A 112696-nucleotide genomic window follows, 5' to 3' on the forward strand; every position below is an offset into this window, starting at 1 on the left:
AGTCCCGGACGGCGATGACCAGCGCCGCGCCCACCAGAGCGCCGCCCACCGAGGCGGTGCCACCGATCACGACACCGAGCAGCAGCAGCGCGGACGTGTCGAAACCGAAGTCGGCGGGGGAGATGTACTGCTGGGCGACGACGAGCAACGAGCCGGCGGCGCCGGCTGTCGCACCGGCGGCGATGTGCGCGCCGGACAGGTACAGCGGCACCCGGTGCCCGCTGGCCCGCAGCCGCGTCTCGTCGTCCCGGGCGGCGCGCAGCAGCAGCCCGGCCCGGGTCCGCAGCAGCACCAGCACCACGCCCACCAGCGCGGCCACCACGACCAGGGCGTACAGGTAGCGGGCCCGGTCGCTGGCCAGGGGCGGCAGCCCCCAGAACGGGCGGACCGCCGGGATGCCGGCCAGCCCGTCCGTGCCACCGGTCACCGACCGCCACCGGCCGAGGACTGTCACGACCAGTTCACCGATGGCCAGGGTGATCATCAGGACGATGACGCCCCGGGCGTGCACGACGAGCGGCACGGTGAGCGCGGCCAGCACCGCGCCGGCGCCCGCCGCGACCGCGACCTGCACCACACCGACGTCGGAGATCCGGCTCCCGAGCACGGCGCAGGCGTACGCGCCCGCCGCGTAGGGCGCGGTCTGGCCGAGGGTGGGCACGCCGGCGACACCGGTCAGCAGTGCCACGCTCACCCCGACCAGGGCCAGCGCCAGCGTCCGGGCGAGGATCGCCGTGGTGTAGTCGTCCACCACCCAGGGCGCCACGACCAGGCCGGCCAGGACGAGCGCCGCGACGCCGCCCCATGCCCGCCGGAGCACGTCGCCGGTCATGCCGCCCGCCACCTGACGGCCAGGCCCCGGGCGCGCACCGCCAGCACGGCCGCCATGGCGGCGAACAGCAGGAACGGCGCGGCGGACGGCAGCAGCGCCACCCCCAGCGTCTGGATCTCGCCGATCGCGAGCGCGGCCACCAGCGTGCCCGCCATCGAGCCGAGTCCACCGAGGACGACGACCACCAGGGACAGCAGCAGCACGGTGTCGGCGGTGTCGGTACCCGGGCCGATGATGGGCGCGCCCAGGACCCCGGCCGCGCCGGCCAGCGCCCCGGCGGCGGCGAGCACGCCGGCCCGGATCCGCGCGGGGCTGACGCCCAGGCAGGCGACCATCTCCGCGTCGTCGACGGCCGCCCGGACCAGCATCCCGGCCCGGGTGCGCCGCAGCACCAGGTAGAGCGCGCCCGCCAGCACCGCCGCCACGACGATGAAGACCAGCCGGTACGCGGCGTAGCGGTGACCGGCGACCACCACCGAACCCTCCAGCGCGGCGGGAACCCGCACCTGCGGATCGTCGGGTCCGAACCCGGCGACGAGCAGGCTGCCGCCGGCCAGCGCCACACCGAACGTCAGCAGCGCCTGGCTCAGGTGGTTGCCGGTGGGGACCGGGGTGAGCAGCCCGGCCAGCAGCACACCCGCGGCGGCGGCGGCCAGCACACCGACCGCCAGCGCCAGCGCCAGGCTCACCCAACCGCCGTCGAGCAGCGCGGCGGCCGTGTACCCGCCGATCGCGTAGAGCATGCCGTGCGCCAGGTTGAGGATGTTGGCGACGCCGAAGCAGAAGACCAGGCCCGACGCGGCGACGAACACGAGCAGCCCGTAGGCGACTCCGTCCAACGCCGGAATCAGGTACGGGTCGATCCGGTTCGTCAGGGCCGCCGCCGTCATCGGCCGACGGTCGCGAGGTCACCCACGACGGTGTTGGACAGCGCCCGCCCGTCCTGGCGGACCTGCCGCAGGTACCACTTCTGCACCGGCGAGTGGGTGGTGGTGGAGAACTGCCAGGTGCCGCGCGGGCTGGCGATCTGGCCGAGTTTCCCGATGGCGGTGTTGATCGCCTCCGGGGTCGGGTCGCTGCCGGCGGCGCCGATCGCCCGGTCCAGCACTGCCGCCGCGTCGTACGAGGCGAGCGCGTAGGTCGTCGGCGAGCCGTCGTGCTTGGCCTTCCAGGCCGCCACGAACGCGCGGTTCTCGGCGTTGTCGAGGTCCGGCGAGTAGTTGAGCACCGAGTAGATGCCCCGGGCCGCGTCGCCCTGGGCGTTGAGCACGCCGCCCTCGGTGAGGAACCCCGCCGCGTACAGCGGGACGTCCTTGATCTCGGACTGCGCGTACTGCTTGACGAAGTCGACGGCGGCGCTGCCGGCGTAGAACGTGAAGACGGCCGCCGCGCCGGAGGCCTTGATCCGGGCGAAGTACGGGGTGAAGTTGGTGGTCGCCGGGAACGGGGTGAAGGTGGTCTTGCCGTCCGGGTTCGCGAGCTTCCCGCCGATCTTGCCGAAGGCGTCGGTGAACCCCCGCAGCTCGTCCCAGCCGCCCTGGTAGTCCGGGCCGATCGCATACACCGAGCCCTTCACGTTGTCCCGGACGTGCTGCGCGATCGCCGCTCCGGGCTCGTCGGAGAGGTACGAGGTGTGCCAGACCCGGGAGACGTCCTTGAGTTCGGGTCGTCCGTTGGAGCCGACGAGGGGCACCTTCGTCTCGGCGAGCAGCGGGACGACACCGGCGACCGAACCGCCACCGACGATGCCGGTGAGCGCGGACACCCGGTCCTGCTTGAGCAGCTTGGTCGCCGCCGGCACCGCGGTCTGGGCGCCGTTGCCCTCGTCGGCGACGACGAGGTCGACCTGTCGGCCGCCGAGCTTGCCGTCGTGGGTGTCCAGGTAGAGCTGGAAGCCGTCGCGGATCTCCGTGCCGACCGCCTGGTACGTGCCGGACAGCGAGGCGAGCAGGCCGATCTTTATCGAGCCGCTGGCGCTGGTGCCCGGCCCGTCGTCGCCGCAGGCCGTGCTGGTGGTCAGCGCGGCCGCGAGCGCCGCGGCGATGAGGGCACGGCTGCGCCAAGGCGTGGTGTGAGGCATGACTTCGACTCCAGAAGATGGGGGAAGGGATGCCCGGCGTGGGGTCGCCGGAGTGGTCAACGACTGCGGGCGAGTGCCGCGCGGGCGGCGGGGGTCAGGGCGTCCCCGATGCGGTTGGCCAGCTCGGTCATCTCGTAGGAGACCTTGCCGACGTCGCACTCCGGGGCGGCGAGCACCAGCAACGAGGCGCCGTCGTTGAAGGCCATCGAGAACATGAACCCGCCCTCGAGCTGGGTGACGTTGGAGATCACCGCGCCGGCGTCGAAGAAGGCCGCCGCTCCGCGCAGCAGGCTGACCAGCCCGCTGCCCGTCGCGGCCAACTGGTCGGCCCGGTCCGGCGGAAGGTCGCGGGTGGCGGCCACCATCAGCCCGTCGCTGGAGATGGCGATGGCATGGCTGACCTCGGTCGCGCGCGCGGCGAAGGTGTCCAGCAGCCAGCCGAGATCCTGTTGGTCGCTCACGTGCTCTCCTGTCGCGTCAGGTGTTGCCGAGGTTGATCGGGGTGCGTCGCCGGTTCGCCACGCCCCGCGCGTACGCGGCCATCGCCGTGGCCACCTGCGCCGGGTCGCGGTACTCCGACCGTTGTTGCTGCTGCGGCACCGTCACGCCGCCGGGCACGAGGTGCCGTTGGGGCTGCCGTTTGGGCAGGCCGGAATTGGTGGTCGTGGCGACCTCGGGCGTGTGCGCCCGGGCGGCCGTGCGCCAGGCGTCGTCGGCGGGGCTGGACCACGCGTGGCCGTTCTGACCGTTCTGACCGTCGACGACGTCGGTCTGGAACCAGTGGTTGACCTGTTCGAAGATGAGCAACTCCTCGGTCGGCGCGTCACCCCGGTCCGGCGGGGGTGACGGGTGTCGGAAGACCGGCGCCGCCGGCAGGGTCCGCTCGGCCGGAGGACGGCCCGCGGTGGGCTCGGGGCGCGGTTGGTACGGCGGCGGAGGGCCGGCTCTGCGGGCCGCCCGCCGGGACAGCCGGCCCGGTGCGAGCAGGTACTCCTCCGGTGGCAGCGATCGGATGATCGTCGCCGGCAGGGTCGCCTCGGCGAGGGTGCCGCGGCGGGGGCCGCGGCGCAGTTGGACTGTCACGCCCAACCGCTGCGCGAGCTGACCCACGACGACCAGCCCCATCGCCCGGACGGCGGCCACGTCGATGGCCGGTGGGTGGGCCAGCAACTCGTTGAGCTGCTGCATCCGCTGCGGTGACAGGCCGACGCCCTCGTCGCTGATCTGGACGATGACGCGGTCACCCAGGCTCCGGCCGCTCACCCAGGTCTCGCTGCCCGGGGGAGAATACGTGGTGGCGTTGTCCATCAGCTCGGCGAGCAGGTGCACGACCTCGTCGACGGTCTTGGCCGCCACGGCGACGTCCCCGTCGACCATCCCGAGCCGCACCCGCGCGTAGTGCTCGATCTGCGACAGCGCGGCCTGGAGCACCTGTTGCAACGGGACGTCGCGTTGCCGTACGCGGCCGACGCCGACGCCGCCGAGCACCAGCAGGCTGGCGTTGATCCGGCCCATCCGGGTGGCCAGGTTGTCCAGCGTGTAGAGCTGGTCGAGGCGGTCGGGGTCGGTCTCGTCCCGCTCGACCAGGTCGACCTGGGCCAGGACGGCGTCGACGAGCCGCTGTTCGCGGCGGCTGAGGTGGATGAAGATGTCGGCGGTGTTGGCGCGCATGACGGCCTGTTCGGCGGCGGTGCGCACGGCGGCCTGGTGCACGGCGCTGAACGCCTGGCCCAGCTCGCCGATCTCGTCGTCGCTGGACGGTTCCAGGGCGGCGCTGGAGTGGTGCCGGGCGAGCCGGTCCGGGTCGACCGAGGCGCTGCCGGGCTGTTGGAGCTGGGCCACCACGGCGGGCAGCTGTTCGAACGCCACGGCGTTGGCGGCGTCCCGCAGGCGACGCAGCCGTCGGGTGATCTGCCGGGCGACGGCCCAGGTCACCAGCGCCGTCAGCAGCAGCGCGAGGAGTACGCCAACGGCCTCCGCGACGGCCCGACGGCGCTGGTCGGCGTGCGCGGCCCGGACGTCCTCGCGGACCGCGTCGTCGACCTGGCCACGCAGCTCGGCGAGGCGGGCGGCGCGCGTCTGGGTGGTCGCCACCCAGGCGGTGGTGTCCAGTTGCAACCGCGTGCCCGGCCGGGCCCGGGACACCTCGTCCTGCATGCGTTGCAGGGCGAGCGCGTCCCTGCCGGTGCCGGCCTGCTCCCACCAGACGCCCCACTCGTGCGGCGCCAGTGCCAGGAAGGACAGGCTCGACTCGGTGTAGCTGGTCCGGGCGGCGGTGATGTCCTGTTGCATGGCCGGGGTCAGCTCCCCGCCCGCTACCGCGCGGAGCACGGCAACCTGCTGTTGACCGATGGCCTCCGCGGTCTTCGAGAGGGCGGCCGAGGCCCGGATGCCGTCGGCGAGCACGGCGTCCACGACGCCGTGTGAGACGTTCTCCCGGAAGGTGATCAGGTCGGCGATGGCGATCCGGTAGCTGAAGGTCATCGCCGAGACCGACGCGTGTGTCGCCGTGCGGACCTGGGTCCGCAGCGGGGCGAGGCTGTTCAGCGAGTCGTCGATGCGGCGCAGCAGGACCCGGTTGGCGTCGGCGTCGGTGGACAGCCGCTCGCGCTGGGTGCGGTAGCGGGCGACGGAGTCGTCGGTGGCGGCGATCTCCGCGCCGAACGCGTCCTGCTGCTCCGGTCGGCCGTAGGTGAGCAGGTCGGCGGCGGCGACGCGCTCGCGTTGCAGCCGGTAGGCCAGGTCGCCGGCCTCCGCGCCGAGCTGGGCCAGGACCTGCAGGTCGTCGGCGCGGGCCGTCCGGCGTGCGCTTTCGGTCAGCGCGAGGCCGGCGAAGCCGATCACGGCGACGAGTGGGGCCGCGACGATGAGGCGCATCCGGCCGGCAATCTTCCAACCGCGTCGGCGGGTCGGGTAGGGTCTGGCCGCGTGGGACCGGGTGCTCGACGCCACTGTTTGACTCCCACGACTCGTCGATGACGGTCAATCCCGCACCTTGCCGAATGCAAGTCCCATTCGGCCGGAAGCCGCGCTCGGAGACCAGACCTGACCGTGGTACAAACTGCCCGTACCAGCATCTGTACCCAACGTCAGCGGACGGTGACGCCCCGAGGTGAGGTCGGGTCCGCGCGGTCAGCGCTGGTTGTCGAGGGGTTCGGCCGGCGGGCGCGGACGGTGCGTGTCGTCCGGGTCGGGCGGGCTGTTGAGCACCTGGCCGATCAGCTCCCGCAGCTCGTCGATCGCCTCCACCACGGCGCCGGGGTCGCGCGCGTCGCGCCGGCCACGTTGCCGCGGCACCTGTCGCTGCGCCGGGACCTGTTCCGGGGCGCGTGGGCCCCGGCGGCCGTCGGCGGCCATCTGCTCCGCCGCGACCTGGGGCCACAGCGCCGCCAGCCGGCCGCCGGTGCCCAGGACGTCGTCGCAGCGCAGCGCGAACTCGTGGCTGCCGAAGCGGCGACCCGACTCGACCGCCGCGACCGTCTCCCGACTGAACCGCACCAGCTCCGCCAGGGCCCGCTGGGTGAGGCCCCGTCGGACGCGACAGTTGCGCAACTCCCATCGGAACCGCTGGCTGGCCGCAGACTGCGCTGAGCTCGCCGGGGACGTGTGCTCCATGCGCTCACCTTCGTGGAACGGGCAGTCAGCAGCGGACGCCAGATCGAGATTGAACGATGTTCGAGGCATTCGCAGAGGGCAATTCTTAACCCAGAACGCGATGGGTGTGAAGACGTTCACGGCTGTGGATCGTTTCGCATTGCGGGAAAGTCGTGGTTCGGGCGGCCGGAGGCGCGTGCGGGTCGAGTGGCCGCGACCCGTTCCGCACGTGATCCGACCGCAGGTCAGTGCCGGTGACGGACGGCTCCCGATCAGGCGGCGCGTACGTCGGCCGATGCCGTGCGTCGTGCGGCGGGCAGGTCGTCGGCCGTCCTGCCGCCGATTGTCGCGAGCAACGTGTGATGCGCGCGAAACGCGACATTGGGTTTGTAGGAACGTCGCTGCGCCGCCGTCAGGCGGAGGTCGGGAATGGATTCGGCGAGTCGGGTGAGGGCGGTGCCGGCCTCAAGCCGAGCCAATCCCGCTCCGATGCAGAAATGGGGGCCGTGGCCGAACGAGAGGTGATTTCCCACATCCGCGCGGTGCGGATCGAACCGGTCCGGGTCGGCGAACGCCGAGCGGTCGCGATTGGCCGCGCCGATCATCAGCAGGCAGCGGGCTCCCGCCGGGATGGTCACCCCACCCAGTGTGACCTCCCGGCTGGTCGTCCGCAGCCAGCCGTCGATGGCCGGGGCGAACCGGAGCGTCTCGCCCACGAACGCGGGGACGACGCCCGGGTCCGCGACGATCGCCGACCACCAGCGCGGTGTGGACAGCGCCTGGTCGAGGGCGTGCGCGAGCAGCCCGGCGGTGGTCTCGTGGCCAGCGACGAGAAGGTTGAACGCCAGGCTCGCCACCTCGGGCACCGTCAGCACCGTGTCGTCGTCGTCCCGGTAGGCCAGGGCGCGGCTGATGAAGTCGCCATTCTCGTGCCCGGCACCCATCCGTTGGCGCACCAACTCCTCGCAGTAGTGCCAGAACTCCAGCAGGCCCTGAGCGAGGCGGACCTGCTCCGCCGGGTCCGGCTGACCCCAGACGAGGGCGATCTGACCGTCGGCCCAGCTGCGGACCCGTCCGATGTCGGCGGCGGGCACACCGAGGATGTCCAGGACCACGAGCAGGGGAAGCTCGGTGGCGAACTCCGGGATCAGGTCCACCTGCTCACCCCGACGGGCGGCGAGACGGGCCACCAGTTCGTCGACACGGCGTCGCACGATCGCGCCGTACTCGGCCTCGACCCGCTCGGCGGTGTTGGCGAAGGTCGCCCGCAGGGCCCGGCGGGTGCGGGGATGCGCCGGTGGGTCCGCGGCGGCCGTGGTGGGCGGCGCGTCGATCTGCATGATCACCTCCAGCGCCGCCGGGCACACCTCGTAGACCGGGGCCAGGGTGAGGGCGTTGACGAACGTCGTGGCGTCGGCGAGGGCGTACCGGACGTGGGTGTGTCTGCTGATCAACCACAGGCCCAGATCGTCGGCGTAGTGCACCCCGGCGGGATCGTCGAGAATGCGTCGCCACATCCGCGACGGATCGGTGAGATAGGTCCCGGTAAAGGGATTCAACCGCATGGAACGCCTCCCGGTGCACGCGGCGCCAAACCGGCAGCGCATCCATTTGGCGATCCACTCCAGCCGGGCCGATAATGGCGCGAAGCTGCCGCTGGCTTTTCACGGTGCGCTGGCTGGCCACGCAAGTCAAGAATGATGGTTATCTATTTTTTAAGCGGCCTGACCGCGGGTTGCAACGAGCAACCGGTCGCGGCCGAGTGCAACTTGCGGAGCGGACCTTTCCGGCGGGGGTGGCCCGAACGGCCAGCCGACCTCGGCGCGGTGCGGCCGACTCCGCTGTCGCTCATGACCGGAAGAACGACCTCCGCGACGGCTGGTGACGCAGCCGTCCGACCGCTTCGCTGGCGTGCCGCTCCTGATTCCTCGCGGGCACCCGCCACCTGCTGCCTCGGCGCGCGGCCGTGTGCCGTCGAGCGGTATACCTCAGAGGCATGTTTGTGACCCAGAGGTATACCGCTCCTCAGCGCACCCACCCCCGCCGAGGTGACCGACGGTCACCGGAGTGAGGTCTCCCGGCGGAAGGCCGGAAGGCTCACGGCGACCACGGGGCGGCGACGGCCCAGGTGCTGTCGGCGTTCCACAACGTCGGTGAGTTGTACGCCTCGCCGCCGGTGCCGTCGCTGAGCCAGACCTCCGCGTTGTAGTGCCGCAGGTACCTGCCCCGGAAGTTGTACGACTCCAACGACACGCCCGTGCCGGTCAGCCCCGTACGGGCGCACCAGGTGGCGTCGGCTCGCATGAGCGCGGAGCCGTCGTCGGGCGAGTTGCGGACCCGGGAGTTCTGGTGGCGGAGGTACTCCCCGGGGAAGTTGACCGACTCGAACGAGTAGCAGCCGCTGCCGGCCAGGCCGGCCCGGACGGTGTACGTGGCGTCGGCCTTGAGCAGGCTGGAGCTGGCGGCGTCGACCACCTCGGTGTGGGCCAGGCCGTCCCGGTGGCGTAGGTAGCGGTTGGTGTGGCCGGGCGTCGTCACCTGCAACGACCGTCTGGTGTTGACGGGCAGGGCGACGGGCGCCGAGCTGCCGATGGTCTTCGAGGCGTTGATCAGGGCGGTGTTGGCGGCGCGGACCCGCGCCTGGTCCATCTTGACCACGCGCCGGTCGTAGGTGAGGAACCCGTTCAACTCGCCTTCCAGGTCGGTGATCTCGGTGTAGACCGAGGCGCTGAGCCCTTTTCCGACCATCAGGTTCTGGGTGCCCTGCACCAGCCCGAGGTACCTGTCGGTGAGCGCGCTCGAACTGCCCTGCCACTCGTAGGCGAAGAAGCTGCCGTTCGGGCTGTACTCGTGGCCCGGCGTGTGCAGGCCCAGGCCGCCGAACTCGCCGAGCACCGCGATCCGGCTGCTCGACGGTACGGGGGAGTCCGGACCGAGGTAGACGTGCCAGTCGTCGATGTCGCCGTTGCCCGGGTCGCCGAGCGACTGGCAGCAGTTGTGGCCGCTGTGCGGGTTGACCAGGCGCGTCGGGTCCAGGTCCTTGATGGTCTGCGCGACCCGGCGGGTGTCGGCGAGGGACCGTTCACCCCAGCCCTCGTTGTACGGTGTGTACGCGACGACGGCGGGCGAGCTGCGGTGCTCGTCGACGATCTCGCGGGCCTCGGCCTCGAACTGCGCCTGCTGGGCGTCGGTGGGGTCGACGTTCTGCGCGGTCAGCGACGGGATGTCCTGCCAGACCAGCAGGCCGAGGCGGTCCGCGTGGTAGAACCAGCGCTGCGGCTCCACCTTGATGTGCTTGCGTACCATGTTGAAGCCCAGGTCCTTGTGCTTCTGCAGGTCGAACGCGAGGGCGGCGTCGGTCGGGGCGGTGTAGAGCCCGTCCGGCCAGTAACCCTGGTCCAGGGTGCCGACCTGGAACACGAACTGGCCGTTGAGCTTCGGTCGCAGCACGCCGTTGACCAGGCCGGTGCTGATCTCCCGCATGCCGAAGTAGTGGGTGGTCCGGTCCACGGCGGCGGACCCGGCGTTGCGCAGCGTGACCCGGAGGTTGTAGAGGAACGGGTCGTCCGGCGACCACCGGCGGGCGTTGGGCACCGGCACCGTGAAGTAGGTGAAGCCGCCGGTCGCCGAGCCGACCACAGTGCTCCCGTTGAGCGCCTCGGCGAGCACGCTGTGACCACTGACGTCGCCCCTGGTGAAGACGCGGACCCGCAGCGTGTTGGTCGCCAGGTTCGGGTAGACGTCCACGCTGCTGATCGAGGCGGTGGGCACCGGTTCCAGCCACACCGTCTGCCAGATGCCGGAGTTGGGCGTGTAGAAGATCCCGCCCGGTGTCTTGGTCTGCTTGCCGATGGCGGGCAGGCTGCCGTTCTGCCGGGTGTCGGTGGGATCCCAGACCTTGACGACGATCTCGTTCGCCCCGGCGGTGAGCTGGGAGGTCACGTCGAAGGTGAAGGCGTCGTAGCCGCCGGTGTGCGCACCGACCCGGACGCCGTTGACCCAGACCGTGCTCTGCCAGTCGACGGCCCCGAAGTGCAGCAGGGTACGCCGGCCGGACCAGTTCGCCGGGATGGTGACGGTGCGCCGGTAGAACAGGTAGTTGCGGTTGTCGTTGGCGGCCCGTTGGATGCCGGACAGCGCGCTCTCCACCGGGAAGGGCACGTTGACCCGCTCGGGCAGGTTGACGCCGAACTGCGGGGCGTCGTCGGTGCTCGACTGGCGTAGCTGCCACTCGCCGTTGAGGTTGAGCCAGTCCGGTCGGGTCATCTGTGGTCGCGGGTACTCGGGCAGCGGGGTGCCGGCCAGCGCCTGGCTGGTCCACGGCGTGGTCAGCGGGGGCGTCTTGGCCGGCGCGGCCTGCGCCCGCGTGGCCGGCGTGGTGAGGGCGCCGGCGACCAGGGCGAGGATGAGCAGCAGCGGCAGGGCGGGGCGGATGGGGACCTGACGTGTCATGCCGTCTCCGGGGGCGAGTCGCCACGGGCGGTGCGGCCGTGCCCGAGGCGCGTGGGTGGTGGGCATCGGGTGGTCGTCGGCGGGGGACGGGCGTCAGCAAACGAATGTCGGTGGGATTTCCACGGGCCAACGACGCTCAATATATTGACATTCATCATCGCCTCTATAACGTTATAGAGCCTCGCCGGGTAGCTCGTCAATGCTGCGCCGAACCGCCCGTCGGAATACGCGGAGGATTGCTGGATGGGCGTCACCCTCAAGGACATCGCCAGGCATGCCGGCGTCTCGCTGGCCACCGTCTCGAACGTGGTCAACGGCTACCGGCCGGTGGGTGAGCGCACCCGGCAGCGGGTGCGGCAGGCGCTCGACGAACTCGGGTACAGCCCCAACCTCGGTGCCCGGCACCTGCGGCGGGGACGCACCGGCCTGATCGCCCTGGCCATCCCCGAGTTGAGCAACCCCTACTTCGCCGAGCTGGCCGAGATCGCCATCGCCGAGGCCGCCGGGCTCGGCTACACGCTGGTCATGGAGAACACCGCCGCCGACCGGGAGACCGAGCTGTCGCTCCTCGGCGGCTCCCACCGGCACATCATCGACGGCCTGATCCTCAGCCCGGTCCGGGTCGGCCGCGCGGAGGTGCTGGCGCGGACCCCGGACACCCCGCTCGTGCTGATCGGCGAGGGCGTCCACGACGTGCCGTACGACCACATCGCCATCGACAACGTCGCTGCCAGCCAGGCCGCGATCCAGCATCTCGTGGCGATCGGTCGTCGCCGGATCGCGTTCGTCGGCGCCACCGGCGGCGGTGACCGGCAGTCTGCCCACCTGCGCGTACGCGGCTACCGGGAGGCCCTCGCCGCCGCCGGCCTGCCCTACCGTCCGGGGCTGGTCGCCCACACCGACGCGTTCGGTCGACACGACGGTCACCGGGCCACCCGGGCCCTGCTCGCGCTCGCCGAACCGCCGGACGCGGTGTTCTGCTACAACGACCTGGTGGCGATCGGCGCGCTGCGCGCGCTGGCCGAGGCCGGCCGCCGGGTGCCCGAGGAGGTCGCCGTCGTCGGCATCGACGACATCCAGGAGGGGCGCTTCAGCACCCCGACCCTCACCACGATCGCCCCGGACAAGCGAGAGATCGCCCGCCTGGCCGTACGCCGTCTCGCCGCGCGCATCGAGGGCGCTGAGGTGACCGCGCCACTGAGCGTCCAGACCCCGTTCCGGCTCGTCAGGCGGGAGAGCACCGGCGTGCCGCCCGAATGACGGCGGTCGGCGACGCGGCGCGACGCGCGATCCATCGTCTCGGTGGTAGGACCCAGAGAGGATGACCCACTAGATCCATCATCCTCAATATGATGACCGCTATCTCGACTGCCGGTGCGCTCACGAGGCGTGCCATCCTGAAGCGGAGGAATGCATGGTTCGCTGGCGTACCCTCACCGGCCTGCTGGCCACCGGGCTGGCCGCGGTGACCGCGGCCACCCTCACCCTCACCGCGCCGGCCGCCGCGGCCGATAACCCCATGACGCCGAACGTCGTCGGCGGCACGCGTGCCGCGCAGGGTGAGTTCCCCTTCATGGTACGGCTCTCGATGGGTTGCGGCGGCGCGCTGTACAGCCCCCGGCTGGTGCTCACCGCCGCGCACTGCGTGGGCGCGACCGGCACCAACACCAGCATCACCGCCACGCTCGGGGTGGTCGACCTCCAGTCGACGTCCGGCCGGATCACCGTCCGGTCCAACTACGTCTACCGTGCCCCCGGCTACAACGGCGCCGGTCGGGACTGGGCGCTGATCCGGTTGGCCAGCCCGGTCAGCGGGCTGAGCACCCTGCCGATCGCCACCACCACCGCGTACGACAGCGGCACCTTCACCGTCGCCGGCTGGGGCGCGGCGCGCGAGGGCGGCGCCCAGCAGCGCTACCTGCTCAAGGCGACCGTCCCGTTCGTCAGCGACTCCACCTGCAACTCCTACTACGGCGGCGACATCATCGCCGCCCAGGAGATCTGCGCCGGGTACGCCAGTGGCGGGGTGGACACCTGCCAGGGTGACTCCGGCGGTCCGATGTTCCGCCGCGACGCCTCCAACGCCTGGATCCAGGTGGGCATCGTCAGTTGGGGCAACGGGTGCGCCCGACCGAACTACCCGGGCGTCTACACCCAGGTGAGCTACTTCGCCTCGTCGATCGCCTCGGCTGCGGCGAGCCTCGGCGGCTGACCGTACGCGCGCTCGGGCGGCCCGGACGGCACGGTCCGGGCCGCCCGTTCGTGTCGTCGCCGACGGGTGAACGCGAGTGGGCGATCCGACAGAAACGGCGGGCCGCGCGTGCGGCGCCGGCCGCAACGGTGATGATGGGCCGGTGAAGATCCTGTCCATCCAGTCGTCGGTCGCCTACGGTCACGTCGGCAACTCCGCGGCTGCCTTCCCGCTACAGCGACTCGGGCACGAGGTCTGGCCGGTGCTGACCGTGCACTTCTCCAACCACACCGGGTACGGCGCGTGGCGCGGGCCGATGCTGCCGGCCGCCGACGTGGCCGAGGTGATCGCGGGCATCGCCGACCGAGGGGTCCTCGGTAGCGCCGACGCGGTGCTCTCCGGCTACCAGGGCGACCCGGCCATGGGGGCGGTGATCCTGGACGCGGTGCGGGCGGTCAAGGCGGCCAACCCGGCGGCGGTCTACTGCTGCGACCCGGTGATGGGCGACGCCGGTCGCGGGATGTTCGTCCGCCCCGGCATCCCTGAATACCTGCGCGACACGGTCGTGCCCCGGGCCGACATCATCACGCCGAACCACTTCGAGCTGGACTTCCTGGCCGGCCGTACGACGACCTCGCTGGCCGAGGTGCTCGACGCGGTCGACGTCGTCCGCGCGACCGGGCCACGGCACGTCCTGGTGACCAGCGTGCTGCACGGCGACCTGCCGCCGGACTCGCTGGAGGTGGTGGCCGTCTCCGACGAGGGCGCCTGGGCGGTGACCACCCCGCTGCTGCCGATCAACCCGAACGGCGGAGGCGACGTCACCGCCGCGCTCTACCTCGCGCACCTCTGGACGACCGGCTCGCCCGCGACGGCGCTGGAGCGGACCATCGCCTCGGTCTTCGCCGTCCTGGAGGCGACGCTCGCGGCGGGCACCCGGGAGATCCAGCTGATCGCGGCCCAGAACGTGATCGCCGACCCGCCGGCCCGGTTCACCGCCCGCCGGCTGCGCTGACAACCGGCGGGCAGCCCCAGCGGCTGGGTCGCCGGGCGGACACCCGACCACGGCCCGCAGGCCGCTGCCGCGCCGGCGACGGAGAACCGGCCACGGCCCGAGAGCCGCTGCCGCGCGGGCGGCGGTCAGCGGCTCTCGGGGACGGCCATCTCGCCGAGCAGCGACCAGTCGGTCTGCGGCACCGTGGCGTTCACGATGCGCGGGGTCTCGGCCAGGTGCGGCGGCAGGGTCTCCTGGGCGGCGCGGAAGTGCGCGGACCCCACGTGGGCCCCGCCGGCCTCGTCGTCGCGGAAGGCCTCGACCAGCACGTACTCGGTCGGGTCGTCGAGGCTGCGGGACCAGTCGAACCACAGGCATCCCGGTTCGGCCCGGGTCGCCTCGGTGAACTCGGCCGTGATCCGCGGCCAGTCGTCGGCGTGCTCGGGCCGGACCCGGAACTTGGCGGTAATGAAGATCATGGCCCCAGGCTACCGTTCACCGCAGCCGGCGGATGTCGCCGAAGGCGCGGTAGAACCCGCCCCGACTGGACTCGCGAACCTCGGTGACCAGGTAGCGCGCCCCCGGCTCGCGGATGCCCTTGGGGAACTGCACCGACCAGTCCCGCCGGTAGCCGTCGGAGAGCACCTGGACCCGCAACCGCCCCCGGTCGTCCAGGCACTGCACCACCACACCGCCGCCCAGGTCGCTCGTCACCTCGACGAGCGTCGGCTCCACCGGCCGTGGGGCCTCGCGCGGCGCCTTGATGTCGCGCACCTGCGGCACGTCGCCGGCCTGGGCCGCGCGGATCGCCGGCTCGCTCGCGTCGACGCAGGCCAGGTGACCCGCTGTGGTGACGACGTAGAGCCGGTCGTCGTGGTATTGCATGGAGTAGGCGGAGCCGCAGCCGGTGCCGAGCTTCCACAGCCGGGTGCCGTCCGCGTCGAAGCAGTAGATCGAGGACTGGCTGTCACCGGCGAAGACGAACCGGCCGCCCTCGGCGGTGGCGCAGGAGAAGACCGGGGCGTCGCACAGATAGGTGCGCTCGTGCCGGCCCGTCTTGGACAGCCGCACCACCTCGCGGCTGCTGGTGCCGGCGAACACGCTGCCGTGCTCCTGCCAGCCGAAGAGCACCGAGCCCGTCCCGGTGTGCCACAACTCGCGCCCGGTGCGCCACTCGTAGCCGGTCACGCCCTGCGAGTGGCCGTGGTAGATGGCGTCGGCGTCGCACCGGACCATCCAGGCCGAACGCCCCCGCCCCGGCCGGCGCCACAGGAACTCGTCCTCGTGGTCGACGGCGGTGATCCCGCCGTCGGCGTCCGAGACGCCCAGCACGCCGTCGTGGATGTCCAGCCAGTAGATGTCGATCTCCGGGGCGATCGCGTACGCCACCCGGGGGATCTTGCCGGACAGGTCGTAGACGTTGCCGTCGTCGCATCCGGCGTAGACCCAGGCGTCGTCGGCGACGATGCACTTGACCCCGTCGGGCAGCCGCACCCGGCTGCGCACCTGGGCGTCGTGGTCGAGCGTGGTGATCACCCCGTGCTCGTTGCCGACCATGCAGTGCTGCCCGTCGACGAAGATGCCGAAGGCGGGTGCGCCGGAGTCGTAGCGCCAGAGCACCGGGGCGGTGCGGGCGGTGGAGCGGGTGCTGACGATCTGTCGACGGGACACGGCGCGTTTCTGCCGGACGCCGGGGACCGCCGGCGAGTAACCCTTGCGGACCTTCTCCCCGATCTTCTTCGCCGCCGCGGCCCGTGCTCGGGCGTTGTCCGGGTAGGCGCTCGCCTTGACCTGCCCCTGGTCACCGATCCGGCCGTAGCGCACGGTCAGCATGGCGCCGTCGACCACGACCTCGTAGAACTTGTGCGCACCATCCACTTCGGACAGTTCGAGGTAGGTCGTCTCCTGGGACATGAGGGCCTCCGAGGGGGTCAGCGATCCGCGCGGTCCGACCGGCGCGTCGACAGTGCCCACACGCTATCGAGCGCCCCCGACAGAATCCGCGGGCCCGCGAGCGGTCACCGCTGCGGCCAACGCACCGCGTCGTCGCGCAACACCGCGTGCGCCCCGACGGTCTGGTTGACGATCTGCGTCACCCGTACGTCGACCGCCACGCTGGCCAGCGCCACCGCGTCCGGGCGGCTCAGCCCGTGCAACCGCCGCATGTCTGCCCAGCGCGCGCGCCGCGGACCGCGACCGGCCCGACCAGCGCGTGCCCGTGCTCGGGCCGGTGCTGCGCGACCCGGGGCCGGTCCCGGTTCGGGCCGCCGGGGTACGGGCCGGCCGACCACCAGCAGTCGAGGGTGCGGTAGGTGACGGTGTCCCCGGGATCGATGGTGAGCACCGGCGCGAGATCGGGGGAGAAGTGCCCGTGCAGCGTCTCCCCGCCCGGTGTGAGGGTGTGTCGCATCAACGCAGGCTAGTAGTGCTTTGTTAGGTTCCGTGGCGTTTGTTGCGGTGTAAGGGTTTCACGGGTTGGTGGCAGGTGATGCAGGGTGCGCGGCGGGTGCCGGGCGCACCCGCCGCGCACGACTCGGTCCGGCGGTGTCAGCCGGAGGTGCAGGAGCGGATCTGCGGACGAGCGCCGCTGTTGCCGTTGGTCATCGTGGTGAAGCCGAAGGTGTTGCCGCTGCCGTTGGAGCGCATGGTCATGACCGTGCCGCTGCTGTCCCAGGTGGCGGTGCCGTTCCAGACGGTGGAGACCCGCTGTGGCGAGGTGAGGGCGACGACGACGGTCCAGGTGTTGGCGCCGCTGACCGTCACCGAGGTGTTGTAGCGGTCCCCCCACACGTTGGTGGTCGTGGCGGTCGCGGTGCAGGTGCCGCCGGACGGGGGCGGGGTGGTGGGGTTCGGCGGGGGAGTGCTGCCGTCGGGCGCGACCGCCCGACCGGTGGCCGGCGAGATCATGCCCGGACACAGGTTGCGGCTGGTCAGGTTGGCCATGATCTGCGGGATCGCGTCACGGGTGTTCTGGATGCCGTCGTGCATCAGGATGACCTGACCGGCCTGGAGGCGGCTGGCGTTGGCCACGATCTGGCTGACGCTGGCGCCGTTCCAGTCCTGTGAGTCCACGTCCCAGATCACCTGGCGCAGCCCGAGCGACGACGCGACGGACTGCAGGGTCGAGTTGGTCTCGCCGTACGGTGGCCGGAACAGCGCCGGCCGGATGCCGGTCGCCGACTGGATCGCCGAGTTGGTCTGCGACAGGTCGGACTGCATCTGCGACTGGCTCAGCGAGGTCATGTGGGCGTGGTTCCAGCTGTGGTTGGCGACCCACATGCCGGCGGAGACCTGTGCCTGCGCGGCCGACCGGTTGTTCTGGACGTTCTGCCCGACGTTGAACATCGTCGCCCGTGCGCCGTTGGCGCGTAGCACGTTGAGCAGCGCGCTGGTGCTGCCGGTCGGGCCGTCGTCGAAGGTGAGGCCGACGTATCCGTTGCAGGTGGCGGCGCTCGACGGCACCGAGGTGGCCGCGAGCACGACGCCGCACATCGCGACGGCGGTGGCCACGACGGCGAGCGCCGCGCGCAGTCGCTGTGACCACAGGGCCGTGCGGGGGAAGAGCCGGATCATCTGGTGCTCCTTCGCGCAGACCCGGACGCGCCCCGCTGCGTGGACAGCACGGTCCGGACAGGTGTGGTGGGTGTGGAGACCGAGCCGGTAGGCGTATCGACCTCAATGGATCGGAGTATTGCAGTGGGATTTCTGGGGCGTCAACAACTTCCGGAACACATCCGGAACAGATCAGCGTCGATGCGGGGGTTCTCGTCAGGCGTGCCTGCGCCGCCAGGGGGACGACCGACCATGTGAACGTGAACATTCGCCGCGCGGATATTCAGAAAAAGACCGGAAGTGCCGGCGGCCGGCAGTGGTGGTGACGAAGGCTAATAGTAAAGGTTGTGAACAGATAATGTTACAGTCACTCCTGTCGATGCCCTGCCCCGCCGGACGGGGCACTTGGAAGGAGTGAGCACATGACGAGACTGCGCGCGCTTGTCGCGCTGGCAGCGCTGGTCGTCGCCGCGGGGTTGGTGGCGGTCGTTCCGCCCACCGCCGCGTCGGCGGCGGACTGCTCGACGCCGTGGCAGGCCTCGGCCGTCTACTGGGGAGACGCCCGGGTCTCCCACAACGGCCGCAACTACCGGGCGAAGTGGTGGACCCAGAACGAGACGCCGCCCGGCACGACCGGCGTCTGGGAGGATCTGGGGGCGTGCGGGGGAGGGACCACGCCGCCCACCAACCCCGGGAGCTTCGTGGTCAGCGAGGCCCAGTTCAACCAGATGTTCCCAGGTCGCAACTCCTTCTACACGTACGCCGGGCTCGTCGCCGCGCTCAGCGCCTACCCGGCCTTCGCGCGAACCGGTAGTGCCACCGTCCAACGCCAGGAGGCCGCGGCGTTCCTGGCCAACGTGCACCACGAGACCGGCGGGCTGGTGTACATCGTCGAGCAGAACACCGCGAACTACCCGCACTACTGCGACCCCGGTCAGCCCTACGGCTGCCCCGCCGGTCAGTCCGCCTACTACGGGCGCGGGCCGATCCAGCTCAGCTGGAACTTCAACTACAACGCCGCCGGCAACGCCCTCGGGCTGCCGCTGCTGACCAACCCGTGGCTGGTGCAGACCGACGCCGCGGTGGCCTGGAAGACCGGAATCTGGTACTGGATGACCCAGAACGGTCCGGGCACCATGACCGCCCACAACGCCATGGTCACCGGCGCCGGCTTCGGTCAGACGATCCGCAGCATCAACGGCTCCATCGAGTGCAACGGCGGCAACCCCGCCCAGGTGCAGAGCCGCGTCACGAAATACCAGCAGTTCGTCGGCATCCTCGGCGTGTCCGCCGGCGCCAACCTCTACTGCTGATCCGTGGCCGGGCCCCGACGCGCCTCGTCGGGGCCCGGCCCGCGCGTGGCACGGGTGTGCGCGCCACCGACCGTTGACAGGGCGGCGGTACGACCGGAACTATCAGCGGACAGTTCACCGCCCGGACGCTCGTTGACCTTCAACCGGTATGACAACGATGTCAGGGCTGGACGACGCACCACCACCCGCTCCATCCCGCCCAGACCTTCGACGCGCTCGACCTGGTTCGAGTCGAAAGGCTCCGTCCCTCATGTCACACATCCCCCGTACAGCCCGCCTGCTCGCCGCGACCACAGCCGGCCTGCTGCCGCTGGGCCTGCTCGTCGCGGCGCCCCTGGCGCAGGCGGCCCCCACCCCGCCGGTGCCCGGGACCTTCACGTCCTCGTTCGAGTCCGCCGACCCCCAGCCCGCGACGAGCACTGTGGAGACCGGGGCGAACGGCGCACCGCTCCAGGGCAACCTCAGCGGTACGGTCACCACGCTGCCCGGCAGCCTGCTCGGGCAGGTCGACGCGGTGACCGCCAGCGCCGAGAACCCGCCCCGGGAGACCGCCGCGAACCTCGCCGACGACGACTCCTCGAGCAAGTGGCTCGTGTTCCAGAGCACCGGCTGGGTGACCTACCGGTTCGCGAAGCCGGTGACCGTCGCGCGCTACTCGCTGACCTCGGCCAACGACGCGCCGAGCCGCGACCCCAGGAACTTCGTCGTGCAGGGGTCCACCGACGGTGACTCGTGGACCGACCTGGACGAGCGCTCCGGCGAGACGTTCAGCGGCCGGTACGCCACCAACAGGTACAGCTTCACCAACACGACCGCCTACACCTACTACCGGCTCACCGTCACCGCGAACTCCGGCGACTCCCTGCTGCAACTCGCCGACTGGAACATCAGCGACGGCTCCGACGTCCGTCCACCGGCGACGCCGATGGTCAGCGAGGTCGCCGGCGGCCCCAACGGTGGCTACACCACGAAGCCGGACGTCGGCTTCACCGGGCTGGCCGCGCTGCGCTACTCCGGCGGCGCCGAGCGCGCCGGCCGGGCGTACGCGACGAACAGGCTGTTCGACGTCGACGTGCCGGTCGGGCCGAAGACCCGGCTGTCGTACAAGATCTTCCCCGAGTACACCGGCGGGGACGGGCAGTACCCGTCCACCTACGCCGCCGTCGACCTGCGCTTCACCGACGGCAGCTACCTGAGCGCACGCTCGGCGGTGGACCAGCACGGCTACCCGCTCACCCCCGCCGGCCAGGGCGCGTCGAAGGTGCTCTTCGCCGACCAGTGGAACCTGGTGCGGGTCGACCTCGGCACCGTCGCGCGCGGCAAGACGATCGACCGTGTCCTGCTCGCGTACGACAACCCGCGGGCCACCGAGGACACCCGGTTCCAGGGTTGGCTCGACGACATCGAACTGCTGGGCACGCCACAGTCGATCGACGGCGGCACGCTCACCAACTACGTCGACACCCGGCGCGGCACGAACTCGACCGGCGGCTTCTCCCGCGGCAACAACCTGCCGATCACCGCGGTGCCCAACGGCTTCAACTTCTTCACCCCGGTGACCGACGCGGCCTCCGACTCCTGGGAGTACGAGTACCACCGGATCAACAACGCGGCCAACCTGCCGATGTTGCAGGGGCTCGCGATCTCCCACGAGCCGAGCCCGTGGATGGGTGACCGCAACCAGATGTCGGTCATGCCGGTCGTCGGCGGGGGACCGCTCACCGGTACGCCGGCCAGCCGCGCTGTCGCCTTCCGCCACGACGACGAGACGGCCCGCCCGGACCTCTACCGGGTCACGCTCCAGAACGGTCTGGTCGCCGAGGTGACGCCCACCGACCATGCCGGGATCATGCGGTTCACCTTCCCGTCCGGGTCGGCGACCGGAAGCCTCGTCTTCCACAACGGCACGTTCACCATCGGCACGGACGGCACGCTGACCGGCTGGGTCGACAACGGCAGCGGCCTGTCCGCCGGCCGGAGCCGGATGTTCGTGTCCGGCGCCTTCGACCGGGCGCCGACCGCGTCCGCCGCGACGTCGGCCACCTTCGACACCACCACGAGCCGTACGGTGACGCTGCGTCTCGCGACGTCGTTCCTCTCCGTCGAGCAGGCCGGCCGCAACCTCGACCTGGAGGTCACCGGCAGGAGCTTCGACGAGATCCACGCCGCCGCCACGGCCGCCTGGACCGATCGGCTCGGACGGGTCGAGGTGCGCGGAGCCACCGAGTCGCAGCTGGTCAGCATGTACTCCAACCTGTACCGGCTGAACCTCTACCCGAACTCGCAGTCGGAGAACACCGGCACCGCCGCCGCGCCGCGCTGGCAGTACGCGAGCCCGGTCTCCGCGCCGACCGGCGCGTCCACGCCGACCCGGACCGGCGCGAAGGTCGTCGACGGCCAGATCTACGTCAACAACGGCTTCTGGGACACCTACCGCACGGTGTGGCCCGCCTACGCGCTGCTGTACCCGGACGTCGCCGCGAAGATCTCCGACGGGTTCGTCCAGCACTACCGGGACGGCGGCTGGATCGCCCGCTGGTCGTCCCCCGGCTACGCCGACCTGATGACCGGCACCAGCGCGAACGTGGCCCTGGCCCAGGCGTACCTCACCGGGGTCAAGCTGCCCGACCCGCTCGCGGCGTACGAGGCGGCGGTCAAGGACGCGACGGTCGCGTCCGGGCGCAGCGCGGTCGGGCGCAAGGGCATCGAGACCTCGCTGTTCCTCGGCTACACGCCGACGTCCACGGGGGAGTCGGTGTCCTGGGCGTTGGAGGGCTTCATCAACGACTACGGCATCGGCAACATGGGTGCGGCCCTCGCCAAGGACCCGGCAACGCCCAAGTCGCGGCGTGCGCAGCTCCAGGAGGAGTCCCGCTACTTCCTGGAGCGGGCCCGCAACTACGTCCACCTCTTCGACCCGAAGACGAAGCTCTTCCAGGGCCGCGACGCGGCCGGCACCTTCCTCGCCGGTGACCCGCTGGACTGGGGTGGCGTCTACACCGAGACCAACGGGTGGAACTTCGCGTTCACCGCACAGCAGGACGGCCGGGGCCTCGCCAACCTCTACGGCGGGCAGCAGGCGCTGCGCGACAAGCTCGACGCGTTCTTCAGCACCCCGGAGAACGCCGACCGCCCCGGTGGGTACGGCGGCGTCATCCACGAGATGCTCGAAGCACGCGCGGTGCGGATGGGTCAGCTCGGCATGAGCAACCAGCCGTCGCACCACATCCCGTACATGTACAACTTCGCCGGCGCCCCGGCGAAGACCCAGGCGACGGTACGGGAGATCCTGCGGCGCCTCTACGTCGGCAGCGAGATCGGCCAGGGCTACCTGGGCGACGAGGACAACGGCGAGATGTCGTCCTGGTACGTCCTCAGCTCGCTGGGCATCTACCCGTTGCAGGCCGGCTCGGCCGAGTGGACCATCGGTTCGCCGCAGTTCACCCGGATGACGGTGCGGCGCAGCAGCGGCGACATCGTGGTCAACGCCCCCGACAACAGCACGACGAACATCTACGTGCAGGACGTCACTGTCAACGGCAAGAAGCAGCGTGGCCTCTCACTCGACGTCGCCGCGCTCGCCAGGGGCGGCACCATCGACTTCCGGATGGGCGCGAAGCCGTCCTCGTGGGGCACCGGCCGCAACGACGCCCCACCGTCGCTGACCAGGGGTGACGAGACGCCGAAGCCGTTGCAGGACGTGACCGGCCCCGGTCTCGGCACCGCGACCGCCACCGGCGGCCAGGACGCCTCGACGCTGTTCGACGACTCGTCGACCACGCAGCTCACCTTCGCCTCGGCGACCCCGCAGATCACCTGGGCCACCCGGGGCGGCAAGCAGAAGCCGAAGCACTACACGGTGACGTCCGGGGCGGGGGTCGGCGATCCGGCGGACTGGCGGCTCCAGGGCTCCAACGACGGGATCACCTGGACCACACTCGACTCCCGCACCGACCAGGTGTTCGCGTGGCGCAACCAGACCCGCCCGTACCAGATCGACAGGCCGGGCCGGTTCGCGCAGTTCCGCCTCGCCGTCACCAGGACGGTCGGCGCGGAGCGGACCACCCTCGCCGAGGTCGAACTGCTCGCCGGGGGTGACCTCGACCTGGGCGGCGGCGACATCGCGGTGACCGCCGCGACCGACGTGCAGGCGACAAACGGCGTACCCGTCTCGGTGCCGCTGGCCACCGTCACCGGCGGCAACGCCGACGGCTACCGGGCCACCATCGACTGGGGTGACGGCACCCCGGTCACCGAGGGCGCCGTGACGCCCAGTTCGCGGGCCGTCTACCGGATCGGCGGCTCGCACACCTACGCCACGCCGGGCTACCACCAGGCGACCGTCACCGTCACCGACGGCGAGACCCAGAGCGCCGCGACGGTCGGCGTCCAGGTGGGGTACGCCCCGACGTCCGGCCTCCGCGCCGCGTTCGACAGCGTCTGCACCGGCGACGAGGGCGCCCTCGCGGCGGACTGCGACGCCAAGACCTGGGCGTACTCGCGGGCCGCCCTGGCGGCGGGCGGGGTGACCCCGGGCCAGCGTCAGCAGGTGCCGGGCACGACGCTCGGGTTCACGATGCCGGCGGTCCCTGCCGGGCAGCCGGACAACGCCACCGGCAACGGGGCGACCATCGCTCTCGACCTGCCGGACGACGCCACCAGCATCTCGTTCGTCGGCGCCGGGACGCAGGGCAACCAGAGCACCACCGGCACGGCGACGTTCAGCGACGGCAGCACGGCCGGCATCCCGATCCAGATGAGCGACTGGACGCTCGGCGGCAACGCCAACGGCACCCCGTCCTACGGCAACGTCATCGTCGCCAGGACGGCGTACCGGCTGCACGGCACGAGCCGCGACGCCGCCCAGCCGTTCCTGTTCGCCACCACGCCGTACCAGATCCCGGCGGGCAAGACGCTGGTGTCGGTGACCCTGCCGACGCAGACCGGGGACCCACGCTCGGCGGGTCGGATCCACGTGTTCGCGGTGGCGGACGACGGCACGCCGGCACCCGCGCTGGCGACCGTCGCGCCGAAGGACCAGACGGCGAAGGCCGGGCAGGTCCTCACGGCGGACCTCGGTTCGGTGGGTGGCGGCGTCCCCGGCGCGGCCGGCTACCGGGCCCGCGTCCAGTGGGGTGACGGCACGGCCCCGCAGGACGTGACGATCGGCGCGTCCGGCGCGATGAGCGGGCAGCACAGCTACGCCCGGGAGGGCACCTACACGGTGCGGGTGACCGCGTGGGACACCCTGTCGAGCAGCACCGGCTCGTTCACCGTGACGGTGGTGGGCGCCGGGGCGCAGCCGACGATCGCGCTCGCCGCGAGCGGCACCGTCCGCGCCGGCGCCGCGATCATCGTCGAGGGCCGTGGATTCGCCGCCCGCGAGCAGGTGACCGTCAGCGTCGGCGCCGACCCGGCCCGCACCACGACGGTCGCGGCCTCCGCGACCGGCGCGGTTCGCGTCTCGGTGCCGGCCGCGGGGAACGCGCGACCGGGACGGTACGCCGTCACCGCGACCGGCGCGTCGTCGCGTACACCGGCCACGGCCACCGTGCGGGTGACCGAGCAGGTCCAGGCGTCGGCCTACCGACCCCGGATGGTGCTGACCAGCACAGCGGGGCCGCGCGGCACGGCGATCACGCTGGACGGTTCCGGGTTCGCGCCGAACGAGGCGGTCACTGTCGTCTTCGGCGACGGGCTGAGCGCCCGGACCGTACGCGCGAACGGGGACGGTGTCCTCGCCGGGGCGACGGTGAGCGTTCCGGGATCGGCGAAGGTCGGCGCGACGCGCGTCACGGTGACCGGCGCGACGTCGGCGACGGAGGTGTCCCGACCGTTCACCGTCACCCGCTGACAGTGGTGGACTCGTGGGCGGGCCGTGCGAACGGCCCGCCCACGGCGGTCATCCGATGGGCGGGCCCAGCCTCAGCTGCCACCGGGTGCCCTGACTGGTGAGCCGGACGACGGCCAGCGGCTCGACGTCCACCTGCCGGTACGTCGCCAACGGCAGGTCGAGAGCGTGGACCACCGCGAGCCGGATCACCAGGGGATGGGTGACCGCGACGGTCCGCCGGCCGCCGGTGATCCGCTCGTCCAGCCAGCGGCCGATCCGATGCCGCACCATCGTGACGGACTCACCGCCGTGCGGTGCGGCGTCCACGCTCGACATCCACTCCCGCAACACCAGCGGTTGTTCGTCGGCGATCTCCTCGAACGACCGTCCGGCCCAGTCACCGTAGTCACAGTCGGCCAGCGCCACGTCCTGCGTGGGTGGCAGGCCGAGGGCGACAGCCGTCTGGGTGGCGGCCACCGCCGGACTGCAACCGACGGTGTCGTAGACGCCGAGCGGCGCCGCCCGGCCCGACTCGGCGAGGGCGCGAGCGGCCCGCCGGCCGCCCTCGTCCAGGGCGTCGTCCATCGCGCCGAAGCGGGCCCGACGAAGGGCGGCGGTGTGACCGTGGGCGACCAGCCGGAGGCTGGTCGCGGTCACGTGCTCGGCAGGGCGTCGGTGGAGGACCGGCGTCGCCACTCACTGTGCATCAGGGCCGCGAAGAACAGGCCGATCCCGGTCCAGAGCACGACCTGTGTGCCGAGGGAGGCCAGCCGGAAATCCCACAACAGGGTGGCGGGGAAGTCGTCCGGAACCTCCTGGAAGGAGGGCATCACCACGTACGACACCGCGGCGACCAGGAGGAACCCGCCCACCCCGGCGGCCGCGCGCTGCCACGTCGGCGCCTGGGCGCCGACCGACCGGTAGCCCAGCGAGCCCGCCCACACCGCGACCAGACCGAGCACCACCATCAGCAGATAGGTGATGGTCCGTTGGTTGATGGTGGCCGGGTCGCCGACCGCCGGCGGGTTCGCCGGGTACTTGAGGAACGGCACGAGCACCGCGCCGACCAGCGCCGCGCCGGCCAGCAACAGGCCCGACCGGCCGTCGTCGTAGCTGCGCCGGCGACGGGACAGCAGGACGTACGCGGTGGCCAGCAGACCACCCATCGCGGCACCGAACAGGCCGGTCGCCAGGAACAGGCCACCACGTTGACCGGTGCGGCTGACCAGGGCGTCCTCGTGGTCGTGCGCGCCCGCGGCGGGCTCGGCGTGGCTCGCCGCCTCCTCGATGGCGATGGCCGCTTCAACCTGCGGCTCGCCCACGACGTACGCGAACGTGCCGGCCAGCAGGCCGGCGATCAGACCGGCGAGCAGACCACGGACGAGGACGGCGAGGAACGGGGGAGCGGTGGTGGTCAGTGGCACGGAACACCCAGCAGGTGCCGGCCGTCGTGCATCACCTCGTGCAGGTACATCCCGCTGCGGGAGACCGCCCCCTGGTCGAAGGCGACGAGGTAGGCCAGCAGGGTGAGCACGGCGACGGTCGCGAGGACCGTCCACAGCAGACGGGCGGAGCCAGCGGGGCGCGCTACCGGGTGGGTGGAAGCGGAGCTAGACATGGTCGACGAACCTCTCCGGGGATGACGCGTCCCCATCGCAAGGCTGCGGACGACCGAGCGTCCTGGCTCGCGGCCCCATGGTGCTCGGTGCCGCTCACAGTGGCGCGACCGCGCCGGATTCGAACCGGCTTCCCTCGCGTCGCCGCAGATAGTGGCCTGACGGTATCGGTGCCGAACCGGGCGGTCAACCCGGCTCCGCACCCGAGCGCATCATTGTTCGTCGATGCGTGGTGATTCGCCCCGGGTTTCCGGGGGCGCGTCGTCGGCGGGCGAGCGGCTCCGGTTCCGCCGTCCTCGGCCGAATCGTCATACCAAAAGGCCCGTTCCGCCGCCCCGCCTGCGGCCTCCGCGCAGCCTGTGACCGCTAACATGGTCGATCTGCCAGCGCACGTCGACGGTCCGGACTGACCGGCCTCTCGACCGATGGTGCAGCGGGGTGTGGGGTGGACGGGAACGTGACGGGGCGGGTCCGGTGACGACCGGTGTGGGCGCGCGGCCGTCCGGCATCGTCGACGCGCACCACCACCTCTGGGTCCGGGCCCGGCAATCCCGGCCGTGGATCGATCCCCACACCATGGCCGCGCTCGACGACGACTTCACGATGGTCGAGTTGGCACCGGCCGCCCGGGCGGTGGGCGTCACCCGGACCGTCGTCGTGCAGTCCGTCGCCGTACGCTCGGAGACACCCGAGCTGCTGGGTGTCGCTGCCGACGATCCCCTCGTCGCCGGCGTCGTCGGGTGGGTCGACCTCACCGCACGCGACGTCGCCGAGCGGCTGGGCCGGCTCCGCGAGGCCCGGGGCGGGGAACGGCTCGTCGGAATCCGGCACCTCGTCCAGTCCGAACCCGACCCGGCGTATCTCGACCGTCCCGACGTGCGGCGGGGCATCGCCGCTGTCGGCGCCGCCGGCCTCGCCTTCGACCTGCTGGTGCGCCACCACCAACTGCCGGCCGCCATTCGGCTGGTCCGTGACCTGCCGCACGTGCGCTTCGTCCTGGATCATCTCGGCAAGCCACCGCTCGGGCCGGCCGGTCCCGGGGGCTGGACCCGGGACCTGCTGGCGTTCGCCGCCGAGCCCAACACGACGGCCAAGCTCTCCGGCCTGGTGACCGAGGTCAGCGGCGCGCCCTGGACGCCGGCTGCCCTACGACCCGCCGTCGAGCACGCGCTGGACGCGTTCGGTCCGCGGCGACTGATGTTCGGCTCGGACTGGCCGGTCTGTCTGCTCGCCACCTCGTACTCCCGCTGGGTGACGGTCCTCGGTGAGCTGCTGGCCCCGCTGAGTGAGCCGGAGCGTACGGCGGTCTGGCGGCACACGGCGGAGCGGGTGTACCAGCTGTCGCCGTGGTGACGGGGTGTGCACGCGCGGGCGCGCCGCGTGCCGGGTGAATCAGGCCGGCCGGTCGCCGATCCGACTGCTGAACGGCGCGGACGCCCGGTCACCGGACCGCCCCGGCGGCTGCCGACGGTCGTGACCGTGCCCACGGAGCCCGTCGAGGGAATAGCATGTTATCGATAACATGCGCGATCCGGTGTGGATGGTGGCCGGTCCGGCGTCCACTGTGCGGCCGGGCGTCGGCCGGCTCGACGGTGCCCGGCCGCAGTTGTGCTGATTTGGTCAGACGTATGCGTTCGATGGCTCGGGTAACGATGACAAAACATGGTCGCAAAGCCTTGGCAACAGGCGTTGGTGCGTGGCATCGTAACGCCTGATCAAGGGAAACATCCGATCTATCTCCGTGGTGGTGTGGGCTCGCGTCCGCGTTTGCGTCACTGGGAGGCTCGGTCGCTCACAGGTGCTCGGCTTGCCGGCGGGGTCCCGTCGGACGCCGGTCCCACGCTTGGGGAGGTCAGGTCCGACGATGAGTACCGTCGAGGCATCCGCCGGCACGCAGCGCGGCGACGTCAGTGACTGGTTGCGGGAACGGATCTCCCACGCGGTCTCCGAATTCACCGCCGCCACCGCGCTCGTCGTCCTGTTCATCGCGTTGAGCTTCGCGAGTCCCTACTTCCTCACCACCGACAACCTGTTCAACATCGGGGCACAGACGGCGGTCATCGCCATCATCGCCACCGCGCAGACCATGGTGATCATCACCAAGGGCATCGACCTGTCGGTCGGCTCGGTGGCCGCGCTGGCCGGGGTGCTGGGCGCGATGACCGTGCGTGACCTGGGCTTCTCGCTCTGGGCGGCGACGGCGGTCGCGATCGGCGTCGGCGCCCTGGCCGGACTGTTGAACGGCGTACTGGTGACCGCGGCGAAGATCCCACCCTTCATCGCGACGCTGGGAACGATGTCGGTGGGCCGTGGTCTGGTCTTCATCATCACCGGCGCGGTCGGTGTCTACGGCCTGCCCCGTTCGTTCCAACTGCTCGGCAACGGAGAGATCGCCGGCATCCCGTTCGCCGTCGTGATCACGGTGCTGGTCGCGGTCGGAGTCGCCTTCCTGCTGTCCCAGACCCGCTTCGGTCAGTACACCTACGCGATGGGCTCCAACCTGGAGGCCGCCCGCCGCTCCGGCATCCGGGTGGGTCGCCACCTGACCGGGGTGTACGTGCTGGCCGGTGTGCTGGTCGGTCTCGGCGGCATGATCGCCGCCTCCCGGGTCAACTCCGGGCAACCGAACTACGGCATCTCGCTGGAGCTCGACGTCATCGCCGCCGCCGTGATCGGCGGCGCCAGCCTCTTCGGGGGTCAGGGCCGGATCGTCGGGACGATCATCGGGGCCTTCCTCATCGCCCTGGTGCGCAACGGCGCTGTCCTGCTCGACATCAGCATCCACTACCAGCAGGTGATCGTCGGCGTGATCATCTGGGCCGCCGTCTACTTCGACCAGTACCGCCGCCGGCGGCTGGAATCACGGGGCTGACCTGCCATCTCACCAGTCCGAACGAGGAAGGACACCCACCATGGCACACACCACCACCGGCCGGCGGGCCCGCACGCCGCTCCTGCGCGCGCAGGCCATCCTGGCCGCGGCCGCGGCCACCGCGCTGCTCAGCGCCTGCGGCGGAGTCGAGGTCCGCGACGGCGGCGACGGCGCGACGAAGGAGGCGAGCGGCCCGTTGAAGCTCGCCGTCGTGCCGAAGGCGGTCGGGGCCGACTACTGGAACACGGTGAAGGCGGGCGCCGAGTGCGCCGCGCAGCGCGCCGGCGACGTGACCGTCCAGTGGGACGGGGTGACCACCGAGACCGACGTCGAGGGTCAGGTCAACCTGATCCAGAACTTCGTCACCAAGAAGGTCGACGGCATCGTCTACGCGGCGACCGACTCCAGCGCCCTGGCGCCGGCCACCGACCAGGCGCTCGCCGCCAACATCCCGGTCGCGATGATCGACTCCGGCACCAGCCCGCAGCCGTCGGCGGTGCCGCTCTTCGCCACCGACAACCGCGCCTCGGCCACCGAGGCGGCGAAGCTGCTCGCCAAGGAGCTGGGCCCGGGCAACCACGACGTGGCCCTTGTCGAGTTCCAGCCCGGCTCGCAGACCAACACCGAGCGGGTCGAGGGCTTCAAGGCCGGTCTCGCGCAGTTGCCCAACCTGAAGCTGGTCGGCCAGCAGCCCAGCCGCAGCGACGTCAACGAGGCGCGGCGCGTCACCGAGAACATCCTCACCGCCAACCCCAACCTCAAGGGCATCTTCGCGGCCAACGAGCCGAGCGTGCTCGGCGCCGCGCAGGCCATCCAGGCGGCGGGCAAGTCGGGCAAGGTCGTCATCATCGGCTGGGACGCCGCCCCGGACGAGGTCGCCGGGCTGCGCAACGGCCAGATCTCGGCACTGGTCGTGCAGAACCCCTTCAAGATGGGCTACTTCGGCGTCGACAAGATGGTCAAGCACCTGCGGGACAAGGCCCCGCTGGCCTCGGCCGACACCGGCGTCACGTTCGTCACCAAGGAGAACATCGACTCGGCGGAGATCAAGGCGGTGCTCGAGCCCAGCTGCGCCAACCCTCCGGTGCAGTGATGGCAACGACTCCCACGGCCAGCCCCGACGTCGACGCGTCGCCGTCCGCCGAGGAGCCACCGGTCCTGGAGGCCCGCGGCATCGTCAAGCGGTTCGGGCACGTCGAGGCGTTGCGCGGCGCCGACTTCACCGTCCGCCGGGGTGAGGTCGTCGCGCTGATCGGTGACAACGGCGCCGGCAAGAGCACCCTGATCAAGACGCTCTCCGGGGTGCACCCGCCGGACGAGGGCGAGATCCGGGTGGGTGGCCGTCCGGTGCAGTTCTCGACGCCGGTCGACGCGCGGCGGGCGGGGGTGGAGACCGTCTACCAGGATCTCGCCGTCGCCGACGACCTCAGCGTGGCCGCCAACCTCTACCTCGGGCGGGAGATCCTGCGCTCCGGGCCGCTCGGTCGACTGGGGCTGCTGGACAAGCGGGCCATGCGGCAGGGCGCCGCCGCCGCCCTCGACGAGCTGGGCGTACGGATCCCCCGGGTCACCACCCCGATCGCGATGCTCTCCGGTGGGCAACGCCAGTGCGTCGCGGTGGCCCGCGCCATCATCTGGGCGACGAACGTGGTCATCCTCGACGAGCCCACCGCCGCGCTCGGCGTCGTGCAGACCGGCCGGGTGCTCGACGTCGTCAGGCGTGCCCGCGACGCCGGCATGTCGGTGGTGTTGGTGAGCCACAACATGCCACAGGTGCTCGACATCGCCGACCGGGTCGAGGTGCTGCGCCTCGGCCGGCGGGCGGCCCAACTCCGCGCGGCGGACGTCACCACCGACGACCTGGTCGCGGCGATGACCGGGAGCGCCGGCACGGATCGGGAGGAGCGGTGACGGCGGTCGTCTACCGGGGCGCGCGTGATCTCGCCGTCGTGCCCCGCGACCCCGAGCCGCCCGGCCCCGGAGAGGTCCGCGTCGCGGTGGCGTACACCGGGATCTGCGGCACCGACCTGCACATCTTCCACGGCGACATGGACGCCCGGGTGGGCGGGTCGGCGGTCCTCGGCCACGAGATGTCGGGCCGGATCGCGGCCGCCGGCGCGGGGGTGAGCGGCTGGACGATCGGCCAACCGGTCACCGTCATGCCGACCCGCCGGTGCGGGCGGTGTGCGGCGTGCCGGGGTGGCAACTCGCACATCTGCCACGCCATGGACTTCCTCGGCATCGACTCACCCGGCGCGATGCAGTCGTCCTGGACCGTACCGGCGGATCTGGTCCTCGCGCTCCCGGACGACCTGCCGCTGGACCGGGCCGCGCTCGTCGAGCCGGTCGCGGTCGCCGTGCACGACGTACGGCGTGGGCGGGTGACGGCCGGCGAGCAGGTCGTGGTGGTGGGCGGCGGCGGTGTGATGAAGGTGCTGCTGGACTGGCGGGAAGGCGCCGAATGAGGCAGTTCGACCTGGCCGTCGACGGCGGCTGGTTCGGCCGGTGACCGGCCGTCCCGGTCGTCGTCAGGCCACGCTGGACGCCGCCGGGCCGGGCCTGCGGCTCGGTCCGCTGGGCTTCGGCGCCTCCCAGGGCGGCAACCTCTTCCGGGCGACCTCGGACGAGGAGTTCGCCGCCGCCGTGGACACCGCGTGGGCCGGCGGCGTCCGCTACTTCGACACCGCGCCGCACTACGGTCTGGGCCTGTCCGAACGGCGTCTCGGCGCCGCCCTGCGATCCCGCCCCCGGGACGAGTACGTGGTGTCGACGAAGGTGGGCAGGCTGCTCGTACCGTCTCCGGAGACGGCGCACCTGCGTGATCCGGAGGGCTTCGACGTCGCCGCCGACCACCGGCGGGTCTGGGATTTCAGCCGGGACGGCGTTCGCCGGTCGTTGGAGGCGAGCCTGCGACGCACCGGCCTGGACCGGATCGACGTGGTGTACCTGCACGACCCGGACGCGCACTGGGAGCAGGCGGTGCGTGAGGCGGTGCCGGCGTTGGCGCAGTTGCGTGAGCAGGGCGTGGTCGGCGCGATCGGGGCGGGCATGAACCAGTCGGCGATGCTGGCCCGCTTCGTGGCGGAGACCGACGTGGACGTGGTGATGTGCGCCGGTCGCTACACGCTGCTGGAGCAGGGGGCGTTGACCGACCTGCTGCCGATCGCGCAGGCCCGACGCGTCGGTGTGGTGATCGCCGGGGTCTACAACTCCGGGCTGCTGGCCCGGGACGTTCCGCCGACCGACGCCACCTACGACTACCGGCGGGCGCCGGCGGAGGTGCTCGACCAGGCTCGGCGGATCGCCCGGGTCTGCCAGACCTACGGCGTCACGCTGCCCCAGGCGGCGTTGGCCTTCGTCAGGCGTCACCCGGCGGTGGCCTCGACCGTGGTCGGCATGCGGAACGAGGCCCAGGTGACCGAGACCCTGCGCCGGGCCGCCGTCGACGTCCCGGATCAGCTCTGGGCGGCGCTGTACGACGCGGGGTTGCTCGACGTGCACTGCTGAGCGTCGACTGTCACAACCGGGTCGCGTCGATGCCCGCGTCAGCGTCGTCGGGCAGCCCGTGCAACGACTCCTCCACGCCGATCAGGTGGTTGGCCATCCGGGTGCGGGCCCGCTCCGGGTCACGCGCCACGAGGGCCTTGAGGATCGCCACGTGCTCGTCATGGGTGCGCCGGTCGGCGCCCTCCTCGTGCAGGCTCCGCCAGAGCCGCCCGCGGATGGTGCGCCCGGCGAAGGCCTCGATCAGGCCGACGAGCACCGGGTTGTCGGCGTGGCTGGCGATGATCCGGTGGAACGCGATGTCGATCTCCATGATCCGCTCGTGGTCCGGCGGTGACTGGCCGACCAGCCGGGCCGCCTCGTCGAGCAGGTCCGCCGCCTGGGCGAGCGCCTCGTCGGTGATCCTGGTCGCCGCCAGCCGGGCGGCCTCGCACTCCAGCAGCCGTCGTACGGTGTGGATGTGCCGCGGGTCGCCCTGCCCCTGGAAGTCGACAACGAAGCCCATCGGGGCCAGCAGTTGCGGCGCGTCGAGGTTGGTGACGTACGTGCCGTCGCCCTGGCGGATGTTGACGATGCCGAGGATCGACAGGGCCGACATGCCCTCGCGCAGCGAGCCCCGCGAGACGCCGAGCGACTCGGCGAGGTCCTTCTCGATCGGCAGCCGGTCACCGGGCCGGAACTTGCCCTCGAGGATCATCCGCTTGATGCCGTTGACCACTTCGTCGGTGCGAGACATGACTCCCCTAGCGGCCTGCGGATGTGGCCGTCCCACCCGCGATCACGAACGGCTCCGGAGATGACACGGTAGCCGGCTCTGTCGCCGCCCAGTAGTGGCCGTCGGGGAAGCGGTAGAGCGCGATCGACTCCGGGCGCATCCGGGTGGAGTAGCCCGGCTCGCGGGGGAGTACGTAACCGCTGCCCGAGCCGGCGTCCTTGATGACGCACGGGTCGGTGAAGTGCTCGTGCAGGTGGTCGACGAACTCGGTGACCCGGTTGGTCAGATCGCCCGATATCGCGACGTAGTCGAGCACCGACACGTGTTGCACCATCTCGCAGAGCCCGACGCCCCCGGCGTGCGGGCAGACGGGCACGTCGAACTTCGCGGCGAGGAGCAGCACGGCGACGATCTCGTTGATGCTGGCCAGGCGGCCGGTGTCGAGCTGGCAGAAGTCGATGGCCCCGGCCTGGAAGAGCTGCTTGAACATCACCCGGTTGTGGCAGTGCTCGCCGGTGGCGACGCCGATCGGAGCGACCGCGCGCCGGACGGCCGCGTGTCCCAGGATGTCGTCGGGGCTGGTCGGCTCCTCGATCCACAGCGGCGTGAACGGGGCCAGGGCGGTGACCCACTCGATGGCCTGGCCGACATCCCACACCTGGTTGGCGTCGATCATCAGGTTGCGCTCCGGGCCCAGGATCTCCCGCGCGATGGCGCACCGGCGGATGTCGTCCTCCAGGTTGGCGCCCACCTTGAGCTTGACGTAGCCGTAGCCGGAGTCGACCGCCTCCTGGCAGAGTCGGCGAAGCTTGTCGTCGCCGTAGCCGAGCCAGCCGGCCGAGGTGGTGTAGGCGGGGTAGCCGGTCCGCTCCAGCTCGGCGACCCGGTCGGCCTTCGTGCTCTCCTTGGCCCGAAGGATGGCCAGCGCCTCGTCGCGGGTCAGGGCGTCGGACAGGTAGCGCAGGTCCGCGATGTCGACCAGGTGCTCGGGGGACATGTCGACGAGCAGTCGCCACAGTGGTTTGTCGGCGAGCCGGGCGACCAGGTCCCACGAGGCGTTCAGCACGGCGGCGAGGGACAGGTGGACGACACCCTTCTCGGGTCCGAGCCAGCGGAGCTGCGAGTCGGACGTGAGGAGACGGTAGACCGCGCCCATGTCGGCCGCCATGGTCGCCACGTCCATGCCCACCAGGGTCTGCGCCTGGTGCGCCGCCGCCGCGGCGACGATGTCGTTGCCGCGGCCGATGGTGAAGGTCAGGCCGTGGCCGGCGAGCGGCACGCCGGCGCTGTCCACGCCGTCGGTGTGCAGGACGACGTAGGCCGCCGAGTAGTCGCCGTCCTTGTTCATGGCATCGGACCCGTCGGCCGTCAGGGAGGTGGGGAAGCGGACGTCCTCGATGGTGACGGCAGTGATCTGCGGCATGCGCTCCTCGCCCTGCTCAGCTAAAGATCAGATGAAAATCGGAGTATACGGAGGGCTGATCCAGCCCGTCAACGACATCGATCATGCCGGAAAGGCAGACATCCGATGTTTGGTCGTCGATGTCACCCCGGGCGCGATGTCGGCCCGCGTCCCCTGTCCCTGGTCGGCGCCCGACTGTGATGGCGCTTCCCGAGATGCCGTTAGCCGTGCAGCACAGCACGGGTAAGGGGCAGTGTCGGGGTGGGTCCACGCGGAGAGAGCGGAAGATTGGATGTTCGCCTCTCGGGAGCGCATCGACGTCGGATTATGAAGAGTGTTTGTTGTTGCCGGTAGCCGCATACATCAAATCTTTTTTCTCGGTCGGGCGGCGTCAGCGAATCCACGGTGGCAGAGCCCCGCTCCGGCCCACCCCCGGGCTGGTGACGATCGTCACCGCTGAACGCCCGACACGCCCGGAACCGACATGTGGGGTGTGACAACGCCACCGTCCCTATATATGGTGTCGAGCGCAGCTGGTTCGGCCGCTCATCCGGCGCGGTCGAGGCAAGAGGGAACCCGGTGTGAATCCGGGACTGTCCCGCAGCGGTGAGTGGGAACGACAGCCGTCATCAGCACTGGGCCACCGATCGGCCTGGGAAGCGACGGCCAGTAGGAGACCGGCGAGCCCGGTCGTGCCCGCGAGTCCGAAGACCTGCCAGCGCGCCGCGTACCCGAACCCGGGCGCGCGGCGGTCCGAGGCCGCGTGGGACGGCTGACGCCACCCGACCCCACGCCGCGCGGGCGTGGCGTCCGACGGTGTCCGTCTCCTCGTGTCCGAGGGCCCCCAAGGTCTCGAACTCCCGAGGAGCGAGTGGTGACAGTCACCGAGGTGGTCCCGGTCAGCGGCGAGACGCCGCGGCGGACCCCGATGCAGGTCCGCAAGCGCGACGGCGCCACCGAAACCGTGGACGTGAACAGGATCGTCCGGGCGGTCGAGCGGTGGGCCGACGACCTCACCGACGTCGACCCGATGCGGGTGGCCACCAGGACCATCAGCGGCCTCTACGACGGCGCGACGACTGCCGAGCTGGACCGGCTGTCCATCCAGACGGCGGCCGAGATGATCGGTGAGGAACCGCAGTACTCGCGCCTCGCCGCCCGGCTGCTGGCGGGATACGTCGACAAGGAGGTGCGTCGGCAGGGGATCACCGCGTTCAGCGCGGCGGTCCGGCTCGGCCACGCCGAGGGCCTGATCGGCGACGACACCGCCGCGTTCGTCGCCGCGCACGCCGAGACGCTCGACGACGCCGTCGACCCGGACGGGGACCGCAGGTTCGAGTACTTCGGCCTGCGCACCGTGTACGACAGGTACCTGCTGCGCCACCCCACCAGCCGGCTCGTGCTGGAGACCCCGCAGTACTGGCTGCTGCGGGTGGCCTGCGGGCTGTCCCGCACCCCGCAGGAGGCGGTCGACTTCTACCGACTGATTTCCAGCCTCGCCTATCTGCCCAGCTCGCCGACGCTGTTCAACTCCGGCACCCGGCACACCCAGATGTCCTCCTGCTACCTCGTCGACTCCCCGCGCGACGAGCTGGACTCGATCTACGCGCGGTACGCCCAGGTCGCCAACCTGTCCAAGTTCGCCGGCGGCATCGGCATCGCGTACTCGCGGGTCCGGTCCCGGGGCGCGCTGATCCGCGGCACCAACGGGCAGTCCAACGGGATCGTGCCGTGGCTGCGGACGCTCGACGCCAGCGTCGCCGCCGTCAACCAGGGCGGCCGGCGCAAGGGCGCGGCCTGCGTCTACCTGGAAGCGTGGCACCCGGACATCGAGGAGTTCCTGCACCTGCGGGACAACACGGGCGAGGACGCCCGGCGGACGCACAACCTGAACCTGGCCAACTGGGTCCCGGACGAGTTCATGCGCCGCGTCGAGGCCGACGAGGTGTGGTCGCTCTTCGACCCGCACGAGGTGCCCGAACTGCCGGACCTGTGGGGGGAGCGGTTCGACGCCGCGTACCGCGCGGCCGAGGCGCAGGGCCGCTACGTGCGGCAGGTCCCGGCGCGCGAGCTGTACGGCCTGATGATGCGTACCCTCGCCCAGACCGGCAACGGGTGGATGACCTTCAAGGACGCCGCCAACCGGCTCTGCAACCAGACCGCCGAGCCGGGCAACGTGGTGCACCTGTCCAACCTCTGCACCGAGATCGTCGAGGTGTCCAGCGACGCCGAGACCGCCGTGTGCAACCTGGGGTCGGTGAACCTCGCCGCCCACCTCGCCGACGGCGGCATCGACTGGGAACGGCTGCGCGCCACGGTCCGGACCGCGGTGACCTTCCTCGACCGGGTCATCGACATCAACTACTACCCGACCCCGCAGGCGGCGGCGAGCAACCCCCGCTGGCGGCCGGTCGGGCTCGGGCTGATGGGTCTGCAGGACGTGTTCTTCGCGCTGCGCCTGCCGTTCGACTCGCCGGCCGCCCGGGAGCTGTCCACCCGGATCAGCGAGGAGCTGTACCTGACCGCGCTGGAGACCTCCGCCGACCTGGCGCGGGAGTTCGGCGCCCACCCGGCCTACCCGCAGACCCGGGCCGCGCGGGGCCAGCTGCAACCGGACCTGTGGGGTGTCGAGGGTACGCAGACCGCCCGGTGGACCGCGCTGCGCACGGCGGTCGAGGCGTACGGGCTGCGCAACTCGCTGCTGGTGGCCGTCGCGCCGACGGCGACCATCGCCTCGATCGCCGGCTGCTACGAGTGCATCGAGCCGCAGGTGTCCAACCTGTTCAAACGGGAGACCCTGTCCGGCGAGTTCCTCCAGGTCAACACCGCTCTGGTACGGGAGCTGAAGGCCCGCGGCCTGTGGACCGACCGGATCCGTTCGGCGATCAAGCGCGCCGAGGGGTCGGTGCAGGACATCACCGAACTGCCGGCCGCCGTGCGGGAGGTGTTCCGCACGGCATGGGAGCTGCCGCAGCGCGCGCTGATCGACCTGGCCGCCGCCCGCGCCCCGTTCATCGACCAGTCCCAGTCGCTGAACCTGTTCCTGGCCGCGCCGACCATCGGCAAGCTCTCCTCGATGTACCTGTACGCCTGGAAGGCCGGGCTGAAGACCACGTACTACCTGCGCTCGCGGCCCGCCACCCGGATCCAGCAGGCCACCGTCGCCCTCGTCGCGCCGTCGGCCGCCGACGCGGAGGCGCTGGCCTGCTCGCTGGAGAACCCCGAGTCGTGCGAGGCCTGCCAGTGACGGCCGCCGACACCACCACCGACCCGAGGACCACACACATGCTGCTCGACCCGGGGATGGACCTCACCCTCCGCCCGATGCGTTACCCGCACTTCTTCGACCGCTTCCGCGACGCCATCCGCAACACCTGGACGGTCGAGGAGGTGGACCTGCACGCCGACCTCGCCGACCTCGACAAGCTGTCACCGGCCGAGCGGCACCTGGTCAGTCGCCTGGTCGCGTTCTTCGCCACCGGCGACACCATCGTCGCCAACAACCTGGTGCTCAACCTCTACCAGCACGTGAACAGCCCCGAGGGCCGGCTCTACCTGTCGCGGCAACTGTTCGAGGAGGCCGTGCACGTCCAGTTCTATCTCAACCTGCTCGACACGTACGTGCCGGACGAGGCCGAGCGCTTCGCCGCCTTCGCCGCGATCGAGAACATCCCCTCGATCCGCCGCAAGGCGGAGTTCTGCTTCCGCTGGATCGACTCGCTGCACGAGCTGCGGGAGCTGCGCACCCGGGACGACCGGCGGGCGTTCCTGCTGAACCTGATCTGCTTCGCCGCCTGCATCGAGGGCCTGTTCTTCTACGGCGCCTTCGCGTACGTCTACTTCCTACGGTCGCGCGGCCTGTTGCACGGTCTGGCCTCCGGCACCAACTGGGTGTTCCGCGACGAGTCGATGCACATGGCGTTCGCGTTCGACGTGGTCGACACCGTCCGCGCCGAGGAGCCGGACCTGTTCGACGACGACCTCGCCGAGCAGGTCCGCCGGATGCTCACCGAGGCGGTCGAGTGTGAGGTGCAGTTCGCCGAGGACCTGGTGGGCCAGGGCGTGCCCGGCCTGACCCTCGCCGACATGCGGGAGTACCTCCAGCACGTCGCCGACCGTCGGCTCGCGCAGCTCGGCATCGCGCCACACTACGGGTCGGGCAACCCGTTCGCCTTCATGGAGTTGCAGGACGTGCAGGAGCTGTCCAACTTCTTCGAACGGCGGGTCTCGGCGTACCAGGTCGGGGTGACCGGCACCGTCGCCTTCGACGACGACTTCTAGCCGGCCGCCCCGACGGCGGGGCGTCGCTTGGTCAGCCAGCGCATGACGTCCAGGGGGTGCGACGCGGGCTCCGGGATCGGGTGGAAGACGTGTTCCACCTCGCCACCGTCGACGATCAGGGTCAGCCGCTCGTAGAGCGTCATGTCACCGGCGGTGCGGGTCGGTAGGCGCAGAGCGGTGGCCAGGGTCAGTCTCGGATCGGGTATCAGCGGGTAGGGCAGCCGTAGCCGGTGCACGAGTTCCCGCTGGTACCCGGTCGACTGCGCGGACAGGCCGTACACCCGGGCGGCGCCGGCCGCTCGCAGCTCCGCGTGGTGGTCACGGAACCAGGTGGCCTGCTCGGTGCTGCCCCGGGCGCCGTGGATCTCGAGCAGCCCGTTGGGTAGGTCGACGCCCGGTCGGCCGGTCAGCGGGTACACGAAGATGACGCTGCGTCCGGCGCCCAGCGCCGCCAGGTCGACCGGGCGCCCGTCGGTGCCGTAGAAGGACAGCGGCGGCAGGCGGGTGCCGACCAGCGCGCCGGGGTCGACGCCGACCACCTGACCACCGGGCGCGACCTGCGCCGCCGCCGCGTCCAGGCGCGCGTCCAGCGCGTCCCGCTGGGCGGTCAACCTGCCGATCCGTTCCTGCAGGGTGGTGATGGTGCTGCGGTAGGTCGCCACCGCCGCGGCGCACACGTCGGTGTCGTCGCCGCCACCGGCGATCGACTCGACGAACGGGCGGGTCTCCTCGACGGTGAGGCCGAGCGCCATCAGCTCGCGGATCTGTGCCACCAGCCGCACGGCGATGGGGTCGTACTCGCGGTAGCCGTTGCCCAGTCGCCGGGGCACCACCAACCCGGCCGACTCGTAGTACCGCAGAGCCCGGACCGTCGTTCCGGTCCGTCGTGCCAGCTCACCCACCCGCATGCCGCGACCCTAAACCCGCACCCCGGGGTACGGGTCAACGTGTTCATCGTCGCGGTGGCACGGCCGCCGGTCTGTGCCAGTCTGCTACCGAAGAGCCAGTGTGACCAGGGAGCGTGTGATGACGGCAATCAGCCGGGTGCGTGGTCGGCAGATCCTCGACAGCCGGGGCAACCCGACGGTGGAGGCCGACGTGCACCTCAGTGACGGCTCGTTCGGCCGGGCGGCCGTACCGTCCGGCGCGTCGACGGGGGCGAACGAGGCGGTCGAGTTGCGCGACGGGGACCAGGCGCGCTTCCACGGCAAGGGGGTCACGAGGGCGGTCGCCGCGGTCAACGGCGAGATCGCCGACGCGGTGACCGGGCTCGACGCGGAGGACCAGGCGCTCGTAGACGAGACGATGGTCGACCTCGACGGTACGAAGGACAAGGGGCGACTCGGCGCCAACGCGATCCTGGCGGTGTCCCTGGCGGCGGCGAAGGCGGCGGCGCAGGCACATCGGCAGCCGCTCTACCGCTACGTCGGTGGTGTCGGCGCGCGCCGCCTGCCGGTGCCGATGATGAACATCATCAACGGCGGAGCGCACGCTGACAACCCGCTCGACTTCCAGGAGTTCATGATCGCGCCGGTCGGAGCGCCGACCTTCGCCGAGGCGGTCCGGATGGGCTCGGAGGTCTTCCACACCCTGCGGGCGTCGCTCGCCGCGGCCGGGCACAGCACGAACGTCGGTGACGAAGGGGGCTTCGCGCCGAGCTTCACCGACGCCGACGAGGCGCTGCGCTCCGTGCTGCGCGCCATCGAGGACACCGGCTACACCCCCGGCGTCGACGTGCTGATCTGCCTCGACCCGGCCAGTTCGGAGTTCTTCCGCAACGACGTCTACGACTACGCCGGGGAGGGCCGCAAGCGCACCGTCGAGGAGCACATCGACTACCTCCTGGACCTGCTCGCCCGGTACCCGATCAGCTCGATCGAGGACCCGATGGCCGAGGACGACATCGTCGGCTGGAAGCGGCTGACCACGGCGGCGGGGGAGCGGGTGCAGCTGGTCGGGGATGACGTCTTCTGCACCGATGTCGACCGATTGCGAGAGGGCATCGACGGCGGCTACGCCAACGCGGTCCTGGTCAAGGTCAACCAGATCGGCACACTCACCGAGACCCTGACCACGGTGGACACCGCCCACCGGGCGGGTTATCGGGTGGTCATGTCGCACCGCTCCGGCGAGACCGAGGACACCACGATCGCCGACCTGGCGGTGGGCGTGGGCTGCGGTCAGATCAAGACCGGCTCGCTGTCGCGCTCCGACCGCACGGCCAAGTACAACCAGCTCATCCGCATCGAGGAGGAACTCGGCGACCGCGCGATCTACGCTGGTCGTCGCTGAGGCCCGACCGGTCGAACGGCCGTCGAGCCTCGGGCCCGCAGGAGTCGAGGCGCGTGGCCAGCGAGTCCCGCGAGGCGGTCAACCTACCGAATCATTCCTGAACGCTAGCTGTCCGCTTGCACAGCAATTCGTCGGCGAGTCGCTACGGTCGGCCTCGTCACACCTCTGCGGATTTGGTTCTGTACGCGTCGAAGACACCGTCGATGCTGCGCACTGCGGCGAGCAGATGGCCCAGTTGCTTCGGGTCGGCCATCTCGAAGCTGAACTGGCTCACTGCCACTCGCCGGACGGAAGTGGCTGGCCGCGGTGGCGGGGAAAGCGCGTGAAGTTGGTCGGCGACGACCTCTTCTGTGCCGACTTCGACCGGCGGTGCCATGGGATCGACACGGTTGTGCAAACGCGATCCTCGTCAAGTTAACCAGATCGGCACGTAAGCGGGTCCTGGTGACTGTGGACGCAGCCCACGAGGCGGGGTGCTGAGTGGCGATGTCCGCAACTGATATCAGCAAAAACAGAGGACAACACCATCGACGACCTGGGCACGTGGGCGTCGGCTGCGGGCAGATCAAGGCCGGGTGGCTGACGCACTCAGAGCGCACGGCCAAATGCAGCCAGCTCATCCGTTGCCGAGAGGAACTCGGTGAACGCGCTGTCTGCGCTGGGGTCCGGTGAGGCCCTTGCTCACAGTAGCCGTCCCATGCTCGCTCGGAAGGATCCCGCCGATGACTGGGATCACCGTGCGTCCATGATCGCCCCTGGCCCTAGGTTGACGCAGGCCGGAACTGCCAGGTCGCGCGGCTGCCTCGCGTCCTCAAGGAGGCTGAGCGTTCAGCTCTTCACCTCTGCGACGTAGACACCTTTGCCTGGTTGGCCCTCGACCAGCTCGCGATCCTTCAGGATCGTCATGACCCGGTTGATGGTCGAGATGTGCACGCCGTACTGCTCGGCCAGCTCACGGGTGGAGGGTAGCTTCTCGCCCGGAGCAAGCTCACCAGACTTGATCCTTCCCGCGATCTCGTTGGCGATGCGCCGGTAGTCCACTCGTTCGGTCGGCATTGGTCGAGCTCCGTAGGGTTTCCTGGTTTCGGCAGTCCAATCTGATCACGAGGAGACCTGTTCCAACAAGTTCCGTGAAGAATCTTGACCTGCTCCTACAAGTTGGAATAGGTTGCAGTTGGTCGGTTTCCCTGGTTTCGGCAAACTCCCGGGTCCTCGGCCGCACACCCACCTGGGGAGCACGACACATGGTCCCTGCCCCCAGGTGGGGCCAACAGTCGTGATCGCGGGAGGTGCCGCCGTGCCGATCGATGAACCCGTAAGTCAGGCAAGCGAGCTGTTCGCCGCTATGAGGACCCTTGATGCTCACTGGACTCGCGCGCTGGACCAGCCGTGGCGCTCAGGCGGCTGCTTGGAGTGCGCGGGTAATGGCACCTGCCGTCAGCTCGATTGGTCGTTGGGTGTCGTGGCGGAGGCCGCATCCGTCATGTTGCAGAAGTGACTTGGTCGAGCCACACGCTTGAGAAGAGTTGCTGGGGGTGTGACCCTTCATCGGCGAAAGCGTGACTGACCGCCTGACTCGACCGATGGCGAGGCAGGCTGGTCGCCTGCCCGGAAAGGACGTGCTGATGGTCGACATCACCGTGCGACCCATGACCGACGCCGACGCCGACCGGGTCCTGGCGATCTACCAGGCCGGCTTGGACACCTGTGACGCCAGTTTCGAGGTCACCGCGCCGACCTGGGAGACGTTCGACGCCGCTCGCCTGGGCGCGCACCGGTTCGTGGCCGTCGACCCCGGTGGAGCGGTCCTCGGCTGGGTCGCCGTGTCGCCCACCTCGACCCGCGCGGTCTACGCCGGGGTGGTGGAGCACTCGGTGTACGTCGACCCGGCCGCCCGGGGCCGTGGCATCGCCCGACTGCTGCTGGACGCGTTGGTCACCTCCACCGAGGCCGCCGGCATCTGGACGATCCAGTCCGGGGTCTTTCCGGAGAACACCGCCAGCCTGGCGCTGCACCAGCGGGCCGGGTTCCGCGTCATCGGCGTCCGCGAGCGGGTCGGCCGACACCACGACCGCTGGCGCGACGTCGTCCTCCTGGAACGGCGCAGCCCCGTCATCACCTGACGGACAGGTCCACACCCTGCTGGGGGTGTGGTCGAAGTGACTGTCTGTCACTTCGGTGGGGGGCGTCGGCATGCCGGCCGGCGACGCGCATCGTCGACGGCTGTCACCGTCCGGAGCGGCTGCCGTCGCGGTGGGGTCGGCCGTGCCCGTCGTCGCGGTCGATCCGCAACTCCCGCTCCAACTCGGCGATGACCGCGCGCAGGTCGTCCAACCGCTGGGTGAGGGCGATGCGGTCCACCTCGTCGGGGACGCCGTCGCCGTCCTCGTCGTAGCCGGGGGCCAGCCGCTCGGTCATCTCCAACCGGCGCGCCTCCTCCATCGAGTTGACGATGACCGCGATGAGGATGTTGAGCAGCAGGTTGACGGTGATGACCACGTAGCTGACGTAGTAGAGCAGTGTCCACGGCGAGATCTCCATGCCCTGCTCGATCAGGTCCGGCAGCGTCTCCAACGACAGCAGCACGAACAGTGTCAGCAGGGAACGGCCGATGTCGCCGTACTCCTCCGGATACCTGCCGCCGAAGATCAGCCAGCCGGCCATCCCGTACACGTAGAGCGTGACCACGGCCAGGGCGAGGAACCCGGTGACGCCCGGCAGGCTGCGCCACAGCGCGGAGACGATGGTGCGCAGGCCGGGTGAGAATCGCACCAGCCGGACCATGCGGGCCACCCGCAGGACCCGCAGCAGCGCCGAGTCGCCGTGCAGGCCCGGGACGAAGATCGCGGCGATCACCACGAAGTCGAAGACGTTCCACCCCTGCCGGAAGAAGTCCTGCGGACGCCTGCCGTACGCCGCCAACCGGATGCCGATCTCGACGACGAAGACGGCCCGGAAGAGCATCTCCAGCCAGTGCAGCGCCGCTCCCGCCGCGTTCAGGTCGTCGTACGTCTCCAGGCCGAGGACGATCCCGTTGGCGAGGATGACCACGACGATGGCGATCTCGAAGGGGCGCGACCGGGCGACGTGGGCGCACCGGTCGACCCAGCCCGACCGGCGCCGCGGCGGTGCGGGTGACCCACCCCGCTGGGCGGGCACGGGTGTGGGCATGCCCGCCAGCCTAGCGACGATCAACGCGGTGGGCCGACGAGCGGCAGCTCAGGGGCGCGGCGACCGTTCCGGCGTCACCGGCGCCCCGAAGAACTCGGCGAGCGGGTCGACAATCCTCGGCCGGGCCCGGTTGATGGCGTCGTGACCACCGCCGGGGATCGTCAGCGTCCGGGCGCGCGGCAGCGCGCTGGCCAACGCGGCGTTCAGGTCCTGGTAGTAGGGCGGGCCGTTGCCGCCGCAGGCCAGCAGCACCTCGGCGTTCACCCCGGCCCACCGGGTGGCCGGGCCGTCGTGCGCCACGATCAGGGCCGTCTCGTCCAGGGTCGCGGGCAGCAGGTCGCCCATCGTCCGGCCGATCGGGGTACGCAGGAACGCGCGGATGAGGGCGACCCGGATGCGCAGCGGGAGCCGTCCCGCCGCCATCTGTGGATTGATTCCCGCTGTGGTGATCGCCATGCTGCGGGCGGTGTCGCCGGCCTTCAGCGCGGCCCGCGCGGGCGCGAGCCAGGCCGACGGGAAGCCGCCGTCGATCGAGATCGCGGCGTCGTAGACGGCGAGTCGCTCGATCGGCAGCCGGAGCGCGGCTTCGAGCGCGAGGAAACCGCCGGAGCTGTGGCCGATGACATCGCACGTTCCGGTGTGCTCCAGCACGGCGGCGAGGTCGTCGACCTCCTGGTCGACGGTGTAGGGCAGGGTCCTCGGCGGCGCGTCGGCCCGTCCCCGCCGGTTGTAGAGGTGCATGGTGAACCGGTCGGCGAGCGCCACGGCCAACCGCCGGTAGACGTCGATGGTCACGCCGCCGCCGTGCACCACCACGATGCCGGGCCCCGCGCCTGTCGAGTGCAGGACGATCGTCGCGCCGTCCCGTGCCCTGATCCGCTCCATGACTGACCTCTGCTCCCTCGGCGTCACAATAACCGCGAACGGCGTTTGCAGTTTACAGTAGATCAGTGAGTGACGCATCCACCGCCGCCGGCGACAGTGCCTCCCGCCGCCAGCCGATCTGGACCAGGCCGGAGCGTGGCAGCCGTGGTCCCGCGCCGACACACAGTCGCGACGCCATCGTTTCGGCGGCGATCACCCTGGCGGACACCGAAGGGCTGGCGGCCGTGTCGATGCGCGCGGTGGCGGGCGTGCTCGGCACCGGCGCCGGCTCCCTGTACCGCTATCTGTCGTCCCGTGACGACCTGCTCGACCTGATGACCGACCGGGTGGTGGGGGAGCTGCGGCCGTACCCGCGGGCGGACGGAGACTGGCTGGACACGATGGTGCTGCTGGGCCGCCGGCAGTTGGCCCTGTTCGGCGCCCACCCGTGGCTGCTCGAGGTGATCCACCGGTCGTCCGGCATCGGCCCGGAGAGCCTCGCCTGGTTCGACAACTGCATCCGGGTCCTGGAGCCGGTCCGCTGCCCTGCCGCCGCCAAGTTCGAGGCCATCGCGATGATGACCGGCGTGGTGAGTCTCTTCGCCCGCCGCGAGGCCGCCGCCGGGGAGTTCAGCTTCGCCGGGGTCGACCTCGCGGCGTACCCCCATCTGGTCGCGGCCTTCGCTCAGCCCTCCGCGCCGGCGCCCCGGACGGACCTCGTCGAGCGCGCCCTGCGTGGCGTGCTGGTCGGCCTGCTGGTCGGCGAGTCGTCGGTGGCGGGCTGACCGGGTGGCGCGCCACCCGGCCTCATGCGGTGGTGGTCAGGTACCGGCGGTAGCCGACGGCCGATGGTGAGAATCCGGCGTCCGCGTAGAACCGGTGCGCCTCGGTGCGGGAGGCGCTCGACACGAGTTGGACCTTGTAGCACCCGGCGGCCGTCGCGGTGTCCACCGCCGTCGCCAGCAGGGCACGGGCGACCCCGCGCCGCCGCCATCCCGGCGCGACTACGACGTTCTCCACCAGCATGTACGGGCGCGCGCCGTGGGTCAGGTTGGGGACGACGACGGTGTCCACAGTGCCCACAAAGGTGCTCCCCGCCACCGCCAGCAGAAGCTCGCGGCCGGCCTGCGCGTGCAGGTCGCGCCAGGCGGCGCTCAGTCGGGTGGTGTCGGGGCGCTCGTCGCCGGGCGCGAGTGCCCACAGCAGGTCGAAGACCCGTTCGGGGTCGTCCTGCGGCACGGCGGCACGGACGACGACCTCGTCAGCGCTCATGTCGCACCACGCGGCCGAGGATAACGCGCTCGGCGGCACCGGGTGGCGGAGGCGCGGCCCCGGCCACCCAGCTCGTAGACGGCATTACCGTCCTCCGGGCGGGTCAGCGCCCTAGTCGCCGTCCCGCGCGCAGATCGTGGTCATCTCGGCCAGATAGCTGGCCAGCGTGGGCAGACCGGCGTCGGCCCGGCGTCGTTCGACGGTCGGCTCGTCGGTGATCGGGGTCGACGGGACCGGCCCGTTCGGTCCGCAGCGCACCTGGGTGCCGTACACCTGGGGCTTGCCCCTGCCCACCGCGACCCGGTCCTCCAGGTAGGCCAGATTGCCCGGCGACGCCTGCTCGGTGGCGACCGCCGCGCGCAGCAGATCCAGCGCCTCCTGTTGGAACGCCGGGTCCTGGTCGGAGTGTTGGGCGATCGCCCACGCGGCGTCGCCGCCGTCCGCGCCGACCAGCGCGAAGGTCGGCCAGCCGTGGGTACGGACGATCTCCTTCAGCCGGGTCGTGCGGGCCTCGTCGGTCTCGGTCTGCGGCGTGCCCGCGCGGTCGGCCTGGTCGCGCTTGAGCATCGCTACCAACTCGTCGTGCAGGGACTGGTCGAACGCGACGGGGGAGCGGACGGCGGCGGACGGCGCGCTGCTCGTCGGCGCGGCGGCCGGTTCGGCGGGGCCGCCGCAGGCAGCCAGGGACAGCAGCGCCGCGAGCGGCAGCGTGACCGGCGGGAGCCTCACCCGGCCGATTGTCGTCCGGCCGTGGTCGGCGGGCAAGGCCGCGTACCGGAGTCGCCGCTCAGGTGTGCAGCGTCTCGCGTGGCGGCACCCCGTAGCTGGCGTGGTACCAGGCGGTGAACCTGCTGTGGCTGGCGAAGCCCCACCGACTGGCGATCGCCGAGACGGTCTCCCGCTGGGGGTCGGCCCGCACCAGGTCGTGGTGTGCCCGTACGAGTCGCAGCCGCCGCAGGTAGGCCATGGGCGTGGTGCCGAGGTGGCGGCGGAAGGCGAGTTGCACCGACCGCAGCGAGACACCGGCGGCACCGGCGATGTCGACGGCGCTGATGTCCCGGTCGGCATGGTCTTCGAGGAAGGTGATCGCCCGTCGCAACGTGACGGCGGTGGCGTCGCGCCGGTCTGCGGGCGTGGGCTCGGTGAACGCGGTGCTGGGGAAGACCGTCAGCGCCGCCGCCGCGAGCATCCGGGCGGCGTTGCCTATCACCAGCGGTTGCGCCCCGGCGGCCGGGCTGTTCAGGACGACGTCGTTGACGAAGGTGACGGTGTCGCGCCACTGCCGGGCGAGGGCAGTGGTGGCGGGTCGCAGACCGGTGAACCGGATCGACCCGGGCCGGCGGGCCGGGGCGGTGACGGCCACCTGCGCCAGCACGGACAGGTCCAGCACGCACAACTCCACAGTGCCGGGATACCAGCGTAGGCTGCTCGGCTCGCCGGGTCGGGTGACGAGGAAGACCTCACCCGGACCCAGCCGGTCGGCCGAGCCGGCGCACGCGCGATCGACGCGTGCGGTGCGGCTACGTGCGATGACCAGCCCGGCGAGCATGTTGGCGCCGATCCCGAGATGCCCGGTCTGGCGGGTGGTCGCGATGGCGAACGGGCCGGCGTCCACCCGCTGGTGGGTGAGCCGGTAGCCCTTCCTGCTGTGGATGCGCAGCTTCGGGTCGTAGGTCGCGGAGAGGAACCCGTGGATCGCGGCCGGGTCACGGCTGTCGAACTCGTGCGCCCGCACTGGCGTCGATGTCATCCGCTGTCTCCGTCCGGTGGGGCGCCGCCGGGCGGGAACAGGGCGGCGGGGTCGGGACGTGCCGGGGTGTTCGGCGGTGGCCCGGCCCGCTGGTGGCCGGAGGTGCGGCGGAACGTCGCCAGCGGGACGGCGGCGACCGGTGGGAGCGCTGATCAGGCTGCCGGTGGAGTGTTCCCAAAACGCAATATCCGTAGATGGGAATGTCACCACCCTACGACAACGACGGTGACGCCGCCCGCGAAACGACTTCGCTTTCGGGCTAGCGGCCGAACGGTTCTGCGCCCGCTGTCCTAGCCACCAACTCGACGACCGCGAAATGTAGGTCGCGATTCCCTGGGCGTCCGAGGGCGACCGGGTCACCGCCGGGAGACCGGTCCGCGGAGGGGGGACACCTTGGATAGTACGGATCCTGACCGGGTCGTTCGACTGGCGGTGGCCGAGGCGCTGGCCCGGGTGGCGGACGAGGACAGTCTGGGGCTCGGCGAGGGAGACGCGCTGGCGGGGCTCGGGGCCGCCCTGCGGGTGGTGCTACGCCGGGCCCTCGACGATCGGGTGCCCCTGGCCACGCCGGACTTCGTCGACCACTGCCGCGACCTCGGCCTGAACCGGGACGCCTTCGACCTGCTGGGGCACTACCTGATGACCGCGTTGCTGGCCCACCACGTCGGGCCGGACGCGCTGATCCGCGTCGGAGTGCTCTTCGGCACCGTGCGACGCTACCTGCCCGGCCCTCGCCCGAGCGCGTACCGCAACGAGGGCGCCGGGGCGCGGCGTCGCGCCAAGGGGTCGCGCAACAGCGTCGACGGTCGGTACCGCCGGCACAAGCTGCCGGAGCACCTGCCCAGCCCACCGAGTTGGACCTGCACGGGATGCGGCCGGGAGTGGCCCTGCGCCACCAAGCAGAGTCAACTGCTCGCCGAGTTCGGCGGAGCGCGGGCCGCCCTCGCGGTCTACCTCGGCTCCTGCCTCGTCGCCGCCGCGCAGGACCTGCCCACGGTGCCGCTGCCCAGGGTCCGGCTCCGGTTCCTGGGCTGGCTGCCCCGCGCCCGGATCTGACCGGCGCTCCGGAGGGAGCGATCCGGATCGGCGCGGACACTAGGCAGGGCGACATCGATGCGATGGAATGTGATGCACGCGCTCCGCCCTGGGAGGACATCGATGACCACCCGCGCCCGCATCTCCGCCGTCCTGGCCGGCCTCCTGCTCGTGGCGCTCGCCGCGGTGAGCGTCGCCCCCGGTCCCGCCGCCGCGCAGCAGGCCGCCCGGCACCGGCCGCCCGCGCACGTGGTGGGCACCCAGACCGTCCCCGTCTACTCCTACGCCGACGCCATCCGGGAGAGCGTCTGGGTGGAGACCCGCGCCGACTCCGACGGCGACGGGGCGCGTGACCGGGTGGCGGTGGACCTGGTCCGGCCCCGCGAGGCCGCCACCGCCGGAGTCCGGGTACCGGTCATCATGGACGCCTCGCCCTACTACCTCTGCTGCGGCCGGGGCAACGAGAGCGAACTCAAGACGTACGACGCGGCCGGTGTGATCGCGAAGGCGCCGCTCTTCTATGACAACTACTTCCTCCCACGCGGGTACGCTTTCGCGGCCGTCGACCTCGCCGGCACCGCGCGCTCCACCGGCTGCGAGGACGTCGGCGGCCCGGCGGAGGTGGGCAGCGCCAAGGCGGTGGTGGACTGGCTCAACGGGCGCGCCCGCGCGTTCACCGCCGCCGGAGAGCCGGTGAGCGCCGGCTGGAGCACCGGCCAGGTCGGCATGATCGGCAAGTCCTGGGACGGATCGGTCGCCAACGGCGTGGCCGCGACCGGCGTGCCGGGCCTGGCCACCATCGTGCCGATCTCCGCCATCTCCAGCTGGTACGACTACATGCGCTACCAGGGCAACCTGCGGGCCACCGACTATCCCGGCTACCTGCACTCGTACGTCAACGGCCGCCCCGACGACGCCTGCGCGGGCGTGCTGGCCCGGCTGCGGGCGGACAGCGCCGACGAGACCGGCGACTACAACGAGTACTGGGCGCAGCGCGACTACCGACAGTCGGCCGGGCGGGTGCGGGCCAGCGTGTTCGTGGCGCACGGCGTCAACGACCTCAACGTCACAACGAACCAGTTCGCCCGCTGGTGGCAGGAGTTGGCCGACCAGGGCGTACCCCGCAAGCTCTGGCTCTACCAGGCCGGCCACGAGGACCCGTTCGACGTCCGCCGGGCCGAGTGGGTGGCCGCCCTGCACCGCTGGTTCGACTACTGGTTGCAGGGGCTGCGCAACGGGGTGCTCAGCGAGCCACGGGTAGACCTGGAGACCGCGCCGGGCACCTGGACGACACAGCGCGACTGGCCGGCGCCCGGCACCCGCGACGTCCGGATCGCCCTCGGCGGCGGCGACGGCGTGACCGGCGCCCTCGGGCCACGGGGCGCGCGACCGGGAGAGGAGCGCTCCTACGTCGACGAGTCGTTGACCGAGGCCGAGCTGGTCGCCGAGCCGAGCACCGCGCGGTCCGGCCGGTTGGTCTTCCTCTCCGGCGTCCTGACCGACCCGCTGCGGATCTCCGGAAGCCCGTCGCTGCGGCTGCGGGTCCGGGTGGACCGACCCACCACCGAGCTGACCGCCCGGCTGGTGGACTACGGCACCGCCGAGCGGATCCGCTACGACAGCTCGGAGGGCGTGCGGACACTAGCGACCGAGTCGTGCTGGGGCGCCTCGACGGCCGCCGACGACGCCTGCTACCGGGACACCGAGGAGATCACCGCGGTCTCCGACCACGCGGTGCTGACGAGAGGGTGGCTCGACGCCGCGCACCACCGGTCGCTGCGGTTCACCAGCCCGCTGCTGCCGGACCGGTGGTACACGGTGACCGTTCCGCTGAACGCGTACGACGCGGTGCTGCCCGCCGGGCACGTGCTCGGCCTGGTGCTCGGCCAGAGCGACCCGGAGTTCACCGAGACCGACGACCGGGACGCCACGGTCCGTGTCGACCTCGGCCGCAGCGAGCTGACCCTTCCGGTCACCGGCCGTGGGGGACTGCCCGCCGTCGCGGCGCCGCCGCCGGTCACCACCGCGCCGGCCGAGCCGTCGGCCACCCGTACGACCCGCGACCTCCGGCAGGTGCCCTGACCCGAGCAGTGTGTTCACCGTGGACACGCGCCACGGACGACCGACGTTCATCACGCTCTCCAAGGCTCCTTGATCGAAAGCGCACCTGCTTGATCGAGGAGAGGCTCGCACGTGAGAGACAAGCACACCGAAGAGACCGAGCACGCACAGTTGTCGCGACGCAAGCTCGTCAAGTACGCGGGCGTCGGCGCCACGCTGGCCGCGGCCAGCCCTCTGGTCGGCGCCGGCGCCGCGTTCGCCGACGAGGACCGCCGGCCCGGCGACGAGAAGAGCGCAGGCCGGGGCGCGGCGGCCAGGAACCGGGTGTGGCGTGCGGGTGACCACCACATCCACTCCGAGTACAGCGGGGAGTTCGACACCACGAAGTCCTCGATCGTCTTCCACAAGGGCGCGGACGCGGTCTACCCGATCGTCACCAACGCCATCATGGCGAAGAACTTCGGCCTGACCTGGGCGATGTGCACCGATCACGGTGGACCGACGCACTCGAAGGTCAACATCGAGCAGGCGTACCCCGACCTGCTGCGCTCCCGCAAACTGGTCCCCGAGGTGCTCCAGTTCTGGGGCATGGAGTTCGACGCCCCGTCGCTGGACCACCACACGCTGATGATCCCGCGCCACGACGACGAGGCGAAGCAGCTCTTCGAGTTGGAGAGCCGGTTCGCCAAGTACGACGCGTTCCCCACCGACCCGGCCCGTGACACGGAGGCCAAGATGGTGGAGTTTCTCAAGGTCGCGCGGGGCATGCCGCACAAGCCGTTGGTGATCGCCCACCACGCGTCGCGGTCCGCGCCCGGTCTCGGTGTCTACGGTCAGGACACCCCGCGCGAGTTCCGCAACGGCAACGACGCGGCGCCGGACGTCTACATCGGCTTCGAGGGCGCGCCCGGTCACCAGGCCGGCCCGCTCAACGGCGGCCGGCGCGGCGGTTACGGCAACCACCCCACCTACGGCGGCTTCGACCAGATGACCGCCCGGGTCGGTGGCCTGTGGGATTCGCTGCTCGGCGAGGGCCGGCGCTGGTGGATCACGGCGACCTCCGACTCGCACGTGCACTGGACCCGTGGTGGGTCCGACTTCTGGCCGGGCGAGTACAGCAAGACGTACGTGCACGCGCGCCAGGACTACGGCGACATCATGGACGGTCTGCGCAACGGCCGGATCTGGGTGACCACCGGCGACCTGATCCGCAGCCTGGACATTACCGCGAAGTCCCAGGGCCGGACCGCCGAGGTGGGCGAGACCGTCACGCTCAGCCGGCGTGACCGCACCGACGTCGAGATCGAGATCGTCTTCCGCCCGTTGGGTGGCGTCAACGCGAACGGCGACCGTCCCGAGGTCCGCCGGGTCGACCTGATCGTCGGCCAGATCACCGGCCCGAGCGCCAACCGGGACGCCGACACGAACCCCACCACCGCCGTGGTGGCCCGGTTCGGCCCACGGGACTGGCGTCGGCAGGGCGACAGCTACGTCATCCGGCACACGCTGCGCGACGTCGCCGCCGACACGTACGCGCGGGTGCGCGGCACCAGCACCGACGAGGCCGAGCCGCTCGCCGACGGGCTGGAGAGCCCGTGGGACGACCTCTGGTTCTACTCGAACCCGGTGTTCGTGCACGTACGCTGACCGGAGCGCTGGGATGGGCCCGCTCGGCGCGACCGCGCCGGCCGGGCCCGTCGCGCGTGTGCCGGCGCTCAGCTGCGGCGTCGGGTGCGGGACGGGGCGTCGCGGCCGGCCCCGCCGGGTGGCTCCGGTCGCACCTGGGTCACCACCGAGCAGAGGTCCCGCAGCGGGTCGGCCGCCTGGATCGAGCAGGCGACCCGCTGGAGCAGCCCCCGCAGCGTCGCCGACTCGGTCGACGTGAGGGCGCCCAGCAGGTGGGCCTCGACCTGCCGCAGCGTCGACCGACGCTGCTCCCAGGCGGCGCGGCCGGCGGCGGTGACGTCGACCAACCGGTTGCGCCGGTCCGCCGGGTCCGCCCGGCGCACGACGAAGCCGGGCCCCTCCAGGTCGTCGATCAGGTACGTGAGCACCGTGCGGTCGATGCCCAACTCCTCGGCGAGCGCGCCCTGGTTGCGGGGCGGCCCGCTGCTCGCCGCCGTGAGCAGGTGATAGCCCCGGGGGCCACCGGGAAAGTCGGTGAGCACGTGCTCCGCCGCCCGGACGTAGCCACGGAAGACGACGCCGAGCATCCAGCCCAGGTCGTCGTCGCGCGGATCGGGTCGATCCGGCTGGTCGGGGGCGTGCGTCATGGCTCGACAATAGCGCAGTGACGCAGACCTTATTGGCAGAAGATGTTCTGTCTGACATAAGGTTGGACCCAGGGCGCGTCGTCGAGGGCGTCGCGTGAGACCGGGGGAGGCGCACGATGAGCGACTACGGCCACGACCTGATCTTCGGGTCCTTCATCACGCCCGGCGGCGCTGACCCGGGCCGCACCGTCGGCCTCGCCGTTCTGGCCGAGCAGGTCGGCCTGGACCTGGTCACCTTCCAGGACCACCCCTACCAGCCGGCCCACCTCGACACCTGGACGCTGTTGAGCTTCGTCGCGGCCCGCACCAACCGCGTGCACGTGGCGGCGAACGTGACGAACCTGCCGCTGCGTCCGCCCGCGGTGCTGGCCCGCAGCGTGGCCAGCCTGGACCTGCTCAGCGGCGGGCGGGTCAGCCTCGGTCTCGGCGCGGGCGCCTTCTGGGACGCCATCGAGGCGATGGGTGGGCGGCGGCTGACCCCCGCCGAGGGGGTGCGCGCGCTGGAGGAGGGCATCGAGGTCATCCGCCAGGTGTGGGACACCGGGACACGCGGCGGCGTACGGGTCGACGGCGAGTTCTACCGGGTGCGGGGCGCCAAGCGGGGGCCGGCTCCGGCGCACCCGGTGCCGATCTGGGTGGGCGCCTACAAACCCCGGATGCTCCAGCTCACCGGTCGCCGGGGCGACGGCTGGTTGCCCACGCTGGGCTACCTCGAGCCCGGCGCGCTGGCAAAGGGCAACGCGATCATCGACGACGCCGCGCGGCAGGCCGGCCGGTCCCCGGCGGACGTGCGTCGGCTGCTCAACATCGCCGGGCAGTTCTCCGCCGCCGGCGGCGGTTCGTTGCACGGGCCCGCCGCGCAGTGGGCGCGGGAGCTGGCCGACTTGGCGCTGACCGAGGGCGTGAGCGCCTTCATCCTGGCCAGTGACGACCCCGACGACCTGCGCCGGTTCGCCGGCGAGGTGGCCCCCGCCGTCCGCGAGCTGGTGGCCGCCGAGCGCGACGGTGCTACGGCGGTGCCGCCGGAGCCGGTGTCGCCGCCGGAGCCGGTCGTCGCCGCGCCGGCCCGGTCCCGCCGCGCGACGGTGGCCAGCGGCCCCTTCACCGTGACGCCGACCCCGGACGACGGCGTACGCCGTAGTGACCAGGCGGCCTGGGACGAGTCGACCCGGCCCACCGGGCCGACGCCCGACCCGGAGCGCACCTACACCGCGCACGAGCAGGCCACCGCCGCGCACCTGGTGGATGTCCACGACGGGCTGCGTGCCGAGCTGGCCCAGATCCACGACCTGATCGAGCAGGTGGCGACCGGTGAGATCGACGCCGGGGCGGCCCGGTCCCACATCAACACCATGACCATGCGGCAGAACCGCTGGACGCTCGGCGTCTACTGCGAGTCGTACTGCCGGATCGTCACCACCCACCACACCCTTGAGGACCAGTCCCTCTTCCCCTGGCTGCGCGCGCGTGACCCGAGGCTGAGGCCGGTCGTCGACCGGTTGGAGCACGAGCACCACGTCATCCACGACGTGCTGGAGGGAGTCGACCGGGCACTGGTCGCGTACGTGGGGTCGACGGACGGCCTCGCCGAGCTGCGCGCCGCCGTGGACCTGCTCAGCGATGCCCTGCTGTCGCACCTCAGCTACGAGGAGCGGGAGCTGGTCGAGCCCCTGGCCCGGCTGGGCTTCGGCTGACCGTCGGGCCGCCGGGTGACGGCGGGGGGTTGCCCGACGTGACGTGAGAGACTACTTTCGAAACATGTCTCTCACGAATCCGTACGGGGATTTCGAGATCACCGAGCCGCAGGCGCTGCGGGCGCTGGCCCACCCGGTCCGGCTGGCCATCCTCGACCGCCTCCAGCGGCACGGCCCGGCGACCGCGACCGGGCTCTCCGCACACGTCGGCGCGACTCCGTCGGTGGTCAGTTGGCACCTGCGGCACCTCGCCACGTTCGGCCTTGTCGTCGACGCCGAGGGCACCACCAGCAAGCGCGAACGCTGGTGGCGGGCCGCCGCGCGGGGCTTCCGCTTCACGCTGCCCGACGACGCCGAAGGGCAGGCCGCCGGCCGCCAACTGCGCGCCGAGATGTTCGCCCGAGCAGCCGAGACGCCGCAGCAGTGGCTGCTGCACGACGAGCCGCGCCTCGACCCGCTGTGGCGCGGGCTGGCCGGGGTCGCCGACACCAGTTTCGTGGCCACCGCCGAGGAGACCCGGCGGTTGGAGGCGGCGATCGAGGAGCTGATCGCCCCGTACGTGCGGCGCAAGGACGACGACACCGCACCGGCCGACGCCCGGGTCGTCCGGATGCTGCGCTACCTCCTGCCCGGGTCCGACGACGATCCGGCCACGTCGTGACCGCCACCGTCCCCGCCGTCGCGCCCCGGCCGGCCCTGCACCGCGACCGGCGGTTCCGCACCTTCTGGATCGGCGAGACCGTCTCCCAGTTCGGCGACCGGATCAGCGAACTCGCCCTGCCGCTGATCGCGGTCACCCTGCTCGCCGCGACCCCGGCGCAGGTGAGCCTCCTCACCGCGCTGATCTGGCTGCCCAACCTGCTCGGTCTGTTCCTCGGCGCCTGGGTGGACCAGCGCACCCACAAGCGCCGACTCCTGATCATCGCGGACCTGATCCGCGCCGCGGTGCTGCTCAGCCTGCCGGTGGCCTACGCCCTGCACGCCATCACCCTCACCCAGCTCTACCTGGTGGCGCTGCTGACCGGAGCCGGTGCGGTGCTGTTCGCCATGGCCCGGCAGGCGTTCTTCGTGGCGCTGGTGCCGCGCTCGGCGTACGTGGACGCGAACAGCAAGCTGAGCATGAGCCGGTCGCTGTCCTTCATCGCCGGCCCGGCGGTCGGCGGCGGGCTGGTCCAGGCGCTCAGCGCGCCGGTCGCGATCCTCGTCGACGCGCTGTCCTTCCTCGGCTCCGCGCTGCTGCTCGGCCGCATCCCGGTGACCGAGCCGCCGGTTCCGCCGCGTCGGACGTCCACCCTCGGGCTGGTCCGTGAGGGGCTGGCCCTGGTGGTGCGGCACCCGGTGCTGCGCGCCGCCCTCGGCTGCACCAGCACCGTCAACTTCTTCACCTTCATCAGCGGCGCGCTGCTGGTGCTCTACGCCAGCCGGGAACTCGACCTGTCCGCCGGAGCGATCGGCGTCGCCCTCGGCTTCGGGGCGCTCGGCGGGCTCGCCGGGGCGGCGCTCGCCCCACGGATCTCGCGCGCCATCGGCCTGGGGCGCACCGCGATGATCGGAGCGGTGCTGTTTCCCGCGCCGCTCGCGGCGACCGCGCTGGTGACCGGACCGACGTGGACGAAGGTCGCGCTGCTGGCCGCCATCGAACTGGTCTCCAGCGTCGGGGTGATGCTGATGGACGTCAACCTGAACGCCCTCCTCACCGCCGTCACCCCCGACGACGCGCGGGGACGCCGCGCCGGCGCGTACAGCGCCGTGAACTACGGCATCCGGCCGGTCGGCGCACTGGTCGGGGGCGCCCTGGCCACCACCATCGGGCTGCGGCCCACCCTGGCCGTCGCCGGCCTGGGTGGCGTGCTCGCGGTGCTCTGGCTGTTCGCCTCGCCGGTGCGCCACATCCGGACCCTCGACGAACCGGTCGACTGACCGAAGTTCGCGCGGGGCAAGGGACCCCGCGCGGAGTCAGGCGGCCTCGGCCAGCAGGATGCGCGCCAGTTCGGCGGGCTGGGACAGCATCGGCCAGTGGCCGGTGTCCATCGTGACCAGCCGCCAGTGGTCACTGGTCAGCAGGCCGGCCACCGTGTCGTTGGGCTCCGGCCCGTCGAGCAGACACTTGACGTACGTCGCCGGGAGCCCGCCCAGCGGTCGGGTCAGCACGGCCGGCTCGGTCAACGTCGCGCCCGGATGCGGGGTGGACCCGTCCACCAGGCGGGTGACCTGCTCGTCGGTCAGGCCCTGGCCCTCCAGGTCGGCCGGCGTCAGCGGCGGCCAGTAGTCGTCGTTGCCGGCGAGCACCGCGTCGAACGCCGCCTGGCCCTGCCACCAGCCCGACGCGAACGACCCGCCGTCGACGGGCACCTCCGCGTCCACGAAGACCACTCGGCGCAGCCGGTCACCGATCCGTTCGGCGGCCTGACCCACCGGAATGCCCGAGTAGCTGTGCCCGACCAGCACCACGTCGCGCAGGTCGTGGCCCTCGATCTCGTCGACGATGTCCCGCACGTGGGTCTGCTGCCCGGCGGTCTGGCCCCGCCTCTCGGCGAGACCGGAGAGGGTGAGGGGACGGGTGCCGTGGCCGGCCGCGCGCAGCGGCGGCACCACCTCGTCCCAGGCCCACGCTCCCAGCCACGCACCCGGCACCAATACGAATTCAGCCATGGCCGCAGACCCTATCGTCCACCTCCGACAACCGCAGGGGCCTCAGGGCCAGGTGCGCGACCCCGCCGCGAAGACCTCCGGCGGACTCTCCACCGGCAGCACACACAGCAGGTGCCCGCCGGGCGCCCGCAGGACCCGGCACTCCAACCACCGCGACACCTCGGTCGCGCCCAGGCCGACCAGACGGGCGGTCTCGGCCGCCACGTCATCGGTCTCGATGTCGAGGTGGTAACGCGGCGCGTCGTCGACCGCCTGCACGGCCGTGACCAACCCGGGCAGCGCCTCGTGCAGCCCGACGAACTGCGGCTCGGCGGGGTGGGACCGGGTGTCGACGCCCAACGCCGCCGACCAGAACTCCGCGGCGCGGGCGGCGTCCGCCTCGGGAGCGTCGATCAGTAACGCGTACACGCGGCTTCGGTGCATGCCGGCCAGGATATCGACGATGCCCGCTCGCCGCCCGGCACGGCGCCGGGGCCGGCGGCCACCGGATCAGCGAAACCGGTTACCGGGCCGCCCGGTGTGACAAGTCCCGCTCGCGTCAGCGGCCGGTGGTGTGCGCCCTGTCGATCCGCCAGGATGGGCCGGGGCGACCTGGGCCGTCGTCCCGGCCCACCCCGTGCCCGTGGAGGAGTGCCGTGCCGTCCACCCTGCTCTCCCGTCGCGACCTCGACTTCCTGCTGCACGAGTGGCTGCGGGTGTCCGATCTCGTCGGGCGCCCCCGCTACGCCGAGCACTCCCGGGAGACCTTCGACGACGCGCTGGACCTCGCCGAGCAGGTGGCCACCGAGCGGTTCGCCCCGCACAACCGGGCCGCCGACCTCGCCGAGCCCACCTTCGACGGCGAGCGTGTCCGGCTGATCCCGCAGGTCCGCGCGGCGTTGGACAGCTTCGCCGAGACCGGCCTGCTCGCCGCCGGGATGGACGCGGCGGTCGGCGGTCTGCAACTGCCACACGCCGTCACCGCGGCCTGCTTCACCTGGTTCCAGGCCGCCAACGTGGCCACCTCGGCGTATCCGTTCCTCACCCTCGGCAACGCCAACCTGCTGCTGGCGCACGGCAGCGCCGAGCAGGTGGACACCTACGTCCGGCCCATGCTGGAGGGCCGGTTCTTCGGCACCATGTGCCTGTCCGAGCCGCACGCCGGCAGCTCACTGGCGGACATCACGACCCGGGCCCAGGAGCAGCCCGACGGCAGCTACCGGCTCTTCGGCACCAAGATGTGGATCTCCGGTGGCGACCACGAGCTGGCGGAGAACATCGTCCACCTGGTGCTGGCCCGGATTCCCGGCGGACCGCCCGGGGTCAAGGGCATCTCCCTGTTCATCGTCCCCAAGGTGCTGGTCGGCGCGGACGGGTCACTGGGTGACCGCAACGACGTGGTGCTGGCCGGGCTGAACCACAAGATGGGGTTCCGGGGAACCACGAACACCCTGCTCAGCTTCGGCGACGGTCGGCACACCCCGGGCGGCCGGGCCGGCGCGGTCGGGCACCTGGTCGGCGCGCCGCACCAGGGCCTGGCGCAGATGTTCCACATGATGAACGAGGCCCGGATCGCGGTCGGCGCCGGCGCCACCGCGCTGGGCTACACCGGCTACCTCAAGAGCCTGGCGTACGCCAGGGAGCGGCCACAGGGCCGCCCGGTCGATGCGAAGGACCCGAGCGCGGCGCAGGTGCCGATCATCGAACACCCCGACGTACGACGGATGCTGCTCGCGCAGAAGAGCTACGTGGAGGGGGCGCTGGCGCTGGTGCTCTACTGCGCGCGGCTGGTCGACGAGGAGAAGACCGCCGAGGCCGAGGCCGACCGCGAGCGCGCGCACCTGCTGCTGGACGTGCTCACCCCGATCGCCAAGAGTTGGCCGTCGCAGTGGTGCCTCGCCGCCAACGACCTGGCGATCCAGGTGCTCGGCGGCGCCGGCTACACCCGCGACCACGACGTGGAGCAGCACTACCGGGACAACCGGCTCAACCCTATCCACGAGGGCACCCACGGCATCCAGGCGCTGGATCTGCTGGGACGCAAGGTGACCATGCGGGGCGGCGCCGGTCTCGCCGTCCTGACCGAGACGATCGGCGACACTGTCGAGCGGGCCCGGCGGGCCGGGGGAGAGCCAGCCGACCTGGCCGACCGGCTGGCCGGGGCGGTGGAGCGGATCGTTTCGGTCACCCGTCGACTGTGGGCCGACGGCGACCCGGTGCTCGCGCTCGCCAACGCCAGCGCCTATCTGGAGGCCGTCGGGCACGTGGTGATCGCCTGGATGTGGTTGGAGCAGGTGCTGGCCCTGCCGGCGGAGGGCGGCGACGCGTTCCACGCCGGTAAGCGGCAGGCCGCACGCTACTTCTTCACCGTCGAGCTGCCCCGTACGGGACCCCAGTTCGACCTGCTGGACAGCCGGGATCGCACCACCCTCGACATGCGGCCGGACTGGTTCTGACCCGGCCGGGCGTCGGTCACCTCCGGCGGGTCTGGTGGTTCATGACCTGCCGTCCCTTGACGACGCCCAGGATGATCACGATCACCAGCGCGACCAGGCCGATGATGATCAGCCAGCGGACCGCTTCGAGGATCAACCCGAGCAGGATCAGCACACCCGCCACCACGCCGACGACCCAGAGCAGTGCACGCATCTCGACCTCCCGTAACCGGCCGCGCCTGGTGCGACGGGCCCCGGGTTCTCCTTCCCCGTCCGGCCGACACCATGCCCGCGGCGGTGTCATCGTTGACGATCTCCTGAATACGGCGGAGCCCGACCGCCGAGGGCCGGGGCTCGACGCTCAAAACCAGTTGAAATGACCCTCCCTGCGGTGCCGGCTGACGGCGAGGGCCTCTTTTATCCAGCCCAGGAAACGCCCGTACATCTCGACCGGGTCGGGCGCGGTCCAGTAAAGCTCGGCAAGGTCGCGGCCAGCCTCGGTCAGGCAGTCGGCCATATCGACACCGAGGAGCTTCGGCTCTTCCGAGTAGTCAGCGACAAGTTCGGCTTTGGCGTCGGCGCACGGCCAGGGGCGGACGCAGCAGGCGCAGAACCAGAACGGTCGAACCGGGCTGTGCCGCTGGCGGCTCACCAGAGCACACCCCTATACCTGACCGTCGACCAACGGCCAGGCCGACGCAGCGGGGGGTGCTGGTTGTTGATGACCGAGATCACCGACCCGAACCTCACCCGGGGTTCTCGGGTCGCTCGATCGAGGTCTTGGGTGATCAGAGCGATGGCGACCAGGCGACTGCGCGCATCGAACAGTTGTCGCCGGGCGAGCCTGAGCGCTGCCGCCAGATCTCGACATTCCTTGCGTAGGTGCTCCAGTTCGTCCTCTGGTTCCACTGCAACCTCCGGGGGTTCGGGCCGAGGTGGCACCCCGCCCGCCGCGAATTCCGCCACCGGGCGAGGGCCTCGTCCCATCCGACCCCAGCTCTTAGCCACCTGTCAACGTTGGCGCGCTCACATGGGTGTGACAATTCTTGCGCGCTTATATTGACCCGATCGCCTCGGTCTACCTTCCTTGGCATGGGCAAGGGACCGGGAGAACTCGTCGCAGCGGGCGAGATCCTGCAAATGCTCGGGGTCGGGCGGTCGCGGTTCCGCCAGATTCGGGAGCACCCTGCCTTCCCCGAGCCGTACCAGGTCCTCAGCGTCGGGTCGATCTGGCTCAAGGCTGATGTGGAGCGGTATATCCGGGAGCACCGTCGTCCTCGCCGGGCGGACGAGGACGACTAGCCCCGTCCGCGCCGCTCGTCAACCGGTGGCGCGTGCCACGTAGACCGTGTTGGCCGACTCTCCGCCGGTCAGCGGGTTGGCGAACGGCACGACGTGCGCCCGGGCGTCCGCGAACACCTCGGTGAGCGCCGCGAGGAAATCGGCGTCCGGCGGATCGTCCGACCAGAGCGCGAAGATCCCCGCCGGACGGAGCGACGCGGCCAGGCGGCGCAACCCGGCCGGCAGGTAGAACCCCGCGTGACTCGGGTGCAGCACGTTGCGGGGGGAGTGGTCGACGTCGAGCAGCACCGCGTCGAACCGCCGGCCGGGCGCCTGCGCGTCGAAGCCCGTCTCCCCGGCCACCGCGGCGAAGAAGTCGGCCTGGACGAAACGGGTCCGCGGGTCCTCGGCCAGCCCCGCCGCGAACGGCAGCAGCCCTCGCCGGTGCCAGTCGATCACGTCCTCGATCGCCTCCACCACCAGCAGCGACCGCACCCGTGGGTCGCTCAGCGTCGTGCAGGCGGTGTAGCCCAGCCCGAGACCGCCCACCACCACGTCCAGCGCGTCACCGGCCATCTCGGCGAGGCCGAGCCGGGCAAGCTCGATCTCCGCGACCGGGAAGAGACTGGACATCAGGAACTCGTCGTCGAGCTTGACCTCGTACACCTCGACCTGGAGCGCCGGGTCCCGGCGTCGGCGCAGGCTGATCGCGCCGATCGGGGTTTCCCGCCAGGCCAGCTCCTCGAAACGCGCACCCACCGGGGCCCTCTCGCCGTCGGATTCGTCCACGGATGGTAGCGGTTGCCCCGGGACGGGCGACCACGCAGGGTCCGCGCGACATCGACGCACCGCATATCCTGTGGCCGGCCGATCCACCGGAGGGGACCTCATGCCGTCGCGGCAGGACCAGCTGCACTCCTACCAGTTCAGCGTCCAGCGGGCCGTCGCGGCCCTGGTCATGCGGGAGACCGATCCCGCGCAGTCGCCGTTTTGGCGGCTGGCCGGGGCCGGGCTGGCCAGCATCCTGGTGGCGGCGATCCTGCTGGGTGGGTTCGCGCTCTACGGACTGTTCGCCGGCGGCGGCAAGGGTTGGCGCGACTCCGGCGCGGTGATCGTCGAGAAGGAGTCCGGCGCGCGGTTCGTCTATCGGGACCAGAAGCTGCACCCGGTGCTCAACTACGCCTCGGCGCTGCTCATCGTGGGCGCGGACCGGTCGAAGACAGTGCTGGTGTCCCGGCGGGCCATCGACGGGGTGCCGCGCGGGCTGCCGCTGGGCATCGCCGACGCGCCCGACTCGCTGCCCGCCCCCAACCGGCTGGCCAGCACGGCGTGGACCGTCTGCTCCACGCCCGCGGCCGGCGCGGACCCGCCCCGCTCCGCGCTGCTGATCGGGACCGAGCCCGCCGGTGGCCGGTCGCTGGGCGACGACGCCCTGCTGCTACGCCACCCCGACGGCGGGCTGCACCTGGTCTGGCACCAACGGCGCTATCTCGTCCGCGATCCCAGCCGGGTGCTGGCCGCGCTCGCCACCACCCGCGCCCAGGCGGTGCCGGTGGCGCCCGCCCTGCTCAACTCGCTGCCGGCCGGCGCCGATCTCGCCCCGCTCGACCTGCCCCGGCTGGGGCGTCCGGCCACGCGGGTGCCGGACGCCACCGTCGGCACCGTCTACCTGGTGAGCAACTCCGGAGGCGGGCGGCAGTACGCGGTGGCGCTCGACGCCGGCCTGGCCGGCATCACCGAGTTGCAGGCCGGGCTGCTGCTGGCCCGCACCGGCCAGGGGGAGCCGCTGCCGATGACATTGGGTCGCTTCGCCGCGCTGCCCACGGTGCCCGACCTCGCCCCGACCGGTCCACACGCCCCACCGCCGACTCCACCCCGGCTGGCGCCCGGTGACGACCGCGCGCTCTGCACCCGGGTCGCCGCCGACGACGGGCTCGGCGAGGTGCGCTGGGGCGTACCGCTGCCGGACCTGACGGCCACGCCACGCACCGCACCCACCGGCGGCGCGGCGCCGGCCGACCACGTGGTGGTGGAGCCGGGGCGCGGCGCGCTGGTGGAGGCCGCCGCGGCGCCGGGCGCGACCGGCGGCGCGGTGTCGGTGGTCACCGACCTGGGCCGACGGTACGTGCTGGCGGACCGGGAGGTGCTCGCGATGCTGGGTTACCGCGACGTGCGCCCGCTGCGGCTGCCGGCCGGCCTGGTCAGCCTGGTGCCGGCCGGCGCCACCCTGGACCCGGCCGCGGCCCGGGCCGTGGCCGACACGAACTGAGCCGGAGAGCCCGGTGTCAGGCCGGACGGCGCAGCACGCTGACCGCGAACGAGGCGTCGTCGCGCCACGGGCGCAGGTCCCAGGTCGCGAAGCGGTGCTCCACGCGCAGCCCGCCGGCCACCGCGTCGGCGTCGAACGCGGTCAGCGGGTAGCCCCGTTCGGTGCCGAAGCCCACGGTCAGCACCCCGTCCGGTCGCAGGTGGCGGGCGACGCGGCGCAGCACCTCCGGTTCGGTGCCGACGGCGACGAAGGCGAGCACGTTGCCGGCCAGCACCGCCGCGTCGAAGGGCTCCGTCTCACCCAGCGCGGGCAGATCTAGCTCGGCGAGGTCGGCGACCAGCCACGTCGGGCCCGGATAGTCGGCGCGGGCCGCCGCCACCAGCGCCGGGTCGGCGTCGACCCCCACCACCGTGTGCCCACGCTGCGCCAGCGCGGCACCGACCCGGCCGGTGCCGCTGCCGGCGTCGAGGATCCGGGAGCCGGGCGCCACCAGGGTGTCGACCAGGCGGGCCTCGCCGGCCAGGTCCGCTCCCTCGGCGGCCAGCTTGCGGAACCGGTCGATGTACCACTGCGAGTGCTCGGGGCCGGTGTCGGTAGCCCAGCGGGTCGGGTTGGCCATGTGGCCACCGTAACCGGGCCGGTGGGGGATCGGCGCGGGAGTCAGGGCCGGCGGCGTGGGTCGGACCGAAGGCCGTCGAGGACGAACCCGATGTGCCGACGCCAGGCGCCGGTGTCGGCCTTCGGGTCGCTCCGCAGGATGCCGGAGTTCGCCAGGAAGATCGCGGTGAGGTCGGCGGGGCCGAAGTCCTGGCGTAGCGAACCGTCCTCCTGGGCCGCTTCGAGGAACGACGACGCGTGCACGACGGCGTCGTCGCACAGGCGAGCCAACTGCTCCGAGCCCGGGTACCGACGCGCCATGATGTCGTCGAGGGCGGGCAGGGTGGCCTGGAGTTCGAGCAGGCTCGTCAGGTAGAAGCGGAAACGGCTCCACGGGTCCGGAATGGCCCGGGCCTCGGCAGCGATGATCGCCATCTGCTCGGCCGCGATGATCGGGACGACAGCGTCGATGAGCGCCTCTCGGGAGCCGAACCGGTTGTAGAGGGTGCCGGTACTGACACCGGCGGTGCGGGCCACCTCCTCCAGTGGCGCCCCGAGACCCTGCGCACGGAACACCTCAACGGCGGCGTTCGTGAGCTTTGCGCGGTTCTCGCGTGCGTCGCGCCGCAGCGTCGACCTGCCCGTTCCACCCGTTCCCATCCGCGACGACCTCCATAAGTTGATGGCACCCTCAAGTTGATGCTAGCGTCGGTCGGGTCAACTTGAGGTAGTCCTCAAGTTATCACTCGACCTGGGGAGTTCAGACATGTCCAAGACCGTTGCGATCTTCGGCGCGGGAACCGGCCTCGGCCTCTCGGTGGCTCGACGGTTCGGCCGCGAGGGCTACCGGGTGGCTCTCGTCGGCCGCCGGCCGGACGCCCTCGACCGGCTCGTCGCCGAGCTGACGGCCGACGGCATCGAGGCGGCCGCGTTCCCGGCCGACCTGACGCGGACCGCCGAGGTGCCCGCACTGCTCGCCGCGATCACCGCGCGCTACGGCGGCATCGACGTCGTCGAGTACGCGCCGATCACCACCGCGCCGTTCATTCCGGCGGCGGAGCTGACGCCGGAGGTCGCACAGGAGTTCGTGAACCTGTACCTGCTCACCCCGCTGGAGATCGTGCGTCAGGTCCTGCCCGCAATGATCGAACGCGGCGACGGCGGCATCCTCATCACGCAGGGCGCCACGGCGGTCAACCCGGCACCCTTCATGAGCGGCGTCGGACCGGCGATGGCGGCGGCCCGCAACTACCTGCACAGCTTGCACGGCGAGGTCGCCGGCAAGGGCGTCTACGTCGGCACCTTGATGGTCAACGCCATGATCCTGGGCAGCGCCGGACACCGGGCGATGACCGCTGGCGAGCTGGGTGTCGACCTGCCCCAGGGCGTCGAGATCCCCACTGTCGACCCGGTCGACCTCGCCGACCTGCTGTGGAAGCTGCTCATTACCCGCGACCGCATCGAGGTGGTGCACCCCGACGTCGACTACAGCAACGCCCGCTGAGCACGCCGAGCGGGCGCTGAGCGGCGCCGCCGCCGCTCAGCGCCCGATGGGAATCCCTCAGCCCTTCTCCGCGCCACCGGTCAGACCCTCGGTCAGCAGCCGTTCGCTGGCGAAGACGAGGAGGACTGCACAGTCGGGCCACCGCATACGCGCCGGGGATCGCCACCGCCAGGGTGAGCACCGTCGCCGCGACGGCCACCAGCCCGCTGTTGCGGATGAAGGTGAGCAAGCCCTGGCCGCCGTCGGTGGTCGCCCGCAGCACCTCGGCGTACGTGGCCCACCGTCAGCTCGGGATCGGTGTCGGTAGCCCAGCGGGTCGGGTTGGCCATGGGGCCACCGTAACCGGGCCGGTGCGGGCCCGACGGGCGACCCGGGACAGCCGGATCAGGGCAGCCGGGCCACCGTGATGAACTCGTTGTAGGTGAACACCCGCCCGAGCGGCCGGGCGAACGGGAACGAATACTGTCTGGTGACGGTCAGGCCCAGCTCCCGACACACCTGCGCCGCCTCCTCGAAGCCCACGAACCGGACGTGCGAGGCGTCGCTGGCGAACCCGCGCTCCTGCGGGGTGATGAACACGGCCTGCCCCCCGGAGCGCACATACGGCAGGTAGGACGAGATGACCTCGAGCGCCTGCTCGGCCGGCATGTGTTCCAGCAGGTGCGCGGCGAGCATCGAGTCGAACGCGTCGGGTCGGGCGTGCGGGCTGTCCTTGAACTCCTCAACCGTGTACGCCTCGAACCCGGCGGCCCGCGAGTGCGCCACCGAGGTGGGGTTGTGGTCGACACCGACGCCGTGGCCATCCAGGTTGGCGAGGTTGCGGCCCAGGCCGGAGCCGACGTCCAGGGTGTGGCCGAGGTTGAGCCGGCGCAGGTTCCACCGGTACGGCGCCTGCACGTCTAGCACCCGCTTCCAACGGGCGCCACCGAGGCGTTGCAGCCGGTCGGTGTAATCCTCACCCGCTGTCTCGGTCGGGCTGGTCCGTCGTGGCTGGCTCATGCGCCGGCTCCCTCAGCTGTGCCGTGGATTAGGACGTGCCGATGGTACGGACATGGGGCTGTTTGTGGTAGGCGTCACACACGGGCGTGTCCGGACTGTGACGCCATCCCCTCAGCCCTTCTCCGCGCCGCCGGTCAGACCCTCGGTGAGCAGCCGCTCACTGGCGAAGAAGAGGATCACGATGGGCAGGGTGAGCACCACCGACCCGGCCATCAGCACCGTCTTGGGCACCTCCACCCCGTCGGCGAGCAGCGACAGCCCGAGCGACACCGTCCACCGGTCCGGCTTGTCGACCAGGAACAGCAGGGCGAAGAGGAACTCGTTCCAGGCGATCATGAAGTCGTACAGCGCGACCGCCATGATCGACGGCAGGGCCAGGGGCAGGCTGACCCGCCGGATGATGCCGAGCCGACCGGCCCCGTCGATGGCGGCGGACTCCTCCAGACTGACCGGGATCGTCTCGAAGTAGTTCTTCAGCATGTAGACCGACACCGGCAACGTCTGCGAGATGTAGACCAGCACCAGACCGAACAGCGAACCGCGCAGCCCGGCCCGGGTGAAGACCACGAACAGCGGGATCGCGATGACGATCGACGGGAACAGGTAGACCGCGAGGAACAGGAAGTCGACCTGCCGCCGACCGAAGAACCGCAGCCGGGCCACCGCGTACGCGCCGGGGATCGCCACCGCCAGGGTGAGCGCCGTCGCCGCGATCGCCACCAGCCCGCTGTTGCGGATGAAGGTCAGGAAACCCTGGCCGCCGTCCGCGGTGGCCTTGAGCACCTCGGCGTACGTGGCCACGGTCAGCTCACCGAAGCCGACCACGAGCGCGCCGGGGTCGAGCAGCAGCCGCTCGATCGGGCGTACCGACAGGAGCAGCATGTAATAGAAGGGGAAGGCCGTGACCAGCAGGAACACGGCGATCGTCAGGCGGCGCAGCCAGCGCAGGCCCACCGTCTCGACAGCGTCCCGGTCCATCAGCCGACTCTCCTTCCGAAGAAGCGCAGATAGATCAGCACGAACACGATGAGCACCACGGCCAACACCACCGCCTGCGCGGCGGCGGCGCCGATGTCGGTGCGGGCGGTGAGGAACTCGTACACCCGCACGCTGACCACCTCGGTGCCGGCCGCGCCACCGGTGAGCAGATAGACGTCGTCGAACTTGTTGAACGTCATGATGAAGCGCAGCACACCCAGCAGGGCGATCACCGGCAGCAGTTGGGGCAGCAGGATGTGCCGGAAGCGTTGGGTGGGTGTGGCGCCGTCGACGCGGGCGGCCTCCTCCAGCTCGCCGGGGACCGCCTGGAGCCGGGCCAGCAGGAACAGGAACGCGAACGGGAAGTACCGCCACGCCTCGAAGACGATCACGGTGGCCAGCGCTGTCGACTCCTGGGTGAGGAAGGGCACCGGGGCGTCCCAGCCGAGCAGGCGTTGCCCCCAGTGGTTGACGATGCCGAGCTGCGGGTCGAGCATCACCTGCCAGACGAACGTCACGGCGACCACCGGCGCCACGTACGGCAGCAGCATGGACGCCCGGACCAGGGTGCGCCCCCGGAACGGCCGGCGGACGACGAGGGCGGCGACCAGGCCCAGCGCTATCGACCCGACGGTGCCGCCGATGCTGTAGAGCAGCGTGACCCACAGCGTCTCGGCGAAGCCGGGGGTGTGCAGCACCCGGTCGATGTTGTCCATGGTGAACTCGCCGAACAGGCCGGTCTTGCGCAGCGTGGCGAGCCGGACCCGCTGAAAGGCGAGCACCACCGTCCACACGATCGGGATGCCGATGACCGCGATGGTGACGAGCAGCGTCGGTGCGACGAGCGCGAGCCCGGCCCGGGACTCGCGGCGGCGCAGGGTCAGTGGCCGCCGGGGTGTCGCCGGCCGCTCCCGGACGGGGGAGCGGCCGGGGCCGGGCGCGGTGGTGGTCAATTGACACCGGCCTTGATGGCGTCGACGTCCTTCTTCGCCCGGTCGGCGGTGGCCACCGCGTCGGACTTGCCAGCGACCAGGTCGCCCAACGCCTTGGGGACCGGCAGCTCACCGAGCATCGCGCCGACGAGTTTGCCCTGCCCCTGGCTGAGGCCCCAGCGCTGGAAGGTGTCCGGGCTGCGGCGCAGCGTGGCCAGCACGTCGTCGCCGTAGACCTCGGCGAGGGGCTTCTTCGCGTCCACGCCGGCCTGGCTGGTGTTCCAGGCGGTGAGGTACGCCTCCGGCTCGGCGGGGGTGCCCTTGCGCACCGGGAACCGGCCCTCGGGGGACATCCCGAACCAGCGCGGGTAGCCGTCGCCGAGCATGTACTCCACGAACGACTTCGCCGGGTCGGTCACCGCGCCGTCGAGCACCGCCCAGGAGCTGATCTCGCCGTACTGGGCCGGCTCGGTGCCGTTCGGGCCCCTGATCGCGGTGACGAAGCCGCTGTTCTTCGCGAGGAACGCGGGGTCGGCCTGGCACTGCGGGCAGGTCGGCTTGGCGTCGGCGCGCAGGCCGGCCAGCTCGTCGAGGATGAACGGCGACCAGACCACCATGGCCGCCTTGCCGGCGAAGTAGGTGGCCCGGGTGGTGTCGACGTCCTGCGCGCCCTTCACCGAGCTGGTGCGGATCAGGTCGCCGTAGAAGCGGAACGCCTCGACGCACGCCGGCGAGTCCAGCGTGACCGCGCCGGAGTCGTCGGCGAGCTGGCAGCCGTTGGCCAGGGCCAGGTGCTCGAAGGTCTGCTGGGTGAACACGTCGCTCGGGGCGGTCGCCGCGGTGATCCCGGCGACGCCACCGGTGTTCAGTTTCGCGGCGGCGTCGGTGATCCGCTCGTACGTGTCGGGGACGGGCAGGTTGGCCGCGGCGAACAGGTCCTTGCGGTAGACGAGCAACTGCCCCCAGCCGTCGCTGGGCACGGCGAGCTGGGTGCCGTCGTCGGAGGTCAGCTCCAGCGCCCGGGGCGAGAACGTCTGCCGGCCCAGCGTGTCGACGACCTCGGCGTTGGCCGTGGCGTGCAGCAGCTCGTTGCCGGCGAGCGTGCGGATGCCGGCGAGGGAGACCGACCCCACGACGTCGGGCAGGTCTCCGGCGGCGGCGTTGGCGGCGATCAGGGAGGGGAACTGGTCCTCGTTGACGGTCACGAGGTCGACCTGGACCCCGGTCTTGGCGGTGAAGTCGGCGACGATCGCCTTGGTGGCGGTGACCCGGTCGGCCACGTCCTCCAGGCTCCAGACGGTGATCTTCTTGCTGGTGCTGTCTGATTGGTCGTCCCCGCAGGCCAGCAGGGTGGACGCTGCCAGTGTCATGATCAGGGTGGTGGCGAGTATCCGCCTCGGAGGTGCTGACATCGGTGGCACTCCTCTCGAAGGGTACATGACGGATTCAACACCTTCGATTGATCAATGACAAGACATATGGCGATTTTTTGCTATCCTGTAGCCCAGTGCTACCGGGATGTGACACATGGGCAACTGGGTGGTCTCCCTCGCCGGGCCTCGACGGATCAGCCTCGAGCCCTGCCCCCCCGATCCGCTCGGCCCCGGCCAGGTCCGCGTCCGCACCTGCTACTCGGGCATCTCCGCCGGCACCGAGCTGACCCTCTACCGGGGCAGCAATCCCCGGCTCAGCAAGGACTGGGACGACGCCGCCCGGATGTTCGTCCCCCGACAGCGACCGGTGCCCTACCCGCTCGTCGGCTTCGGCTACGAGGAGGTCGGTGAGGTCGTCGAGGTGGCGCCGGAGGTCACCGACCGGCACCCGGGCCAGCTCGTCTGGGGCATCTGGGGGCACCGCGCCGAGGCCGTTCTCGCCGCCGGCGCGGTCCGCCCGCTCCCCGCCGGGCTGGACCCGCTCACCGCCGTCTTCGCCCGGCCCGGCGCCATCGCGCTGACCGCCGTGCTCGCCGGTGACCTGCACCTCGGTGACTGGGTCGGTGTCTTCGGCCAGGGTGTCATCGGGCTGCTCGCCACCCGGCTCGCCGTGCTCTCCGGGGCCCGCGTGGTGGCGGTCGATCCGGTGCCCGACCGGCTGGGGCACGCCGTCCGCTACGGAGCACTGTGCACAGTGGACGCCGCCACGGAGTCCGCCGCCGCCGTGCTGCGCCGGGTCACCGACGGCCGTGGCGCGGACGTCTGCCTGGAGCTGTCCGGCGCGTACCCGGCGCTGCACGAGGCCATCCGCTCCACCGCGCACGCCGGTCGGGTGGTGGCCGCCGGTTTCTACCAGGGTCCCGCCGACGAGCTCGGCCTCGGCGAGGAGTTCCACCACAACCGCATCCAGTTGGTCGCCGCCCAGGTCTCCGGACCCACCCCCGCGCCGGGCATGGCCGGCAGGTGGACCGGGGACCGGGTCGCGCAGACCTTCATGGACCTGGTGGCCGACCGCAGCGTCGATCCGTTGCCGCTGGTCAGCCACATCGTCGACGCCAGCGCCGTCGCCGACGCCCTCGCGCTGCTCGACCGCGGCGCCGGTGACGTCCTCCAAGTGGTGTTGAGGTTCTGAATGACCACCATCGCGCTGGCCTGCCAGGAACACCTCCTGCCGGGCACGAACCTGATCCAGAAGTACGCCCTCGCGACCGCCCTCGGCTACCAGGGCATCGAACTGCGCGGGCGCGGCGACCTCGCGTTCGCCCGCCGCCTGCCCGAGCTGCGTCGGGCCCGCGCCGCCGGGGTGGTGCTGCCCACCGTCTGCGTCGAGATGGACCACTTCATCGGCGACTTCGACACCGCCCGGTCCGCCGACGCCGTCCGCAACCTGCGCTCCCAGCTCTCGGTGATCGCCGAGCTGGGCGGTGTCGGAGCGATGACCCCGGCCGCCTGGGGGATGTTCTCCCGGCGGCTACCGCCGTTCGAACCACCGCGCCCGCCGGCCGGCGACCGGCAGGTCCTCCTCGACGCCCTGGGCGAGCTGGGCGAACACGCCCGGGCCGAGGGGGTCACCCTGTTCCTGGAACCCCTCAACCGGTACGAGGACCACATGGTCAACCGCCTCGACGAGGCGGTGGCGCTCTGCGCCGCGCTCGCCCTGCCCTCGGTCCGGGTGGTCGCCGACACCTTCCACATGAACATCGAGGAGGACGACCCGCACCGCGCGCTGCGCGCCGCCGCGCCGTACCTGGGCCACGTCCAGGTCAGCGACTCCAACCGGTACCAGCCGGGCGCCGGGCACCTGGACTGGCCGGCGCTGGTGCGCACGCTGCTGGAGGTCGACTACCGGGGATGGCTGGCCCTGGAGTGCCGGCTGCGTGGCGACCCGGTCCGTGCCCTGCAACAGGCCGCCACGGTGCTGCGGCAGGCGCTGCCCCGGCGGGCCGCCGCGTGACCGCCGAGGCAGCGTCCGTCGGCGGGAACGTCGCCGCGACCCGAACCGGCGGCTCGACCGACCTCGCCGAGCTGCGCCGACTCGCTGTCGACACGCTCGCCGCCAACTGGGAGCACGACCACACGGTGCCCTCGCGCACGCTCTACCCGCACCAGTGGAGCTGGGACTCCGCGTTCACCGCGATCGGGCTGGCCCACGTCCGTCCCGACCGGGCCTGGCGGGAGCTGACGAGCCTGTTCGCGGCGCAGTGGGCCGACGGACGGGTGCCGCACATCGTGTTCAACAGCGCGCTGCGCGTCGGCGCGTACTTCCCGGGGCCCGAGATGTGGCGCTCGGCGGACGCGCCGGGCGCGCCGTCGGTGGCCACCTCCGGCCTGGTCCAACCGCCGGTGCACGCGCTCGCCGCGCTGCTGGCGTACGGTCGGGCGCCCGGTCCGGAGGCCCTGGCCGCGCTGCGGCGGCTCTATCCCGCGCTCGTCGCCCAACAGCGCTACCTGGCCGACCGGCGGGACGTGGCTGGCGACGGGCTGGTCTGCGTCGTGCACCCGTGGGAGTCCGGGCTGGACAACAGCCCGGCCTGGGACGAACCGATGGCTTCGGTTCCGGCCGAGGCGGGCGTCATGCGCGCGTACCGTCGGCACGACACCGCGCACGCCGACGCCGCGCACCGCCCCACGGACCTGGACTATGCGCGCTACCTGGCGATCGTCGCCGCCTACCGGGACCACTGCTACTCCGACCGGGACCTGGTCGGCGGGCACCCGTTCCTGGTGGAGTGCCCGCTGTTCAACGCCGCGTTCGGCTCCGCCGAGCACGCGCTCGCCGAGATCGCCGCGCTGCTCGGCCTCGACCCCGGGCCACACCGGGCCCGCGCGGCCCGGATCACCGAAGCCCTGGTACGCCGGCTGTACGACCACGGCACCGGCACCTTCCAGCCCCGCGACCTGCGTACCGACCGCCTGATCCGCGCCCGCACCGTGCTCGGGCTGACCCCGCTGATCCTGCCCGACCTGCCGGCCCGGCAGGCCGACGCGCTGGTGGTCGAGGCCCGGTCGGCGCGCTTCGGGGTGGCCCGGCGGATGGACCGGCCGTTGCCCACCTACGACCGCACCGCGCCCGACTTCGAGCCGTTGCGCTACTGGCGTGGGCCGAGCTGGCTCAACGTCGGCTGGCTGGTCCGGCGTGGGCTGCTCACCCACGGGCACCCGGAGTTGGCCGCCGGTCTCCGGCACTCGATGATCAGCCTGGTCGCCGGTGCCGGCTGCCACGAGTACTTCCACCCGGACACCGGGGCCGGCCTGGGCTCACCGGCGTTCAGCTGGACCGCCGCGCTGCTGCTCGACCTGCTGGCCGACTGAAGCGGCGGACGGCCCCGGCGGCGGGTGGTAGCGTGCCCGGTCCACCGGCCGGAAGGGCGCTGATCGGCCAGTTTGTCGCGGCCGGCCAGGGGTAACCGCCCGAGCGTGACCGACGGCGACGGTTTCCCGTACTTCATCGACGCGGTGTCCCGGCGGTCCGGCCTGCCGAGCGGGCAGGCCGCCACCCTCGCCCGCGCCGTCCTGCGCACGATGGCCGAACGCGTGACCGGCGACGCGCCGGACGACCCCGTGGGGCGCCTCCCGGACCGGGTCGACGGCTACCTGATCGGTCCACCACCGGTCGAGGGCGGCGCGGCGGTCGCGCCGCCGACGGACGCCGGCCCGGCCGAATTCCTTCGCCGGGTGCAGGAGCGGGCCGGGGTGGACCCGGCCGCCGCCCGCGCCGGGACCGCCGCCGTCTTCGCCACCCTCCGCCAGGCGATGACGGTACGGGAGTTCCACGAGATGGTGGCGCGACTGCCCCGCGACGACTCCTGATCCTGGTGGAAACACGGCCCGCTCCCGGTCAGGCGTCGGGCAGATCCTCCGGCTCGGCGACCCACGCGGAGAAGACCGGCACGCCGTGCCACGGCCCGGTGCCACCGTCGGCCCGGGTGTCGGTGGCGACGGCCACCACCGCGTACGGGTGCGCGAACCGCAGCTCGGCGGTGCGGACCAGGCCCTCCGGCGGCAGGCTGACCATCCCGAACATGCCGGTGACGGCGGCCGCCTCGAAGCCGTACCTGTCGAACCGGGCCACCGCCGTCTGGCGCGCCTCGAAGGCCCGCACCGGCACCGCCAGCGCCCTCGCCAGCGTCGCCGAGGCGGCCGGGAAACCCAGGGCCGGCGCGGACAGGTCGTGGTCGTTGCGCGCGGACCAGCAGGGCAGCAGGGCATGGTGCCGCTCCTCGCGCCCGTCGCGGGCCCGGGTGCGTGCCCGCTCCTCGCGCACCGTCCAGAGCGGGGCGACACCGAGCGGCAGGTCGAACAGCGACCGGGCGTCGGCCGGTGGCACGTCGTCGGCCGCGCCGGCGCTGAGGTCGTACGCCACGGCCAGCACCTCGGCCGGCGGCACCCGCGGCGCGGCGGCCACCGAGAGGACCACCAGCCCGGCGCCCGCGCTCGTCTGCGCCGGCACGGCGTGCACGATCACGTCACCAGCGCGGGCGGTGCCGACGACGGCGCACCGATGCCCCGTATCCGGGCTGCGCAGCGCCTGCCGGAGTCGGCCCCGCCACGGGCTACCGTCGCCGAACGCCCGGGCGTCGGTGACGTCGAAGGGCGTCGCCCAGGACACCCGGGTCGCCAGCGCGCTGGCCAGGGCCAGCACCACGTCCGGCCCGAGCCGCAGCGGGAAGGACTCGATCAGGCCGAGGCTGTGCTCGCGGGCCCAGGCGTCCAACCCGGCCTGGTCCGGCAGGACGCCGACGTCGGTGGTGCTGGGCAGCGTCGCCCGCCAGCTCGCCGTCCCGTCCGTGCCCGCGCCCGCACGCCGCCAGAGCGCGGTGGCGGACGCGACGAGCGGATGCGGCGCGTCCAGCAGCGTTCGGGCCACCTCGGCCGCGTCCGCCAGGTCGACGCCCAGAGCGTGGCTCAGCTCCTCGGCGGCCGGGTCGCCGCCGGCCGTGGTGGCGACCACCGCGAGCAGTAACCAGGCGCCGAGCGGGGAGGCGACGTGGTGCCGGTCGCCGGCAGTGGCGTGCAGCCGCCCGGCGTACGCGGCGAGCGGCCCGTGCAGATCGGTCCTCATGTCCTCACTCTGCCCGCCGACGCGGCTCACGACCACAGCTCGACGTCACCACCTCCGGCAACGCCCACCAGCGGCCAGTCTGTCGTACCGCCCGTCGTCCCGCGTGCCGTGGCGGCGGGTAGGCTGCCCGCCGTGGCTGGTCTGTTGAGGAATGTCGCGGCACGTATCTCCCGGGTGGGCGCGGCGATCCCGTCGCCACGGCGTACCGGGCCGGCCCCCGCGCAGGTGGCCCGCCGCCGTCAGGTGAGCGCGTTGCAGCGGCGGGAGCTGACCTACGCTCCGGAGCGGGACGGTCAGGCCGACCCCGGCGAGATCGTCTGGACCTGGGTGCCGTACGAGGACGACCCCCGGCAGGGCAAGGACCGGCCGGTGCTGGTCGTCGGGCGGCACAGCCGTACGCTCTTCGGGCTGATGCTGTCCAGTCAGAGCGACCGGGACGGGCAGCGGCACTGGTTCGCGCTCGGGCCGGGGGAGTGGGACCGCGACAACCGGCCGAGCTGGGTCCGGCTGGACCGGGTGCTCACCATGCGCGAGGACAGCATCCGCCGCGAGGGCGCGGTGCTGGACCGGGCCCGGTTCGACCGGATCGGGCAGGCGCTGCGCGCTGGCTACGGCTGGCGCTGACCCGCGCGCTGGCTGCGGCTGGCGGTTCGCCCGCGCGCCCGCCGCCGTGGCCTGTTCCCCTTGCCGCCGTGGCCTGTTCCCCTTGCCGCCGTGGCCCGTTCCCCTTGTGTGCCTGTCGAGCTGCCCCGGATCCGGGGCAGCTCGACAGGGTGACAGACACCAGACGTACCAGGTTCGGCCGCGGACCGCACAGTGGCCGGTTAGGCCGGTTCGCGGCTCGGGCTGACCGCGGCACGCCGGGTGTCCGGCGGTGGGTACGGCTGGTCGGCGAGAAGCCGGGCCAGGTGCGCGGTGTTGAGCGCCAGGGCCTTCGTGGTGCGGCCGGTGGTGTCGGGTTTGGGACCCGCGTCGCGATAGTCCACCTTCTGGAGCGCCTCACCGACCCAGTAGGTCGCGGCGGAGGCGGCGAGGGTGAACCCGACCTCGTTGAGGGCCTGCTGGACCTGGCCGATGGTGTGATGCGCGCCGTCCTCGTTGCCGACGACGGCGACGCCCGCCACCTTGCCGTAGGTCAGGAGCCGGCCCTCGTCGTCGGTCTCGGAGAGTTCGGCGTCGAGGCGTTCGAGGACCATCTTGCAGACGCTTGACGGCTGGCCGAGCCAGATCGGTGTCGCGATGACGAGCACCTGGGCGGCCAGCAGTTTGGCGCGGATCGTCGGCCACGCGTCGCCGTCGCCCTCATCGGTGGACACCCCGAAGCGAACATCATGGTCGACGACCCGGACGAGGTCGCCCTCGACGCCCTGGGCGGCAAGCTCGGCGAGCACCTCCCGGGCGAGCTGCTCCGAGCTGGACGGCGCCGGTGACGGCTTGAGGGTGCAGTTGAGTACCAGGGCACTGATGCTCGCCACTGTTGGTTCCCTTCATCGTCGAATGGGCCGTCAATCCCCGTACCCGCCCGCGCGGCCGGGACACCTGACCGGGCACGGCGCGGCGAGATAAGCGCTGGGCGGCGGGGCGGGCTGCTGGCATGGTGTCGGCATGACAGGTGGGGTCGAGCGGCGGGTGACCGAGCAGGTGGCGGCGGGGTTCGGCCTGCGACTGGTGACGCTGGAGCAGGTGACCCATGGCGCCGACCAGCATGCCCGACTGTGGCTGGCGCGCACCGCCGACGGCGACCGCTACGCGGTGAAGATGAGCGGCGGCGGCAACCCGGCCGGTCTGGTCGTGGCGGCGTACCTGGCCGACCACCAGGTGCCGGGCATCGCCGCGCCGCTGCGCACCGGGGACGGGCGGCTGTTCGTGGAGTACGACGGCGCTCGCCTGTCGGTCGTGCCGTGGGTCTCCGACCGGCGGGCACTCGACGGCCCGATGACCGAAGCGCACTGGCGGGCGTACGGCGAACTGTTGGCCGCCGTACACGCGGTGCCGGTGACCGACGAGCTGCGCCGGTTGCTGCCGGCGGGCGGAGCGACGTACCCCTCGATCGTGGCCGCGGCCCGCGCGACGGCCGCGCGGCTGTGCGGTCCGGAGCCGGTCGGCCTCGCGGATCCGCTCGTCGTGGAGCTGGCGGAGGTGTGGTCCACGGTGGCCGACCGGCTGGTCATCCTCGGCGGGGTCCTCGCCTTCGCGCCGATCAGCCCGGAGCAGCAGGAAGCCGCCCTCGCCGGATATGGCCCGGTCGACATCGACCCGGTGCGCCTGGCCTGGTTTCTCGCGGTCCGGGCGCTCGACGACCTCACCGACTGGACCCGCCAGGCGCTGGACCCGGACGCCGACGCGGTCGACCGGGAGCGGGCGGCACGGATCGTGCGGGGCCTGGTGTCACCGGTAGGTCTGGTCACCCTCGCCGACGCGGCCGTCAGCAGTCGGCGAGCAGGGCGCTGTCGACCAGTTGCCGGGGCACGCGGGGCCCGAGAAGGCTCTTTGCCTGGTACATGGCCGCGTCGGCGCGGCTGAGCGCTTCGGTGAGCTGGGCCGGGCCGGTCACCGGCGCGAGCCCGACGGAGGCGGTGACCCGGACGCTGCATCCGTTCAACCGGATCGGCGCGGCGACGGTCTCGCTGAGCCGGCGGGTGGAGTGCTCGATCCAGCGCCGGTCGACGGTGGGGGTGGAGAGCAGCCCGGCGAACTCGTCGCCTCCGAGGCGGGCGACGAGGTTGTCGCCGGCGAAGCCCGCCAGCCGCTCGGCCACGCTGATCAGCACCTGGTCACCGGCGGCGTGCCCGTACCGGTCGTTGACCAGCTTGAAGTCGTCGAGGTCGAGCACCACGGCGATCAACGGCTGGCCGGCGGCGTCGGTGAGCAGGGCGGCGGCCAACCGGTAGAAGGCGCGCCGGTTGGGCAACCCGGTGAGTGGGTCGTGGCTCGCCGCGTGCCGCTCGGCGGCCAGCTCGGCCTGGAGGTGCCCGATCTCGGCCTCGGCGCGCACCGCCCGGCGGCGCAGCTGCCATGAGGAGAGCAGCGCTCCGGCCGCGCAGAGACCGGAGGCGACACTCATCGGATCCGGCACCAGCCCTCCCATCGCCGCGACCGCCTCCAACCCTCGACCGACGCGGCGTGCCGCACCGGGCCCAGTTTTGCCTGATCGTTGCCCCTGTGGGGGTAACTCAAAGTGAACGGATAGCCACCGATCACGTGCGTTATCATGCTCGCCATCGGGTGCAGATGCAATAGCAGATGCACGTGCAGAATGGTCCACTGTCGATGTCGCGCCTCCTCGCCGGCGCCGCTCCTCCCACGGCCCACCGGCGGGCTCGTAACAGAAAGAGCCCCCATGCAGCAGCCACCCAATGGCGTACCCATCACTCAGCTGCCGCCGCTGAGCTGGCAGAAAAGTCGCCGCAGCAACCCGAGCGGCAACTGCGTCGAACTCGCCGAACTGCCCGAGGGAGCGGGCATCGCGGTGCGGAACTCACGTCACCCGGAGGGCCCGGCGCTGATCTACACGGTGGACGAGATCGCCGCGTTCGTGCTCGGCGCGCGGGACGGGGACTTCGACCACCTGATCGACTGATGGTCCGGAGTGGATCGTCCCGGCGACGGGACTGATTTACCGACGCGGGGGAGTTCACCTCACTGTCGGTCCATGGCATGCTTACACGTCGGCCGGGCCGGGGCGCCCGGTCGCCGTGGGTCGTGTCCGGAGGTCCGCACGTGACAGTTCCCGCCGAGGGTGGCCCGGCGACGGGGCCAACAGTGCTGCGCATGCTGCTCGGCGCCCAGTTGCGGCGGCTGCGGGAGTCCAGTGGAGTGACCCGCGAGGGCGCCGGTTGGGAGATCCGCGCCTCCGAATCCAAGATCAGCCGGATGGAGCTGGGCCGGGTCGGCTTCAAGGAGCGCGACGTCGCCGACCTGTTGACCCTCTACGGCGTCACCGAGGACCACGAGCGCGAAGCGCTGCTGAAGCTCGCCCGCGACGCCAACAGCCCCGGCTGGTGGCACCGCTACGGCGACGTGTTGCCCAGCTGGTTCCAGTCGTACCTCGGTCTGGAGGCGGCGGCGGCGCTGATCCGCAGCTACGAGGTGCAGTTCGTGCCCGGCCTGCTGCAGACCCCGGAGTACGCCCGGGCGGTCGTGCTGCTCGGGCACGGCTCGGCGGCCCCCGCCGAGATCGACCGCCGGGTCGCGCTGCGGATGCAGCGGCAGCAACTGCTCGACCGGGAGAACCCGCCGCTGCTCTGGGCCGTGGTGGACGAGGCGGCGCTGCGCCGACCGATCGGCGGCGTCGGCGTCATGCGGGGTCAGCTCGCCGCACTCATCGAGGCGACCAAGGCGCCCAACATCCGGCTCCAGGTCATCCCGTTCGCCGCCGGTGGGCATGCCGCCGCCGGTGGCGCCTTCACCATCCTGCGCTTCGGCGACCAGGAGCTGCCCGACATCGTCTACATCGAACAGCTCACCAGCGCCATCTACCTCGACAAGCGCGACGACCTGGATTACTACGCGGTGGCCATGGAGCGGCTCTGCGTCGAGGCCGAGCCGCCGGAACGGACGCCGGAGATCCTCGGGCGGCTGCTCGACGACCTCTACCAGGAGTGACGCGAGGCGCGCCCGCGCGCCCACCGTCCCGCGTGGACTTCTCGTATTGACCCGTGTGGACTCGTCGGGCTAGTCTCTGTATCGATCCAGACTGAATCGATACAGAGAGGTGCCGGGTGAAGCCCACACTGCAAGCCGTGGCGGACGCGGTCGGCGTCTCCCGCAGCACCGTGTCCAACGCCTACAGCCGCCCCGACCAGCTCTCCGGTGAGCTCCGGGCGCGGATCATGGAGGCCGCCCGTCAGCTCGGCTACCCCGGCCCCAACCCCACCGCGCGCTCGCTGCGCCGAGGGTTCGTGGGCTCGATCGGGGTGCTGTTCACCTCGCAGCTTTCGTACGCCTTCACCGATCCCTTCGCGGTCCGCTTCCTCGCCGGCGTGGGGGCGGCCACCGAGCGGCACGGCACCAGCATGCTGCTGGTGCCACTGCCCCGTTCGGAGCCCGACGCCCGTCGTGCCGTGGAGAACGCCGCCGTCGACGGGTTCTGCGTCTACTGCGTCGCCGACGAGGAGTGGGCGCTGGACGTGATCCGCCAGCGCGGGCTGCCCTACGTCAGCACGGCGGTGCGGGCGGACGCCGGCCCCGAGGAGCGGTTCGTCGGCATCGACGAGCGGAGCGCCGCCCGCGGCGTCGCCGCCCACGTCGCCGGCCTGGGCCACCGCCGGGTCGCGCTGCTGGCCGACTCGGTGCTGCCCGACGCGCCGGCCGGCCCGCTGCGCCTGCCCGGGGTCGACAGGGTGCCACACCCCACCACCCACGGGCGGCTCGCCGGGTTCGCCGACGCGTTCGCCGAGGTCGGCGTGGGCTGGGCCGACCTGACGTTGCTCAACGCGCCGGGCAACAGTCGGCAGGCCGCGGCCGCCGCCGTCGCCGGGCTGTTCGACCGGCCGGCGCCGCCGACCGCCGTCCTGGCCGGCTCCGACGTTCTCGCCCTCGGGGTGCTCGACGCGCTGGCCGAGCTGCCGGGCGAGCGCCCGCCGGTCTCGGTGACCGGCTTCGACGACGTCCCCGAGGCCGCCGCCGCGGGCCTCACCACCGTCCGGCAACCCGCCGAGGAAAAGGGCCGCATCGCCGCCGAGCTCCTGCTCGACCCACCGGCGGACGCGGCGGCCGGTCACGTGCTGCTGCCCACCGCACTCGTCGTCCGCGGTTCCACCGGACCTGTCCCGAGGAGATGACCATGGAACTTCCCACCGGCTACGTCACCGCGCTCGACGCGATGAACCGGCACGTCAACTCGGCCCGACCGGACGCCCCGGTCCAGATCGAGCGCGCCCGGTCGCCGCTGCTCGCCCCGGCCCGGCGGGCCGCCGCCGTCGCCCTGCGCCGGCTCGCCGACCGGATCCAGCCGCGACCGGCGCCCGCCGCCCCCCGCTGCTCCTGATCTGCTCCGGTCCTGATCTGCCCCGGGCCCGGCCGACCACCGGCCGGGCCCGTGGGCGCCTGATCTGGACCGGCCCGGCCGGGCCCGTCGACGACGCATTCCGGCACGGACGTGACGAACGGTACGGGGGCGGGCACCCAAGGTGGTCGAGTGGGCCCTCGCCAGGCAGAATGGTGAAGCCATGTCACCTTTCATGCCCACCCTCCGTCTCCACGACCGCTACGTTCTGCACGAACGGATCGGTCTCGGCGGCATGTCCGAGGTGTGGCGCGCCGACGACGAGGTGCTCGGCCGGCCGGTCGCGATCAAGGTGCTCGCCGGGCAGTTCGCCACCGACCCGCAACTGCGGGCCACCATCCAGCGCGAGGCCCGCGCGGCCGCCCGGCTGACCCACCCCCAGGTGACCCAGGTGTACGACTACGCCGAGGCGACCCTCGCCGACGGCGTCGTGGTGCCGTACCTGGTGATGGAACTCGTCGAGGGGCACAACCTGGGCGACCGGCTGCGGGACGGGCCGCTGCCCTGGCCCGAGGCGGTCCGGGTGGCCGGGCAGATCGCCGCCGCGTTGGCCGCCGCGCACCGGATCGGCGTCGTGCACCGTGACGTCAAACCCGGCAACGTCATGCTGACCGACACCGGCGCGAAGGTGCTCGACTTCGGCATCGCCGCGCTCGGCGGGCTGGACGGTCAGTCCGGCGAACCGCTGATGGGCACGCCCGCCTACTTCGCCCCGGAGCGCCTGCGCTCCGGCCCGCCCGACCCGGCGAGTGACGTGTACGCCCTCGGCGCGCTGCTCTACCGCACCCTCACCGGTCGGGCGCCGCTGCCCGTGCAGAGCTGGGAGGACGCCCTGGAGGTGCACCGGCGGGGCACCCCGGTGCCACCGCTGCGGCTGCCCGGCCTGCCCGCCGACATCGCCGAGCTGACCGTCGCCTGTCTGGCCGCCGACCCGGCCGACCGGCCGAGCGCCGCCTACCTGGCCCGCCGATTCGGCGCCGGTCAGCCGGTCGAACCCCCCACCGAGTTGCTGCGCCGTACCCCGGCAGCGCACCCGCCGACCCTGATCGACCGCTCGGCGGTCCGTGGCTCCCCGGTCGCCGCCAGCCCGGCCCGCCGCCGATCGCGCCGCCCCCTCGCCGTGCTCGTCGCGGCCGGTCTCGCGGTGCTGGTCGGCCTCGGGGCCCTGCTCGTGCAGAACCCGTTCGACGATCCGGGCGCTCGCCGCCCGGTCGACATCGCCGGCGCGCCGTCGGCCCCCGGTCCGGCGCCCACACCGACGACGCATTCGCCGACGCCGGCCACGCCGTCCCCGCCGCGACCCACAGCGAGCACCGCGCCACCGACCGTCGCGCAGCAGGTGCCGGTCAGCCTCCGCGAGGTGAGCGGCGAGTTCGCCGCGGTGCTCGCCGGCGCTGTCGCGCGCGGCGAGGTCGACCGACGGACCGCAGAGGACCTGCGCGACGACCTCGCCGACCTCAACCGCCGCACCAGGGACCGGGCCGAGCGCGTCGCCGACCTGCGGGAGCGCATCGCCGAGTTGGTCGAGCGCGACCGGCTCCCGGCGCGCACCGGCGCCCAACTCGACGCCCTGCTCGGCCAGGCGGGCGGCTTCTCCAATGGCCGTACGGACGACTGATACCCCCGTCGATGCCGCTGGCATGATGTCCCGATGCGGACACGTTTGATCTTCGTGCGACACGGCGAGTCGCTCCACCAGATCGAGGGGGTCGTCGGTGGGCCCCACGGTTGTCGGGGTCTGACCACTCTCGGCCACGAGCAGGCACACCACCTGGCGCAGCGGCTCACCGGCGAGGTCGCCGCCGACCGGCCGATCGCGGTCTACTCGTCCGTGCTGCGCAGGGCCGTCGAGACCGCCCAACCGATCGGTGCCGCTTTCGGCATCCGGTCGGTGGCCGACTGCGGGTTGTGCACCTGGCACACACCCCCGTACGCCGACGGTCTCCCGACCGCCCGCTTCCGCACCGAACACGCGGTGCCGGGCGGGGGCGTGTTCCGGCCGTTCGAGGACGGCAACGAGAGCTGGGCCGAACTGGTGGTCCGGGTCAGCCGCGCGATCATGGAGATCGCCCACCGGCACCGGGGCGCCACGGTGATCCTGGTCGGCCACAGCGAGACCGTCGAGGGCGCGTTCCACGCGCTCGGCGCGCAACCCATCTTCCGGGGATTCGACCTGGACGTGCCCCCGGCCTCGATCACCGAGTGGACCACCGACCACGACCCCGGCGACTGGCCGCCGGCCCGCTGGACGCTGCGCCGCTTCGCCGACACCGGCGGATGGGCCAGAGCGTGATCTAGCCCGGCCGCCTCGGGCGTCCGGCGATGCTAGTCGGCGGCCAGGATCTGCTCGCGCAGGATCTCCGCGTGCCCGCAGTGCTGGGCCAGCTCGCGCAGCACGTGCAGGTAGACCCAGCGTAGCGGCAGCGGGCCGCGCCGGTTGCCCCGCAACACGTCGTCCAGGCCCAGCGACGCCGTCGCCCGACGAGACGCCTCGCACGCCTCGCGGTGCGTCCGCTGGATGCTGGCGACGGTGTCGCCGTCGTCGAGGATGAACGACTCGTCCGGCGTCGCGGGGATGCCGATCTCGGCGCGGGGGCGGCAGGTGACGGCCTCGTCGAACCAGACCTTCTCCACGAACGCGGCGTGCTTGACCAGCCCGAGCAGTGTGGTGCGCGACGGCACCAAGGACCGGCGTGCCTGCTCCTCGGTCAGCCCGTCCAGGCAGTCGTTGAGCGCCCTGCGGTGCTCGTCGATGAACGTCTCGAACTGCGTCTTGGCCGGCTGGCCGATGACGTCGTCGGCGAAGGTCCCCGGGAAGATGGTCACCTCCGAAGCATTCCAAGGACGCCGTCGCCGTGCAAACAGCGTCCGTCAACCGAAGGAGAGCAGCGCGCCCCGCTCGTCGAAGCGCGCCGTGCCCGCCCACGCGACCTCCCAACGGTTGCCCTCCGGGTCGGCGAAGTAACCGGAGCGCCCACCCCACGACCGGTCCGTCGGCGCCGCCACCACCGTCGCCCCCGCCGCGACGGCCGCGCGGAACGCCGCGTCGACCTGTGCCCGGCTGTCGACGTTGCAGGCCAGGGTCACGCCCGACCAACCACCCGCCGGGCCGGGCACGCCGGGTGCCGCCTCGGCGGCCAGCTCCGGCAGCGGATAGAGCGCGAACAACACGCCGCCCAGGAGGAACGCCGACCAGCCGTCGTCGCTCGCCGGCACCTCGGGCCAGCCCAACGACCGGTAGAACGAGCGCAACGCGCCGATGTCGCGGGCGCCCAGCGTGACCACTGACAGTCGAGCGGGAATCGTGTCCATGAGCCGATCCTGCCGGACACCTACGACGCGACGGCCTCAGCCGAGGGCGCCGCGCCCAGTCGCCAAGCGTCCACAGTGCTCACCACTGGCGCGGCGCCGGCGCGTTCCCCCTCGTACCCTGTCAGTGACAGCTCGGGAAGGCCACCACCCGGGCGCGCGCCGCGCGGACCGCGTCAGCGTGCGCCCGCGCGTTCTCCGCGACATCGAGGGGTACGCACGGAGACTGCGCCACAGCGAGCCGTAGCGGGGTGCGGTTCTCCACACCCCGCCCGGTGTGGTCGGCCTGTGTGACCGGGTGGTCGGCCGCATGGTCGATTCTCAGGATCGCTTCGTAGCGTGGGGGCATGATTCGAACGTCGCACGTCGTGCTCGCCACCGGAACCCCCACCGCCGCTGCGGAACCGCCCCAGGGTGGAATGGTCGGCTACGTCACTGACCTGGTGGAACGGCTCGGTGGCCCGGGTGCTGGCCTGGCGGTGGCGTTGGAGAACCTGTTCCCGCCGATCCCCAGCGAGGTGATCCTGCCGCTGGCCGGGTTCGTCGCCGCGCAGGGTCGGATGAGCCTGGTCGGTGCGATCTTCTGGACCACGCTCGGCTCGGTGCTGGGCGCGCTGGCGCTCTACCTGATCGGCGCGTCGTTGGGGCGCGACCGGATGCGCGCCATCGCGGCCCGACTGCCGCTGGTGAAACTCAGCGACGTGGACCGGACCGAGGCGTGGTTCCTGCGCCACGGCGTGAAAGCGGTCTTCTTCGGCCGGATGATCCCGATCTTCCGGAGCCTGATCTCCGTACCGGCGGGGGTGGAGCGGATGCCGGTGAGCACGTTCCTGATCTACACCACGCTGGGCAGCCTGATCTGGAACAGCACCTTCGTGCTCGCCGGTTATCTGCTCGGCGACAACTGGCACCTCGTCGAGGGCTACGTCGGCACGCTCCAGAAGGTCGTGATCGTGGTCTGCGTGGCGGCGGCGGTCTGGTTCGTCGGGTCCCGTCTGCTGCGCGCCCGCCGCGCCGCCCGCGACCCCGAGCCGGCCGACGTCGAGCAGCGCTCGCTGTACGGCGTGCCCGACCCCGAGGGGCGGGGAACCCTCTACCGGGGCGGATCGTGGGCGTCGGACGAGCGCTAGCGTCACCGCCGACCCGGATCGATCACGGAGAGGATGCCACGGTGCTGCGGGGTGGGCTGGTCACGTCGTGGGGCCGGCTCCGGCTGCCGGCCGGCGTTGCCGCCGGAATCCTGACCGCCGCCGTCGAACTCGCCTTCCTCCTCGTCAGCGCCGTCGCGATCGGAATCTCGGCGCTCTCGCCCCCGGCCAGACGCCGGGCTGGTGACCTGACCGGCAGGGGTGCCGCGTGGCTGGTGCGGCTGGAACGCCACCGCCTCGCCGGCCTGGTCGACGGAGCCGAACTGCCCGCGCCCAGCGAGGTGACGGCCCGGGGGCGGTTGGGCTACCTGGCCGCCCGGTTGGTGCCCGGGGTGCTCGGTCTGCTGGCGTACGCGGTGTTGGGCATCGGCACGGTGCTGGCCGGGATCGTGCTGCGCTCGGCGGCGCGCGGGGAACTGCCCCTGGTCGACGCCCTGTCCCAGAGCGCGGTCGGGGCGGTGCTGCTGCTGCTCAACATCCAGGCCCTCGCGAGCATCGCCGCTCTGGACGTACGGCTGGCCCGACGCCTGCTCGGCCCGGGAAGTCGGGCGGAGCTGACCCGGCGGGTCCAGGAGTTGACCACCAGCCGAGCCGGCGTCATCGCCGCTGTCGACGCGGAACGGCAGCGCATCGAACGCGACCTGCACGACGGCCTGCAGCAGCGGTTGGTCGCGCTCGGCATGCTGCTCGGCCGCGCCCGGCGGGCACGTGACCCGGACCGCGCCCAGGCGCTGCTCGCCCAGGCCCACGAGGATGTGCAGCGGGCCGTGGAGGAGTTGCGGGAGGTGGCCTGGCGGGTCTACCCCTCGGCGTTGGACGGCAGCGACCTGGGCGAGGTGCTGTCCATGGTCGCCCGCCGCTCCGAGGTGCCGGTACGGATCCACTGCGACCTGCCGGTCCGCCCCGACCGGCAGGTCGAGACGGTGCTCTACTTCGTGGCCTGCGAGGCGCTGACCAACGCGGCGAAGCACGCCGCCGCTACCCTTGTCGCGCTTCGGATCGACGTACGGGAGGGGTGGATTCGGATGCGCGTACACGACGACGGCGTCGGCGGTGCGGATCCGACCGGGCGTGGGCTGTCCGGTCTGGCGCGCCGTGTCGCCGCGCTGGACGGCCGTCTGGCGGTGGAGAGTCCGGTCGGCGGCCCGACGACCATCCTCGCGGAGTTGCCGTGCGGCTAGTTCTCGCCGAGGACTCCGCGTTGCTCCGGGAGGGCCTGACCCGGCTGCTCGCCGAGGAGGCCCACGAGGTCCTCGCCGCGGTCGGCGGCGCCGACGAACTGGTGGAGGCGGTCGAACGGTGCCGTCCCGACGTGGTGGTCACCGACGTCCGGATGCCCCCCACCCATACCGACGACGGGCTACGCGCCGCGTTGGAGATCCGCCGACGCTGGCCGTCCACCGGCGTCCTCGTGCTCTCCCAGTACGTGGAGAGGCGCTACGCCGGCCGGCTGCTCGCGGACCGTCCCGAAGGGGTCGGTTACCTGCTCAAGGACCGGGTCGCCCAGGTGGACGACTTCCTCGACGCGCTCGACCGGGTCGCCGCCGGGGGAACGGCGCTCGACCCGGAAGTGGTCCGTCAGGTGGTCGCCGGCTCGGAGCGCGCCGATCCACTCGGTCGGCTCACCCCGCGCGAACGGGACGTCCTGCACGAGATGGCCCAGGGACACACGAACCTCGCCATCGCCGAGCGCCTGCACGTGTCGCAGAGCGCGGTGGAGAAACACGTCAACGCCATCTTCGACAAGCTCGACCTGGCGCACGCGACCGGCTACAGCCGCCGGATCCTCGCAGTGTTGCGCTACCTCGCTCCCGGCGACTCCGGGTCGCCGGACCGGACGACACGCCCGGGATGATTGTCTGGTTCGGGGTCCTTCTGGATGTGACAGGCCGCACCCGTGGGCCGGAATCGTGGCCGGGCCGGGGTCGTTACACACCCTGACGATCGCAGGTGGTCGCCCCCGGGAATCACCCCGGTCGGCCGGTCGTTACACCTGGACCCCGGCGCCACGAGCCCCCGCTCGAAGGCCGCCGACCTGGCGTGACAGGCCCCCCGGCCCGAACGCCGCCACCCACGGCGCACCGGGTGTGCCGACCCCCAGACTTTCGCAGCGCCGGACGAGGTGCTCACACCCCCGCATCGCGCAGGGGTGTCCCTACCCCCGAAGGAGCTCACCCCCATGAACACGATCATGCGTAAGAGTGTGCTGTCCGTCGCCGGTCTCGCGTTCGCCGGTGGGATCTTCGCCGGCCCGGTCGCCGCGCACGCCGCGCCGGCCGTGGACGCCAAGCCCGCCACCACCGCCGCGGTGGCCGTGCAGGCGCCGAAGCCGCAGGGCGAGCAGTCGCACATCACCCTCAACGACGAGCAGACCGCCAACGTCAAGGCGATCATCGCCGCGACGAAGAAGGCCGGCCTGCCGGAGCGGGCCGCGGTGATCTCGATCGCGACGAGCCTGCAGGAGTCCAAGCTGGAGAACCTGGGTCACCTGGGTGACGCCAACGACCACGACTCGCTGGGCCTGTTCCAGCAGCGCCCTAGCTCTGGTTGGGGCACGCCGGAGCAGATCACCGACCCGGAGTACTCGACGACGGCGTTCCTGAAGGGCCTGCGACAGGTTGACGGGTGGCAGGACATGCCGTTGACCGACGCCGCGCAGACCGTGCAGGTCTCGGCGTACCCGGACGCGTACGCCCAGTGGGAGCAGCAGGCCACCGACCTCGTCGCCCAGCACTGGAACAGCTGACCCGCACCACGGGCCGGCACCCCTGACCGGGGTGCCGGCCCGTCGGCGTTTTCGCCGATCTTGGACAGTTTCCGTTCACGCGTGACGGAAACTGTCCAAGATCTCGACGACCGCGCCGGCAGGTGCCGGCGGACGGTGGGAACAAGGGGCACCGTCGGCTGGTTGTGTGGGGTGTCGGTGTGACTCAGTGTCCCCGGGCCTCACCTATATTGCCCTCGCGGAATACCGTTCGGCTGGAGCCGCGTCGCGCCACTCGCCGAGAGGCGACCTGCACACCGACACCCAGCGCCGCCCCCGACCCGCACCGGGCCGGGGGCGGCGCTGTCTGCGCCCCTTCCGGACGCGGAGGACGGCACGTGGTACGCGGCACCCCCGGATGCCCCGATCACGGCACAATGCTCGGATGACAGACGCGCAATCGTGGTCGGCGCAGCCGGGTGTGCTCGTACTGCCGAGTGGAGCGACGGTGCGCGGACGCCGGATCGCCGCTGCGGCCCCGCCCGCCGACTTCGCGGTGCTGTTGGCGCCGGGTCCGGACCCGGCGTGGCCGCACCGGCGGGTCCGGTGGCCGGACTTCTGGATTCCGCTCGACCGGGCGGACGCCCTGGACGCCCTGCGGGACGCGCTGCGACGCGCGCACGACGGCGAACGCGTCGAGGTGGCCTGTCGGGGCGGTGTGGGGCGCACCGGGACGGCGCTGGCCGCGTTGACGATCCTGGACGGTCTGCCGGTCGAGCGGGCGGTGCCGTGGGTCCGGGCCGGCTACCACCCGAAGGCGGTGGAGACCCCCTGGCAGCGACGTTGGCTACGCCGCGTCACCTGACGCCCGCCCCACGTACTCGCGCAGGTGGACGGCGGTGCGGCTGTCGCCGTTGGCGACCAGGTCGGCGGGCGTGCCGGTGAAGACGATCCGACCGCCGTCGTGGCCGGCGCCCGGCCCGAGGTCGATGAGCCAGTCGGCGTGCGCCATCACCGCCTGGTGGTGCTCGATGACGATGACGGTGTTGCCGGCGTCGACCATCCGGTCGAGCAGGGCGAGGAGTTGGTCCACGTCGGCCAGGTGCAGGCCGGTGGTGGGCTCGTCCAGCACGTAGGTGCTGCTCTTCTCCGCCAGGTGGATGGCGAGTTTGAGTCGTTGCCGTTCCCCGCCGGACAGGGTGGTCAGCGGCTGTCCGAGGCGCAGGTAGCCCAGCCCGACGTCGACCAGGCGGTTGAGGATGGGGTGTGGGAAGAAGGCGTACGCCTCGGTGACCGACATGGCCAGCACCTCGCTGATGTTCTTTCCCCGCAGCCGGTACGTGAGCACCGTGTCGGTGAAGCGTCGCCCCTCGCAGCGTTCGCAGACGCTCGCGACGCCGGCCATCATCGCCAGGTCGGTGTAGATCAGCCCGATGCCCTTGCAGGCCGGGCAGGCGCCCTCGGAGTTCGCGCTGAACAGCGCCGCCTTCACCCCGTTGGCCTTCGCGAAGGCGGTGCGGATCGGGTCGAGCACCCCGCTGTAGGTGGCCGGGTTGCTACGGCGCGAGCCCCGGATGGGGGACTGGTCCACGATGACGACCCCGGACCGGCCGCGCAGCGACCCGTGGATCAACGAGCTCTTGCCGGAGCCGGCCACGCCGGTTACCACGGTGAGCACCCCGAGCGGGATGTCCACGTCCACGTCGCGCAGGTTGTGCAGGTCGGCCTGGCGGATGGCGAGCTGCCCGGTGGGTCGGCGTACCGCGTCGCGCAGTGTCACCCGGTGGTCCAGGTGCCGGCCGGTGAGCGTGTCGGAGCGGCGCAGCGCGGGGACGTCTCCGGTGAAACAGATCCGGCCACCGTCGGCGCCGGCGCCCGGACCGAGGTCGACCACGTGGTCGGCGATCGCGATGGTCTCCGGCTTGTGCTCCACCACCAGCACCGTGTTGCCCTTGTCGCGCAGCCGCAGCAGCAGGTCGTTCATCCGGGCGATGTCGTGCGGGTGCAGGCCGACAGTCGGTTCGTCGAAGACGTACGTGACGTCGGAGAGGCTGGAGCCGAGGTGTCGGACCATCTTGACGCGCTGCGCCTCGCCACCGGAGAGGGTGGCCGACTCGCGGTCCAGGCTGAGGTAGCCCAGGCCGATCTCGACCAGCGAGTCGAGCAGGTCGCGCAGGTTGGCGACCAGCGGTGCCACCGCCGGGTCGTCGATGCTCCGGACGAACTCGGCCAGGTCGCTGATCTGCATGGACGAGCAGTCCGCGATGCCGCGCCCGGCGATCAGCGACGACCGGGCCGCCGCGTTGAGCCGGGTGCCGGCACAGTCGGCGCAGGTGGTGAAGGTGACGGCCCGGTCGACGAACGCGCGGATGTGCGGCTGCATCGACTCCCGGTCCTTGCTCAGCAGGAGCCGCTTGACCTTCACCACCAGACCCTCGTACGTCCAGGTGTTGCTGCCGACCTTGATCTTCGTGGCCGGCTTGTGCAGGAGGTCCTCCCACTGCTGCGGGGTGAAGTCCTGGAGCTTCACGTCCGGGTCGAAGAGGCCGGAGCCGACGATCGTCTGCCAGTACCACGAGTCGACGGCGAAGTTGGGCACCGTGATCGCCCCGTCGTTGAGGGAGCGCTCGACGTCGACCAGCTCGTGCACGTCGAGGTCGGAGACCCGGCCCAGCCCTTCGCAGGTGAGGCACATGCCCTCGGGCAGGTTGAAGCTGAACGCGCCGGCGCCACCCACCGCCGGCTCGCCGAGCCGGCTGTAGAGGATGCGCAGCATGGCGTACGCGTCGGTGGCGGTGCCGACGGTGGAGCGGGAGTTGGCGCCCATCCGCTCCTGGTCCACGACGATGGCCGCGCTGAGGTTGCGCAGTGAGTCGACGTCCGGCCGGTTGAGGCTCGGCATGAACGACTGGAGGAACGCGCTGTAGGTCTCGTTGATCATGCGTTGGGACTCGGCGGCGATGGTGCCGAAGACCAGCGACGACTTACCCGAACCGGAGACGCCGGTGAACACCGTCAACCGGCGTTTGGGGATGTCGACCGAGACGTCGGCGAGGTTGTTCTCCCGCGCCCCGCGTACCTCGATCATGTCGTGACTGTCGGCGGCGGACCATGCTGGCTGCGACATGCGGACCCTTCACGGAAGTCATGGCGGGACGACTCTCCCGCCGAGCACTGACGGGTTCTATTGTCTCATTCATACCCATGTAGAGACTTTCGACGGAATCCCCGAACAGGCGCAGACGCGATGTCCCTCCAAGTCTCAAATCACGTGGTAACCGCTACGGTTGCCGTCGTGGACGTCGAGCCGGAGACCCGGCTGCGCGCCGTGGACCTGGCGGCGACCGTCGGGATCTCGGTGCAGCAGGTGCGCAACTACGTCGAGCAGGGGGTGCTGCCGCCGGTGCGGCGCACCCCGAGCGGCTACCGCGTCTTCACCACCGCGCACGCGCGGGCGCTGACCGTCGCGCGACGGCTGGCCGAGGGGCACGGCTGGGTCCGTACCCGGGAGGTCATGGCGGCGGTGCACTCCGGCGACCTGCCGGCGGCCCTGGCGGCGCTCGACGGCGGCCATGCCGAGCTGGACCGGGAGCGCGCCGAGATCCGCCGGGTGCTGGGCGCGTTCGAGACAGTGCTGGCCGGGCCTCCGGCCGCCCGACCGGCTGCCCGGCGCGGCGCCCGCATCGGCGAGGTCGCCGCGCTCGTCGGGGTCCGTACCTCGCAGCTGCGCCTCTGGGAGGAGCGCGGGCTGCTGCGGCCGGCCCGCACGCCCGGCACCAACTACCGGGTGTACGACGAGGCGGAGCTACGCGCCGCGCAGGTCATCGCGCTGCTGCGACGCGGCGCGTACCCCTTCGAGATCATCGAGGCGGTGCTGGGCGAACTGCGGACCACCGGCAGCCCGCAGCGGGTCCGCGCCGAGCTGGCCCGCCGTGAGCACGAACTGCACGCCCGCAGCCTGCGACGGCTGCGCGGCACCGCCGCGCTGCACGACTACCTCCGCGGACGCGGCGACACGGGTTGACCGCGCCGGCCATCCCGGCCCGTCGCGGCATCCCCCTGACTAGGGTCGGGCACATGAGAGCTGCGCTGCTGGCGGCCGCGACGTCCGCCGTCCTGCTCGCTCCCGCGCCGGTCACCGTGGCGGGAGCGTCCGCCGCGCCGACGCCGCGCTGCCCACGGGTGCCCGCCCCGGCGGCGTCGCGCCCGCCCCGCCCCACCCCTCCGCCCGCCGTACCCGCGCACCGGGTGATCGGCGGGGCGGCGCTGGACACCGCCGGAATGGTCGTGCCGGCCGGCGTCGCCGCGCCGCCCGCCCTCACCGCCACGTCGTGGCTCGTCGCCGACCTGGACAGCGGCCAGGTGCTCGGCGGCTGTGGCCCGCACGAGTACGGCACCCCGGCCAGCGTCCAGAAGCTGCTGCTGGCGGCCACGATGCTGCCCCGTCTGGACCCGAGGCAGACGGTCACCGTGACCGACGAGGACATGAACATCGAACCGGGCTCCTCCGCCGTCGGCCTGGTCGCCGGTGGGCGGTACCGCATCGAGACCATCTGGCTCGGACTGCTGCTCAACTCGGGCAACGAGGCCGCCAACGCGCTGGCCCGACTCGGGAGCGGAACGGACAGCGCGGCGGCCGGGGTACGCGCCATGAACGAGCACGCCCACCACCTCGGCGCGCTGCAGACGCACGCGGTCACCCCCTCCGGGCTGGACGGCAGGGGGCAGTTCACCAGCGCGTACGACCTGGCGTTGATCGCACGGGCCTGCTTCGCCCAGCCGACCTTCCGCCGGTACGCGCTGACCCGGCAGACGTCGATCCCGGCCCAGCCGGCGCAGCGCACCAAGGGCTTCGCCATCCAGAACGAGAACCAGCTCGTCCACCGCTACCCGGGAGCCCTCGGCGGCAAGACCGGCTTCACCGACCTGGCCCGGCACACCTACGTGGGGGCGGCGGAGCGCGGCGGACGACGCCTGGTGGTGACGCTGCTGGGTGCCGAGTCGACGCCGGCACGCGGCTGGGAGCAGGGCGCCGCCCTGTTGGACTGGGGATTCACGCTGCCCCGGGACGCCTCGGTGGGCCGGCTGGTCGAGCCCGGCGAGCTGACCGCCACGCCGTCCGTGGCACCGTCCGCGCTGGCGGCGCCGGCACGCCCGGCGGCGGCCAGCGGACCGACGCGTACCGGCGCCGGCTGGCTCTGGTCGGTGACCGCGCTCAGCGGCGCGGGTCTGCTCGTGCTCGGCGCTGGGCTGCTGTGGCGGCGACGCCGCCAGGCGCCCTGACGGATCGACATCGGGCGGCGCCCTCCATAGACTCCGGTCTTTGTGGCACCACGAGATCAGGAGGATCCCTGTGTCGAGTGAACTCGAACCGCGTCCCACCGTGGCGGCACCCCGCCGGCCGGCGCGCGCCCTGACCCGCCTCGCCGGGGTGGCAGTGCTCGCCGGAGCGCTGGTCGTCGGCGCGTCCGCCACCGCGGTCGCCGCACCGGGCCCGCCGGCCGACGCGCCGCGCACCACCCACGGCCCGTGCGCGTACACCGAGACGCCGGAGGAGCCCGCGGCCCGGCCGGTGCCGCTGCCGCCCGACCCCCGGCGCACGCCGGCCCGGGGCAGTGTCCGGGTGACACTGGCGACCAACCACGGGCCGATCGGCCTGACGCTGGACCGGGCCGCCGCGCCGTGCACGGTGCAGAGCTTCCTGCACCTGGTGGGCAAGCGCTTCTACGACCGCACCTCGTGCCACCGCCTCACCGCCTACCCGACGCTGAGTGTGTTGCAGTGCGGTGACCCGTCCGGCACCGGCGCGGGCGGGCCGGGCTACCGGTACCGCGACGAGCTGCCGACCGACCTGCCGCCCGCGCCCACCGACCCGACCGGCGAGCGCCGGGTGTACGCCCGCGGGGTGCTCGCCATGGCCAACGCCGGGCCGGACACCAACGGCAGCCAGTTCTTCCTGGTCTACGCCAACTCCGCGCTGCGACCCAACTACACGATCTTCGGCGAGGTCGACGCCGCCGGCCTGGCCACCCTGGATCGGATCGCCGCCGGCGGGATCGCGCCGACCGCCGAGGACCCGGCCCCGGTCGACGGCGCGCCCGCGCTGCCGGTGTACATCCGCAAGGCCGTCCGGGTCCACCACCACCACTGATCGCGCTGGGCGGTGGGGCGACCTCCGCTCGCGCACCGCGCACCGGAATTACCGGAATCGCGGCGGAACCGGTCCGACCGGTCTCCGCCGCGGTTCCGGCCGTCACGACGGGTCGGGCGACCCGGTCGGCGGCGCGGCGGTGCTGTCCCGGACGACCAGTTCCGTGGCGAGCTCCACCCGGGGCGAGTCGATGCCCTCGCCCTGGGCCAGGCGCAGCACTGTCCGGGCCGCCAACCGTCCCATCTCGACGAGCGGTTGACGCACGGTGGTGAGCGGCGGTGACGCCCAGCGCGCCTCCGGCAGGTCGTCGAAGCCGACGACGCTCACGTCGTCCGGTACGCGCAGACCGCGCCGCCGGATGGCCTCGTAGACACCGAACGCCATCTGGTCGCTGGCGGCGAAGATGCCGGTCGGCGGGTCGGCGAGATCGAGCAGCGTGGTCGCTGCGGCGAACCCGGAGGCGTGGTAGAAGTCGCCCGGGTAGATCAGGGCGTCGTCCACCGGCACCCCGGCGGCCTCCAGCCCGGCCCGGTAACCGTCGAGCCGGGCCCGGCTGCACAGCAGGTGCGTCGGCCCGGCCACGAAACCGATGCGGCGGTGCCCGATCGAGAGCAGGTGCTCGGTGGCGGCCAGCCCGCCGGCCCAGTTGGTGGCCCCGATCGTCGGCACGTCCATCGCCGGCACGCCGGCCGGGTCAACGACCACCACCGGCACGTTGAGCCGGCGTAGTTGCGCGTGCAACGGCGGGCTCAGGTGCGAGGTCACGAAGATGACGCCGTCGGTGGCCCGGGTCCGCAGGTTCTGTAACCACTGCCGGGCGGCGGTCGGCTGCCGGTGGATCGCGGAGACGACGGTACCGACCCCCGCCCCGTGCCCGACGTCCTCCACACCACGGATGATCTCCACGGCCCAGGGGCTGTCCAGGTCGTTGAAGACCAGGTCGACGAGGCCGGCGCGGCGGACGCTGCGGCTGGTACGACGCCGGTAACCGTGGTGGCGCAACAGCTCCTCGACCCGCTCCCGGGTGCCGGGGGCCACATCGGAGCGCCCGTTGAGCACCCGGGACACCGTCGGCACCGACACCCCGGCCTCCCGCGCGATCGCGGTGATGGTCACCCTGCGTCCGTCGTCCGCGCCCACCCGCGTCTCCTTCACCGAGCCGGAGGAGCGACCGTCGAGCGTCGTCCCCCGTGTGTCCCGAAACGGCGTGCCCGTTCCACGCGTCATCTTGCCTCACCGGCAGGGGTTGACGACATGCCAGGTCCGTTCGAACTATCGGCATAGTTGCGGAAATCTTCCGGACATTTTTCGGCATCTTCCGGCGTACCGGGCCGGGGCAGCGTCGGGCCGGTCGGCTCCGCACCCCCGGAACAGGGCTCGAGGCGGTCTCAGTGCTGGCACACCGGTCGGTCCGTCACCCAGTGCTTGTTGACCAGGTTGACGACCGGCGGTGGGTCGGGGATGCCGCCCTCGGCGGCGATGGGTTTGGCGTTGAAGACTCGCAGGAAGAAGTTGATCACCTTGGCGACCAGGGCCGGGATCGTGTAGCCGATGCCGTACCTCGCGTTTATCGTGAGGTCGGCGCGATTGCAGCCCTCGCCGGCGGCAAGGCCCTGCAGACCACCGAAGCCGATGCTCGAACCTCGGGTGATGCCCACAGTGGTGGTGAGCCCGGCGTACAGTCCGGCGCTGAACACGACCGCGCCGAGGCCGACGAAGAACTTCACGTCGTAGTCGATGAGCAGGGCGTTCGCCCCCACCGACCGGCCGTCGACGGAGTCGACGAGACTGCGTTTCACCTGCAGGCCACCGGGCCAGCGTGGGCCGAACCTGCCGTCGGCATAGCCGAAGCCCATCGTGCCGCCGAGCGAGTACTCACCGGAGGCCTTGATCGTGGTGTGCCCGGCGCTGAAGCCGGTGCGGATTCCGATCGACTGTCGAACGGTCGCGGAGAACGGGATGCCCAGTATGGATTCGATCGGCACGCTGAAGGTGACCGGGACGAACGCGACGGGATGGACGTTCTGCCCGGTTGTGGTGGTGGCGTCGACCTGGACCCGGACTCCGCCGGCACCGTGGATCCGCAGTTCGGCGACGGTGACCGTGGAGCCGTCGATCACCAGGTGGAACGTTGCCGAGGGCCGTTTCATCACGAAGGCGATGCTGCCCGAGAGGCTGAGCCCACTGTCCCGGTAGGAGAAGCGTGCGCCGACACCGTCGGCACAGCAGAGGGCCTCGGCCTCCAGCTTGTCTGCCCGGGCCGCCGCGCTCGCGGTGAGCGGTGCGGCGGCGGTGGCCGGCCGGGTGCCGGTCAGCGTCAGGGCGTTGACGGTCGTGGCCGGGGCGCTGTTGACCGTCGCGGTCGCCGTCGGTTCTGACCGCGGTGCTTCCGGACTCGGGTGGGCCCAGAAGGTGTCGTCGAACTGGTAGGCGGACGCGTCGGCCAGGGAGATGGGCTGTGCGGATCTGAACTCGCCGTCCTGGATGACATCGGTGATCCCTACCGGGCCGATGGTGACGGCGAGGTCCCGGCCGTCGCGCCGTGCGTCGAGCACCCGCCCGACCCCGCGCCCGGTGAGGAACATGACCTTGCCCGGGGCCAGCCGGTCGGCGTTTCCCGCCCGGGGGTCGATCCGCCAGGTCAGGCCGCCGTCGGTGACCGACCGCACCACGCTGCTGCCGCCGGACACGATGACGACGTCCCGGTGCAGGGTCACGTCCGGGTGTGCGGCGGGCGCGGCGCCGTAACGCAGATCATTCTTGTCATCGGCGGGTACGGCGGGTCTCGCGTCCAGGCACGCGGTCAGAGCGAGCAGGACGGTCGCGGCAGCGACGGCCGCACGGGCCTGCCGCGTCGGGAGACTCATAACCGCGTCACCACATCCCGGGCCAGGTCCTCCAGCGCCTGCCGGGACGCCGCCGGATCGGCCAGCGTGACCAGTCGGATGGCGACCCAGGTGCCGCCGACGGCGACGAACACCGCGCCGTCCTCAATGTGCGCCTCGTCACCGACGCCAGTCACGGGTCTCAGGTCGTGGCCGAGGTCGCGGTCGATGTCGAGGATCTTCTTGGCCCCAGCGCCGACGTAGACCTCGACCTGGGCTGTGGGTCCGCTGACCGGCGCGGTGTAGGTGCAGGATTCCGGGGCCGCGACCGGGTCCTGCAAGGGCGTCCCGGCCAGACGCTCGGCGGCGGCCTTCGGCACCAACGCGCACGGGTCGGCGGTCCGGGCCGGGGTCGCGGCGACGTCGGGCTGGGCGGCCGGTGCGGCGACGTCGGGCTGCGTGACGGCGGACGGTGGTGGAGCTGGGTCGGCCGTGCCGCACCCGGTCAGCGCGAGGATCATGACCGCCACGGGGATGGCCGCGGCCGAGCGGGTGGCGCTGATCCTGGGTGCGGTCGAGCCCAGGGGCGGTGTCCGCACTGCGGGTTCGTAGCCGGGTGGTCGTCGCATCGGTACCCCTCTGATCGGTCTCGGCCGTTGTTCGCCGGCTCGCGGCGAATCACTGTTCGTCGGACTGTCGTGGCCTGTTCTCAGGCGCGGTCGCGTACCAGGCCGATCAGCCGTACCGTGGTGGACCGGTCGCTGTTGTCGGTGACCTTGGTGACGACCTGGATCTCGCAGGCGCGGTCGCGGAGAGCGAACTCGGCGATGCCGCCCGAGGCGAAGCGGATGCCGTCGGAGCCGGGTTCGGTCCGTCCGTACGCGGATTCCGCCGGTAGGTTGCCGCCGACGGCGGTGCCGGCCCTGCCGATGTCGATGGTGATCGAGTGGTAGGTCTCGGGGTTCTCCCAGAAGCAGGAGCTGCCTCCGTCACCGGAGTCGCCGGCCCGTGGGCCACCGTCTCCGATGGCCCCGATCACCTGCCTGACCTCCTCGACGGACAGCAGTGCGCAGGCATCTACCGACGTCGCCTCGGCGCCTGCCGAGGCGACCGGGCGGGATGGGTCACCGCCCGTCGCGGCCGGCCGGTCCGCCGGTGTCGAGTCGCAGGCCGGCAGGCAACCGAGCGCGACCGCGGCCGCTGCGAACGCCCACCACCGACCCCGCCGTCGAACCTTCCCATCGGTCATGTGCTGGCTCCCTTGCTGTCGATTCGCTCAGCGCTCGGTGGTGGCCCGAGCAGTTCGATGCCGTGCCGAGCGGCGACGTGGCCGAGGACGGCGGGGTCGATCGGTGCCTGGTCGGGCAGTCGGCGGTCGAGCGCCGGGGCGCCGGCCTCCGCGGCGAACCGCTCGAACCCGGCCGGGGTGGTGATCTGCAGGGCGTGCAGCGGCTCGTCGGGTCCGACGAGAAAGGTGTGGGGCAGTCCGACGGGCAGAAGGACGAAGTCGCCGGGCCCGGCGGTGAAGGCCTCGCCGTCGCAGCGGAACTCGGCGGTCCCGGACAGCAGGTAGAACAGTTCGTCCTCGTGCTGGTGCCGATGCAGAGGCGCGGCGAAACCCGGCGGGTTGACGAACTCGACGACGGTGAGACTGCCTCGGGTCTGTTCCCCGGTCGCCTTCACTGTCATCAGGCTGCCGACGAACCAGTGGGCTTCTCCCTCACCGGCACGGCGCACGTACGGGCGGGCGGCCATCGCCTCACCTCCTATCTGATGGATGCTGTCTATTCACTGACCATCGTCCAGCGAATATGTTGCTAGTATGGCGAAGTCATGGACGGTGTCAAGGACGGAAAGTCGACCCGGCGCTATCGGTCCGCGGTGCGTGAGGAGAGCGCGCGGCGCACCCGGCGGGCGGTTGTCGGCGCGGCGGCTGACCTGTTCGTGGCACGCGGTTACGCCGGCACCTCGCTGGCTGATGTGGCCGCCGCCGCGGGCGTCGCACGCCCGACCGTGTTCGCCGCCTTCGGGTCGAAGCCGGCGCTGCTGCGTCAGGTCCTCGACGAGGCGCTCGCCGGCGACGACGAGCCGGTGCCCGTCGCTCAACGGCCCTGGTTCCGGCCCGTCTTCGAGGCCGACACGCAGGCCGGGGTCCTGCACGCCTACGCCGACGTGTGCACCCTGATCGGCAGGCGTGCGGCGCGGATCTTCGAGACGGTGCGCCGGGCGGCGGACGAGGCGGACGAGGTCGCCGAGGTGTGGGAGACGCTCCTGCGCAACCGTCGTGCGGGCGCCGGGATGGTGGTCGAGCGCGTGCGTTCGCTCGGCGCGTTGCGCCAGGGCTCCGACGTCGAGCGGGCGGTCGACGCGCTGTGGATCTTCAACGACCCGGCGCACTACGACGCGCTGGTGCTGCGGTGCGGCTGGACCGAGGCATCCTTCCGAGACTGGCTGTCCGAACGCATGCAGGACGCGCTGCTGGCGCGCTGACCCGGTCCGGCTCCGAACCGGCCGACGGCTGATCCGGCGCAGGGCCCGGCCGGGACTGATAGACAGAACTGGTGCGTACCCCGGTCGCCGTCGTGCTCGCGCTCGCCGCCCTGCTCGGCGGCTGCTCGCGGGCGGAGCCCCGGTCCGCGCCGGCGACGCCCCAGCCGACGTCGGTACGTCCCACCCCGACGCCCAGCCCGACCCAGCGGTTGCCGGGCTTCGTGGTGCTGACCGACGTCGACCCGCGCATCCACGCCGACATCCGCTACGCCACGCCGCACAACTTCGTCGGCCGGCCGATCGACGGCTACCGGGAGCCGCTGTGCCTGCTCACCCGGCAGGCGGCGGAGGCGCTGCGCCGCGTGCAGGACGCCGCGCTGGCCGGCGGGCACAGCCTCAAGGTGTACGACTGCTACCGCCCGCAGCCGGCGGTGGACGACTTCGTCGCCTGGTCCAAGCGCCCCGGCGAGCAGCAGACCAAGGCCGAGTTCTACCCCGACGTGGCAAAGGACCGGCTCTTCGCCGAGGGCTACATCGGGGCGCCGACCGCACACAGCCGGGGCAGCACCATGGATCTGACCCTCGTCGACGAGCCACCCGCCAGCCAACCCCCGTACCGGGTCGGGCAGCAGCTGGTCGCCTGCACCGCGCCCCGCGGGCAGCGTTTCGCCGACAACAGCATCGACATGGGTACGGGCTTCGACTGCTTCGACGCGCGGGCGCACACCGCCGATCCCCGGATCACCGGCGTCGCCCGGGACAACCGCCGGCTGTTGCAGCGGTTGATGACCGACGCCGGGTTCGTCAACTACGACCGCGAGTGGTGGCACTACCGGCTGCGCGACGAGCCGTACCCGGACACGTTCTTCTCCGCGCCGGTCGCCCGCTCGTCGATCGGCTGATCCCGGCCGGCCGCTCCCCGCTGGTCAGGTCCAGTAGAGGATCCGGCAGGCGGGGACCCGGGCGGTCAACTCGGCGGTGAACCAGCCGCGCAGCTCGGCCATCGTGTCGCGGGGGTAGACGTACTTCACCGCCCCGAACCTGCCGCGCTTGCGGGTCCGGGACTCCTCGTCCATCTCCAACCGGGTCCGCGGGTACCAACCGAGCAGGATCTCCTTGCTGCCCGGGGTGAACCGGTGGGTGATCAGCTCCGCGGTCAGGTCCAGGTCCGGCACCCCGTCGACCGCCGCGCGGACCTGGTCGAGCAGCAGGCCGTAGGCCGCCCGCCAGTCGGGTAGCGCGATGATCGGCGCGATGGTCAACCCCACCGGGTAGCCGTCGAGCGCGAGCCGGCGCAGCGCGGCCAGTCGGTCCGGCACCCGCGCGGTGCCGCCCTCGAAACGTTCGCTGACCGGGGCGCAGTTGACACTGAAGCGGACCCGGGTCCGGCCGGCGTGCGGTAGCCCCACGAAGCTGTCCACGTCGGCGTACTTGGTGGTCCAGCGCAGTTGCACGGGCGCGTCCCAGTCGGCGAAGTGCTCCACCGTCCGCCGCCAACTGCCGGTCAGGTGTTCCAGGGCGAGCGGGTCGGTGTAGCAGGACGCCTCGAAGGTGGTGCCCTCGTCGGCGCGCCGCGCGTTGCGGCTGGTCACCGTCCCCCGCCCGGCGTACGCGCTCAGGCCGGCCAGGATGTCGTCGAGGTCCGCGTACACGCGGGTGACGGGTGGGCCGGACAGCGACCCGGCGAGGTAGCAGTACTGGCAGTGCGCCGGGCAGCCCTCGGCCAGGTCGACCCGCCAGTCGGCGCTCGGGGCGATGGGTTGCAGGGCGCGCCGCGACGGTGGGCTCACCACTATCGCCATCGTCGACTTGGCGCGCGCGTAGGTCTCCCGGTCGGTCTGTCCGCGTACCCCGGTCAGTCGGTTGGATCTCAGGTGTTCCACCTCGATGCCCAGGGCCCGCACCCGCTCGATGATCCGCTGGCCGTGCGGCTGGTCGAGCGCGGCCGGGGTGACCACCACCCGGCCCGGCGTCCAGCGACGGGCGGGCCGGGTCGGCGGCGCGAGGCCGGCGAGGTCGCGGATCGGCACCCGCTCGCCGCTGGCGTCGTGCGGCGCGGCCGGTACGTCCACGGCGAGCGGCTGGTCGACGTCGACGGCGTCCGGGCTGGTCATCCGGCCGGGGTACCCGTTGCCGCCGCAATCCCACCCGTTCGGGCGGTCGGCGATTGACGTGATCAGGTCGGAGGAATAACCTTTCGTCTATCTGTAAACCTTGTGAACAGATGTATCTCGACGCGACGGCGCGCGTCCCCACCGAAGGGACGATCAGGTGATCGCAGAACTCTCCTCCCGTACCAGACGAATCCTGTCGGTGTTCGTGGCCCTGGTCGTCGCGCTGACCGCCGGTGTGGCGGTCAGCGCCGCGCGGGGCGCGCAGGCCGCGCCGACGTTCAAGGTCCTCGCCTTCTACAACGGCACCTGGGACGCCGCGCACATCGACTTCGTCAGGGACGCCCGCGCCTGGTTCCCGCAGGCCGCCGCCCAGTACGGTTTCTCCTGGGAGGCCACCACCAACTGGAGCCTGCTGAACACCACCAACCTGGCCCAGTACAAGGTCGTCATGTTCCTGGACGACGCGCCGCCGACCGCGCAGCGCGCCGCGTTCCAGCAGTACATGCAGAACGGCGGGGCGTGGCTGGGCTTCCACGTCAGCGCCTGGACGGACAACCCGTCGAGCTGGAGCTGGTACTACAACACCTTCCTCGGCACCGGTGCGTTCCAGACCAACACCTGGGGCCCCACCCGGGTCACCATGCGCGCCGACAACCGCACCCACGCCGTCACCCGGAACCTGCCCGCGACGTTCCCGTCGTCGATCAGCGAGTGGTACTCCTGGAGCAACGACCTGCGGCAGAACCCCAACATCGACATTCTCGCCTCGGTCGACCCGTCCAGCTTTCCGGTCGGCACCGACCCCAACCAGTCCTGGTACGGCGGCTACTACCCGCTGGTCTGGAGCAACAAGCAGTACAAGATGCTGTACGCCAACTTCGGCCACAACGCGATGAACTACAGCACCAACACCGGGCTGTCCTCCACCTTCGACAGCCCGCAGCAGAACCGGTTGCTGATCGACGGGCTGCACTGGCTCGCCGGGGTCGGTGACACGCCCCCGACGACGACGCCGCCTCCCTCCGACGGCATCTCGCCGACGGCCTGGCACACGGTGATCAACCGGGGCAGCGGCAGGTGCGTCGACGCGCGGGCCGCCGCGAGCGCGAACGGCACCGCCATCCAGCAGTACGCCTGCAACGGCAGCGCCGCCCAGCAGTACCAGTTCGTGCCGACCAGCGGCGGCTACCTGCGGGTTAACAACCGTAACAACAGCGCCCAGGTGGTCGACGTGACCGACCGGTCGACAGCCGACTCGGCGCCGATCCAACTCTGGTCCTACAGCGGCGGCGCCAACCAGCAGTGGCGGGCCGAACCCGAGGGCAACGGCTACTACCGCCTGGTCAACCGCAACAGCGGAAAGTGCCTGGACGTGCCGGGAGCGTCCACTGCCGACAGCGTCCAGCTCATCCAGTACACCTGCAACGGCACCGCCGCGCAGTCGTTCCGCCTGGCGCCCGTGTCATAACTCCGCTGTAGCCTCCGGGCCATGGCGATTCCCGACCTGGTGCCGATCGCACACGAGCCCGACTACCGCACCGGCACGATCGGCCACTACGACAAGGGTCAGTTCTTCGGCTCCGTCACCGCCACCCTCGCCGACGGTGCCGGGGCCGAAGACGACTGGTACCGGCACAAGCGGTGGTACGCGGTGCTGCACCGCTTCGACGCCGGCGGCGCGCACACCGACTCGGACATCTGGTTCGCCGGCACCAGCGAGGAGGAGGACGCCTCCATCGACCGGGCGCAGGCGCGCCTCACCGAGTGGCTGGACGCGCTGCCCGGCCGCGTCTTCACCGACATCGCCATCCGGCTGTTCCAGGTCGAGGTCGACGGGCACGTCTTCGGGCTGGTCGACTGGTCGCACGAGTACGACGGCGCGGACCACGCCGAGTTCCTCCCCGACGACCTGGGGTTCGACCCGCCCTGGGACGGCTGCTACGACACCTGACCCGGCTTCGCGTCGAGCGGCCGGGCCCCGTGACGTCGGCCCGCTGTGCTGTGCGCCTGTCGAGCTGCCCCGTGAATGGGGCGCACTCTGCGCCGCGTCGGTGGCGGGCCGTGTCGGTAGTGGACGCCCGGCGCGGTGGCGGGCGCCCGGGGAGGTGGCGGGCGCCCGGGGAGGTGCCGGCGTCTGGCGCGGTGGCGCCTCATGGTCGCGGGCTGGCGCCTCATGGTCGCGGGCTGGCGCCTCATGGTCGCGGGCTGGCGCCTCATGGTCGCGGGCTGGCGCCTCATGGTCGCGGGCTGGCGCCTCATGGTCGCGGGCTGCCGCCTCATGGTCGCGGGCTGCCGCCCCACATCTGGGGCAGCTCGACAGGATCTGCGGGCGACAGGGCCGCCGGGCCCGGCGGCGACGCGCCGCACCGACGGGGATATCCATTGCGGACGCGCCGACGCCCTCCTAGTGTCGTCGGTGCAGGGTCGAGAGCAACCACGAGGGGAGTACGCCGTGTCGCGACGTGTCCGCACCGATGCCGCCCGGCGTCCGCTTCCTGCCGACGGTTATCCGCTCACCACGCCCACGGCCACCGACGGTAACCCCTTGCCGGGCACCGGGCCGGGGTGGCGCGCCTGACGACGACGCTGACGCGTCCGCCGGCCGCCCCTCCCCACCGGGACCGGGCGGCCCTCTCGTTCCGCGCCGCCGCACCTGACCGATTTCGGTCACCATTCGACAGAAGGAACCCAGCATGGGATACACCCCGCTCGCCGGCACCCGGGCGCCCGTCCGGGTCTGGACCGATCCGTACGCCATCGAGCCGCAGGCCGCCAAGCAACTGCGCAACATCGGCGCGCTGCCGTGGGTGCAGGGCGTCGCCGTGATGCCCGACGTGCACTTCGGCAAGGGCGCCACCGTCGGCTCGGTCATCGCGATGCGGCAGGCCGTCTCGCCGGCGGCGGTCGGCGTCGACATCGGCTGCGGCATGTCCGCGGTACGGACCTCGCTGACCGCCGCCGACCTGCCGGACGATTTGGCCGGGCTGCGGTCGGCGATCGAGGCCGTCATCCCGGTCGGCTTCGCGCAGCGGGAGAACCCGGTCGACACCCGTCGGGTCCGTGGCCTGGAGCAGGCCGGCTGGGACGACTTCTGGGGCCGGTTCGCCGGCCTGGACCGGAGGGTGGCGCAGCTGGAGACGCGGGCGCGACGGCAGCTCGGCACCCTCGGTGGGGGCAACCACTTCATCGAGGTCTGCCTGGAGCGGGGCGGCGCCGACGAGGGCCGGGTCTGGCTGATGCTGCACTCCGGGTCCCGCAACATCGGCAAGGAGCTGGCCGAGCGGCACATCGGGGTGGCCCGGAAGCTGCCGCACAACGCCGACCTGCCGGATCGGGACCTGGCGGTGTTCCTCGCCGGCACGCCGGAGATGGACGCGTACCGCCGGGACCTGTGGTGGGCGCAGGAGTACGCGCGGCGCAACCGGGCGGTCATGCTGGCCCTGCTCTGCGGCGTGGTGCGGGAGCGGTTCCCGCGGGTCGGCTTCGACGAGCCGATCTCGTGCCACCACAACTACGTCTCGGAGGAGCGCTACGACGGGGTGGACGTGCTGGTCACCCGCAAGGGGGCGATCGCGGCCGGGCGGGGCGACCTGGGCATCATCCCCGGGTCGATGGGCACCGGGTCGTACATCGTGCGGGGTCGGGGGAACCCGGACGCCTACTGCTCGGCCTCGCACGGGGCCGGCCGACGGATGTCGCGGGCGCAGGCGAAGCGGACGTTCAGCACCGAGGATCTGGCCGCGCAGACCGCCGGGGTGGAGTGCCGGAAGGACGCCGGGGTGGTCGACGAGATCCCCGGCGCGTACAAGGACATCACCCAGGTGATGGCGCAGCAGGAGGACCTGGTCGAGGTGGTCGCGCACCTCAGGCAGGTGGTCTGCGTGAAGGGCTGACGCACCGTGCGGGCCGGATGACCCGGCCCGCACGGTGGCTCAGAACCCGGCGAAGACCCGGCGCAGGTCGTCGAGGGTCAGCGGGCCGGTGACGCGCACCCCGTCCGGGGTGTACGCCGGCCCGAGCCGGCCGGTCGCCAGCCGCAGCCACGCCTCGGCCGGGGCCACCAGCTCACCGTCGGGCTGCTCCGGCGGGTCGACGATCTCGACCCTCTCGCCGAGTCGCAGCCCGAACGTGCGCTCCGGCGCGTGCAGCCGGACCAGCAGCGTCCCCTCCCGCCCGGCCAGCTCCTGCGGCCGACTGGTCCAGGCCAACATGCCGCCGATCTGGTCGAGCAGCAGCGCCACCGCTCCCGGCGTCACCGCCGCGAACCTGTTGAACGCGACCTCGGCGTCCCACTGGTGCAGGGCGAACTCGCTGAGCCGGAACCGGGCCGCGGTGGCCACGTCGACCGGCTCCGGCAGGAACCCCAGGTCGATCCGGAGCGTGTTCCGGGTCTCGGCGTCCAGCGCCTCGTACGCCTCGACCAGCCGCTCGTTGGCGGCCAGGAACCCGGCGGCGTGCTCGGTCGGGGACATCGCGTCCCAGCGCGCCCAGACGCCCCGGTTGAAGTCGCCGTCCGGGCCGGGGGCGCCGGAGCGGGCGGCCTCCAGCGTCGCCAGGTTGATCTCGGCGCCGCTGCCCAGGTGGCTCAGCACCTGGGACACCTGCCACTCGCTGGCGCCCGACGGGCGCAGCAGGTCGTCGTCCTTGAGGTCCCGCACGAGCGCGGCGAGCTCCTCGTGGCCCGCGCGTAGCGCCGTGATGATCTGGTCAGCAGGGGTCGACATTGATCTCCTCGGAAGAGTCTTCGGCGATGGTTGCGACGCTACCGTGGGACTCGCCGGCCGGCCCGTCCCGTGGTCGGGGCGGGCCGGCCGGCGGATGTGGGCCGACTCAGCCCATGTGCACAGTGGTGCCGGTGGGGATGTCCTCCTTGCGCACCTTCACCAGGACCAGCGTGGCCAGGCCGGCGAGCACGATTAGCGCCGCGCCCCAGGCGAAAGCCACCCGGTAGCCGTGCACCAGCGCCTCGACCTGGGTGAGCGGGCTCGGCGCCCGGCCGACCAGGTAGGCGGTGACCGCGCTGGTGTAGAAGGTGTTCAGCAGGGCGGTGCCGAGCGAGCCACCGATCTGCTGGGTGGCGTTGAGCGTCGCGCTGGCCGCGCCGGCGTCGTGCTCCGGCACACCGACCAGGGCCAGGCTGGACAGCGGTACGAACGTGAAGCCCAGGCCGAGCCCCAGGATGACCTGGGCGGGCAGCAGGTGGGTGAGGAACGGGGTGTCCGCGTCGATCTGGGTCAGCACGAGCATGCCCGCCGCGGCGAGCACGGCGCCGGCCACCATCAGCGGCTTGGCGCCCAGTCGCGGCATGAGTTGGCTGGCGCCACCCGCGGCGATCAGCACACCGGCGGTGACCGGCAACGACGCGAGACCGGCTTCGAGCGGCTTGTACTGGAGCACCACCTGGAAGTAGAAGGTCAGGAACAGGAACGCCCCGAACAGGCCGGCGCCGATCAGCGTCGAGGTGAGGAACGCGCCACCCCGGTTGCGGTCCAGGATGATCCGCAGTGGCAGCAGCGGGTGGCTGGAGCGCAGCTCGATCACCACGAAGGCGGCGAGCAGCACCGCACCGGCGGCGATGAAGGCGAGCGTCGCGGTGGCGTCCCAGCCGTCCTCGGCGGCCTTGGTGAAGCCGTACACCAGGGAGACCAGGCCGGCGGTCACCACGATCGCGCCCGGCACGTCGTAGCGGGTGTTGCCGTGCGCCCGGCTCTCCGGCACCAGCGGGAGCGCGAAGGCGATGGCGATGGCCGCGACCGGGATGTTGACCAGCAGGCACCAGCGCCAGTCGGCGTACTCGGTGAGCACCCCGCCGAGCAGCAGGCCGACAGCCGAGCCGCCGCCGGCGATCGCGCCGTACACCGCGAAGGCCTTGGCCCGCTCGGTGGCCTCGGTGAACAGGACGGTGAGCAGCGCCAGCGCGGCCGGGGCGAGCAGCGCGCCGAAGGCGCCCTGGAGCGCGCGGGCGGCGAAGAGCATCCCGCCGGTGGTGGCCAGGCCGCCCAGCGCGGAGGCGAGCGCGAAACCGGTCATGCCGACCAGGAAGGTGCGCTTACGCCCCCAGTAGTCGGCGATCCGACCGCCGAGCAGCAGCAGCCCGCCGAAGGCCAGCGTGTAGGCGGTGATCACCCACTGCCGGTTCGCGTCGGTGATCCCCAGGTCGGCCTGGGCCTGCGGCAGCGCGATGTTCACGATGGTGGCGTCCAGGACGACCATCAGCTGGGACACCGCGATGACCGCCAGCGCGATCCACCGCCGCGGGTGCGGTGCGCTGGCCGGCGGTCCGACGCTGGGCGCGCCGGGAGCGGTCGAGGTGGTTCCGGGCATGGTGAAGCCTTCCGTGTGGCGAGGAGTCGGTGGATCAGGACTGAGCCGGCGGGCCGTGCCGATAACGCAGCACCGGGATCAGCACCTGGTCGACGACCTGGGTGAGGAACGCGTCATCGGCCGGCAGGCCGTGCGCGACGAGGCGGGACAGGGTGAGCGCGGGCGCCAGGTCGTGGAACAGCTCCCGTTCGCCGGCCTCCGGGGGGATCTCCCCGCGCGCGGCGGCGCGGACCAGGATGGCGGTGCTCGCCACCCGTCCGGCCGGTAGCACCTGGTGGCGCACCAGGCGTTCCAGCTCGGGGTTGGTGCGCATGGCGAAGGTGAGCGCCTGCATGAGGTCGCAGTCGGCGGTGCAGATCGCGGCCGTGGCGCGCAGCAACTCGATCAGGTCGCCGCGCAGGGAGCCGGTGTCCGGCGGGTTGTGCACACCCACGTGCCGGTCGCTCAGGGCGGCGACGACCAGCTCGGCCTTGCCGTCCCAGCGCCGGTAGATGGTGGCCTTGCTGACGTGGGCGCGAGCGGCGACGGCGTCGATCGTCATCCGCTCGTAGCCGACCTCGCGCAACAGGCCGGTGACCACGGAGAACAGGTCGCTGTCGGCGCACCGTGGCGCCCGGGTCGCCGGAACCCCGGCGCAGGCGTCCGCCTGCCGACCACTCAACATCCCGCACCCCCGTGAAACGATGTCGTACTGACCCTAGTCCCCGCCCACACGAATATGCAGGGTTTCGTGAGTTGCGTCGCACGTCCGGCATGAAACGATTACGTTTCGGGCGGGAGTCCGTCGGGTGAATCCGGTGGTCAGCCGCCGGGCGCCAGGAGCACCGGCACGGCCATCGTGTGGATCCGTGAGCCGTCCTGGGCGGACACCTCGTACACCTCGACGGTGCCCCGCTGCTCCCGGGTGGTGTGCCAGCCGACCACCACGCGGTAGCCACCCCGGCAGCCGCTGCCGCAGCCGGCGGTGCCGAACGCGGTGGCGACCTCCCGGCCGGCGGCGTCCAGCACCCGGACGCTCACCGTGGCCTCGAACACGTCAGCGGTGCCGGTGACGACGAGTGGGGTGGTGACCCGTTCCCCGTAGAGCGGGTCGCTGACCACGATCGGCGGCAGCAGATCCGGCACGTCCGCCCGGCCGACCGCGGCCGCGTCGCCGATGCGGACCTGACGCACTGTGGGGAACTGGGTGAGCGTCCACACCAGTTGCGCGTCGCGCAGTCGCCGCCGTGCCGGGTCCGCGACCGCCGGGACCCGCAGCGTCGCCACGCCGCCCGCGATCCGGGTCACCTCGACGCCCGCCGCGACGACAGTGGTCAGTCCGGCCGCGGCCTCGGCGCGCGTCGGCCCGGCGGCCAGCTCGGCGAGCGCCAGCCGGGACGTCGTGACGGTGGCCGGGCGGGTCCGTCGGGTCGGTACGAGGCGTCCGGCCCGGACCAACCACAGCTCGATCGTCACCGTGTCCCGGGTGCGGGCGGCGCCGGTCGCCGTCGGTGTGGCGCTGCCGGGCTGCGGCGACCGGGGCGGGTGCGCGGGCCGCGCCGGACCGGCCGTGGGGGAGGGCGCGGTGTCGGGCGGGACGGCGCTCGGCGAGCCGGCACCGGACGACGCCGCGGTGGGCGCGGGCCCGAGCGCTCCGGAGCGGGGAATGCCGCAACCGCCCACGAGCAGGGCGGCGACGAGGAAGGACGCGAGGCGGTGGCGGTTCACGCCGCACCGTCCGCCGGCAGCTCCAGCCGGAAGCAGGTGCCCACGCCGGGGCCGCTGTGCACCGTCAGCGCCCCGCCGAGCGCTGTGGCGTGTTCCCGCGCGATGGCCAGCCCGAGTCCGCTGCCCGGCGTGGCACGGGACGGGTCGACCTGGTGGAACCGGTCGAACACCCGGGACAGGTGCTCCGCCGGAATCCCCGGCCCCTGGTCGGTGACCGAGAAGGCGACCAGCGGGCCCGCCCCGGACACGGTGGCGCGGATCTCGCCACCGCCGTGCTCGATCGCGTTGGCGATCAGGTTGGCCAGCACCCGCTCCAGCCGGCGTCGGTCGGTGCGCGGCGTGACCGGGTCGCCGCTCACCCGTACCCGATCTGACCAGCCACGTGCCGTGACGATGCCGCGCAGCAGCGCCAGCGCGTCGACCGGCGCGACGGCGACCTGCTCCTGCCCGGCGTCCAACCGGGAGATCTCCATCAGGTCCTCGACCAGCCGGCGCAGCCGTACCACGTCGCCGACCAGCAGTCGGGCGGCCGGGCGGGCGTCGTCGGGAAGCTGGTCCAGGTGCTCGCGCAGCAGCGAGGCCGCGGCCACCAACGCGGTCACCGGGGTACGCAGCTCGTGCGCGACGTCGGCGGTGAACCGCCGCTCCCGGGCCTGCGCGGCGGACAGCGCCTCGATCTTCGCCTCCAGCGCCTCGGCCATCTCGTTGAAGGTCGCCGCCCAGACGCTGAACTCGTCGCGCCCGCGTACCGGAAGACGGGTGGCGAGCAGGCCCTCGGTCAGCGCGCGGGCGGCCCGGCTGGCCCGACCGACCGGCTCCAGCGTGCGGCGGGCCAGTGTGTGGCCGACCCCGGCGGCGAGCAGCACCACGAGCACCCACCCGGCCAGCAGGGCGGTGCGGAGTTGACCCAGGTCGGTGGCGACGTCGTCCTCCTCGGTGAGGACGTACAACTCGGCGACCGAGCCGGGAATACGCCCGCCGACCACCAGCAGCCGGGGACGTTCGGTCGACGGGGAGCGCTGGTAGCCGAGGTGACCCGCGGCGACGCTGGCCCGCAGCCGGGCGCCGAGCTGCGGGGCGTACGCCGGGTGCGAGGCCTGCGGCGGGCCGTCGACGAGCACCACGTGCCGGCCGCTGGCCTCGAAGCTGGTCAGCAGCTCGGTGCTGCGCTGCTCGGTCAGCGGGAGGAACTGCCCGGCGAGGACGAGCTGGTAACGGGCGTCGGCGGCGGCCTCGTGCAGCGACGCGTCCCACCAGGACTGGCGGAGCAGCAGTCCGGTCCCGCCGGCGAGCAGCCCGGCCGAGACCCCGGCGACCACGACGAACGCGATCGTCAGCCGGCGGCGCAGGCGACCGGGGAACACCGCTGGTACGACCACGGCCGCCCTCCCGTCAGCCCGCCGTCAACTTGTAGCCGGCGCCACGGACGGTCCGGATCAGCAGTGGCCGCGCCGGGTCGTCCTCGACCTTGGCGCGCAACCGTTGCACGGCGACGTCGACCAGTCGCGAGTCGCCGAGGAAGTCGTGGCCCCAGACCAGCTCCAGCAGCAGTTGCCGGGTGAAGACCTGACCGGGGCGGCGGGCCAGCTCCCGCAGCAGGCGGAACTCGGTGGTGGTCAGCGCCAGTTCCCGGCCGTGCCGACGGACCACGAAGCCGCCCGGATCGATCTCCAGGCCGCCCACCTCGACGACTGTGGACGTGGTCGGCTCGCCCACCCGGCGCAGCACCGAACGGACCCGGGCCACCAGCTCGGGCAGGTCGAACGGCTTGCGCAGGTAGTCGTCCGCGCCGCACTCCAGCCCCACCACCACGTCGATGGTGTCGGTGCGCGCGGTCAGCATGAGGATCGGCACCGCGCTGGTACGCCGGATCTCCCGGCAGACCTCCAGCCCGTCCATGCCGGGCAGCATGAGATCGAGCACGATCAGGTCGACCGGACCGGCGCGGAAGGCCGCCAGCGCCTGCCGCCCGTCGACGGCGGTGTCGACCCGGAAGCCGACGCGGCGCAGACCGAGAGCGGTCGCCTCCCGGATGGAGGCGTCGTCCTCGACGACCAGCACGCGGCCCTCCATCACCTGAGGGTAGACCCGCCGCCACTGCCCGCAGTCCTGGCGAAACGGTCGGTATCGGCGTCCGGCCGGCCCTTCGAGTC

At 72.1% G+C, this 112696-nt stretch carries 106 protein-coding genes, 1 pseudogene and 2 riboswitches (1 of these 109 cut by a window edge); of the genes and pseudogenes, 51 read left to right on the top strand and 56 right to left on the bottom strand.

Annotated features, from left to right (window positions below; all coding sequences use genetic code 11):
- The 8 genes from O7634_RS22995 to O7634_RS23030 all read right to left on the bottom strand — a co-directional run.
- On the bottom strand, positions 1–832 hold the 5' portion of the coding sequence (locus O7634_RS22995) for a branched-chain amino acid ABC transporter permease (RefSeq protein WP_278152196.1). It extends 185 nt beyond the left edge of the window; the window shows 832 of its 1017 coding nt (coding positions 1–832); the start codon lies at positions 830–832; its stop codon lies beyond the left edge, outside the window.
- Positions 829–1722 carry a branched-chain amino acid ABC transporter permease gene (locus O7634_RS23000; protein ID WP_278152197.1) on the bottom strand — a complete coding sequence of 298 codons (894 nt, stop codon included), beginning with the start codon at positions 1720–1722 and terminating at the stop codon, positions 829–831. The genes O7634_RS22995 and O7634_RS23000 overlap by 4 nt, the downstream gene beginning before the upstream one ends.
- Positions 1719–2912, bottom strand: a complete 1194-nt coding sequence (locus tag O7634_RS23005; RefSeq protein WP_278152198.1) for an ABC transporter substrate-binding protein — start codon at positions 2910–2912, stop codon at positions 1719–1721. The genes O7634_RS23000 and O7634_RS23005 overlap by 4 nt, the downstream gene beginning before the upstream one ends.
- Before the next feature lie 56 nt (positions 2913–2968).
- Positions 2969–3373, bottom strand: coding sequence for a roadblock/LC7 domain-containing protein (locus O7634_RS23010; RefSeq protein WP_278152199.1), 405 nt, complete (start codon positions 3371–3373; stop codon positions 2969–2971).
- Between the two features lie 16 nt (positions 3374–3389).
- Positions 3390–5789 carry a nitrate- and nitrite sensing domain-containing protein gene (locus O7634_RS23015; protein ID WP_278152200.1) on the bottom strand — a complete coding sequence of 800 codons (2400 nt, stop codon included), beginning with the start codon at positions 5787–5789 and terminating at the stop codon, positions 3390–3392.
- 255 nt (positions 5790–6044) lie between these two features.
- Positions 6045–6527: a helix-turn-helix transcriptional regulator gene (locus tag O7634_RS23020; RefSeq protein ID WP_278152201.1), complete on the bottom strand. Its 483-nt coding sequence runs from the start codon at positions 6525–6527 to the stop codon at positions 6045–6047.
- Between the two features lie 251 nt (positions 6528–6778).
- Entirely contained in the window at positions 6779–8071 is a 1293-nt protein-coding gene (locus O7634_RS23025) for a cytochrome P450 (protein WP_278152202.1), read from the bottom strand.
- 532 nt (positions 8072–8603) lie between these two features.
- Positions 8604–10958 (bottom strand): AbfB domain-containing protein, encoded by a 2355-nt coding sequence (locus O7634_RS23030; RefSeq protein ID WP_278152203.1) that lies wholly within the window; start codon positions 10956–10958, stop codon positions 8604–8606.
- Positions 10959–11201: 243 nt separating this feature from the next.
- Here O7634_RS23030 and O7634_RS23035 point away from each other — a divergent pair, with 243 nt between their 5' ends.
- From O7634_RS23035 to pdxY, 3 genes are all read left to right on the top strand, one after another.
- Entirely contained in the window at positions 11202–12218 is a 1017-nt protein-coding gene (locus O7634_RS23035) for a LacI family DNA-binding transcriptional regulator (RefSeq protein ID WP_278152204.1), read from the top strand.
- 154 nt (positions 12219–12372) lie between these two features.
- Complete coding sequence (locus O7634_RS23040; protein ID WP_278152205.1) at positions 12373–13170, top strand: serine protease; 798 nt, start codon at positions 12373–12375, stop codon at positions 13168–13170.
- Between the two features lie 142 nt (positions 13171–13312).
- Positions 13313–14164 carry a pyridoxal kinase PdxY gene (pdxY, locus tag O7634_RS23045; protein ID WP_278152206.1) on the top strand — a complete coding sequence of 284 codons (852 nt, stop codon included), beginning with the start codon at positions 13313–13315 and terminating at the stop codon, positions 14162–14164.
- A gap of 125 nt (positions 14165–14289) precedes the next feature.
- Here pdxY and O7634_RS23050 read toward each other — a convergent pair whose 3' ends face one another.
- The 5 genes from O7634_RS23050 to O7634_RS23070 all read right to left on the bottom strand — a co-directional run bounded on the left by O7634_RS23050 (position 14290) and on the right by O7634_RS23070 (position 17716).
- Positions 14290–14622: a putative quinol monooxygenase gene (locus tag O7634_RS23050; protein WP_278152207.1), complete on the bottom strand. Its 333-nt coding sequence runs from the start codon at positions 14620–14622 to the stop codon at positions 14290–14292.
- 16 nt (positions 14623–14638) lie between these two features.
- A complete protein-coding gene (locus O7634_RS23055) occupies positions 14639–16057 on the bottom strand; it encodes a WGR domain-containing protein (RefSeq protein ID WP_278152208.1) in 1419 nt (472 codons plus the stop codon).
- Positions 16058–16161: 104 nt separating this feature from the next.
- Positions 16162–16308 carry a hypothetical protein gene (locus O7634_RS23060; protein WP_278152209.1) on the bottom strand — a complete coding sequence of 49 codons (147 nt, stop codon included), beginning with the start codon at positions 16306–16308 and terminating at the stop codon, positions 16162–16164.
- Positions 16287–16553 (bottom strand): acetamidase/formamidase family protein, encoded by a 267-nt coding sequence (locus tag O7634_RS23065; protein ID WP_278152210.1) that lies wholly within the window; start codon positions 16551–16553, stop codon positions 16287–16289. Before O7634_RS23065 ends, O7634_RS23060 begins: the two co-directional genes overlap by 22 nt.
- Positions 16554–16690: 137 nt before the next feature.
- A complete protein-coding gene (locus O7634_RS23070) occupies positions 16691–17716 on the bottom strand; it encodes a polysaccharide deacetylase family protein (RefSeq protein ID WP_278152211.1) in 1026 nt (341 codons plus the stop codon).
- A 401-nt stretch (positions 17717–18117) separates the two neighbouring features.
- On the opposite strand from O7634_RS23070, the gene O7634_RS23075 reads away from it, so the two are divergent.
- Together O7634_RS23075 and O7634_RS23080 are read left to right on the top strand one after the other, a co-directional pair.
- Positions 18118–19008, top strand: coding sequence for a glycoside hydrolase family 19 protein (locus tag O7634_RS23075; protein WP_278152212.1), 891 nt, complete (start codon positions 18118–18120; stop codon positions 19006–19008).
- A gap of 250 nt (positions 19009–19258) precedes the next feature.
- Positions 19259–24862 carry a GH92 family glycosyl hydrolase gene (locus O7634_RS23080; protein WP_278152213.1) on the top strand — a complete coding sequence of 1868 codons (5604 nt, stop codon included), beginning with the start codon at positions 19259–19261 and terminating at the stop codon, positions 24860–24862.
- Between the two features lie 48 nt (positions 24863–24910).
- On the opposite strand, the gene O7634_RS23085 is transcribed toward O7634_RS23080, so the two are convergent.
- From O7634_RS23085 to O7634_RS23095, 3 genes are read right to left on the bottom strand one after another with little or no spacing between them, the layout of a single operon-like run.
- Positions 24911–25498 (bottom strand): histidine phosphatase family protein, encoded by a 588-nt coding sequence (locus tag O7634_RS23085; RefSeq protein ID WP_278152214.1) that lies wholly within the window; start codon positions 25496–25498, stop codon positions 24911–24913.
- Complete coding sequence (locus O7634_RS23090) at positions 25495–26265, bottom strand: CbtA family protein (protein WP_278152215.1); 771 nt, start codon at positions 26263–26265, stop codon at positions 25495–25497. The genes O7634_RS23085 and O7634_RS23090 overlap by 4 nt, the downstream gene beginning before the upstream one ends.
- A complete protein-coding gene (locus O7634_RS23095) occupies positions 26256–26459 on the bottom strand; it encodes a CbtB domain-containing protein (protein ID WP_278152216.1) in 204 nt (67 codons plus the stop codon). The genes O7634_RS23090 and O7634_RS23095 overlap by 10 nt, the downstream gene beginning before the upstream one ends.
- A gap of 57 nt (positions 26460–26516) precedes the next feature.
- Positions 26517–26592: riboswitch (cobalamin riboswitch) on the bottom strand.
- A 339-nt stretch (positions 26593–26931) separates the two neighbouring features.
- On the opposite strand from O7634_RS23095, the gene O7634_RS23100 reads away from it, so the two are divergent.
- The 6 genes from O7634_RS23100 (at position 26932) to O7634_RS23125 (ending at position 32836) form a co-directional block, all read left to right on the top strand.
- Complete coding sequence (locus tag O7634_RS23100; RefSeq protein WP_278152217.1) at positions 26932–27810, top strand: amidohydrolase family protein; 879 nt, start codon at positions 26932–26934, stop codon at positions 27808–27810.
- 511 nt (positions 27811–28321) lie between these two features.
- On the top strand, positions 28322–29329 hold the full coding sequence (locus O7634_RS23105) for an ABC transporter permease (protein ID WP_278152218.1): 1008 nt from the start codon (positions 28322–28324) through the stop codon (positions 29327–29329).
- A gap of 40 nt (positions 29330–29369) precedes the next feature.
- Positions 29370–30422, top strand: a complete 1053-nt coding sequence (locus O7634_RS23110) for an ABC transporter substrate-binding protein (RefSeq protein ID WP_278152219.1) — start codon at positions 29370–29372, stop codon at positions 30420–30422.
- Positions 30422–31240: an ATP-binding cassette domain-containing protein gene (locus O7634_RS23115; protein WP_278152220.1), complete on the top strand. Its 819-nt coding sequence runs from the start codon at positions 30422–30424 to the stop codon at positions 31238–31240. Before O7634_RS23110 ends, O7634_RS23115 begins: the two co-directional genes overlap by 1 nt.
- Complete coding sequence (locus O7634_RS23120; protein ID WP_278152221.1) at positions 31237–31794, top strand: alcohol dehydrogenase catalytic domain-containing protein; 558 nt, start codon at positions 31237–31239, stop codon at positions 31792–31794. Before O7634_RS23115 ends, O7634_RS23120 begins: the two co-directional genes overlap by 4 nt.
- 40 nt (positions 31795–31834) lie before the next feature.
- Positions 31835–32836, top strand: coding sequence for an aldo/keto reductase (locus O7634_RS23125; protein WP_278152222.1), 1002 nt, complete (start codon positions 31835–31837; stop codon positions 32834–32836).
- A 10-nt stretch (positions 32837–32846) separates the two neighbouring features.
- On the opposite strand, the gene O7634_RS23130 is transcribed toward O7634_RS23125, so the two are convergent.
- Together O7634_RS23130 and O7634_RS23135 are read right to left on the bottom strand one after the other, a co-directional pair.
- Positions 32847–33569 carry a FadR/GntR family transcriptional regulator gene (locus O7634_RS23130; protein ID WP_278152223.1) on the bottom strand — a complete coding sequence of 241 codons (723 nt, stop codon included), beginning with the start codon at positions 33567–33569 and terminating at the stop codon, positions 32847–32849.
- 7 nt (positions 33570–33576) lie between these two features.
- Positions 33577–34971, bottom strand: coding sequence for an enolase C-terminal domain-like protein (locus O7634_RS23135; RefSeq protein WP_278152224.1), 1395 nt, complete (start codon positions 34969–34971; stop codon positions 33577–33579).
- 496 nt (positions 34972–35467) lie between these two features.
- Positions 35468–35685: riboswitch (cobalamin riboswitch) on the top strand.
- A 193-nt stretch (positions 35686–35878) separates the two neighbouring features.
- Between O7634_RS23135 and O7634_RS23140 the strand changes: the two genes are divergently transcribed.
- Both O7634_RS23140 and O7634_RS23145 read left to right on the top strand, forming a co-directional pair.
- The gene (locus O7634_RS23140; protein ID WP_278154051.1) at positions 35879–38197 is read left to right on the top strand and encodes a ribonucleoside-diphosphate reductase subunit alpha; all 2319 of its coding nucleotides are present in this window, start codon (positions 35879–35881) and stop codon (positions 38195–38197) included.
- Between the two features lie 38 nt (positions 38198–38235).
- Positions 38236–39231 (top strand): ribonucleotide-diphosphate reductase subunit beta, encoded by a 996-nt coding sequence (locus tag O7634_RS23145; protein WP_278154052.1) that lies wholly within the window; start codon positions 38236–38238, stop codon positions 39229–39231.
- Here O7634_RS23145 and O7634_RS23150 read toward each other — a convergent pair.
- Entirely contained in the window at positions 39228–40139 is a 912-nt protein-coding gene (locus O7634_RS23150) for a MerR family transcriptional regulator (protein ID WP_278152225.1), read from the bottom strand. The genes O7634_RS23145 and O7634_RS23150 overlap by 4 nt on opposite strands.
- Positions 40140–40257: 118 nt before the next feature.
- On the opposite strand from O7634_RS23150, the gene eno reads away from it, so the two are divergent.
- On the top strand, positions 40258–41523 hold the full coding sequence (eno, locus tag O7634_RS23155) for a phosphopyruvate hydratase (RefSeq protein ID WP_278152226.1): 1266 nt from the start codon (positions 40258–40260) through the stop codon (positions 41521–41523).
- 828 nt (positions 41524–42351) lie between these two features.
- Here the strand turns inward: eno and O7634_RS23160 are convergent.
- The gene (locus O7634_RS23160; RefSeq protein ID WP_278152227.1) at positions 42352–42579 is read right to left on the bottom strand and encodes a winged helix-turn-helix domain-containing protein; all 228 of its coding nucleotides are present in this window, start codon (positions 42577–42579) and stop codon (positions 42352–42354) included.
- Between the two features lie 569 nt (positions 42580–43148).
- Here O7634_RS23160 and O7634_RS23165 point away from each other — a divergent pair.
- Complete coding sequence (locus O7634_RS23165) at positions 43149–43646, top strand: GNAT family N-acetyltransferase (RefSeq protein WP_278154053.1); 498 nt, start codon at positions 43149–43151, stop codon at positions 43644–43646.
- Positions 43647–43749: 103 nt separating this feature from the next.
- On the opposite strand, the gene O7634_RS23170 is transcribed toward O7634_RS23165, so the two are convergent.
- Positions 43750–44694: an ion transporter gene (locus O7634_RS23170; RefSeq protein ID WP_278152228.1), complete on the bottom strand. Its 945-nt coding sequence runs from the start codon at positions 44692–44694 to the stop codon at positions 43750–43752.
- 48 nt (positions 44695–44742) lie between these two features.
- On the bottom strand, positions 44743–45579 hold the full coding sequence (locus tag O7634_RS23175; RefSeq protein WP_278152229.1) for an alpha/beta fold hydrolase: 837 nt from the start codon (positions 45577–45579) through the stop codon (positions 44743–44745).
- Between the two features lie 65 nt (positions 45580–45644).
- Here O7634_RS23175 and O7634_RS23180 point away from each other — a divergent pair, with 65 nt between their 5' ends.
- Positions 45645–46343, top strand: coding sequence for a helix-turn-helix domain-containing protein (locus O7634_RS23180; protein WP_278152230.1), 699 nt, complete (start codon positions 45645–45647; stop codon positions 46341–46343).
- 22 nt (positions 46344–46365) lie between these two features.
- Here O7634_RS23180 and O7634_RS23185 read toward each other — a convergent pair whose 3' ends face one another.
- The 3 genes from O7634_RS23185 to O7634_RS23195 form a co-directional block, all read right to left on the bottom strand.
- On the bottom strand, positions 46366–46830 hold the full coding sequence (locus O7634_RS23185) for a GNAT family N-acetyltransferase (protein WP_278152231.1): 465 nt from the start codon (positions 46828–46830) through the stop codon (positions 46366–46368).
- A gap of 111 nt (positions 46831–46941) precedes the next feature.
- Positions 46942–47559 carry a DUF6624 domain-containing protein gene (locus O7634_RS23190; RefSeq protein ID WP_278152232.1) on the bottom strand — a complete coding sequence of 206 codons (618 nt, stop codon included), beginning with the start codon at positions 47557–47559 and terminating at the stop codon, positions 46942–46944.
- Positions 47560–47617: 58 nt separating this feature from the next.
- A complete protein-coding gene (locus O7634_RS23195) occupies positions 47618–48580 on the bottom strand; it encodes a helix-turn-helix transcriptional regulator (protein ID WP_278152233.1) in 963 nt (320 codons plus the stop codon).
- A gap of 393 nt (positions 48581–48973) precedes the next feature.
- On the opposite strand from O7634_RS23195, the gene O7634_RS23200 reads away from it, so the two are divergent.
- From O7634_RS23200 to O7634_RS23210, 3 genes are all read left to right on the top strand, one after another.
- A complete protein-coding gene (locus O7634_RS23200; protein ID WP_278152234.1) occupies positions 48974–49636 on the top strand; it encodes a hypothetical protein in 663 nt (220 codons plus the stop codon).
- Between the two features lie 102 nt (positions 49637–49738).
- Positions 49739–51697 carry a Xaa-Pro dipeptidyl-peptidase gene (locus O7634_RS23205; RefSeq protein WP_278152235.1) on the top strand — a complete coding sequence of 653 codons (1959 nt, stop codon included), beginning with the start codon at positions 49739–49741 and terminating at the stop codon, positions 51695–51697.
- A 111-nt stretch (positions 51698–51808) separates the two neighbouring features.
- Positions 51809–53323 carry a phosphoesterase gene (locus tag O7634_RS23210; protein ID WP_278152236.1) on the top strand — a complete coding sequence of 505 codons (1515 nt, stop codon included), beginning with the start codon at positions 51809–51811 and terminating at the stop codon, positions 53321–53323.
- A gap of 68 nt (positions 53324–53391) precedes the next feature.
- Here O7634_RS23210 and O7634_RS23215 read toward each other — a convergent pair whose 3' ends face one another.
- Positions 53392–53949, bottom strand: a complete 558-nt coding sequence (locus O7634_RS23215) for a MarR family winged helix-turn-helix transcriptional regulator (RefSeq protein WP_278152237.1) — start codon at positions 53947–53949, stop codon at positions 53392–53394.
- A gap of 116 nt (positions 53950–54065) precedes the next feature.
- Between O7634_RS23215 and O7634_RS23220 the strand changes: the two genes are divergently transcribed.
- The 3 genes from O7634_RS23220 (at position 54066) to O7634_RS23230 (ending at position 57563) form a co-directional block, all read left to right on the top strand.
- Positions 54066–55643 carry an LLM class flavin-dependent oxidoreductase gene (locus tag O7634_RS23220; RefSeq protein ID WP_278152238.1) on the top strand — a complete coding sequence of 526 codons (1578 nt, stop codon included), beginning with the start codon at positions 54066–54068 and terminating at the stop codon, positions 55641–55643.
- 64 nt (positions 55644–55707) lie between these two features.
- Positions 55708–56304, top strand: coding sequence for a helix-turn-helix domain-containing protein (locus O7634_RS23225; RefSeq protein WP_278152239.1), 597 nt, complete (start codon positions 55708–55710; stop codon positions 56302–56304).
- A complete protein-coding gene (locus O7634_RS23230) occupies positions 56301–57563 on the top strand; it encodes an MFS transporter (RefSeq protein ID WP_278152240.1) in 1263 nt (420 codons plus the stop codon). Before O7634_RS23225 ends, O7634_RS23230 begins: the two co-directional genes overlap by 4 nt.
- 36 nt (positions 57564–57599) lie before the next feature.
- Here the strand turns inward: O7634_RS23230 and O7634_RS23235 are convergent, their stop codons facing one another.
- Both O7634_RS23235 and O7634_RS23240 read right to left on the bottom strand, forming a co-directional pair.
- Positions 57600–58295 carry an alpha/beta hydrolase gene (locus O7634_RS23235; protein WP_278152241.1) on the bottom strand — a complete coding sequence of 232 codons (696 nt, stop codon included), beginning with the start codon at positions 58293–58295 and terminating at the stop codon, positions 57600–57602.
- A 42-nt stretch (positions 58296–58337) separates the two neighbouring features.
- Complete coding sequence (locus tag O7634_RS23240) at positions 58338–58718, bottom strand: VOC family protein (RefSeq protein ID WP_278152242.1); 381 nt, start codon at positions 58716–58718, stop codon at positions 58338–58340.
- A 212-nt stretch (positions 58719–58930) separates the two neighbouring features.
- Between O7634_RS23240 and O7634_RS23245 the strand changes: the two genes are divergently transcribed.
- Positions 58931–60730, top strand: a complete 1800-nt coding sequence (locus tag O7634_RS23245) for an acyl-CoA dehydrogenase (protein ID WP_278152243.1) — start codon at positions 58931–58933, stop codon at positions 60728–60730.
- 16 nt (positions 60731–60746) lie between these two features.
- Here the strand turns inward: O7634_RS23245 and O7634_RS23250 are convergent, their stop codons facing one another.
- Complete coding sequence (locus tag O7634_RS23250) at positions 60747–60923, bottom strand: hypothetical protein (protein WP_278152244.1); 177 nt, start codon at positions 60921–60923, stop codon at positions 60747–60749.
- A gap of 147 nt (positions 60924–61070) precedes the next feature.
- Complete coding sequence (locus tag O7634_RS23255; RefSeq protein ID WP_278152245.1) at positions 61071–61361, bottom strand: flavin reductase; 291 nt, start codon at positions 61359–61361, stop codon at positions 61071–61073.
- A gap of 440 nt (positions 61362–61801) precedes the next feature.
- Here O7634_RS23255 and O7634_RS23260 point away from each other — a divergent pair, with 440 nt between their 5' ends.
- Positions 61802–62011: a hypothetical protein gene (locus O7634_RS23260; protein ID WP_278152246.1), complete on the top strand. Its 210-nt coding sequence runs from the start codon at positions 61802–61804 to the stop codon at positions 62009–62011.
- Between the two features lie 18 nt (positions 62012–62029).
- Here O7634_RS23260 and O7634_RS23265 read toward each other — a convergent pair whose 3' ends face one another.
- Positions 62030–62749, bottom strand: coding sequence for a spermidine synthase (locus O7634_RS23265; protein WP_278152247.1), 720 nt, complete (start codon positions 62747–62749; stop codon positions 62030–62032).
- A 130-nt stretch (positions 62750–62879) separates the two neighbouring features.
- Between O7634_RS23265 and eccB the strand changes: the two genes are divergently transcribed.
- The gene (gene eccB / locus O7634_RS23270) at positions 62880–64259 is read left to right on the top strand and encodes a type VII secretion protein EccB (RefSeq protein ID WP_278152248.1); all 1380 of its coding nucleotides are present in this window, start codon (positions 62880–62882) and stop codon (positions 64257–64259) included.
- 16 nt (positions 64260–64275) lie between these two features.
- Here the strand turns inward: eccB and O7634_RS23275 are convergent, their stop codons facing one another.
- A complete protein-coding gene (locus O7634_RS23275) occupies positions 64276–64878 on the bottom strand; it encodes a class I SAM-dependent methyltransferase (RefSeq protein WP_278152249.1) in 603 nt (200 codons plus the stop codon).
- Between the two features lie 41 nt (positions 64879–64919).
- Positions 64920–65516 carry a TetR/AcrR family transcriptional regulator gene (locus O7634_RS23280; RefSeq protein ID WP_278152250.1) on the bottom strand — a complete coding sequence of 199 codons (597 nt, stop codon included), beginning with the start codon at positions 65514–65516 and terminating at the stop codon, positions 64920–64922.
- Positions 65517–65622: 106 nt separating this feature from the next.
- On the opposite strand from O7634_RS23280, the gene O7634_RS23285 reads away from it, so the two are divergent.
- The gene (locus O7634_RS23285; RefSeq protein WP_278152251.1) at positions 65623–66360 is read left to right on the top strand and encodes an SDR family NAD(P)-dependent oxidoreductase; all 738 of its coding nucleotides are present in this window, start codon (positions 65623–65625) and stop codon (positions 66358–66360) included.
- Positions 66361–66744: 384 nt separating this feature from the next.
- Here the strand turns inward: O7634_RS23285 and O7634_RS23290 are convergent, their stop codons facing one another.
- The 4 genes from O7634_RS23290 to O7634_RS23305 form a co-directional block, all read right to left on the bottom strand.
- Positions 66745–67359 (bottom strand): methyltransferase domain-containing protein, encoded by a 615-nt coding sequence (locus tag O7634_RS23290; RefSeq protein WP_278152252.1) that lies wholly within the window; start codon positions 67357–67359, stop codon positions 66745–66747.
- Positions 67360–67470: 111 nt separating this feature from the next.
- Positions 67471–68337 carry a carbohydrate ABC transporter permease gene (locus tag O7634_RS23295; RefSeq protein ID WP_278152253.1) on the bottom strand — a complete coding sequence of 289 codons (867 nt, stop codon included), beginning with the start codon at positions 68335–68337 and terminating at the stop codon, positions 67471–67473.
- Complete coding sequence (locus O7634_RS23300) at positions 68337–69290, bottom strand: sugar ABC transporter permease (protein WP_278152254.1); 954 nt, start codon at positions 69288–69290, stop codon at positions 68337–68339. Before O7634_RS23300 ends, O7634_RS23295 begins: the two co-directional genes overlap by 1 nt.
- Entirely contained in the window at positions 69287–70681 is a 1395-nt protein-coding gene (locus O7634_RS23305) for an extracellular solute-binding protein (RefSeq protein ID WP_278152255.1), read from the bottom strand. The genes O7634_RS23300 and O7634_RS23305 overlap by 4 nt, the downstream gene beginning before the upstream one ends.
- Positions 70682–70796: 115 nt before the next feature.
- Here O7634_RS23305 and O7634_RS23310 point away from each other — a divergent pair, with 115 nt between their 5' ends.
- The 4 genes from O7634_RS23310 to O7634_RS23325 all read left to right on the top strand — a co-directional run bounded on the left by O7634_RS23310 (position 70797) and on the right by O7634_RS23325 (position 74512).
- The gene (locus O7634_RS23310; RefSeq protein WP_278152256.1) at positions 70797–71834 is read left to right on the top strand and encodes a zinc-binding alcohol dehydrogenase; all 1038 of its coding nucleotides are present in this window, start codon (positions 70797–70799) and stop codon (positions 71832–71834) included.
- Positions 71835–72656, top strand: coding sequence for a sugar phosphate isomerase/epimerase family protein (locus O7634_RS23315; RefSeq protein WP_278152257.1), 822 nt, complete (start codon positions 71835–71837; stop codon positions 72654–72656).
- On the top strand, positions 72653–74014 hold the full coding sequence (locus O7634_RS23320) for a hypothetical protein (RefSeq protein ID WP_278152258.1): 1362 nt from the start codon (positions 72653–72655) through the stop codon (positions 74012–74014). Before O7634_RS23315 ends, O7634_RS23320 begins: the two co-directional genes overlap by 4 nt.
- 105 nt (positions 74015–74119) lie before the next feature.
- A complete protein-coding gene (locus O7634_RS23325; RefSeq protein WP_278152259.1) occupies positions 74120–74512 on the top strand; it encodes a DUF2267 domain-containing protein in 393 nt (130 codons plus the stop codon).
- A gap of 28 nt (positions 74513–74540) precedes the next feature.
- Here the strand turns inward: O7634_RS23325 and O7634_RS23330 are convergent, their stop codons facing one another.
- Positions 74541–75764, bottom strand: coding sequence for a hypothetical protein (locus O7634_RS23330; protein WP_278152260.1), 1224 nt, complete (start codon positions 75762–75764; stop codon positions 74541–74543).
- Positions 75765–75896: 132 nt separating this feature from the next.
- On the opposite strand from O7634_RS23330, the gene O7634_RS23335 reads away from it, so the two are divergent.
- Positions 75897–76388: a type II toxin-antitoxin system PemK/MazF family toxin gene (locus O7634_RS23335; RefSeq protein ID WP_278152261.1), complete on the top strand. Its 492-nt coding sequence runs from the start codon at positions 75897–75899 to the stop codon at positions 76386–76388.
- A gap of 200 nt (positions 76389–76588) precedes the next feature.
- Here O7634_RS23335 and O7634_RS23340 read toward each other — a convergent pair whose 3' ends face one another.
- Positions 76589–77239, bottom strand: a complete 651-nt coding sequence (locus O7634_RS23340) for an NAD(P)H-dependent oxidoreductase (RefSeq protein ID WP_278152262.1) — start codon at positions 77237–77239, stop codon at positions 76589–76591.
- A gap of 130 nt (positions 77240–77369) precedes the next feature.
- Here O7634_RS23340 and O7634_RS23345 point away from each other — a divergent pair, with 130 nt between their 5' ends.
- Positions 77370–78287, top strand: a complete 918-nt coding sequence (locus tag O7634_RS23345) for a hypothetical protein (RefSeq protein ID WP_278152263.1) — start codon at positions 77370–77372, stop codon at positions 78285–78287.
- On the opposite strand, the gene O7634_RS23350 is transcribed toward O7634_RS23345, so the two are convergent.
- Positions 78190–78840 (bottom strand): GGDEF domain-containing protein, encoded by a 651-nt coding sequence (locus O7634_RS23350; RefSeq protein ID WP_278152264.1) that lies wholly within the window; start codon positions 78838–78840, stop codon positions 78190–78192. The two genes, O7634_RS23345 and O7634_RS23350, sit on opposite strands and share 98 nt — an antisense overlap.
- Before the next feature lie 264 nt (positions 78841–79104).
- Here O7634_RS23350 and O7634_RS23355 point away from each other — a divergent pair, with 264 nt between their 5' ends.
- From O7634_RS23355 to O7634_RS23380, 6 genes are all read left to right on the top strand, one after another.
- A complete protein-coding gene (locus O7634_RS23355; RefSeq protein ID WP_278152265.1) occupies positions 79105–79344 on the top strand; it encodes a DUF397 domain-containing protein in 240 nt (79 codons plus the stop codon).
- 191 nt (positions 79345–79535) lie between these two features.
- On the top strand, positions 79536–80369 hold the full coding sequence (locus tag O7634_RS23360) for a helix-turn-helix transcriptional regulator (RefSeq protein WP_278154054.1): 834 nt from the start codon (positions 79536–79538) through the stop codon (positions 80367–80369).
- Positions 80370–80506: 137 nt separating this feature from the next.
- A complete protein-coding gene (locus tag O7634_RS23365; protein WP_278152266.1) occupies positions 80507–81547 on the top strand; it encodes a substrate-binding domain-containing protein in 1041 nt (346 codons plus the stop codon).
- Positions 81548–81549: 2 nt separating this feature from the next.
- Positions 81550–81753, top strand: a complete 204-nt coding sequence (locus O7634_RS23370) for a hypothetical protein (RefSeq protein ID WP_278152267.1) — start codon at positions 81550–81552, stop codon at positions 81751–81753.
- Between the two features lie 181 nt (positions 81754–81934).
- Entirely contained in the window at positions 81935–83389 is a 1455-nt protein-coding gene (locus tag O7634_RS23375; RefSeq protein WP_278152268.1) for a serine/threonine-protein kinase, read from the top strand.
- A gap of 33 nt (positions 83390–83422) precedes the next feature.
- Positions 83423–84064 (top strand): histidine phosphatase family protein, encoded by a 642-nt coding sequence (locus tag O7634_RS23380; RefSeq protein ID WP_278152269.1) that lies wholly within the window; start codon positions 83423–83425, stop codon positions 84062–84064.
- A gap of 32 nt (positions 84065–84096) precedes the next feature.
- On the opposite strand, the gene O7634_RS23385 is transcribed toward O7634_RS23380, so the two are convergent.
- From O7634_RS23385 to O7634_RS23395, 3 genes and pseudogenes are all read right to left on the bottom strand, one after another.
- Entirely contained in the window at positions 84097–84597 is a 501-nt protein-coding gene (locus O7634_RS23385; protein ID WP_278152270.1) for a DinB family protein, read from the bottom strand.
- Between the two features lie 45 nt (positions 84598–84642).
- Positions 84643–85083: a VOC family protein gene (locus O7634_RS23390; RefSeq protein WP_278152271.1), complete on the bottom strand. Its 441-nt coding sequence runs from the start codon at positions 85081–85083 to the stop codon at positions 84643–84645.
- Positions 85084–85193: 110 nt separating this feature from the next.
- Positions 85194–85345, bottom strand: a pseudogene (locus tag O7634_RS23395) (carbon-nitrogen hydrolase family protein); the annotation flags it as partial.
- Positions 85346–85427: 82 nt separating this feature from the next.
- Between O7634_RS23395 and O7634_RS23400 the strand changes: the two are divergent.
- The 5 genes from O7634_RS23400 to O7634_RS23420 all read left to right on the top strand — a co-directional run bounded on the left by O7634_RS23400 (position 85428) and on the right by O7634_RS23420 (position 89797).
- Positions 85428–86210, top strand: coding sequence for a DedA family protein (locus tag O7634_RS23400; RefSeq protein ID WP_278152272.1), 783 nt, complete (start codon positions 85428–85430; stop codon positions 86208–86210).
- A gap of 41 nt (positions 86211–86251) precedes the next feature.
- Complete coding sequence (locus tag O7634_RS23405; RefSeq protein ID WP_278152273.1) at positions 86252–87409, top strand: histidine kinase; 1158 nt, start codon at positions 86252–86254, stop codon at positions 87407–87409.
- The gene (locus O7634_RS23410) at positions 87400–88083 is read left to right on the top strand and encodes a response regulator transcription factor (protein WP_278152274.1); all 684 of its coding nucleotides are present in this window, start codon (positions 87400–87402) and stop codon (positions 88081–88083) included. The genes O7634_RS23405 and O7634_RS23410 overlap by 10 nt, the downstream gene beginning before the upstream one ends.
- A gap of 324 nt (positions 88084–88407) precedes the next feature.
- Entirely contained in the window at positions 88408–88974 is a 567-nt protein-coding gene (locus tag O7634_RS23415; protein WP_278152275.1) for a hypothetical protein, read from the top strand.
- A gap of 403 nt (positions 88975–89377) precedes the next feature.
- Positions 89378–89797, top strand: a complete 420-nt coding sequence (locus O7634_RS23420) for a protein-tyrosine phosphatase family protein (protein ID WP_278152276.1) — start codon at positions 89378–89380, stop codon at positions 89795–89797.
- On the opposite strand, the gene O7634_RS23425 is transcribed toward O7634_RS23420, so the two are convergent.
- Entirely contained in the window at positions 89780–92059 is a 2280-nt protein-coding gene (locus tag O7634_RS23425) for an excinuclease ABC subunit UvrA (protein WP_278152277.1), read from the bottom strand. The two genes, O7634_RS23420 and O7634_RS23425, sit on opposite strands and share 18 nt — an antisense overlap.
- Positions 92060–92227: 168 nt before the next feature.
- Between O7634_RS23425 and O7634_RS23430 the strand changes: the two genes are divergently transcribed.
- From O7634_RS23430 to O7634_RS23440, 3 genes are all read left to right on the top strand, one after another.
- Complete coding sequence (locus O7634_RS23430; RefSeq protein WP_278152278.1) at positions 92228–92956, top strand: MerR family transcriptional regulator; 729 nt, start codon at positions 92228–92230, stop codon at positions 92954–92956.
- 53 nt (positions 92957–93009) lie between these two features.
- Positions 93010–94215, top strand: coding sequence for a serine hydrolase (locus O7634_RS23435; RefSeq protein WP_278152279.1), 1206 nt, complete (start codon positions 93010–93012; stop codon positions 94213–94215).
- A 70-nt stretch (positions 94216–94285) separates the two neighbouring features.
- Positions 94286–95083 (top strand): peptidylprolyl isomerase, encoded by a 798-nt coding sequence (locus O7634_RS23440; protein WP_278152280.1) that lies wholly within the window; start codon positions 94286–94288, stop codon positions 95081–95083.
- A gap of 102 nt (positions 95084–95185) precedes the next feature.
- Here the strand turns inward: O7634_RS23440 and O7634_RS23445 are convergent, their stop codons facing one another.
- The 5 genes from O7634_RS23445 to O7634_RS23465 all read right to left on the bottom strand — a co-directional run bounded on the left by O7634_RS23445 (position 95186) and on the right by O7634_RS23465 (position 99663).
- Complete coding sequence (locus O7634_RS23445; RefSeq protein WP_278152281.1) at positions 95186–96223, bottom strand: LacI family DNA-binding transcriptional regulator; 1038 nt, start codon at positions 96221–96223, stop codon at positions 95186–95188.
- A 248-nt stretch (positions 96224–96471) separates the two neighbouring features.
- Positions 96472–97950, bottom strand: a complete 1479-nt coding sequence (locus O7634_RS23450; protein WP_278152282.1) for a hypothetical protein — start codon at positions 97948–97950, stop codon at positions 96472–96474.
- Positions 97947–98537 (bottom strand): DUF3558 family protein, encoded by a 591-nt coding sequence (locus tag O7634_RS23455; protein ID WP_278152283.1) that lies wholly within the window; start codon positions 98535–98537, stop codon positions 97947–97949. The genes O7634_RS23450 and O7634_RS23455 overlap by 4 nt, the downstream gene beginning before the upstream one ends.
- Before the next feature lie 80 nt (positions 98538–98617).
- A complete protein-coding gene (locus tag O7634_RS23460) occupies positions 98618–99157 on the bottom strand; it encodes a hypothetical protein (protein WP_278152284.1) in 540 nt (179 codons plus the stop codon).
- A complete protein-coding gene (locus O7634_RS23465) occupies positions 99154–99663 on the bottom strand; it encodes a quercetin 2,3-dioxygenase (RefSeq protein ID WP_278152285.1) in 510 nt (169 codons plus the stop codon). Before O7634_RS23465 ends, O7634_RS23460 begins: the two co-directional genes overlap by 4 nt.
- Before the next feature lie 78 nt (positions 99664–99741).
- Here O7634_RS23465 and O7634_RS23470 point away from each other — a divergent pair, with 78 nt between their 5' ends.
- Positions 99742–100398: a TetR/AcrR family transcriptional regulator gene (locus tag O7634_RS23470; RefSeq protein WP_278152286.1), complete on the top strand. Its 657-nt coding sequence runs from the start codon at positions 99742–99744 to the stop codon at positions 100396–100398.
- A gap of 71 nt (positions 100399–100469) precedes the next feature.
- A complete protein-coding gene (locus tag O7634_RS23475; protein ID WP_278152287.1) occupies positions 100470–101300 on the top strand; it encodes a M15 family metallopeptidase in 831 nt (276 codons plus the stop codon).
- 24 nt (positions 101301–101324) lie between these two features.
- Here O7634_RS23475 and O7634_RS23480 read toward each other — a convergent pair whose 3' ends face one another.
- The gene (locus tag O7634_RS23480) at positions 101325–102512 is read right to left on the bottom strand and encodes a spore photoproduct lyase family protein (RefSeq protein WP_278152288.1); all 1188 of its coding nucleotides are present in this window, start codon (positions 102510–102512) and stop codon (positions 101325–101327) included.
- A gap of 157 nt (positions 102513–102669) precedes the next feature.
- Here O7634_RS23480 and O7634_RS23485 point away from each other — a divergent pair, with 157 nt between their 5' ends.
- The 3 genes from O7634_RS23485 (at position 102670) to O7634_RS23495 (ending at position 106405) form a co-directional block, all read left to right on the top strand.
- Positions 102670–103980 (top strand): RICIN domain-containing protein, encoded by a 1311-nt coding sequence (locus O7634_RS23485; RefSeq protein WP_278152289.1) that lies wholly within the window; start codon positions 102670–102672, stop codon positions 103978–103980.
- Positions 103981–104001: 21 nt separating this feature from the next.
- Complete coding sequence (locus O7634_RS23490) at positions 104002–104463, top strand: hypothetical protein (protein WP_278152290.1); 462 nt, start codon at positions 104002–104004, stop codon at positions 104461–104463.
- A 742-nt stretch (positions 104464–105205) separates the two neighbouring features.
- Positions 105206–106405, top strand: a complete 1200-nt coding sequence (locus O7634_RS23495) for an RtcB family protein (protein WP_278152291.1) — start codon at positions 105206–105208, stop codon at positions 106403–106405.
- A 39-nt stretch (positions 106406–106444) separates the two neighbouring features.
- Here the strand turns inward: O7634_RS23495 and O7634_RS23500 are convergent, their stop codons facing one another.
- The 6 genes from O7634_RS23500 to O7634_RS23525 all read right to left on the bottom strand — a co-directional run bounded on the left by O7634_RS23500 (position 106445) and on the right by O7634_RS23525 (position 112616).
- Positions 106445–107236, bottom strand: a complete 792-nt coding sequence (locus O7634_RS23500) for a maleylpyruvate isomerase family mycothiol-dependent enzyme (protein ID WP_278152292.1) — start codon at positions 107234–107236, stop codon at positions 106445–106447.
- Positions 107237–107342: 106 nt separating this feature from the next.
- The gene (locus O7634_RS23505; RefSeq protein ID WP_278152293.1) at positions 107343–108836 is read right to left on the bottom strand and encodes a DHA2 family efflux MFS transporter permease subunit; all 1494 of its coding nucleotides are present in this window, start codon (positions 108834–108836) and stop codon (positions 107343–107345) included.
- Between the two features lie 34 nt (positions 108837–108870).
- Positions 108871–109500 (bottom strand): TetR/AcrR family transcriptional regulator, encoded by a 630-nt coding sequence (locus O7634_RS23510; RefSeq protein WP_278152294.1) that lies wholly within the window; start codon positions 109498–109500, stop codon positions 108871–108873.
- Positions 109501–109637: 137 nt separating this feature from the next.
- Positions 109638–110543 (bottom strand): Gmad2 immunoglobulin-like domain-containing protein, encoded by a 906-nt coding sequence (locus O7634_RS23515; protein ID WP_278152295.1) that lies wholly within the window; start codon positions 110541–110543, stop codon positions 109638–109640.
- A complete protein-coding gene (locus tag O7634_RS23520; RefSeq protein ID WP_278152296.1) occupies positions 110540–111922 on the bottom strand; it encodes a HAMP domain-containing sensor histidine kinase in 1383 nt (460 codons plus the stop codon). Before O7634_RS23520 ends, O7634_RS23515 begins: the two co-directional genes overlap by 4 nt.
- A gap of 13 nt (positions 111923–111935) precedes the next feature.
- Entirely contained in the window at positions 111936–112616 is a 681-nt protein-coding gene (locus O7634_RS23525) for a response regulator transcription factor (protein ID WP_278152297.1), read from the bottom strand.
- Between the last annotated feature and the right edge of the window lie 80 nt (positions 112617–112696).

It is taken from the genome of Micromonospora sp. WMMD1120 (assembly GCF_029626235.1).
Classification (GTDB): domain Bacteria; phylum Actinomycetota; class Actinomycetes; order Mycobacteriales; family Micromonosporaceae; genus Micromonospora.

What these genes read in the sequence shown, in the direction of transcription:
- O7634_RS23000 (WP_278152197.1), bottom strand. Translation starts at nt 1,722, where the DNA reads ATGACGGCGGCGGCCCTGACGAACCGGATCGACCCGTACCTGATTCCG.
- O7634_RS23005 (WP_278152198.1), bottom strand. Translation starts at nt 2,912, where the DNA reads ATGCCTCACACCACGCCTTGGCGCAGCCGTGCCCTCATCGCCGCGGCG.
- O7634_RS23015 (WP_278152200.1), bottom strand. Translation starts at nt 5,789, where the DNA reads ATGCGCCTCATCGTCGCGGCCCCACTCGTCGCCGTGATCGGCTTCGCC.
- O7634_RS23020 (WP_278152201.1), bottom strand. Translation starts at nt 6,527, where the DNA reads ATGGAGCACACGTCCCCGGCGAGCTCAGCGCAGTCTGCGGCCAGCCAG.
- O7634_RS23025 (WP_278152202.1), bottom strand. Translation starts at nt 8,071, where the DNA reads ATGCGGTTGAATCCCTTTACCGGGACCTATCTCACCGATCCGTCGCGG.
- O7634_RS23030 (WP_278152203.1), bottom strand. Translation starts at nt 10,958, where the DNA reads ATGACACGTCAGGTCCCCATCCGCCCCGCCCTGCCGCTGCTGCTCATC.
- O7634_RS23035 (WP_278152204.1), top strand. Translation starts at nt 11,202, where the DNA reads ATGGGCGTCACCCTCAAGGACATCGCCAGGCATGCCGGCGTCTCGCTG.
- O7634_RS23040 (WP_278152205.1), top strand. Translation starts at nt 12,373, where the DNA reads ATGGTTCGCTGGCGTACCCTCACCGGCCTGCTGGCCACCGGGCTGGCC.
- O7634_RS23050 (WP_278152207.1), bottom strand. Translation starts at nt 14,622, where the DNA reads ATGATCTTCATTACCGCCAAGTTCCGGGTCCGGCCCGAGCACGCCGAC.
- O7634_RS23055 (WP_278152208.1), bottom strand. Translation starts at nt 16,057, where the DNA reads ATGTCCCAGGAGACGACCTACCTCGAACTGTCCGAAGTGGATGGTGCG.
- O7634_RS23060 (WP_278152209.1), bottom strand. Translation starts at nt 16,308, where the DNA reads ATGCGGCGGTTGCACGGGCTGAGCCGCCCGGACGCGGTGGCGCTGGCC.
- O7634_RS23065 (WP_278152210.1), bottom strand. Translation starts at nt 16,553, where the DNA reads ATGCGACACACCCTCACACCGGGCGGGGAGACGCTGCACGGGCACTTC.
- O7634_RS23070 (WP_278152211.1), bottom strand. Translation starts at nt 17,716, where the DNA reads ATGATCCGGCTCTTCCCCCGCACGGCCCTGTGGTCACAGCGACTGCGC.
- O7634_RS23075 (WP_278152212.1), top strand. Translation starts at nt 18,118, where the DNA reads ATGACGAGACTGCGCGCGCTTGTCGCGCTGGCAGCGCTGGTCGTCGCC.
- O7634_RS23080 (WP_278152213.1), top strand. Translation starts at nt 19,259, where the DNA reads ATGTCACACATCCCCCGTACAGCCCGCCTGCTCGCCGCGACCACAGCC.
- O7634_RS23095 (WP_278152216.1), bottom strand. Translation starts at nt 26,459, where the DNA reads ATGTCTAGCTCCGCTTCCACCCACCCGGTAGCGCGCCCCGCTGGCTCC.
- O7634_RS23105 (WP_278152218.1), top strand. Translation starts at nt 28,322, where the DNA reads ATGAGTACCGTCGAGGCATCCGCCGGCACGCAGCGCGGCGACGTCAGT.
- O7634_RS23110 (WP_278152219.1), top strand. Translation starts at nt 29,370, where the DNA reads ATGGCACACACCACCACCGGCCGGCGGGCCCGCACGCCGCTCCTGCGC.
- O7634_RS23115 (WP_278152220.1), top strand. Translation starts at nt 30,422, where the DNA reads ATGGCAACGACTCCCACGGCCAGCCCCGACGTCGACGCGTCGCCGTCC.
- O7634_RS23130 (WP_278152223.1), bottom strand. Translation starts at nt 33,569, where the DNA reads ATGTCTCGCACCGACGAAGTGGTCAACGGCATCAAGCGGATGATCCTC.
- O7634_RS23135 (WP_278152224.1), bottom strand. Translation starts at nt 34,971, where the DNA reads ATGCCGCAGATCACTGCCGTCACCATCGAGGACGTCCGCTTCCCCACC.
- O7634_RS23140 (WP_278154051.1), top strand. Translation starts at nt 35,879, where the DNA reads ATGCAGGTCCGCAAGCGCGACGGCGCCACCGAAACCGTGGACGTGAAC.
- O7634_RS23145 (WP_278154052.1), top strand. Translation starts at nt 38,236, where the DNA reads ATGCTGCTCGACCCGGGGATGGACCTCACCCTCCGCCCGATGCGTTAC.
- O7634_RS23150 (WP_278152225.1), bottom strand. Translation starts at nt 40,139, where the DNA reads ATGCGGGTGGGTGAGCTGGCACGACGGACCGGAACGACGGTCCGGGCT.
- eno (WP_278152226.1), top strand. Translation starts at nt 40,258, where the DNA reads ATGACGGCAATCAGCCGGGTGCGTGGTCGGCAGATCCTCGACAGCCGG.
- O7634_RS23160 (WP_278152227.1), bottom strand. Translation starts at nt 42,579, where the DNA reads ATGCCGACCGAACGAGTGGACTACCGGCGCATCGCCAACGAGATCGCG.
- O7634_RS23165 (WP_278154053.1), top strand. Translation starts at nt 43,149, where the DNA reads ATGGTCGACATCACCGTGCGACCCATGACCGACGCCGACGCCGACCGG.
- O7634_RS23170 (WP_278152228.1), bottom strand. Translation starts at nt 44,694, where the DNA reads ATGCCCACACCCGTGCCCGCCCAGCGGGGTGGGTCACCCGCACCGCCG.
- O7634_RS23175 (WP_278152229.1), bottom strand. Translation starts at nt 45,579, where the DNA reads ATGGAGCGGATCAGGGCACGGGACGGCGCGACGATCGTCCTGCACTCG.
- O7634_RS23185 (WP_278152231.1), bottom strand. Translation starts at nt 46,830, where the DNA reads ATGAGCGCTGACGAGGTCGTCGTCCGTGCCGCCGTGCCGCAGGACGAC.
- O7634_RS23195 (WP_278152233.1), bottom strand. Translation starts at nt 48,580, where the DNA reads ATGACATCGACGCCAGTGCGGGCGCACGAGTTCGACAGCCGTGACCCG.
- O7634_RS23205 (WP_278152235.1), top strand. Translation starts at nt 49,739, where the DNA reads ATGACCACCCGCGCCCGCATCTCCGCCGTCCTGGCCGGCCTCCTGCTC.
- O7634_RS23215 (WP_278152237.1), bottom strand. Translation starts at nt 53,949, where the DNA reads ATGACGCACGCCCCCGACCAGCCGGATCGACCCGATCCGCGCGACGAC.
- O7634_RS23220 (WP_278152238.1), top strand. Translation starts at nt 54,066, where the DNA reads ATGAGCGACTACGGCCACGACCTGATCTTCGGGTCCTTCATCACGCCC.
- O7634_RS23225 (WP_278152239.1), top strand. Translation starts at nt 55,708, where the DNA reads ATGTCTCTCACGAATCCGTACGGGGATTTCGAGATCACCGAGCCGCAG.
- O7634_RS23235 (WP_278152241.1), bottom strand. Translation starts at nt 58,295, where the DNA reads ATGGCTGAATTCGTATTGGTGCCGGGTGCGTGGCTGGGAGCGTGGGCC.
- O7634_RS23240 (WP_278152242.1), bottom strand. Translation starts at nt 58,718, where the DNA reads ATGCACCGAAGCCGCGTGTACGCGTTACTGATCGACGCTCCCGAGGCG.
- O7634_RS23250 (WP_278152244.1), bottom strand. Translation starts at nt 60,923, where the DNA reads ATGCGTGCACTGCTCTGGGTCGTCGGCGTGGTGGCGGGTGTGCTGATC.
- O7634_RS23260 (WP_278152246.1), top strand. Translation starts at nt 61,802, where the DNA reads ATGGGCAAGGGACCGGGAGAACTCGTCGCAGCGGGCGAGATCCTGCAA.
- eccB (WP_278152248.1), top strand. Translation starts at nt 62,880, where the DNA reads ATGCCGTCGCGGCAGGACCAGCTGCACTCCTACCAGTTCAGCGTCCAG.
- O7634_RS23275 (WP_278152249.1), bottom strand. Translation starts at nt 64,878, where the DNA reads ATGGCCAACCCGACCCGCTGGGCTACCGACACCGGCCCCGAGCACTCG.
- O7634_RS23280 (WP_278152250.1), bottom strand. Translation starts at nt 65,516, where the DNA reads ATGGGAACGGGTGGAACGGGCAGGTCGACGCTGCGGCGCGACGCACGC.
- O7634_RS23285 (WP_278152251.1), top strand. Translation starts at nt 65,623, where the DNA reads ATGTCCAAGACCGTTGCGATCTTCGGCGCGGGAACCGGCCTCGGCCTC.
- O7634_RS23290 (WP_278152252.1), bottom strand. Translation starts at nt 67,359, where the DNA reads ATGAGCCAGCCACGACGGACCAGCCCGACCGAGACAGCGGGTGAGGAT.
- O7634_RS23295 (WP_278152253.1), bottom strand. Translation starts at nt 68,337, where the DNA reads ATGGACCGGGACGCTGTCGAGACGGTGGGCCTGCGCTGGCTGCGCCGC.
- O7634_RS23305 (WP_278152255.1), bottom strand. Translation starts at nt 70,681, where the DNA reads ATGTCAGCACCTCCGAGGCGGATACTCGCCACCACCCTGATCATGACA.
- O7634_RS23310 (WP_278152256.1), top strand. Translation starts at nt 70,797, where the DNA reads ATGGGCAACTGGGTGGTCTCCCTCGCCGGGCCTCGACGGATCAGCCTC.
- O7634_RS23315 (WP_278152257.1), top strand. Translation starts at nt 71,835, where the DNA reads ATGACCACCATCGCGCTGGCCTGCCAGGAACACCTCCTGCCGGGCACG.
- O7634_RS23330 (WP_278152260.1), bottom strand. Translation starts at nt 75,764, where the DNA reads ATGAGGACCGATCTGCACGGGCCGCTCGCCGCGTACGCCGGGCGGCTG.
- O7634_RS23345 (WP_278152263.1), top strand. Translation starts at nt 77,370, where the DNA reads ATGACAGGTGGGGTCGAGCGGCGGGTGACCGAGCAGGTGGCGGCGGGG.
- O7634_RS23355 (WP_278152265.1), top strand. Translation starts at nt 79,105, where the DNA reads ATGCAGCAGCCACCCAATGGCGTACCCATCACTCAGCTGCCGCCGCTG.
- O7634_RS23360 (WP_278154054.1), top strand. Translation starts at nt 79,536, where the DNA reads ATGCTGCTCGGCGCCCAGTTGCGGCGGCTGCGGGAGTCCAGTGGAGTG.
- O7634_RS23370 (WP_278152267.1), top strand. Translation starts at nt 81,550, where the DNA reads ATGGAACTTCCCACCGGCTACGTCACCGCGCTCGACGCGATGAACCGG.
- O7634_RS23375 (WP_278152268.1), top strand. Translation starts at nt 81,935, where the DNA reads ATGTCACCTTTCATGCCCACCCTCCGTCTCCACGACCGCTACGTTCTG.
- O7634_RS23380 (WP_278152269.1), top strand. Translation starts at nt 83,423, where the DNA reads ATGCGGACACGTTTGATCTTCGTGCGACACGGCGAGTCGCTCCACCAG.
- O7634_RS23390 (WP_278152271.1), bottom strand. Translation starts at nt 85,083, where the DNA reads ATGGACACGATTCCCGCTCGACTGTCAGTGGTCACGCTGGGCGCCCGC.
- O7634_RS23400 (WP_278152272.1), top strand. Translation starts at nt 85,428, where the DNA reads ATGATTCGAACGTCGCACGTCGTGCTCGCCACCGGAACCCCCACCGCC.
- O7634_RS23415 (WP_278152275.1), top strand. Translation starts at nt 88,408, where the DNA reads ATGAACACGATCATGCGTAAGAGTGTGCTGTCCGTCGCCGGTCTCGCG.
- O7634_RS23420 (WP_278152276.1), top strand. Translation starts at nt 89,378, where the DNA reads ATGACAGACGCGCAATCGTGGTCGGCGCAGCCGGGTGTGCTCGTACTG.
- O7634_RS23425 (WP_278152277.1), bottom strand. Translation starts at nt 92,059, where the DNA reads ATGTCGCAGCCAGCATGGTCCGCCGCCGACAGTCACGACATGATCGAG.
- O7634_RS23435 (WP_278152279.1), top strand. Translation starts at nt 93,010, where the DNA reads ATGAGAGCTGCGCTGCTGGCGGCCGCGACGTCCGCCGTCCTGCTCGCT.
- O7634_RS23450 (WP_278152282.1), bottom strand. Translation starts at nt 97,950, where the DNA reads ATGAGTCTCCCGACGCGGCAGGCCCGTGCGGCCGTCGCTGCCGCGACC.
- O7634_RS23455 (WP_278152283.1), bottom strand. Translation starts at nt 98,537, where the DNA reads ATGCGACGACCACCCGGCTACGAACCCGCAGTGCGGACACCGCCCCTG.
- O7634_RS23460 (WP_278152284.1), bottom strand. Translation starts at nt 99,157, where the DNA reads ATGACCGATGGGAAGGTTCGACGGCGGGGTCGGTGGTGGGCGTTCGCA.
- O7634_RS23465 (WP_278152285.1), bottom strand. Translation starts at nt 99,663, where the DNA reads ATGGCCGCCCGCCCGTACGTGCGCCGTGCCGGTGAGGGAGAAGCCCAC.
- O7634_RS23470 (WP_278152286.1), top strand. Translation starts at nt 99,742, where the DNA reads ATGGACGGTGTCAAGGACGGAAAGTCGACCCGGCGCTATCGGTCCGCG.
- O7634_RS23480 (WP_278152288.1), bottom strand. Translation starts at nt 102,512, where the DNA reads ATGACCAGCCCGGACGCCGTCGACGTCGACCAGCCGCTCGCCGTGGAC.
- O7634_RS23490 (WP_278152290.1), top strand. Translation starts at nt 104,002, where the DNA reads ATGGCGATTCCCGACCTGGTGCCGATCGCACACGAGCCCGACTACCGC.
- O7634_RS23495 (WP_278152291.1), top strand. Translation starts at nt 105,206, where the DNA reads ATGGGATACACCCCGCTCGCCGGCACCCGGGCGCCCGTCCGGGTCTGG.
- O7634_RS23500 (WP_278152292.1), bottom strand. Translation starts at nt 107,236, where the DNA reads ATGTCGACCCCTGCTGACCAGATCATCACGGCGCTACGCGCGGGCCAC.
- O7634_RS23505 (WP_278152293.1), bottom strand. Translation starts at nt 108,836, where the DNA reads ATGCCCGGAACCACCTCGACCGCTCCCGGCGCGCCCAGCGTCGGACCG.
- O7634_RS23510 (WP_278152294.1), bottom strand. Translation starts at nt 109,500, where the DNA reads ATGTTGAGTGGTCGGCAGGCGGACGCCTGCGCCGGGGTTCCGGCGACC.
- O7634_RS23525 (WP_278152297.1), bottom strand. Translation starts at nt 112,616, where the DNA reads ATGGAGGGCCGCGTGCTGGTCGTCGAGGACGACGCCTCCATCCGGGAG.